Genomic DNA, 115343 nt, shown 5'->3' on the forward strand with positions numbered 1-115343 from the left:
GTTGCAAACCAGCTTAAGGTGGTTATTGCGTCGGGGCTCACCTCTTCCCATTCCGAACAGAGAAGTTAAGCCCGACTGCGCAGATGGTACTGCAGTTATGTGGGAGAGTATGTCGCCGCCTTTTTTTAGTAACCCCTTCACAAAAGTGAAGGGGTTATTTTTTTATAGGTGCGGCGTGTCGCTTCGCTCGATCCGACGCCTTTTTTTATAAAACCCTGTTCATTTATTTGGATAGGTTTTTTTGTTTTATATGGTTTTTAACGGATACTGACAATCATTTTGGATTGGGCACTGTGGGCATTTTGGATTCGTTGGCCGACAGGTTTCCCTTCCCAGAAAGGATATCGCCATCCCGACTTCACCCCATATTTCTTTTGGCAATGTTTCCATTAATAATTTTTCGACTTTATTGCCGTCTTTGGCTTCAGGAATGACACCAATTCTTGGGGCAACCCTAATCACATGCAAATCGGCGATGATGCCTTCCGCAGGAACTTTCATTTCACGCATAATTACATTGGCTGATTTTCGCCCCACGCCTTTTAACGCCACCAATTCTGGTAAAGAGGTTGGAATATTACTGTCTTTTTTTAAGGTTTGCGCAATCTCAATCAGCCAACTGGCTTTCGTATTGAAGTTACGTACTTTGGTCACAAACGGTATCAAAGTGTCCATTGAAGCCGTTGACAATGCTTCTAAATTGGGATATTCCTTGAACAATGCCGGTGCTACTTTGTTGATATTCGCATCAGAATCCTGTGCCGACAAAATCACCATAACCATCAGTTGGTAAAGGTTTTCATAGTCCAAAGGATGTTTTTTGTTTTTGTATAAATCGATAATAGGCTGTAGTTTTTGAGCCCAATCGGAATTTGTTTCAAATAAACTCATGACTTATGTTTTTAAAAATTCTTTAATTCGGTTAATAACTGTTTCATTGCCTAATATTTTTCGATGGCCTAATCCTTCGGTAATCATCAACTCACTTTTCTCCAAATATTTGACGATGTTATATGCTGCTTTTACCGAGACATCATGGTCGTCTTTATCGTGTATGACCAAAACCGGAATCTTAACGGCTTCGGCAGCCAAATGACTCGAATAATCTTCCATTGGTTCGCCAAATTTCTTTTCGAAATGCTGCTTTAGCATTACACCAATTTTGGGTTGCAGTTTTAAATTGGCTACAAAATCGGCTATGATGTCCTGAATAATATCACCGCTACCAATGGTGACGGCTTTTTTGACTTTGAAATTTTGTTTGATGGCATTCAAAATCGACATACCGCCAAGTGAATGACCAATCGCAAATTCAAATGGGCCAAATTGTTTTTCAATTTCCAATATCGAAGCAATAAACTCGGGCATTAGCGTCATTTTTCCTTCTGATTTTCCATGAGCCGGTGCATCAAAACTAATCACCTGATAACCCAATTTTAAAAATTCATCCGCGATTTTGACCAATTGTGTGCCTCGTCCTGACCAACCGTGAACCAACAAGATTTTCTTTTCACCTTGGCCATATTCATAAACTGTAATCTCTTTTTTGATGCTGGAAACCAACAATTTACTTTGACGGCTATTTTGTTCCATATGTAATTCCCTCTTGGGAATTTTGTGTTTTATAGGCGTTGTAAACAATTTAGCGGCGAATAGTGTAGCCAATTTTGGAGAAATTGCCTCTAATAATTTAGCCGTAAGTAGAATTGGCTTAGGAATTTGCAATGATTGGTTACTTATTTGGGATTTTTTTGTCATTTCAATAAATTTTGTCGCTAACCAAAAGTTAAAATATTTTTTTTTTAAATTTCAACATCATAAATATAAGTCAAAATGCAAAATCAAACCCGAATAATTATTGAAAATGTCACACCTCAATTAGACGGAGGCGCTTTTTATATCAAGCGAATTGTTGGACAATCTGTTGTCGTGAAAGCGAATGTATTTGCCGATGGCCATGATGTGATTGCGTGTTGCGTGAAATTCAAGCATGAGAAGGATAAAAAATGGCAGGAAGTGAGATTGAGCGCTTTGGGTAATGATGAATGGACCGCACAATTTACTGTTGATAAACAAGGTCATTATGCTTATTTCGTGGAAGGTTGGGTTGATTATGCGCTCAATTGGCAGCACGGAACCGAAAGAAAAATCAATGACAATCAATATGTAAAATCAGAATTGTTAGAAGGTGCCGAATATTGCCAGGCGATTTTAAAAGAAGTCGATAAGGAAGAAAAAGCTTATTTAACCGCTGCCATCAAAGCGTTTCAAGATGAAAAGCAATATGACAAAGCCACTGAAATTGCCTTATCAAAGGAGCTACATCACATTTTCGAGAAATATCCAACACGAACTTTAGCCAATACTTCTGCCGAATTAAAAATTTATGTAGACCGTAAAAAAGCCTTGTTCAGTACGTGGTACGAATTTTTTCCACGCTCAGCTTCACAAGAAAAAGGCAAGCACGGAACGTTCAAAGACTGTGAAAAATTGTTGCCAAGAGTAGCCGCGATGGGATTTGATACTTTGTATTTCCCACCAATCCATCCGATTGGGGAAGTCAACCGAAAAGGGAAAAACAATGCAACGACAGCCCAACCGGGAGATGTTGGTTCGCCTTGGGGAATTGGTTCCAGGCATGGCGGACACAAGTCAACGCATCCTGAATTAGGAACGATTGACGAATTCAAGTCATTGGTAAAAGCCGCAAAAAGTCTGGGAATTGAAGTTGCAATGGATTATGCCTTGCAAGCAGCACCTGATCATCCTTATGTAAAAGATTTTCCACAATGGTTCAAATGGCGTCCGGACGGAACGGTACAATATGCAGAAAATCCACCCAAAAAATACCAGGACATTCAGCCGATTTACTTCGAAAGCGCTGATTGGAAAAACCTCTGGAAGGAGTTGCTCGACGTAGCTTTGTTCTGGGTGGAAGAATGTGATATCAAAGTATTCAGAGTCGATAATCCACATACCAAACCATTTTATTTTTGGGGTTGGCTCATCGCCGAAATCAAGAAAAAACATCCGGATGTGCTCTTTTTAGCGGAAGCCTTTACCGCTCCAAAAGTGATGCACGAGTTGGCCAAACAAGGTTTCTCGCAATCCTATACCTATTTCACCTGGCGCAATACCAAAGCCGAACTTATTGAGTATGTTGAAGAACTAACCAAAACCAACCAAGCCGATTTCTACCGACCAAATTTCTGGCCCAATACACCCGATATTTTGCCTTATGCACTACAAAGTGGCAACGAAAGTGTGTACCTTCACAAATATTTCTTAGCCGCAACTTTGAGTTCCAGTATTGGGATTTACGGTCCGGTCTATGAATACATGATTTCCGAAGCCATGCCGGGCAAAGAGGAATATTTCAATTCGGAGAAATACGAATTTTACAATTGGGATTGGTCAATACAAAACAAACTGATTACCATCATTACCCGTTTGAACAGAATCCGCCACGAACAACCTTCATTGCAGCAAACGAATAACATTCAGTTTTGCAATACCGATAATGACCAGGTTTTGGCCTACTACAAATACGACGATGCGCGATTAGACGAAACGCTGATGATTTGCAGCATCGATCCCTACTATATGAAACAGGCTTGGGTGCAATTGCCTTTACAGGCACTCGGAATTCAGCCTGGACAACCGATACGCGTAATTGAATTGATTACCGGCAACAGTTATATTTGGGACAAAGAGTGGAACTATGTTGAACTGCATCCGTCCCTGCCATTTCATTTATTTAAAATTCAGAAATAATGATTGATGCAAAAATTAATGAAGATGAATTTGTAAATCCGTATGTTTTTAAAACAGATTGGAAAACAGCCTTTGAAGATGAAGAATTTGTAAAGGTTTTTTCCTCGGATATTCTGGAAAACTATATCATCAACAAACGATGGTATGGCGGAAAAGCCAGCACACTCAAGTATATCGAAGTTGTGGATTGGTTTAAAATCACTTCGAAGAAGAATACCTATTATGGTGTTTTGCTCGAAGTGAATTTCAAAGAGGCATTTTATCAGCATTATTTTATGCCGATTTCGTTTATGGCAGAAGAAGAACTCGATACCAATACCATCATTGCGCCTGTAAAAATGGGTGGTCAGGAAGGTTTTTTGGTCGATGCTTTACACCAGGAAGATTTCAGAAAATTATTATTCGATAAGATAGTAACCTCCGCCGGAAAAGACGAAAAAGTCAAATTCCACAAAGGCGAAAAACTCGAAGACAAGGAATACAAATCGTCCAAATTCATGGGTGTAGAGCAAAGCAATACTTCCATTATTTACAACGGAACTTTGGTACTCAAAATCTTCAGACGCATCTATATCAGCATGAATCCCGATTATGAAATCAGTCGCTTCTTAACCGAAACGATGGATTTTCAACATTCACCGGCTTATACCGGAAGTATCAGTGTCGTTTTATCCGAAGGGAATATTACACTGGGATTGATGCAGGAATTGGTGCCCAATCAAGGCGATGCCTGGCAGTTTATGCTCGAAGAGGTCGACCGGATTTTTGACAATCTGAAACATAAAAAAATCAAAATAGCCAAGCTTCCCGATATCGAATTGTTCAAGCGCTTAAAGATCAACGAAGTGCCACACGAAATCATCGATTGGGCCGGATTAAGCATTTTTCTGCGCATTCATACGCTGGCAACCCGAACCGCTGAAATGCACATTGCGCTTGGTGGCGATATCCGCCAAACCGCTTTTACGCCAACGACCTACAACGGCGATTACACCGTTTGGCTCAAAAATCGTCTGACGTATCAGTTCCAAAACAGATTGAATATTTTAGAAAATAATTTGCACAAACTCGACGGTTTGGCGCTCGAACTAGCCAATCAATTCCTCGACAACAAAAAAGACATCCGTAAGCTGTTCCTCGATTTCGACTGGACGAAAATGAAATCAGAACGCATCAGAATCCACGGTGACTACCATCTCGGACAGGTTTTGGTCAACGGTGACGATTTCTATTTGCTCGATTTTGAAGGCGAACCCGAAAGTACCATTCGTGACCGAAAAGTAAAACAACCGCCGCTCAAAGACGTCGCCGGCATGTTCCGCTCGTTTCATTACTCGATTTATGCGACCATTTTCAACAACAAGGACAAATATCCGTTTGAACAAAAAGAGTTATTTCAGGCAGGTGAAATCCTGTTCAAATATTTCGTGGGCGTGTTTTTGCAAACCTACACCGAAGTTGCGCAAGGTGGCAATTTAAATATAGGATACCGAAAAGAAATCGACTTTCTGCTCAAATATTGCATCCTCGAAAAAGCGGTTTACGAACTGGGCTACGAACTCAACTCACGTCCACGCTGGGCAGTGATTCCATTAACGGGAATTGCCAGTATTATGGAATTTGAAGCGAAAGTGTAAAAGGGAAACAAAAGACAATAACTAACCAGCCCCGATTGCAGCCAGCTGCCATGCAGCGCGAAAAGCGGGAAAATGGAGCGCAAGAAAGCACAAGCTATACGCTCAAAAAAATAAAAAACAACACATGAACCAAGTACAAGTACATTCGCTTTTTACCGATTTTGACATCGATTTATTCAAAGCCGGAAAACATTTCAGACTCTATGAAAAACTCGGCGCACATCTCACCGAAGTGAATGGTGTAAAAGGCGTTTACTTTGCCGTTTGGGCACCATCAGCACGTTCGGTTTCGGTCGTGGGCGATTTCAATTATTGGATACAAGGCGAGCACCAACTCAACGTGCGCTGGGACAGCTCGGGCATTTGGGAAGGATTTATTCCCGGTGTAGATAAAGGCACAGCTTACAAATACAAAATACAATCCAACAACAACGGTATCATCACCGAAAAAGCCGATCCGTTTGCGCTTTACTGCGAACATCCGCCACAAACGGCTTCCGTCATTTGGGACTTGGATTACAAATGGAAAGACAAAAAATGGATGGACACGCGCAAGGACAAAAACGGTTTAGACAAACCGTATTCTGTGTACGAAGTACACTTAGGTTCCTGGCGCAGGAACAGCGAAGGAAAGTTCCTCACTTATCTTGAAATGGCAGACCAATTGGTTGATTATGTCAAAGAAACCGGTTTCACCCACGTAGAGTTTATGCCGGTCATGGAATATCCGTATGATCCTTCTTGGGGTTATCAGTTGGTTGGGTATTTTGCTCCAACATCGCGTTTTGGGAAACCACAGGATTTTATGGTTTTGGTTGATAAACTGCACCAAGCCGGTATTGGAGTGATCTTGGATTGGGTACCGTCGCATTTCCCTGATGACGCACACGGACTAGGATTTTTCGATGGTTCCAACTTATACGAACACCCGGACAGAAGGAAAGGCTATCATCCCGATTGGAAAAGTTTGGTGTTTAATTATGGCCGCAATGAAGTGCGCTCGTTCTTAATCAGCAACGCGATTTTCTGGTTACAACAATACCATGTTGATGGTTTGCGCGTTGATGCCGTAGCGTCAATGCTCTATTTGGATTATTCCAGAGAAGAAGGCGAATGGGAGCCAAATATTTATGGAGGAAGAGAAAATTTAGACACCATCAGTTTCCTAAAAGATTTCAACGAAGCCGTTTACAGCGCTTTCCCTGATGTGCAAACCATAGCCGAAGAAAGTACCAGTTTCCCGATGGTGTCGCGACCAACGTTTATCGGCGGTTTAGGCTTTGGCATGAAATGGATGATGGGTTGGATGCACGATACCTTACAATATTTCAAAAAAGAACCAATTTATAGAAGATTCCACCAAAACGATTTGACTTTTTCGATGACATACGCGTTTACCGAAAACTTTATGCTGCCGTTATCACATGATGAAGTGGTTTATGGTAAACATTCCATCTTAGGCAGAATGCCGGGAGATGAATGGCAGAAATTTGCCAATCTTCGTTTGTTGTATGGCTATATGTTTACGCATCCGGGTGGAAAATTATTGTTTCAGGGTGCCGAATTCGGGCAAAGCAGCGAATGGAATTTCGAAGGTAGTTTAGATTGGCATTTGCTCCAATACGGTTACCACGATGGCATCAAAAAATGCATCACCGATTTGAATGCGTTGTACAAGAACAATCCGGCGATGTACGAAAAACAATTCCACGTAGACGGTTTTGAATGGATCAATTACACCGATAGTGAAAATGCGGTTTTGAGTTATATCCGCAAAGGATTAAATCCAAAGGATGATTTGATTATAGTGGCCAATTTTACACCGGTCGTGAGAGACAATTACAGAATCGGATTGCCAGCCAAAGGAAAACTGACTCAGATTTTCAATTCAGACAGTGTCGAATACGGCGGAAGTGGTGTAGTAGCAACCAAGCCTATAAAAATAGATAAAACAGCATGGAATTACAGAGGTTATTCGGCCGAATTGGTATTGCCGCCATTAGGGGTTGCCGTATATAAAATTTCGTAAATAATTTGGTTAAATATTAAGCAAACTAGAGTTTACATACCTGAAGCCCACTGGGCTTCCTCCTCTTAATATCAAATTTTTTAGTTATTCTTATCCGCAAACGTTGTAGTTAAAAACTACTTTGCCTATATGTAAAATTATCGTTGTCATCTTTGTAAATTTGGCACTCGACACAAATACAATCTTATGATTACCAATCAAGAACTTGAGCATAAAGGCGATCAATTCCCTTCGAAAATAGTTTCTTTTGAAAAAGACGTTGACAGTATTTATTTCCATACCAACAACAATGTTATTTTAAAAATTACGATTCTAAGAGACAGTTTAATCCGTTTTCGCTATACGACCAAAGGTTACTTCAGCAACGATTTCTCTTATGCGATTGACAAAACACAATCACATGGTTACAACCAACTGGAGGTTGTGGAAGAAAGTCATTTCTACTTAATCAAAACCAGCAAGGTTTTTTGCAAAATCAACAAAAAGGATTTAAAGGTTTCGATTCACGACATTGACGGATTCACCATCCTTGAAGACGAAATCGGTTTCCATTGGGAAGAATGTTACGAACACGGCGGCAACATCGTAAAGATGAGTAAAGTCTCTAAAGACGGCGAAAGTTTTTACGGTTTGGGCGATAAGCCGACACATTTGAATCTGAAAGGAAAGCGTGTAGAGAATTGGGCAACCGACCAGTATGCCTTCCACAAAGACCAGGAACCATTGTACAAAGTCGTGCCGTTTTACATCGGTTTGCACCACAATAAAGCTTACGGGATTTTCTTTGATAATACCTTTAGAACTTATTTCGATTTTTGTCACGAACGAAGAAATGTAACCAGTTTTTGGGCTGAAGGCGGAGAAATGAATTATTATTTCTTCTACGGTCCGAAAATGAGCGACGTAGTCATCAATTATACCCATTTAACAGGAAAGCCGGAATTACCGCCGATGTGGACTTTGGGTTACCACCAATGCAAATGGAGTTATTATCCCGAGAGCAAAGTAAAAGAAGTCACCAGTAAATTCCGTGAACTTAAAATTCCATGCGATGCGATTTATTTAGACATCGATTATATGGAAGGTTTTCGCTGTTTTACCTGGAGCAAAGAATATTTCCCTGAACCTAAGCGAATGGTAGCCGAATTGGCCAAAGATGGCTTCAAAACGGTCGTTATCATCGACCCGGGAATTAAAATAGATAAGGATTATTGGGTTTACCAAGAGGCTTTAAAGAATGAATATTTCTGTAAACGAGCCGATGGTCCGTATATGAAAGGAAAAGTATGGCCGGGCGAATGCAACTTCCCCGATTATACCAATCCGGAAGTGCGCGAATGGTGGGCTGGACTATTTAAGGAATTGATTTCGGAAATTGGTGTAAAAGGCGTTTGGAATGATATGAACGAACCTGCAGTCATGGACGTTCCGGGGAAAACTTTCCCAAATGACGTACGTCACGATTACGACGGAAATCCTTGCAGCCACAGAAAAGCACACAATATTTACGGAACGCAAATGGCGCGCGCAACCTATGAAGGCGTAAAGCGATTTGCTTATCCGAAAAGACCATTTATCATCACACGTTCGGCTTACTCAGGAGCCCAACGCTATACTTCGTCCTGGACAGGTGACAACGTGGCGAGTTGGGAACATTTATGGATTGCCAATATCCAAATGCAGCGCATGTCGATTTCAGGAATGGGCTTTACCGGTTCTGATATCGGTGGTTTTGCCGAGCAGCCTTCGGGTGAATTGTATGCCCGTTGGATTCAGTTGGGTGTTTTTCATCCATTCTGCAGAACGCATTCTTCGGGTGATCACGGCGAACAGGAACCATGGTCATTTGGCGAAGAAGTAATCGATATCACGCGTAAATTCGTTGAATTGCGTTACCAATTGTTGCCTTATTTGTACACCATGTTCTGGCAATATGTCAACGAAGGCACACCGATGTTGAAACCTTTGGTGTATTTCGACCAAGACGATTTCCATACGCATTACCGAACGGATGAGTTTATTTTTGGAAACCAGATTTTGGTCTGCCCAATTTTGGAACCAAACGCACAAGGTAGAAGAATGTATTTGCCAAAAGGCAATTGGTACAACTTCTGGAACAATGAATTGATAGAAGGAAAGAAAGAGCTTTGGATTAAAACCAGTTTTGACGAAATTCCGATTTTTATCAAGGAAGGCGCGATTATTCCGAAATATCCGGTACAGCAATATGTTGGCGAATTACAGTTTGACGAATTGGTTTTGGATGCCTATTACAAATTGGGCAAAGAAAAATCAACCGTATATGAAGATGCACAAGATGGCTATGATTACAACAAAGGTCGTTTTTCACTTCGTACTTTCACCTTAAACGGAAAAGAGAAAGAGCTTATCATTCAGCAACATACAGAAGGTACTTTTGAAACGCAGTATTCCAAATTCAAAATCAACTTAAAAGGATTGCCTTTTAAAGTAAAAAAAATCGAATTGGATAATGAGAAAATCACCTTAGATCAGGTTCAGTTGAATGGTGATAACTCTCTGATTATTGTAAAAGATTTTACCGAGATACATTTGTTTGGAGCTTAAATTATGTAAATTTATTACCCAAATTATATAAACATTTGGCGAATAGATTATGTAAATTTGTATTTCAAATTATATCATTATGAAAAAAGGAATTTTATTTTGTGTGTCGTTAATGGTTCTAATTGTGGCATCTTGTGCTACCAATCCCGTAACAGGAAAACAAACATTAGCATTAGTGCCTAATTCTGAAATTTTTGCCTCATCATTTAACCAATACGGAGAATTTCTGAAAACCAATAAAGTAATCATCGGAACTGCTGATGCCAAAAGAGTAGAAGCTGTCGGTATGAAAATCAAGGCAGCAGCCGAGAAACTATTGAAATCCAGAGGAACACAAGATGAATTGAAAGGCTATGCCTGGGAGTATAAACTGGTTGACAGTAAAGAAGTAAATGCCTGGTGTATGCCTGGTGGTAAAATTGTAGTGTATTCCGGAATTTTACCAATTACCCAGGACGAAGCCGGTTTGGCCACCGTTATGGGGCATGAAGTAGCTCACGCATTGGCCAATCACGGACAACAGCGTATGAGTGCAGGATTAGCGCAACAATTAGGCGCTGCGGGTGTTGCCGCAGCTACCGGAACAAAAAGTGCTGAAACACAAGCTTTAGTCATGCAGGCTTATGGCATTGGCACCGCTGTTGGAGGAATGCTGCCTTTTAGCAGAAGCCATGAATCTGAAGCGGATGATATTGGACTTACCCTAATGGCAATGGCAGGTTACAACCCTGACAAAGCAGTCGGTTTTTGGGAAAGAATGTCAGCCAAATCAGGAGGCGGAGCACCACCGGAAATTTTGAGCACACACCCTTCTGATGCTACCAGAATTGCGAATATCAAAAAACAAATTCCAAAAGCAAAAGCAACAGCGGCAAAATTTGGCGTAACGTTTAAATAATATACCGATACCAAAAAAAGACTATATTTAATCCCGATTTATATCGGGATTTTTTATTTAAAAAAAGCTTTATGTCAGTACTTCCTAAAGGTCACCCAAAATTACTTAACGCCTGGGCTTTCTATGATTGGGCCAATTCGGTTTATAGTTTGGTCATTGCTTCGGCGGTTTTCCCAATTTTTTATAATGCATTATTTGATGAAAACAACCCTTATGTGAATTTGTTCGGGTATCATTTTAAAAACTCAGCGCTGATTAGTTTTGTAACCGCTGCCGCTTTTTTGTGTGTGGCGATTTTTTCACCGTTGTTGTCAGGTATTGCAGATTATACCGGGAACAAAAAAATCTTCATGAGAATCTTCAACTATATTGGAGCTTTGTCTTGCATTGGATTGTACTTTTTTGATTTGAATAATATTCTTGTTGGATTGGTGTTTTTCTTTTTTGGGCTGATTGGTTTTTGGGGAAGTTTGGTGTTTTATAATTCTTATTTACCCGATATTGCTTTTGAAGAACAACAGGACAAAATAAGTGCCCGTGGTTATTCTATGGGATACATTGGCAGCGTTTTGCTTTTGGTTATCAATTTGGCCATGATTATGACCGCTGATAAAGCCGATAAAATTGACATGATGAAATATTCTTTTGTTATGGTTGGGGTTTGGTGGATTCTCTTTAGTCAATACACGTATTATTATTTGCCAAAAGGAAACTCAAACCAGCAAAAAGTAACGCGTTCAGTCATTTTTAATGGTTTCAAAGAATTGAGAAAAGTGTGGAGCAAACTGCAAACCGAAGTGCCGCTGAAAAGATATTTATTGAGTTTTTTTGTTTTTAGTATGGCGGTGCAAACAGTAATGCTGGTGGCTACTTATTTTGGTGCACAGGAAATAGAATGGGCCAGTGCCGAAGAAAGCCAAACCGGTCTGATTACCTGCATTCTTTTGATTCAGTTGATTGCGGTATTAGGTGCTTTTTTAACGTCAAGAGCTTCGGGTAAATACGGAAATGTTAAAGTGCTGATAGTGTTGAACTCGTTTTGGGTTTTACTTTGTGGATTTGCTTATTTCATTACAACGCCAATGGAGTTTTATATTATGGCGAGTTTGGTTGGATTGGTGATGGGCGGAATCCAGTCCTTGGCACGTTCCACTTATTCCAAATTTTTGCCAAAGACGGAAGACACCACTTCGTTTTTTAGTTTTTATGATGTTTCCGAAAAAATAGGAATAGTTATTGGGATGATGGTTTATGGCCTGATTGACCAAATTACAGGCAGTCCGAGATTTGCAATCGTTTTTTTAGGATTATTTTTCCTATGTGGACTGTTATTATTGTTGAGAATACCAAAAAAACACTTGTCATAAATCTAAAAAAAATTATATTTGAACAAATTTTATAAAAATAGTCATGAAAAACATAAAGATTTTATTTGGAATATTTTTAATTCTTACTGCTTTTACCTTTACATCATGTGAAAATGAGCCTATTGATTCTCAAATCAACCTGGATAACGGAGGTAACAATGGCGGAAATAATGGTGGAAATAATGGCGGCAACGGAGGAACTTCTTCGGGAGATTATTGGCCGACAGCTCTTAACAATCAATGGGTTTTTAAACAAGATGGTGTGGTTCAGCCACCAATGAAAATGATTTCAGTGAACAGTATTAACAACTATACTTATTACACATTCGATTCAATGTTTGGAATGTCAAGCGGAGGAACCGGTGCTGATGTTGTAACACGATTAAGAAAAAATGGTGGTGAATACTATATCAAAGTGGAAGGTTTTACTTTTGATACAGGCTTAGGAATTACCGGTACGATTACCGGATATGAAATGATTATCTTGAAGGACAATATCAATGTGGGACAAACCTGGAGCGGTACTTTCTCGCAAACAACCACTTTTACAGGAATGCCATCGATTACACAGGAAACGGCTTATTCCGGAATTGTTCTGGAAAAAGATGCTTCTGCTAATGTTAACGGAACTAACTATACCAATGTTATCAAGGTAAAAGTTACGCAGAATGTTGAAATGATGGGTACGCCTGCGGGCAATGTAGTTACCGAATATTGGTTCTCCAAAAATATCGGTCCAATCAAAGCAGTGACTGTTTCAAATGATGGATCAGGAACACCTCCGGAAACCATTACTAACGAGTTAAACTCTTATATAGTGAACTAATCCAACAGTAAACTAATCAAATCCGCCAAATTGGCGGATTTTTTTTTCGGCACAATCCTTGTCTTACCATTGCGTTTGTCGATGTAAAATTTTTATGTCGGTTAAACCTAAATCATTTGTAATACGTCGATTATAATTTATTTCTATTAAAAGATGTTCTACTTTTGTTTAGCATTATATAATTTTTAATGTCAATTTGACTAAATCAAACGCCACATGTCAAACCATAATATTTTAACCCTTGACACTCTGTCACTTCAGGAATTTGATGAACAAACCGATTTAATTCCGCTTTTAACGCCCGAAGACGAGGAGGAAATGAATAAGGAAGAATTACCCAATTCACTGCCTATTTTACCTTTACGCAATACCGTTTTATTTCCCGGAGTTGTTATCCCGATTACTGCCGGAAGAGATAAATCGATTAAATTAATCAACGATGCCAATGCCGGAAATAAAATCATCGGTGTGGTAGCCCAAAAAAATGAAGAGGACGAAGACCCAACCAAGAATGATATCCATACTGTTGGAACCGTAGCACAAATCCTTAGGGTTTTGAAAATGCCCGATGGGAATGTGACCGTAATCCTGCAAGGGAAAAAGCGTTTCGAAATTGATGCCGTAATTGCGGAAAGTCCTTATTTAAAAGCATCAATCAAAGAAGTAGAAGAAAAACGCCCGACAAAAAAAGATACCGAATTTCAAGCCATAGTTGATTCCATCAGGGAATTGGCCATTGAAATCATCAAGGAAAGTCCAAACATTCCAACTGAAGCGACATTTGCCATCAAAAACATAGAAAGCCAGTCTTTCCTCATCAATTTTGTTTCTTCCAATATGAACCTGACGGTGAAAGAGAAGCAGGATTTGCTTATGGTCAATGTTCTGAAGGAAAGAGCTTTGGCAACTTTGCGCTATATGAATGTGGAATTGCAGAAGCTGGAATTGAAAAATGACATTCAGTCTAAAGTCCGTTTCGACTTAGACCAACAACAACGCGAATATTTCCTCCACCAGCAAATGAAAACCATCCAGGAAGAATTGGGTGGTGTTTCTTATGAACAGGAAATTGAAGAAATGCGCGTCAAAGCCAAAACCAAAATTTGGGATACCAAAACCGCAGCTCATTTTGAGAAAGAGATTTCCAAGTTGCAGCGCATGAATCCTCAGGCACCCGATTTTGGAATTCAAAGAAATTACTTAGAGCTGTTTTTGGAATTGCCATGGAATAATTTTACCAAGGATAATTTCGATTTAAAACGCGCTCAGAAAATATTAGACCGCGACCATTTTGGACTTGAAGATGTAAAGAAAAGAATAGTCGAACATTTGGCAGTTTTGAAATTGCGAAATGACATGAAATCACCAATCATTTGTTTGACCGGACCTCCGGGAGTTGGTAAAACCTCAATTGGGAAATCAATAGCCGAGGCCTTAGGCAGGGAATATGTTCGTATTTCCTTAGGAGGTTTGCGTGATGAAGCGGAAATCCGTGGTCACCGTAAAACCTATATCGGCGCGATGCCGGGAAGAATTATCCAGAGTTTGAAAAAAGCAGGAACTTCCAATCCGGTGTTTGTTTTGGATGAAATCGATAAACTGTCGAGCAGCCATCAAGGCGATCCGTCTTCGGCATTGTTGGAAGTTTTAGATCCGGAGCAAAACAACGAGTTCTACGACAATTTCCTTGAAATGGGTTATGACTTGTCCAAAGTAATGTTTATTGCGACTTCTAACAACATGTCAGCCATCCAACCGGCATTAAAAGACAGAATGGAAGTCATCAAGATGACTGGTTATACGATTGAAGAGAAAACCGAAATCGCCCGCCAGCATTTGTTGCCAAAACAATTAAAGGAACACGGTTTATCCGTAAAAGATTTGACCATTGGCAAAAAGCAATTGGAAAAAATTGTGGAAGGCTATACCCGTGAATCGGGTGTTCGTGGTTTGGAAGCCAAAATTGCTCAGGTAATCAGGAATGCAGCCAAATCGGTAGCGATGGAAGAAGAATACAATAAAAAAGTAACCGATGAAGATATCGTTTCGATTTTGGGTTCACCAAAATTAGCCCGAGACAAATCAGAGAGCAATGATGTGGCCGGAGTAGTAACAGGTTTGGCCTGGACATCTGTCGGAGGTGATATTTTATTCATAGAATCCTTAATTTCTGCCGGAAAAGGAACTTTAACCTTAACCGGAAATTTGGGAACGGTAATGAAAGAATCGGCGACGATTGCTTTAGAATATATCAAAGCCAACGCAGCCATTTTTGGGCTCGACCCGGAAATGATTTCCAAATACAACATTCACCTGCACGTTCCGGAAGGCGCCACACCAAAAGACGGACCAAGTGCGGGAATCGCGATGTTGACTTCTTTGGTTTCCTTGTACACCCAAAGAAAAGTAAAGAAAAATTTGGCCATGACAGGAGAAATCACGCTTCGCGGAAAAGTTTTACCGGTTGGCGGCATCAAGGAAAAAATATTGGCAGCCAAAAGAGCTAACATCAAAGAAATTATTTTGTGTCATGAAAACAAAAGCGATATCGATGAAATCAAACCGGAATATATTGCAGGTTTGACGTTCCATTATGTAAAGGAAATGAGTGAAGTAATTGATGTTGCTTTGACCAATCAAAAGGTAAAAAATGCTAAAACACTGAAATAAATTTCAAAATAAAAGGTTGAAAAGGCATGAGTGAAAATATCGCTGATGCCTTTTTTTATTAACTTTTTTCCTCCGATATAAAATAATATCTTCGCATTTCCGTTATAGTATATAGCCATAAGTCCTTTTTAATGTTTAGAACAACAGTTTGTATTGTATTTTGCCTCGCCAATTTAGTCTCATTCGGACAAGTTGGAGGTAAGTCGGTATACCAATTTCTAAACTTAGTAACCTCGCCAAGACAAGCGGCGATTGGTGGAAAAGTCATTACTTTCTATGATCAGGATGTCAATCAGGCGCATTTTAATCCGGCGTGTATCAATGCGGAAATGGACAATAAACTGTCGTTGAATTACGGGAGTTATTTTGGAGAAGTAACTTATGGAACGGGTTCGTATGCCTATACTTATGATCGCCACGTGCAGACTTTTTTTGGTGGTGTGAATTATGTGAATTATGGAAAGTTTGACGGTTATGACGAAAACGGTCAACGAACATCAAGCTTTACCGGAAGCGAAATCGCCTTGTCTTTTGGATATGCCTATAATATTCCGTTTACTGATTTTTATGTCGGCGCGAATGCCAAATTGATTTCTTCCACTTTGGAAAGCTATAATTCTTTTGGTGCCGCTTTTGATATTGGTGGTATGTATATCGATACCCAAAATGATATCAATTGGGCCATTTCCATCAGAAACATAGGAATGCAGATTACACCTTATGAAGAAACCCGGGAAAAATTACCGCTGGAAGTTTTGCTTGGTGTTTCCCAATTGATGGAAAATGTACCGATTCGTTGGCATATAACTTTGGAAAACATGCAGCAATGGCAGGTTGCTTTTTCCAATCCGAATAGGGCAGAAGGCAATCTGGATGGTGGCTCAACACCCGAAAAAGTATCATTTTTCAACAATGCTTTGCGTCACTTGATTGTAGGAGCAGAATTATTCCCCGAAAAAGGATTCAACATCAGATTGGGTTATAATTTCAGAAGAGCAGAAGAATTACGTATCTTAGAGCAGCGAAATTTCTCCGGACTTTCGGTTGGTTTCGGATTAAAAATCAACAATTTAAAATTCAATTATTCCTACTCCAGATATACTTTGGCGGCCAATACCAGTTTGTTTGGCCTAACCATCGATTTTTCAGGGGATAGATATTAAAAATATTCATAGTTTGAAAAAAATTACCATTGCCATTGACGGATTTTCTTCCACCGGGAAAAGCACTTTAGCCAAACAGTTAGCCAAACATTTAGGCTATGTTTATGTCGATTCCGGTGCCATGTATCGCGCAGTGACTTACTTCGCTATGCAAAATGGTTGTATCACCAACGAGTTTTTCGATAAGGAAACCTTAATCAACAGTTTGCCGTTTATCAAATTGCATTTCGAATTCAATCCTGAACTGGGTTTTGCCGAAATGTACCTCAATGGAGTGAATGTCGAAGCAGCCATCAGAACCATCGAAGTATCGAGTTTTGTGAGCAAAGTAGCGGAAGTTTCCGAAGTGCGTGCCAAATTGGTGGAGCAACAGCAATCCATGGGCAAAAAGAAAGGCATCGTTATGGATGGACGTGACATTGGAACGGTTGTTTTTCCTGATGCTGAGCTTAAAATATTCATGACCGCCAGTCCCGAAACCAGAGCACGTCGTCGTTATGACGAGCTACAGGCCAAAGGACAAAACGTTACTTTTGAAGCGGTTTTAAAAAACGTGGAAGAGCGCGACCATATTGATACCCACAGAGAAGATTCTCCTTTAGTTATGGCAGATGGTGCCATCGAAATCGATAATTCCGCTTTGACTCGTGAAGAGCAGTTTGCAGAAGTCCTGACCTTGGTCGATAAAGTTTCGAAATCGTTGTAAATATTTGTTTATCTCAATTTTAATAGTAGATTTACGGGCTATTTTCTTTAAACCAAAAACTATTATTTATGAGTATTAAATTGAGATTGACATTGATGAGCTTCCTCCAGTTCTTTGTTTGGGGCGCGTGGTTGATTACGGTAGGAAACTATTGGTTTGGCACCAAGCAATGGAGCGGAGAACAATTTGGAGCCATCTTTTCTACTTTAGGGCTTTCTTCCATCGTAATGCCTGCCATTACCGGAATTATTGCCGATAAATGGATTAATGCAGAGAAACTCTACGGAGTGTTGCATATTCTTGGTGGTTTGGCTTTGTTGTACATTCCGCAGGTCAATGATCCAACTACTTTTTATTATGTGATTTTTGCCGCGATGTTGTGCTATATGCCAACCATTTCGTTATCCAATTCGGTGGCCTACAATATTTTAAAAAGCAATGATTTTGATGTCGTTAAAGTCTTTCCGCCCATCAGGGTTTGGGGAACGATAGGTTTTATTGCCGCGATGTGGATAACCAATCTGACCGGTAATAAAGCTTCTTTCAATATGTTTTACCTGTCGGCTTTTGCCGCATTTGCATTAGGTTTTTATTCATTTACTTTACCAAAATGTCCGCCGCAAAGACTGATATCTGAGAATGCTTCGTTAACCGAAAAATTAGGCTTAAATGCTTTCAAATTATTCGGGACTTATAAAATGGCATTGTTCTTTATCTTCTCAATGTTTTTGGGTGGTGCTTTGCAGTTGACCAATATGTATGGCGATGTGTATTTATCTGAATTTGCCAATGTCCCTGAATATGCGGATTCATTCGTGGTTAAATATTCTACCATCATCATGTCGATTTCACAGATATCGGAAACCTTATTCATCTTGGCTATTCCATTTTTTCTAAAGCGTTTCGGAATAAAACAGGTCATGTTGATTTCGATGTTGGCGTGGGTATTGCGTTTTGGTTTGTTTGCTTACGGAAATCCGGTTGACGGTTTGTGGATGATTATCATGTCGTGTGTTGTTTACGGAATGGCATTTGACTTCTTTAATATTTCAGGTTCGCTTTTCGTAGAAACGACTACCGATTCGAAGATTCGATCGTCAGCCCAAGGATTGTTTATGATGATGTCCAACGGATTTGGTGCTTTCTTTGGCGGATTAATCAGTGGATATGTAATCGATGAATTCTTTACGCATGATGGTACTCGTGACTGGCACAACATCTGGCTGGCTTTTGCCGGTTATGCCTTAGTCATCGCGATTGCCTTTGCGGTAATGTTCAAACACAAACACAACCCGAAAGATGTAGTGAATGTGAGTCATTAAAATAAAAAAGCCTTTCAAATCTGAAAGGCTTTTTTATTCTAAATCCATCGGATGTTCCGGATCTACAAATTCATTTTCGTTTTTGGAAATGACAATCGCCGCCACGCCGTTTCCGATAAAATTGGTAATGGCTCTGGCTTCGCTCATGAATTTATCTACTCCCAAAAGGAACGCTAAGCCTTCTAACGGGATTTTGTGAATGGCAGTTAAGGTCGAAGCCAAAATGATAAAACCGCTTCCGGTAATGCCTGCTGCACCTTTGGAGGTAATCATCAATAGTCCTAAAATTGTCAGGATTTCACCGAATGAAAGATGGACATTATACAATTGTGCCAAAAAAATAACCGCCATCGAAAGATAAATTGAAGTGCCGTCAAGGTTAAAGGAATAACCCGTTGGCACGACCAATCCCACAACCGATTTGCTGCAACCCATGCTTTCGAGTTTAGTCATTAAATTAGGTAAAGCCGGTTCGGAGGAAGAAGTTCCGAGAACGATTAGCAATTCAGCTTTTAAATATTTGATAAAATCCCAAATGCTGATTTTGTAATAACGGAGAATGCTTCCCAGGACCAGAAAGATAAAAATCGCCATCGTAACATAAACGGTCAGCATCAATTTCCCTAAAGGAATCAGCGTATGCAACCCGAATTTCCCAACGGTGTACGCCATGCCGCCGAAGGCACCCAGTGGAGCCAGATGCATCACAATTTTCAACGCCCTGAAAACGAATTTGGAGCATTTGTATAAAACATCGACAACTGCTTGTCTTTTGCTGTAATAATTCAACAGTACGCCGCAGATTATGGCAACTACCAAAACCTGAAGTGTGAAGTTACTGAGAAAAAAATCAAGCCAATTGAAGTCACTCGTCGCTCTCGAAGTATACTGACTTGCATCCTGAATATCCAAACCGGTTTTGTCTATTTTCCCCGGTTGAATTATATAAGCCGCAGCAACGCCGATGACCAGGGCAAATGTGGTTACGACTTCAAAATAAATGAGTGATTTGATTCCGATGCGCCCGACTTTCTTTAAATCGCCCATACCGGCAATGCCCAGAACAATGGTAAGGAAAATGATTGGTCCGATAAAAATTTTGACCAATTGGATAAATGAATCGCCAACGATTTTCATTTGCTGCCCGGTTTCGGGTTGGTAATGCCCAAGCAAAACCCCGCAGACAATGGCGATTAAGACCCAAAACGTGAGGTTGGTCGTGATTTTGAATAATAAAGATTCGTTGGCTTTCATACGATGACAAGATAACATTTATTCAATACAATTCCCAATTTAGCCCCGATGGAAGGAAGCTGCCATGCAGCCCGGACAGCGGGAACATGGAATGCTTTGAAAACCAATCTATTCGCTTCAGAAAAATAAAATCTTTTCTCTTTTTCTTGACTCTATTTTCTGCTCTAAATGTTTTGTAATTAAGAAATTATGCTTACTTTTGCAGTCCTTTTGGCGGAGTAGAGTTTACAAAAGGGTTAAACAACTTATAACTAACACTGCTGTGTTTTTATTCGCATCAAAGAAACTCAAGAAGCATAGCATACAAATTTTTTATCAGCATGTCTGAATTAAATAAAGAACAACAAGCGTTTTTAAACGAATTTAACTGGCACAATTACGCAGAAGGAATTGACGCAGTAGACGCGAAAAACTTACAAGAGTTTGAAGATTTAGTTACTAAAACTTTCATTTCTACCGATCAGGAAGAAGTTGTAGAAGGTGTTGTAGTTAGAATCACTGACAGAGACGCAATCGTTGACATTAACGCGAAATCGGAAGGAGTTATCTCTTTGAATGAGTTCCGTTACAACCCAAACTTAAAAGTGGGTGACAAAGTTGAAGTATTAATTGACGTTCGTGAGGACAAAACAGGTCAATTGGTATTATCACACAGAAAAGCAAGAACTATCAAATCATGGGATAGAGTTATTGCAGCTAATGAAACCGGAGAAATCGTTAACGGTTTTGTTAAATGTAGAACTAAAGGTGGTATGATCGTTGACGTATTCGGTATCGAAGCGTTCTTACCGGGATCACAAATTGATGTGAAACCAATCCGTGACTATGATGTATACGTAAACAAAATGATGGAGTTCAAAGTAGTGAAAATCAACCACGAATTCAAAAACGTTGTTGTTTCACACAAAGCGCTTATCGAAGCTGACATCGAAGTTCAGAAAAAAGAAATCATTGGTCAATTAGAAAAAGGACAAGTATTAGAAGGTGTTGTTAAAAACATTACTTCTTACGGTGTGTTTATTGATTTAGGTGGTGTAGATGGATTAATCCACATTACTGACCTTTCTTGGTCAAGAATCAATCACCCAAGCGAAGTTCTTGAATTAGACCAAAAATTAAACGTTGTAATCCTTGATTTCGATGATGAGAAAACAAGAATTCAATTAGGTTTAAAACAATTAAACGCTCACCCATGGGATGCTTTAGACTCTAAATTAACTATTGGAGATAAAGTTAAAGGTAAAGTAGTAGTAATCGCGGATTACGGTGCATTTATCGAAGTTGCTGAAGGTGTTGAAGGTTTAATCCACGTTTCTGAAATGTCTTGGTCAACTCACTTAAGAAGTGCTCAGGATTTCGTAAAAGTTGGTGACACTGTTGAGGCAGTTATCTTAACTTTAGACAGAGATGATCGTAAAATGTCTTTAGGTATCAAACAATTAACGCAAGATCCTTGGACAGATATTACTTCTAAATACCCTGTAGGTTCTAAACATACAGGTATCGTTAGAAACTTTACTAACTTCGGTATTTTCGTTGAGTTAGAAGAAGGAATCGACGGTTTAGTATACATCTCTGATTTATCTTGGACTAAGAAAATCAAACACCCATCAGAATTTGTTAACGTAGGTGATAAATTAGATGTAGTAGTATTAGAGTTGGATGTTGAAGGACGTAAATTATCTTTAGGTCACAAACAAACTACTGCTAACCCTTGGGACAAACATGAAGATGCTTTCGCTGTAGGAACTGTTCACACAGGAACTATCGCTGAGATTGTTGACAAAGGTGCTACTGTAGATTTCGGAGATGATGTTGTTGCGTTTATCCCAACACGTCACTTGGAAAAAGAAGATGGTAAGAAATTGAAAAAAGGTGAAGAAGCTGAATTCAAAGTAATTGAGTTCAACAAAGAATTCAAAAGAGTTGTTGCTTCTCACACGGCTATTTTCAGAGAAGAAGAAGAGAAAAATGTTAAAGCGGTTGCTGAATCAGTAGCTTCTAATAACAATGCTCCGGCTTCAACTTTAGGAGATAACAATGATATCCTTGCCGGATTGAAAGCAAAAATGGAAAAAAGCGAGAAAAAGAAATAATTCTTGTTTTTGATAAATAGAAAGCCTCGAGTCATCGGGGCTTTTTTGTTTAGTTATTATAGTATTCGCGTTGCCAAATCTCTTCGTTGAAGTTTTTGCCCATCATAAAAAAGTAATAGGCAAAAACCGCAAAGATGGATTTAAAGGCAAACAAAAATATGATTACAGAAGCCAACGGAACTGATTTGCTCAGGTTGTTTTCGGGAATCAAAAACGTAATAATGATACTGACAATAACGCTCGTAATCGTAAAATTCCCCAGGTTTTTAACCGGTAATACCAATAACTTTCGCAGCGGATTCATTTCGTTTCCCCATTGGTGAACCAAATAATAATAATCATTCCCAATAGGAATAAAAAGCAAAGGATCATCATAATTCAACAGGTGAAAGGATTTGCTTGGCGCTACAATTTTAAATCCTTCCAAAGAAGTACTGTGTTCTTTTTCTAACACTCTGATTTTAGAAATGGCTTCTTCCGGAATATTGTTTTTAAAGATATTGCTGTCCAAAAACCGCAAACGGTAATCGATGCAAAGGGTTTTGATTTGTTCTAAATGGAAAATCTTATCGGTTTCCAATAAATCAAACTTTAGCTGATTAGGTTTTGTTGAACTTTCTTTTAAAAGCTTATGAGTAATTTGTTCCCGTGCCAAATTATTTTCGGCAAAAATCGCTTTTACTTCTGCTAAAATGGCTGCTTCCGATTTGAATTTTCTTCTTTGGGTAAGCAATTCTTTTTCGAGGTTCAATTTGTTGACAAGCATTTTTATTATCCTTTTTAAATATTTGATAATGCGAATATTATGAATTCTAAGATACAAAAATTAATTTTCGATACAACGCAGACAATGGAATTAATTGTGTTGTAACAGTTGTTAAAGTTTTCAGAAAAATGGAATCGGGCAAAACCATAAACGATTTTGCGGCGTAAATGAGCCTATAACTTTAAACAACGAATTGCTATGAAAACTAGACATTTTTTTACAACCACATTTTTTGCTTTGACACTATTTGTTAGTACAGTTGCTTTGGCACAAAAAGAAAAAACAGTAACCGTTGGCGGCGCGCCAATGTATCCTTTTAAAAACATTATTGAAAATGCTGTAAACTCAAAAGACCACACCACTTTAGTGGCTGCCGTAAAAGCAGCCGATTTGGTAGCGACCCTACAAACTAAAGGGCCATTCACTGTTTTTGCGCCAACCAATGCCGCTTTTGATAATCTGCCAAAAGGAACAGTAGAAACTTTATTAAAACCCGAAAACAAAAAACTATTGCAAACCATCCTGACTTATCATGTTGTAGCCGGAAAAATGAATGCTTCCGATATCGCCACAGCCATTAAAAAAGGAAATGGTAAAGCGACTTTGAAAACGGTAAGCGGTGGCACACTGACTGCCTGGGCCAAAGGAAATGAGGTTTACCTGACTGATGAAAATGGGAAAAGTGCCAAAGTAACCATTGCCGATGTCAACCAATCTAACGGTGTGATTCATGTCATTGATGCGGTTGTAACACCTAAATCATAACTTATACTCAATTACTTCGAAAACGTTTTGTGTAAAAGAAAAGTCCCGAGCTATCGGGACTTTTTGTTTTCATAAGTAATTTGCTATATTTGAGCAAAATGAGGACAATCCATGCTTTTTAACTCCTTAAGCTTTGCCATATTCTTACCGATAGTTTTTATATTGTATTGGTTTGTATGCAACAAAAACTTACGCCTGCAAAATATATTACTGGTTGTCGCGAGTTATTTCTTTTATGCTTGTTGGGATTGGCGATTTCTGTTCCTGTTGGTTTTCTCTATTTTACTGGATTATTTTACCGCAATCAAAATGGCGGAAGCCAAAAATCAAAGCATCAAGACTTTCTGGCTTTGGTTGAGCATTTCAGTGAACTTAGGATTTTTAGGATTCTTTAAATATTACAATTTCTTTATTACGGAGTTTGCAGAAGCCATTTCCAATTTTGGGTTGCAGGTAAATCCCTGGACGTTGAAAGTCATTTTACCGGTCGGGATTTCATTCTACACTTTTCACGGATTATCCTATGTGATTGATATTTATAATGACCGAATAAAAGTGGAGCGAAACTTTATTGATTACTCGGTTTTTGTGAGCTTCTTTCCGCTCCTAGTGGCCGGACCAATAGAAAGAGCAACCCATTTATTACCCCAAATACAAAAAAAGAGAACCTTTGATTATGCCATGGCGGCAGATGGACTGCGGCAAATCCTTTGGGGATTATTCAAAAAGATAGTAATCGCTGATAAATGCGCACTCTATGCCAATGAGATATTCAACAATTCAGCCGAACATTCGGGAAGTACACTTTTTCTCGGCGCGGTTTATTTTGCGTTTCAAATCTATGGGGATTTTTCCGGTTACTCCGACATTGCTTTAGGAACAGCCAAACTCTTCGGAATCGATTTATTGCGCAATTTTGCCTTTCCTTATTTTTCAAGAGATATTGCCGAATTCTGGAGACGTTGGCATATTTCACTGTCTTCCTGGTTTAGGGATTATTTGTATATCCCGCTTGGTGGCAGTAAAGGCGGCATGTGGATGAGCATCAGAAATACATTTATCATCTTTTTGGTCAGTGGTTTTTGGCATGGCGCCAATTGGACTTATATCATTTGGGGACTGTTGAACGCTTTATACATCATGCCTTCGATTATTTTTAAAACCAATAGAAACAACCTCGACATTGTGGCGCAAGGCAAATATTTGCCTTCAGTAAAGGAGTTTTTCCAAATGGCACTTACATTCTGCCTGGCGGTTTTTGCCTGGATATTTTTTAGATCAGCCAACTTAACGCAGGCGATGGATTATGTTTCAGATATGTTTTCATGGAGTTTGTTTGCGATGCCAACCAAAATGCCCGACAACAACAATACTTTTATCATGCTGGCTTTCTTTCTTATTATAGAATGGCTGGGCAGAGAACAACAATTTGCCATTTCAAAATTAGGATTGAATTGGAAAAGGCCAATCCGTTGGGCTTTTTATTACGCCCTTATCGTTATCATTTTTTATTGCGTAGATTCCAAAGAGCAACAATTTATCTACTTTCAATTTTAAGCGGCATGAAAAAATTTATTAAATACCTGATTTATTTTGCCTTGCCCTTTATTGCTATTGTGGCTTTCTTTGAAATTTACCTAAGGCAGATTGATACCACTTATACCGAAAAAGAAAAAGAAATTCTTCAGGACCAAAAGAAAATCGAAGTGTTGATATTGGGAAATTCCCGAGCTACTTTGGGTATTGATCCAAATCAATTTGAAGTGCATGCTTTTAATTTGGCCAATGTAGCCCAACCTTTGTATTACGACAAACGCATTGCTTTAAAACATTTGGACAAACTCACAAACCTAAAATATGTCTTTATCACAGTAGACGCCACCTCGTTAAATTATTCCAGAATGGACAGCAGAGCCATTTGGTCCTATTATGGCAACGGCGTTGAATATGAGAACGAAATGCCTTTCCTGTCAAAATGGTCTTATCTGGAAGGATATTCAGCCAGTATTGCCATTCATTTATTAAAAAATGATATCAGCGGCAAGTTCAAAACAATTAAGGCTATTGACCTGGATGACGAACATAAATTAGACATGCCAATAAAAAAAGGATTTTTCACTTATAAAAACAGCAGGGAGGAAGGCATGTCACCCGAACATATTTTGGTTAGGGCAAATCAAGGAAAAGACGATGGCGATTCTCCTGAAAAAAAGGAAATCGTAAATGATCTGGAAGATTTTATCAAAACCTTAAAAGCAAAGAACATTACTCCGATATTGATCACCATGCCATGCTACGAAGACTATGTAAAAATGCTCCACAAAAATGTCATAAAAAGATCGGAATCGGATTTTAAAAATTTAGCCGAAAAATTCAATCTTGAATACTGGAATTATTTGAACCATCCGATGAAACGAACTGATTTTCACGACTGTGATCACTTGAATATAAACGGTGCTGTAAAATTTTCCAAAGTGCTTAATGATAGACTTAAGGAAAAGATGAAAGCAGATAAACTCCTTTCCGGAAACAAATAAAAATGCCCGAAGAAATTCGGGCATTTTTTATATTATATAAAAGTGAAGTGATTATCTCAAACTCGCACCCAATTCGCTTTCCATGTTCTTTTGCAACTTGCTCATGATTTTGTCAATTTGCTCGTCGGTTAGGGTTTTCGAATTATCCTGTAAAGTGAAACTCACCGCATAAGACTTTTTGCCTTCCGGAAGATTTTTCCCTTGATACACATCAAACAAGTTCACGTCTTTTAAGAGCGATTTCTCGGTTTGGCGTGCAATATTATAAATCGCATCAAAAGCCACTGAATCGTCCACCAAAAGCGCTAAATCCCTACGTACTTCAGGGTATTTAGGAATGTCGGTAAATTTGATTTTGCTTCCGATTAGTTTCAGGACTAAGTTCCAGTTGAAATCAGCATAGAATACTTCCTGCTTGATGTCAAAATGTTTCAAAATCGATTTCTTCACAGTACCGAATTCCACCAAAATGTCATTGCCCTGAGCCATCGCCAATCCTTCAGCAAATACATCCGAAGCAACCGGTTTGTTTTGTACTTTGGTAATACCCAAACGGTCTAAAACCGAACTCACATAACCCTTGAACAAAAAGAAATCTGAAGGTTTTTGCGGATTTGTCCAGCTTTCTTCATTTCTGTTTCCGGAAACAAATAAAGTCAGGTGCTTTGGTTCGTTATAACCATTAAGCTCTTTATGATAGGTTTTTCCAAATTCAAATAATTTCAAATCACCATTTCTGCGGTTGATGTTATATGAAACCGCTTCTAGTCCTGAGAACAACAACGACTGACGCATTGCCGACAAATCATTGCTCAACGGATTCAACATCATGACATTGTATTCTTCTTTCAGCATTTCGGATAAACCAACATATTCCGGCGTAGTCAATGAATTCGCCATCATTTCGTGGAAACCAACGCCGTTCAATTGTGCGGCTACAATATTCTGTACTTTATAGTCTTCGGTTCGTGCCGAATTGGAAACGGTAGCATTCAGTTTTTTGGTAAAATTGATGTTGTTGTAACCATATACACGAAGGATTTCCTCAATCACATCCACTTCACGTTGTACATCGACACGGTAAGACGGAATGATTAATCCCAAACCGGCATCAGAAACGGTATTGACTTTAATATCCAACGAAGCCAAAATTTTCTTGATGGTTTCTTTTGGCAATTCCTGCCCGATTAATTTATAAGCCTTGTCAAAATGAAGAAAAACAGGGAAGTCTTCAATCTTTTTCGGATAAATGTCAATAATGTCCGAAGTGATTTCGCCACCGGCAACTTCCTTAATCAAAAGTGCGGCACGTTTCAACGCAAACTCGGTAATCGTTGGGTCGATTCCTCTTTCAAAACGGAAAGAAGCATCGGTATTCAAAGCATGTCTTTTGGCTGATTTTCTAACAGAAACCGGATTGAAATAAGCACTTTCCAGGAAAATTGAATTCGTTGTTTCAGTAACTCCCGAACCTTTTCCGCCAAAAACTCCGGCGATACACAATGGTCCTTTTTCGTCACAAATCATCAAATCTTCTTCGTGTAATGTTCTTTCCACATCATCCAAAGTCGTGAACTTGGTTCCGGCTGCAGCTGTTTTTACAATGATTTTTCCGTTGATTTTTGCCGCATCAAAAGCATGAAGCGGTTGGCCTAAATCGTGTAGGATATAATTGGTAACGTCAACGATGTTGTTTTTTGGGGTCAGCCCAATCGCTTTCAAACGGTTTTGCAACCATTCCGGAGAAGGTTTTACCGTTAAGCCCGAAAGCGTAACACCGCAATATCTTGGGGCCAACTTGCTGTCCTTAACGTCAACGTCAATTTTTAAAGTTCTTTTGTCAATTCTGAAAGTACTAACAGATGGTGTAATCAACTCGATGTTGCTGTTTTTTTGCAACAGGCTCGCACGCAAATCACGCGCTACTCCATAATGTGACATTGCATCGGCGCGGTTTGGCGTTAAGCCAATTTCGAATACTTCATCATTTTCTATATTGAAAACCTTGGCACAAGGCGTTCCTGGTTTTAGATTGGCATCCAAAACCATAATCCCGTCATGGCTTGTTCCCAGACCTAATTCATCTTCAGCGCATATCATCCCATGGCTTTCCTGTCCGCGGATTTTTCCTTTTTTGATCTCAAATTCTACACCTTCGGCATCAAACAATTTGGTTCCGATAGTAGCCACAGGTACTTTTTGTCCGGCGGCCACATTCGCCGCACCGCAAACAATCTGCACCGGAGCGCCTTCACCTAAATCAACGGTTGTCACTTTCAAACGGTCGGCATCAGGGTGTTTTTCACAAGTTAGCACATGACCAACAACCACACCTTCCAATCCGCCACGAACCGATTGGTATTTTTCAACCACTTCGACTTCCAAACCTAAATCGGTCAGAATCGCTGAGGTTTCTTCTGATTTTAAATCTATTTTAATGAATTGTTTTAACCAATTGTAAGATATTCTCATGTATTGTACTTTAAGGCCGCAAATATAAGGATTGCTGATGAGAGATAAAACAAAATGTGCCGTTTATCGATGATTGTTTTGAACAAAAAGACGAAATGCAGTTTACAGAATTTCTTCTACGTGCTTTTTGATGTTTGAGGCTATCTTTTCGGTAGGCAAATCATTTTCATCACCACCAAACGGATCTTCGATTTCTTCTGCAATGAGTTCCAATGAAGCTAAAACATAAAAGATGAAAACCACAATCGGTGCAGTGTAATAACCTAGACTAAAGGAATAGCCAAAAGGCAATGTCATTACGTAAAAGAAGATGAACTTCTTTATAAACGCGCTGTAAGAGTAGGGAATAGGTGTGTTTTTGATGCGTTCACAAGCACCACAAATATCGGTCAGCGATTGAAATTCGGTGTTAAGGATAATCAGTTGATCTCCCGAAATTTTCTTTTGCTGGTATAAATCGTGAATTTTGGCAAATATCTTTCTGGCCACCTGATTGGGTTTGTGTTTGTGATGGTCTATTTCCAAATCTACATCGTCAAACAATTGCTTTGAAGTATCATTGTTATTCAGGTGTTTGTGTAAAACTGATGCATAATTGGGAATCATTTTCCTGAAATAACTTTTGTCCTTTTCATCATCCAGAATCACTGCTAATTTGATGGCAAAATTACGACTGTTATTGACCAAACTTCCCCATTGTCTTCGACCTTCCCACCAACGGTCATATGCCGTATTAGTCCTGAAAACGAGCAATAACGAAATTACAAAACCCAACATGCCATGCATGATGGTGATGTTTTTTACATAGCTTTTTTCAGAAAGTTGCCAAATTTCAACTTCTGCATAACTAATAATCGCTGAATAAACTCCGATGGCAAGCATTATCGGTAAAAGTGTTCTGAAAGTATCCGCTTTGTGAAAACGGAAGATAAAAGTAAACCAGTCTTTGGTGTTGTATTGTATCATCGGGATGCGCTATTTGACGTCAAAAATACATTAAAAAGTCAAATTTCCAGCCAATTCTTTTAACGCGATTTCATAAATTTTGGTCAAATACAACGCATTGCTGTAACGTACTTTGGCATCGAGAAAATTTTGCTGTGCCGTTCTGAATTCGATAGGCGTGATAGTTCCAATTTTGAATTTTGCCAACGTAATGTCTAAGTTTTGTTCGGCAATCTGCAGGTTTTTGACCTCGACTTTGGTGAGTTCCAAATTGGTTACATAACTCATATAAGCCGAATTCAATTGGCTTTCCAAACTCCTTTTTTGTTGTTCCAAAGTAACGCTGGCGTTTTCGAGTTCTATTTTGGCAATTTTTTCATTACGGTTTTGCTGGTTACCGTTAAAGATTGGCATCGAAGCATTAATGCCATAAACCAAACCTCTACCGGAAGATTGGGTCACAAATCCCAATGATGCTTCGGAGCGTGTGAAGTTATAACCCGAATTAATTCTAACCGTCGGATAACGACCGGCTTTGACTTGTTTTAATTGTTGTTCCGCACTGTTTTTAGCCAATAATTGGGCTTGTATTTGTGGGTTTTGCTTGTCCGCCAAGGTTGTAAGTTCGTCGAGTTTGAGTTGCTCATCGACAGTAATTTCATTGCTTACGGTAAAATCGGTTTGAACATCACGGGCTAAAATTTCGTTCAGGCGAATCTTAGTAGTTTTGATTAATTCCTGTTGTTTCAACTGCATACTTATATCCGAATTCAAATCAACTTGTGCATTCAAAACTTCCAATTTTGCAGCTTTGCCAATACTGAAACGGTTTTGGGCTGTGTTGACTCTTTCATTCGAAATTACAATAGCCGTATCAATCGCAGCCAATTGTTGCTGTTGCTGAACCAAATCGAAATAGCTCAAATACACATCACTGATTTTAGTCAGTATCGCCAATTTCAGTTCGGCTTCGCCTTGTTTTTGCAGAATGTTCAATTGTTCTTTTCTGGCAAACATTCGCATCCCGTCAAAAATGGTCCAATCCAAACCAACACCATAAGTCAGGTTCATGTTTTTGGCATTGTTTAAGGTTCGTTCCGAGCCATCAGATTGTGTTTGTGTAGTGTTTAAAATGCTGTTGTTATTGACTACGGTAGCATTTACAGAAGGCAGCATCCCGGCGTTGCCGATACTGTTGTTGAGTTCGTCAATCTTGAGCTCGTTTTTAGCCAACTTGATATCATAGTTATTTTCCAAAGCTATTTTTACTGCATCTTCCAGTTTCAATAGTTCCTGTGCTTTGATTATTTGTGCAAAGCCTAATAATACTATGACGATATATAATTTAATTTTCATAACTTATTTCTCTAAAGCTTCTACATTGTCAAATTCAGGTCGGTGTTTCTTGGCTCTCGACCACATTAAATAGAAAGACGGAATGACAAATAAAGTCAGGATCAAAGAAAAGATTGTTCCGCCGACAATCACAACGCCCATTCCGATTCTGCTCGTTGAAGCAGCACCCAGTGACAACGCAATAGGTAACGCACCTAAGGCAATTGCCAAACTCGTCATTAAAATAGGTCTAAGCCTTGCTTCAGAAGCCTGAACAATCGCATCGTATTTCTCAATGCCCTGTTCCCGCAGCTGATTGGCAAATTCGACAATCAGGATTCCATTCTTCGTCACCAGTCCAATCAACATCACTGTTCCGATTTGGCTAAAGATATTCCACGTTTGGCCAAACAACCAAAGTGAAAATAAAGCGCCGGCAACCGCCATTGGTACGGTTAAAATGATGATAAACGGATCGATGAAACTTTCAAATTGCGCCGCCAAAATCAAATAAATCAGCAGCAAAGCCAGTCCGAAAGCAAAGGCTGTATTGGAACTACTTTCAACGAAATCACGGGATTCACCGCCTAAGTCGGTGGTGAAACTGTCATCCAACACTTTTTCCTTGATTTGATCCATCGTTTCGATACCATCAACCATACTTTTTCCAGGCGCCAAACCGGCAGAAACTGTGGCCGACATATAACGATTGTTGTGGTACAATTGCGGCGGATTGCTTTGTTCATCTACTTTTACGACATTGTCTAACTGAATGAGTTCACCTTTGTTGTTTTTGACAAACATCGAAGTCAAATCCAATGGCGCATCACGGTCTTTTTTGTCAAATTGTCCAATGACCTGGTATTGTTTTCCGTTTCGCATGAAATAGCCAAAACGCTGTCCACTCAAAGACAATTGCAATGTTTGCGCGACATCTAAAACCGAAATCCCTAAGCTTTCCGCTTTTTCACGGTCGATGGTTACATTGATTTCGGGTTTGTTGAATTTCAAGTTCACATCCACATTGGAGAAAGTCTCACTTTTGTTGGCTTCATCCATAAACTGCGGAATCTTTTCACGCAATTTCTCGAAATTCGGCGCTTGAATAATATATTGAATCGGCAAACCACCGCGACGGTTTACAGCAATAGTTGGCTGTTCGGAAACGGTTACTTTGGCCTGCGAATATTTTTTGGTCCACTTGGTAAAATCATCGGCCACTTCTTTTTGGGAACGCTCCCGGTCTTCCGGATCTTTTAACGCCATTCTGATTCTTCCGGTATTGACCGAAGATGTCATGAATCCTGGTGATGTAATCACCAAAGCAATTTTTTTCTCAGGAATGCTGTCGTTAATCAGTTTGGACATATCCTGCATAAAACGGTCTGTATAGTCATAAGTTGCGCCTTCCGGAGTCGTTACACCAACAATGACCAAACTTCGGTCATCGTAAGGTGCGGTTTCTTTAGGTAGAATAGAGAAAAACAACCAAATCAATCCGATACAAACAATGACAATCGGGAAACTCAGCCATTTCTTTTTCATGAAATTTTCAAGCGAATTGGCATAACCTTTATTCAATGCTTCAAAATAAGGTTCGGTAAACGTATAGAATTTGGTTTTCTTTTGTTCGCCACCTTTCATCAAGTAAGCGTTCAACATTGGCGTAAGCGTTAAGGAAACAAAGGCCGAAACCAAAACTGCCGCCCCGATGACGACGCCAAATTCCCGGAACAATCGCCCGACAAAACCTTCCAGAAATATAATCGGTAAAAATACGGCTGCCAAAGTGATGGAAATTGAGATAACGGCGAAGAAAATTTCGTTGGAACCTTTAATCGCGGCTTCAATTGGCGTCATGCCTTCTTCGACTTTCTTAAAGATATTTTCTGTAACTACAATTCCGTCATCCACGACCAATCCTGTTGCGAGAACAATGGCTAAAAGCGTTAGTACGTTCACCGAGAAACCACACAAATACATGATAAAAAACGTTGCAATCAACGACACGGGAATATCAATCAACGGTCGGAATGCAATCGCCCAGTTTCTAAAGAATAAGTAGATAATCAGAATTACCAGTATAATCGAAATCAATAGCGTTTCGGCTACTTCTACAATTGATTTTTTGATGAATATGGTATTGTCTAAAGCGACATTGAGTTTGATGTCTTTGGGCAAATCTTTTTGAAAACCTTCAAATTGTTTGTAAAACTGCTCGGAAATGTCCAGATAATTGGTTCCAGGTTGAGGTACTATGGCCAAAGCCACCATCGATTGGTCATTGGCTTTGAATCCGGTTTCAAGATTTTCCGAGTTTAATTCGGCTTTCCCGATATCACTCAAACGGACAATCTTATCACCTTCTGCAACAATAATGATGTTATTGAATTCTTTCTCATCGGAAAGATTCCCCATGGTTTTTACCGTCAATTCGGTATTGGCACCGGTTAATTTTCCCGAAGGCAATTCGACATTTTGTTTTTCCAATGCGGCTCTGACCTCTGAAACGGTAACACCATAAGAAGTCAGTTTTACCGGATCAATCCAAATTCGCATCGCATATCTTTTTTGACCCCAAATCTGAACAGTACTCACGCCCGGAATGGTTTGCAAACGCTCGGCGATTACATTTTCGGCATAATCACTCAGTTCCAATACGTTTTTGGTGTCACTCTGAACCGTCATCGAAATAATCGCATCAGAATCGGCATCAGCTTTTGAAACTACCGGTGGTGCATCGATATCCTGTGGCAAACTGCGAACGGCTTGTGATACTTTATCACGAACGTCATTGGCCGCTTCTTCTAAGTTTTTTTCAAGCTTGAATTCGATATTGATATTGCTCGAACCCTGGTTGCTCGAAGAAGTAATATTTCGGATTCCATCAATGGAATTAATCGCTTTTTCTAAAGGTTCGGTGATTTGGGATTCAATGATATCAGCATTCGCACCAGTGTAATTAGTCCGCACCGAAATTTGCGCCGGGTCAATTGAAGGAAATTCGCGGACGCCCAAATAGCTGTAACCAATAATTCCAAAAAGAATAATGGTCAGATTGATTACAATCGTAAAAACCGGTCGTTTGATACTTAAAGTGGATAAACTCATGGTCTTATTTCAGTTTTACTTTTACAGCATCATCTTCTTTTAAGGACATCACACCCGAAGTCAAAACCGTATCACCGATTTTCAATCCGGAAGTAATTACAACATCTTTGTCGGTTCGGGTCAATGTTTCTACGATCACTTCTTTGGCCTTGCCATTGCTGGAAATAAATACTTTTTTGCCTTCCTGAATTGGGATGATGGCTTCGGTTGGAACGATGATAGCGTCTTTGATGTTTTTTAACGGAAGCTCAATATTGGCGAAAGTTCCTGGTAACAAATTGCCTTTAGCATTATCGGTCAGCGCTCTGATTTGTAATGTTCTGGTAGTGGCTTCAATGCCCGGTTCCATGGCATAAATCTTGGCGGTGAATTTATCACTCACATTGGGAACCGTAAAAGTGATTTGGGCATTTTTGGTAATTTCCGTAGCGTATTTTTCAGGAATAGAGAAAGTAATTTTTAGTGGATTGGTACTGACTAATTTGGCAATCAAAGTTGCCGGTGTGACATAGGTTCCGGGAGAAATGCTTCTTAAACCAATTTTTCCCGAGAATGGCGCTCTGACGGTTGTTTTGCCAATTTGTGCCTGAATCAGTTGGGTTTGTGCTTTTGCGGTTCTGAAATCAGCACTGGCGATGTCATATTCTTCCTGGCTGATGGCTTCTTTTTGCAACAGTAATTTGGCTCTTCTTTCGTTTTCGGAAGCCAGACTTTCTCTGGTTTTGGCTTGTGTCAATTGTGCTCTGAGTTCGATATCATTCACCTTAAACAAAACCTGTCCTTTGCTGACGTTGCTTCCTTCTGTAAAAGAAATGGTTTCCACAATGCCTGAGACTTCACTTCTGATTTCAATCTGTTCATTGGCATCAATCGAACCCGAAAGTGAAATGGTATTCGAAAATTCCTGTGGCGTTACCACAACAGCACTGACACTAACAGGAGGCTTTTTCCCGTTTTTGTCATTTCCTTTTTCGTTTTCAGATTTGTTTTTGGTGATTCTGTAGACAATCATTCCTCCAAGGGCAATGACTAATATGGCGATTACAATATTTTTTACTTTCATTGAATTCTTGGGTCTAAATTAGATGACAGTTGCTATTGCAAAGCTAATTCTTACCAATGAAAGCGGTGGTACAGTTAATCTTTATTTAACACTTGTAGGTACAAATATCTACTAACTGATGTAATTCCAGATGTTTTTCTTTTTGGTGAGCTCAATAAAAACCGCGCGAAGTGTTTGATGTTCGGGTAAAGTCATCGAAGCATCTTTCTTCAACAATTTTAGAGCTTCGTGTCGCGCCAATAATAGAATGTCTTTGTCTTTGACCAAATCGGCAATCTGCAGGTTCAGTACGCCGCTTTGTTGCTTGCCCATGATGTCACCCGGACCGCGGAGTTTCAAATCGACTTCGGCAATTTCGAAACCGTCATTGGTTTTGACCATCGTTTCCAAACGGATTTTGCTGTCATTGGACAATTTGAAAGAAGTCATCAGTATGCAATAACTCTGTTCGGCACCACGACCCACGCGGCCACGCAATTGGTGTAATTGCGACAGACCAAAACGTTCTGCACTTTCGATAATCATTACACTGGCATTTGGAATATTGACACCAACTTCAATTACCGTCGTAGCGACCATAATATTGGTTTTGCCTTCGGCGAAGCGCTTCATTTCGGCATCCTTATCGGCTGGTTTCATTTTGCCGTGAACAATCGAAATACTGTATTGCGGCAGCGGAAAATCTCTTGAGATACTTTCGTAGCCATCCATCAAATCTTTGTAATCCATCGTTTCGCTTTCCTGAATCAACGGATAAACAATATAAATTTGGCGGCCTTTGGCAATTTCGTCTTTGATGAATTTCCAAACTTTCAGTCGGTTGCTGTCATAACGATGTACGGTTTGAATCGGTTTTCTTCCCGGTGGCAATTCGTCAATCACCGAAATGTCCAAATCACCATACAAACTCATCGCCAACGTACGTGGAATAGGCGTTGCCGTCATTACTAAAACATGTGGCGGAATATCATTTTTTTGCCAAAGTTTCGAGCGTTGCTCCACGCCAAAACGATGTTGCTCGTCAATAATCGCCAAACCGAGATTGTGGAATTGCACTTTGTCTTCCAACAAGGCATGCGTTCCGATGAGAATGTTTAAAGTTCCGTTTTCGAGTTCTTCGTGGATGATTCTGCGTTCGGCAGTTTTGGTCGAACCGGTTAGTATTTTGATGTTGATATTGAGGTCTTTTGCCAATTGGGTCAAACCGTTGAAATGTTGGTTGGCCAAAATTTCCGTTGGTGCCATCAGGCAACTTTGGAAACCATTATCCAACGCAATCAGCATCGCCATTAAAGCCACGATGGTTTTGCCCGAACCGACATCACCTTGTAACAAACGGTTCATTTGGGCATTCGTACCCATATCGTTTCGGATTTCCTTAAGTACTTTTTTCTGCGCATTGGTCAGTTCAAACGGCAAATGGTTTTGGTAGAAATCATTAAAATGATTCCCGACAATCGTAAACGGATGGCCTTTGATTTTGTGTTTGCGCACCAGGTTTTTGGTAATCAATTGCAATTGGATAAAGAACAATTCTTCAAACTTCAATCGGAATTGCGCTTTCGCCAAAAGCTCGGGGCTTTTCGGAAAATGGATGTTGAATAGCGCCGCGTTTTTCGGAATCAATTTGAGTTCGTCAACCAAATATTGTGGCAGCGTTTCGGCAAACTTGGCTTGGGTTTCCAGAAAAACCTGTTGCATCATTTTATTGACCACACGGTTTGAAATCCCGCGATTGGTCAAGGTTTCCGTCGATGGATAAACCGGTTGCATTGCCGAGCGCAGGCTTTGTTCGTGTTCATTGAGCAATTCCATTTCGGGATGCGCCATGCTGTATTGGCCATTGAAATGGGTCACTTTTCCAAAAATCACATAGGGCGTATTGAGTTTGAGTGTATCGCGAATCCATTTGTGGCCTTGGAACCACGTGAGTTCCATTTGTCCGGTTTCGTCAACGAAAACAGCGACCAAACGTTTTTTGGCTTTGCCAAATTCTACCGTTTTGATGTTGATGATTTTGCCGATAACCTGAACTTCTGCAACATTGTTATTGAGCTCATTGATCTTATAATAACGCGTTCGGTCGATGTAGCGATTTGGGTAAAAATTGAGTAAATCTTCATATTTATGGATGCCAACTTCCTTGCGCAGCAATTCGCCACGTTGCGGGCCAACGCCTTTGAGGTATTCGATAGGAGTTTGCAGAAGATTGTTTGACATTTTTTTAGAGAATAGAATATAGAGCATAGAAAATAGAAACGTTTTTGTCTATATTCTTTATTCTATGTTCTTACTAAAGCGAAGATAGTTTTTTAATTTGAAAATTTGAAAATGAGTGAATTTGAAAATGATTATATTCGTGTCAAATAATTGATACCAAATGCGCCTACTATTTTTCCTTTTATTTACCGCTTTCACTTTTGCTCAGCAAACAACTAAAGTTGATTTTATCCAACTCAACGCTACAGTTACTCCTGTGCATGAAAATAAATCAATTGGCGGCGCGGTTTATTACCAATTTAACGTGCTTTCGGATATAGATACCATCAGGATTGATGCGAAGAATATGGATTTTACTGAAATGCGGATCAATGACAAACCGGTTAATTATAAAAACAACACTAAGGAATTATTGCTCTTCGAAGGATTTCATAAAGGGCTGAATGGCCTAAAATTTAATTATAAGGCCACGCCAAAGCAAACCTTATACTTTAACGGCGAAGGCGATGATTTGCAGATTTGGACACAAGGACAGGGAAAATATACCAGTCATTGGCTGCCAAGTTTTGATGACGTCAATGAGAAAGTGACTTTTAAGATCAGTATTGAGCATGATAAAAAATTCAATGCGCTTTCAAATGGTGTTTTGGAATATCACAATACGAGAAAAGGAAATTTCTATATTTATAGCGCATTGCCCAACATGAAAGTATCTCACTATACGATGGAAAAACCAATGAGTTCTTACTTATTGGCGCTGGTCATCGGCGATTTCAGGAATAAAGTCATCGCGTCCAAATCAGGGATTCCGCTGCAGTTTTTTATCCAGCCGAAAGACACTTTGAAGTTTGAATCGACCTATAAGCATTCCAAAAAGATGTTTGACTATTTAGAAAAGGAAATCGGCTTTAAATATCCATGGCAGGTTTACAAGCAAATTCCGATTGAGGATTTTCTTTACGCCGGAATGGAGAACACCAGCTGTACCATTTTTGCGCAGGATTATGTCGTGGACGAGATTGGTTTCAACGACCGGAATTATGTAAATGTCAACGCGCATGAGTTGGCACACCAATGGTTTGGCGATTTGGTTACAGCAAAATCAGGAAAACATCATTGGTTGCAGGAAGGATTTGCTACTTATTACGCGTTGTTGGCGGAGCGTGAAGTTTTTGGTGATGATTATTTTTACCATCAGTTGTACCGAACTTCTTTACAGTTGAGAAATGCCGCTAAAACCGATACGATTCCGGTGATGCATGAAAAGGCAAGTTCGTTGTCATTTTACCAAAAAGGAGCATGGGCATTGCATACCATTCGCGAAGCGATTGGACCAAAATTGTTCCAAAAAGCCGTAAAAGCTTATCTGAAAAAGTACCAATATAGAAATGTAGAAACCAACGATTTTTTGGCAGAAATTAGGAAAGTAGCACCAACATTTGACACGGAGAAATTCAAGAAAAACTGGCTGGAAGATTACCGTTTTCAAACCGAAGAAGCCAATGCTTTGCTCAAGAAAAATCCTTTTATGCAAACGCTGTTTGAAACCCAGCAATTGCGCAAGAAATCATTGGCAGAAAACAAACAAAAATTCACAGAATTATTGCAATCCAATGTGTTTTATCCGGTGAAGACAGAGATTTTGTACCAATTAAAAGAAGTTCCATTTGCTGATAAGGCTGCGTTTTTGACCTTAGCGATGCAAACCAATGATATCGAAGTGCGTCAGGCCGTGGCTGAGTTTACCGAAGAAATTCCGGTAGAATTTAAAACGCAATACGAATCGTTGTTGGATGACCAATCTTATGATACCAGAGAAATTGCCTTTATGAATCTGTGGAAAAATTTTCCGGAAAGCAGAAGCGTTTATTTGGCGAAAGCCAAAGATTGGATAGGAGGAAACGATAAAAGTTTGCGAATTTTATTCTTGACTTTTTCCATAAGTTCGGCAGAAAATGAGAATGCCAAAAAACAGGATTATTACAATGAGTTGGTTGATTATACTTCAGCAAAATATGAAAGCTCGGTGCGTCAAAATGCACTTCAAAATGCGCTGGCGATTAATAACAAAGACACCACTGTTTTGAAAAACCTGGTCAATGCCACTACGCATCACAAATGGCAGTTCAGCAAATATGGCCGCGACAAGATCAGGGAATTGTTGGCGCAAGATGGGCAACACGCGCTATTTGAATCGTTGTTGCCAACCTTACCCGAAGCTGAGAAAAACCAGTTGCAAAAATTGTTAAGCGAGAAACCATGAGAGCGTTAGTGATTTCTGGAGGTGGAAGTAAAGGTGCTTTTGCCGGTGGTGTTGCGCAGTATCTGATGCAGGAAAACGGTTGTGAGTATGATATTCTCATCGGTAGTTCGACCGGAAGTTTGCTGATTCCGCATTTGGCTTTGGGCGAAGTTGAAAAGATTTATGGCATTTATTCTAACGTCAATATGCGGAGCATTTTTGATCTCAGTCCGTTTGTCGTTAAAAATAAAAATACAGCCCAAGAAACGGTTACCATTAACCACTGGAATGTGTTGAAACAGTTTTTGAAAGGGAAACGAACTTTTGGCGAAAGCCATAAACTATTGGCCTATATCAAAGAAAATTTCACCAAAATAGAATTTACGCTTTTAAAAGCCAAAAACTGTGAAGTGGTTGTTACCGTGACCAATCTTTCCAAAAATGAAGTCGAATACAAATCGATTAAGGATTATGATTATGACGAGTTTTGCGAGTGGATTTGGATTTCCTGTAATTACATTCCGTTTATGAGTTTGGCGACCAAAAATGGCTACGAATATGGCGATGGAGGATTTTCGAGTTTGGTTCCGATACGCGAAGCCATCAATCGCGGCGCGACAGAAGTGGATGTGGTTATTTTGGAAACTGAGGTGCAAACCAGACCAAAAAAGATTGGACGAAATCCGTTTTCACTGATGATTGATTTGTTTCAAACGCTGTTAACTCAAGTAGAAAAGCATGATATCACTATTGGGAAATTGGCTGCCAAAAACAAAAATGCCAAACTCAATTTATACTATACGCCAACGCAGCTCACTGATAATGCCTTGATTTTTGACAAAGACAAAATGAAGGATTGGTGGCAAAGAGGTTATCTGTACGCTAAAAATAAGAGCGAATTGATGAGTGATAATGTCCAGTAATTAAGGCTTGAATTTTAAAACAAATTCAGTTCCGACACCAACAGTTGAAGTAACACTGATTTCGCCACCGGTTCTTTGGGCCAATGTCTTTACTGTAGAAAGTCCGATTCCAGTTCCCATATTGTTGAAACGATCTGTTTTTTCCAAAGTATAAAACATTTCAAAAATCAAATCCAATTTATCAGTTTCAATCCCAATCCCATTGTCTTTAACCTTAATGGTATAAAAATCATTTCCTGGAGTAACTTTGATGTCAACAATGACTTTTGGTTTGTCATTGTATTTGATAGCATTACTGATGAGATTCATGAATATTTGCTCAAAGTAGGATTTGTAATTGAAGATTTCAAGGTTTTCAGGAAGGTTGATTTCGAACTCATTTTTTGGATTCAATAGCTTAATGGATTCTTTCAAGATGCTGTTTAAATGGAAGAATTCCTTTTCATCTGAAGCCAAAGTGCCATTTTTATAAGCTCTCAATGTTGCATCGATATATTCTTTTAGCTTTTCGGAAGATTCTTTTATCAGGTCGATATACAAATTGGCTTCCGTATTGGTCACTTGGCAATGATCTTCTCTGAGCAAATCTGTAAGTCCTAAAATGTTGTTCAACGGCGATTTGATGTCATGAGAAACCACATGAGAGAAACGCTCTAGTTCGCTGTAACTTTCTTTTAAAAGATTGTTTTTGGCATTCAATTTATAGTTTGCCTTTTTAAGTTCCATCAATTTCAAAACCTGATGGCTAAGTGTTTTCAGGGCTTTCTCCTGAAACGGATTTAGTTTCTTGGTTTTATTGTCAATAACGCATAGTGTTCCTAATGCATAACCTTCTTTATCAATCAATGGAACTCCTGCATAAAATACAATGTTGGGGTCGCTTGTTACCAAAGGTGAATCATGAAAGCGAATGTCTTTTCGGGCATCTTCAACTACAAACATCTCATCGCCATGGATAGCATGAGCACAAAAAGACAAACTTCTCGGTGTTTCTTTACTCGCCAGTCCGTGAGATGATTTGAACCATTGTCTGTTGGTATCAATTAATGTTATTTGAGATATAGGGCTATCACATATTTCAGAAGCTAATTTTGTAATCTCATCAAAATCATTTTCATTTTCAGTATCTAAAATATGGTATTCTTCTAATATTCTTAAACGTCGTGCCTCATTCAAAGGCAATTTGGCTTCAATCATATTGTGGTATTTATAGCGCAAAGTTATTAATTGTCTTTTATTTACTTTATTCTAATCGTAAATGTTTTATCAACATTTACGGGATAAATCAATCTTCGGTTTCTAAACTAAAGATTTCCTCAACGGGTTTTTCAAAATAGCGCGCTAATTTTAAAGCCAATACAGTTGAAGGAACATATTTTCCTTTTTCCATTGCATTGATGGTTTGACGACTTACCTGTATTTGTTTGGCCAATTCTTCTTGCGAGATATTCTTAATCGCCCGCAAAACCCTTAAATTATTCGTCATCTTTAGTGGCTTTATTTAGTTTGTAAATAGAATAGTGGAATCGGATAATAAAAAACAACAAGGCTGTAAAAGTATTATAAAATAGCACATTCAGATAGGACAATCCATAGAGGAACACTGTAAAAAACAAAATCAAACCATAGTTGACATAGGTTGCCCAAACCAAGCTTTCATAGCGAATCTTGGTCGTAAATTCATCTTCTATTTTTAATTTGGAAAAACCAATTAAAATGCCACCAATGACTAAGCAAAAAAGCATTACTTCGTCTACAATGCTGTTTTTTGTAACCGCGAAGTATTGGTTGTCTTTGAGTACAAAATCATCTGCAAAAGCAAATACTTTAACAACCCAATAATTGTCTATGTTAATGTCAAAAAAAGAAACAATTAAAGAAAAAAGTAAGGCCGGAACAAACAAAATCCAACCAAGAATTTTAAACTTGTTTGGAAATAAAAATAGATTTTTCATAATGAATGCTGTTTTAAATTCATTTCAAAAGTATATAATATTTTACAAATAGACAAATATACTTTACATTTTGTTTGCTTTATTTTACTTATTGTTGATTTTTCTTTCAATTGATGTTTATTTTGTAACTATTTTATTATTTTTATTAGATTAAAAAATAGGATATGTTGGTAAAAGTCTTTGGAAGTGCAGTTTTTGGAGTAGAAGCGACGAGTATAACGGTTGAAGTCAATATTGATAAAGGTGTTGGCTATCATTTGGTCGGTTTGCCCGATAATGCCATTAAGGAAAGCAGTTATCGCATTGCGGCGGCATTAAAAAACAATGGTTATCAATTACCAGTCAAAAAAATCACCATCAATATGGCGCCGGCCGATTTACGCAAAGAAGGCTCGGCTTATGATTTGACTTTGGCGATTGGGATTTTAGCGGCTTCAGGACAAATCAAAGCGGATGAAGTTGATCAATATATCATTATGGGTGAATTGTCTTTGGATGGCGGTTTGCAACCCATAAAAGGCGCTTTGTCGATTGCGATTAAAGCAAAAGAAGAAGGATTCAAAGGTTTTTTTCTCCCGATTCAGAATGTCAAGGAAGCAGCAATAGTAGAAGGACTGGAAGTTTATGGCGTTGAAAATGTACTGCAGGTCATTGATTTTTTTGAAGGCAACGGAACCATTGAACCCACAGTCATCAATACGCGCGATGAGTTTTACAAAACCCTGGACTTTCCCGAATTTGATTTCTCCGATGTCAAAGGTCAGGAAAGTATAAAGCGTTGTATGGAAATCGCCGCAGCCGGTGGCCACAATATTATTTTAATTGGTCCGCCGGGTTCGGGGAAAACGATGTTGGCCAAAAGATTGCCCAGTATTTTACCGCCAATGACGTTAAAAGAAGCTTTGGAAACGACCAAAATCCACAGCGTTGCCGGAAAAATAAAAGATGCCGGTTTGATGAACCAAAGACCTTTCCGGAGTCCGCATCACACGGCGAGTTCGGTTTCACTCGTTGGCGGCGGCAGTTATCCGCAACCGGGAGAAATTTCGCTGGCACACAATGGCGTTTTGTTTTTGGATGAATTACCCGAATTCAAAAGAGAAGTTTTGGAAGTGATGCGCCAACCGTTGGAAGACCGCGAAGTAACAATTTCGAGAGCCAAATTTACGATTACTTATCCTTCGTCATTTATGTTGGTTGCGAGTATGAATCCGAGTCCGGGTGGTTATTTCAATGATCCCGATGCGCCGGTGAGTTCGTCACCAGCAGAAATGCAGCGTTATCTGAGCAAAATTTCCGGACCGTTATTGGACCGAATTGATATTCATATTGAAGTCACTCCGGTGCCATTTGAAAAACTCACCGAAACCCGTCCTGCAGAAAGCAGTGTGTCGATTCGGGAACGCGTGACCAAAGCCAGGGAAATACAGTCGCAACGTTTTGAGGAATTTGATAATATCCATTACAACGCCCAAATGAGCACCAAGCAAATCAAGACGTATTGCGCTTTGGATGAAGTTTCATTACAGTTATTAAAGACTGCTATGGAAAGACTAAACCTTTCAGCTCGTGCGTATGACCGAATTCTCAAAGTCTCAAGAACTATAGCCGATTTGGAACAGGCTGAAACCGTGAGTTCCAATCATATTGCAGAAGCAATTCAATATCGAAGTTTGGATCGTGATGGTTGGTTGGGTTAATTGCGACTACGGATTTAAGGTAAATTTAAATTGTAGTATTTACTTTTGGAAAATTGTAAAAAAATGACCTTTGAGAATTAAAAATGTAGTATTTATTTCCTTATGATTGTTAAATTGTGGTTTTACAACGATTTTTTTTTGTTTTTTATAGACTCAATATCGTAATGTCCGAACTTTGTTAATGTCAAAATTAAGGAATGAAATAATATATACTTGAATCAAACTATTTCAGAAAGTGTTGTAAAATTTGTAAGACGTTACAACCACTGTGATACATTTTCATATTTGAAACCCAAGAATTATATTGTAAGATTAATTGTGATTTGTAACGTTTTGTAATTATTACGTTATCTTATTGGACGAAATGTTATCGGATGATAACGGAGTTATTAACATTCGAAGCAAAGAAGTTGAATTGCCTATTCCGTATCTGTACGGAACCAAATGTATCACTATAAAAAAAACGCTATTTATAGGGGGATATATAGTAATACGAGTATATACATTGAAATTTGCGCAAGCGCAAATACAGCAAGTAATGTTAATAAAAAACTTTTTGAAATCTACATCTATTACCTAACTTTGACCAATACAGAATTAGGAAATGTTTTAGCAAAACTGCTGCACTGAATAAAGAATTATCTTTGTATTGAGTTTTTATAGAAGCCAACGTTTTATAAAAACAAAAAACCAGAGTTCTGACCTCTGGTTCTTGACACAGTTGGAAACTGTATATAAATTTAAATCCTTGAGAGATGAAAATTATCTATTTTCTGGTCAGTTGGTTAGCTGTTGGACAGCTTACCTTACTGTTAAAAGAAATAAGAAAGTTAATCATTGCGATTAAATCTTAATCCTTTTAGAACCTTCTGCTGATGCAGGAGGTTTTTTATTACTTCTATTTTGTATAATACTTCTATTTCTTGTACTATATTTATTTTGTGTAATACGATTACAAATATAGTTATTGTTTCGAATATGAAACAACTTTTGTTTTATTTTAATAAACAATTGTGTGTGTATAAACAACTTTTATTTGATTTTACAATTTCTATTCTATCTTAAAATAGTTTTTTTAACTGTTTATTCATCAAAAAAAACATAGCAACAACCCATATTTGTTTCCCTTAAAAAAAGAACCCTGATTTTGGCCTTATTTTGACTGCTCCAACCCATCAACTTGGAATATAAAATGATTTATGCGAAATATGGGTATATCCATATTTCGCATGATTACTCATCAAACTTATAATACCTCGCACCAACCAAAATCGGATTTTCCTTTTCAATCGAATCTAAATAGAATTCGTTCTTCGGAGCGATAACCGATTGTTTTAATTCTTTTTTGTGGAGTTTCTCATAAGTTGGGAAATCAATCGCAGTGCATTGTTCCAAGGTTTCAAAAAGTTTTACTTTTTCGAGGACTGATTGCCATTCAGGAACAACTTCTGCTTCAAATACTTTTGATTTGGAACCGCTTCCGTAAGCAATGAAACCAAATTTTTTGTTGGTCAAATCTGATTTTTGTTGGAAGTGATAACACAAGGTTGACAGCAATCCCAAGAAAATAGAACCGGTATAAATATTCCCGATTTGCCCTGAAGCAATTTCGGAAGGCAAGATTTTTTCATTGACCAAAGCCAAATATTCCGGGCTTTTGGCTAAGGCTTTGATCTTGTCTTTGGCTGTTTCACCCATTTGAGTGTCTAACAGTTCCCGGTTTTCAGCCGCAAAAATTTCGATAAAGGTGCGTCGGCCTTGAAAACAATAGGGAAGATGCATTAAGATATTGGCCCAGTTTTCATAGACTTTTCCGCTTTGGTTGCTTTCGGTTTTGTAATGCTCGTAAGCTTCGGTAATTCGGTTGATATAACACTGATTGGAATACTGTCCGTCAAAAACCGGTTGTTCTTTGTAGATCGCCAATTCGGTTTCTAAAACACCATGCCATTCCGGATTGTTGTCTAATTGCAACACTTCCTGTTTGCTGACATAACGACGCGGTTTAAAGAAATCAAACACGCCTTGGGTTGAAATACCAACTTCATTTGAAAAACTCAAAATCCTTGGTTCAGAAGTGATTAGCATTGCAACAGCGCCTGCGCCTTGTGTGTATTCACCGGTCGAATTCAAATCGTATTTGGCATTGTCTGAAGCGATTACGATGGCTTTTTTGCTTGGATTCAACCGAATGTAATCGAGGCAATTCTGCAACGCATCAATCGCACCAATACAGGCAAAAGTCAAATCGACGACATCGCAATTCCTGAAACTCTTTTCGCCCAAAACATTTTCCAGATTGGATAAAACATAAGAAGCAACGGGTTTCGAACTGTCAACGCCGCTTTCGGTTCCCACATAAATTCGATTAATTTCTGAAGGATTTAAATCTTCTTGTTGGATCAATTTCAAAGCGGCATTCGAAGCCATCGTTACCACATCCTGATGCACATCAAGAAAACTCATTTTATGTAAGCCCAAACCTTTAATTAGCTTGTCGGCTTCAATGTTACGGTTTTCGGCTAAAGTGGTTATAGGAAGATAAATTTGTGGAATATCAAATGCGATACTGTCGATGCCTGCTTTCATTTACTTTTTGATTTTTTGCATTGCAAAATTAAAAAAGACAACCTCAAAACGAATTGAAATTGTCTTCAAAATTAGTGTATAGCGCAAGATTTATGATTAATTCAATAAATGACAGCTTTAATTTTTGAATTGTGATTTTTGCTGCAACTTACTGATTTTTTTTAATCCAAAAGAGCCGAGAACGTATCGCCTTGTTTGATGTCGCCCGAGTTGTAACCTTTTTTAAACCAATACATTCTTTGTTCGGAAGTTCCGTGTGTAAAACTATCGGGTGTGACATGACCCTGCATTTTGCTTTGGATGGCATCGTCGCCTACAGCATTGGCCGCACTCAAAGCTTCTTCAATATCGCCTTCTTCCAAAAGATTTTTGTTGTAATGCGCCCAAACACCGGCATAGAAATCGGCCTGCAATTCGAGGCAAACAGACAATTTGTTGGCTTCGGTTTCACTTTTCCCCTGTTGGAGTTGGCGTACTTTTCCCGAGGTTCCCAAAATGGTTTGCAGGTGATGGCCCATTTCATGCGCAATCACATAGGCAATGGCAAAATCGCCGCCTTCAGCACCAAAACGGGTTTTCAGTTCTTCGAAGAAACGCAAATCCATATAGACTTTTTTATCGCCCGGACAATAAAACGGACCCGAAGCTGAAGTCGCATTACCACAAGCCGTATTTACGCCGTCATCAAACAAAACCATTCCGGGTTCTTCATAATCCATATTGTTTTCCTGAAATACTTTGGCCCAGGTTTCATTGTTGTATACAAAACATGATTCTGCAAAAGCGCCTAATTCCTTTTCTTCTGCGGATAATTCCCTGGTTTGTCCGCCTTCTGTTTGTTCTTGTGTTCCTTGTGTTTGCTCCAGGATATTACCGATGGTCTGACCGGTTTCACCACCAAACATATTCAGCAACAAAACTACAATTCCAATAACACCACCGCCAATAAGTGCTTTTCCACCGCCGGACATGCCTCTGCGATCTTCAAAATTACCGCTTTCTTTTCTTTGCCATTTCATGATATTTTGATTTTAGTTAAACTTCATCACATCTCGTATGATTTTCTCCAATAGTTCTTTGTCTATTGGTTTTGGAATATAATCGTTCATACCGTTTTCAATGCATTTTTCCTTTTCCCCAACTACTGTTCCGGCTGTTAATGCGATAATCGGAATATCAACCGCATTAGGCAATTGTCTGATGGCTAAAGTTGATTCATAACCATTCATTATAGGCATTTGTATATCCATCAAAATCAAATCAGGGACAATATCCTGTACTTTATCTAAAGCCTGTTTGCCGTTCTCAAGTTCGATGATTTGGGCATTTGGCAAAATTTGTTTGACCAATGTCCTAGCCAAAAGCATGTTGATTTTATTGTCTTCTACAATGAAAATAACTTTATCATCCGTCGTTACGACATTACTTTTTTGACTTGATTTTGGCGTTTTATCAATTGATTTATTGTTCTCTGTTGACTGATTCGAATAGGTAACATCCAAAACAAAACTAAATTCACTTCCTTTATTAGGTTCGCTAACCAATTCGAGTTTGCTGTCCATCAACTCCAAAAGTTGGTTTGAAATGGAAAGCCCTAAACCTGTGCCGCCAAATTTCTTGGAAGTCGAATTGTCTTCCTGTGAAAACGCTTCAAATATTTTTAGCTGATTGGTTTTCTTGATTCCGATTCCGGTGTCTTTGACTGCAAATTGCAATTGAATGCTATCCTCATCAATATTTTTAAAGACATTCAAAGTTACGTCAATACTTCCTTTTTCGGTAAATTTAATTGCATTACTCAAGAGATTGATCAAGATTTGTTTCAGGCGGATATAATCGACCCAAATGTAGGTTGGAATCTCTTTTTCAATAATCAGGTTAAGCTCTAATTTTTTGTGATTGGCTTCATATTGAATCAAATCGACCACTTGATTGAGCAGTTCCCGGATGTTGATTTTTTCTACATTGAGTTCGAGTTTACCCGATTCAATTTTGGAGAAATCAAGGATGTTATTGATGACTTCCATCAATGAATTGGCCGATTGGTTGATGGTATCCATGTATTTTTTCTGGATGCTTTCCAGATTGGTATTCATTAGGAGTTCGGTGAAACCGATAATACCATTCAAAGGTGTTCTGATTTCGTGACTCATATTGGCCAGAAATTCCGATTTGGCCCTGTTCGCGGCTTCAGCATAATTTTTAGCCTTAATGGCTTCTTCCGCTTCCATTCGGGTCGTGATATCGATGAAAATCCCAACGATGTAAACAATTTCATTGCCTTTGAAAATAGGTTCGCCAAATTCTTCTACCCAAATTGATTGTCCGGCTTTGTTGACTATTCGATAGATTAAATGGATTTTTTGTTTGCCTTTAAACAACTCATCGGCTTTCTCCCTGACAATCTTGATGTCATCAGGATGTACCAAATCGATATAGTATATTTTATTCAGCAGAAAATCTTCTTTTGGATAACCGGTTAGCTTTTCAATTTCATCATTGAGGTAAATTTTAGACCATTTCTCATCATATCTTGACAGATGAACGGTTCCCGGAATATTGTTGGCCAAAAGCCTGAATTTTTCTTCGCTTTCCTGGATGATTCCTTCGTTGATGTTTCTTTCAAAGGCAGAAGAGATATTATTGGACAGCGATTGTAGTATCGTGATTTCATCAATTGACCAGGCTCTTTCCAGGGTTGAGTCATCAAAAACCAGGAAGCCGTTCAATTCATTTTTGACAAAAATAGGCAGGAATAACACCGATTTAATTTCAAAAGCTTCCAAGAACTTTCGGGTGATGTCATCTTTGATTTTTTTGACGATTGCGGCATAATAATAATTCTCCTCCATGTGTTTCATCACAAATGAAAGCATTTCCGGAGTGATGTTTTGTAAAGCTTCCCTTGGTTCAGCAAATCCTTTTTCAGCGGCAAGCCAACGGTGTTTTTGATAAAAGACGTTTTCCTTTTCATTTTTGGCAAAGAAGGAAATTCGATCCACTTTTAAAACCTCACCAATTTCATTTACAATGCCTTTGAGTGTTTCATCGGTATTTTTATTAAGCAAGAATTTGTCGATGTTTTTACTGATTACCGTTAGGATTTCGCTTTTATAGGATAGTTTTTTGTCTGATTCGAGCAATAATTGGGCTTCAATGGCTATCGCAATTAAATCGGCTATTGAACGTGCAAAATTGATGTCTTCATTGTCCCATTCAAAAGAAGATTCGGTTTTTTCAAAACACAGGATTCCGATAATTTTACCATTGATAAATATCGGTGTATCGAGCAATGACATGATATGGTTTTTTGGAACATAATCATAGCAAAGCTCTTGCGTGATGCTGTTGTTGTAAACATTGGAAGCCACAATCTGCATACCGGTTTCGATGTTTTCGAAATAGTTCGGATAATTTTCTTTTCCAAGGAAAAAGTTCTTTTCAAATCGATCGCTTTTCAGGTAATAAATACTTTCGCAACGCAATCCTTCCGGTAAATACGACCAATAACCAGCCCTGTCAATGGTACAATTGTTAGAGGCTACTTTGAGTATGTTTTTGAGAATGCCATTGAAAGTATCTTTGTTGGAATAACTTTGTGAGGTTAATATTTTCAGTGTTTCATTGTGAACCCTAACTTTTTTGCTTCGGTTGTAATGTTCGATTTCGAGGTTCTTAACTAAAGTAATATCTCTGGCAATGGCCGAATAACCTATCACTTCTCCAAAATCATTTTTCTTTAAGGTTACTTTTTGGGAAACCCAGATGGTGTCACCGTCTTTTTTGAGTAACGGAAAAACCAAGTCATTGTATTCCTGAGATTCTTTTGGGATTTCTTTGTAAAAATCGGTTACATAGTCTAGATAATCAGTTCGGATGAATTTAGAAAAATGTCTGCCTAAAATATCTTCCTTTTCATAATGAAGAGTTTTTACGGCAAATTGGTTTACATAAGTAACGGTAGAATTGAAGTCGATTTCATAAATCAAATCGGCAGCCGACTCAATCAGACTGCGGTATTGGTCTTTGATTTTTATTTGTTCGGTTACATCCTGTCCGATCCCGATAATGATATTTTCGGAGTATTTTTTGTCTTTCCACTGGATGAATTTATGGTCTCCGTTTTTGCATTTCAGTTTTCGTATATAACTTCGGTCATCCACAAAGTCATTGTGGTATTCTTCCCCGATGAATTCAGGATCTTCAGTTACTTTCCAGAAACCCATTCCCAATACTTCTTCAACTTTATATCCTAAAATGTCTTCCACTGATTCACTACAGAAAGACACTTCTCCTTTGGTATTGGTGGTCATAATCAGCGAATTCCCGTTGTTGACAATAATGTCTGAAAAAAGGAATTTGTTTTTGGTTTCCAATAAAGCCAAATGCCTTGAAATATGAATGGCAACTGTTGAAATGAAAGTACAAACGAGCAATACGGTCAACTTTTGATCAATCAATTCGGCCTGATAAGCATAGAACAAAAAAATCAATATACATAGTACAAAACTCCAGTAGTGGAGTATGTTTTTCATAACAAAATAGGAAAGAAAAAAGGCAATAATAAAGCCAACAAAGGATAATAATTCGAATGGCATGAAGAACAAATTATACCCGATATAACAGAAATAGCCAAAATAAAATATGGGAAAAATGATGGTAATGTTCTTATAGAAAAAATCATATTTGCTGCATAAGAAGTAGAAGAGCAACAATAAAGCACCAACACCAAAATTGATGGCTATATGTTCTGAATTACGCAAGTCAAAAACATCAACTATAGTCTCTATAAGAGGAATCGTGATGCCATAAAAGAGAAAATAGATTCTGAACTGTTCTTCCTTGGGCTCAAAGTCAGAATATTTTTTGCTGAGATTTAGTCTTTTTTGTAAAGTTTTGTGTATCGCAACGTAGAACAGCAAAGAAATAATCAATAATAAGCAGATTATTATATAGCTGTTAATATTGGTGAATGAAAAAAGAAAACTCAAAGTATAGTAGATTTTTAACCAATTAAACAATTTATATTTATGATTTTATAACTTTCGCACGACAATATACATAAAAATAAAAAAAAATGCCTCACTTTTTGTAGGGCATATTCAAGAAAACCATTTTAATAGTTTTTTCATATTGTTTAATTTCCCTTTATAGGGTGCATATCGTGTTGGAATGTCAAGCCAATTCCCTTTTTTTACAATCGATTTGTGGTGCGAAAAAAGGTCAAAGCTCAACTTTCCGTGATAAGCACCAATGCCGCTGTGTCCCACACCGCCAAAGGGTAAGCGCTTGTTGGCAAAGTGAATTACAGTGTCATTGATACAGCCACCGCCAAAGGAATATTTTGTTATAATTTTTTTGGCAAGACCATTATTCTCTGTGAAAACATACAAAGACAGTGGCTTTTCATATCGGGTAATGATTTGGTCCAAATCGGCTTCGGTTTCATAACCCAGAATAGGCAATATAGGTCCGAAAATTTCTTCTTTCATCACTAAGCTTTCGGATTCGGGTTCGTTGAGCAGCGTTGGAGCGATGTAAAAATCTTTAGCCGTACTTTTTCCGCCAAAAAGAATATGTCCGTTTTGAAGCATGGCTACTTGTCTTTGCCAATTTTTCTCATTGATGATGCGTGCGAAATCAGCTGATTCTTCCGGGTTTTCACCATAAGCATTGGTGATTTCCTCTTTCAGATAATCAATCAATTGGGTTTTGACATTTTGGTGAACCAAAAGATAATCGGGTGCAATGCATGTTTGTCCCGCATTAAGGAATTTGCCCCAAACGATTTTCTTGGCGGTCAGTTTCAGATTGGCACTTTGGTCAATAATACATGGATTTTTCCCGCCCAATTCCAAAGTAACCGGAGTCAAGTGCTCGGCAGCTGCTTTGGCCACTATTTTGCCCACGCCAACACTGCCGGTAAAAAAGATGTAATCCCAACGCTCTGCCAATAATTCCTGGGCAACCTGAGTTCCACCTTCAATGCATTCCACATGGTTTTTGTCAAAGGTTTCGTGAATGATTTTGGCGATGATTCTGGATGTGCTCGGAGTCAGTTCTGACGGTTTAAGAACCACCTGGTTTCCTGCGGCAACAGCCGAAATTAGCGGTGCCAAAGCCAATTGGTAAGGATAATTCCATGGTGCAATAATCAGCACTTTTCCAAAAGGTTCTTTGTAAATGTAATCGCTGGAAGGAAAATTTAAAAGAGAAGGCAAAACCGATTTTGGTTTTGCCCACTTATTGATGTTTTTGATCGTATGTTTTAATTCGGCTAAGACATAGCTGGTTTCTGTGATAACCGCTTCAAACGCCGGTTTTTTAAAATCATCCTGCAAAGCCTGAACAATGGCTTCTTCATGCTGTTCAACGGCAGTTAATAATTTCAGTAACGACTGTTTTCTGTAATTGATATCCGTTTTAAAAATCATGTCAGGTTGTATAATTAGCAAGGCTAATATACCAATTTTTAGCAGACAATTTTAATTTTTGTTATAGAAAAGCCCAACGGAAACCGGTGTAAAGATCGCCTTGTTTGCTGTCGCTGATCAAAGCCGTAATCAATGAACTGGTACCGATATAGAAACCGCCTAAACGAACACCCAAGCCCACATTTGTTCCTGAAATCTCATTAAAAGTCAAAGGAAGATAACCTTCAAAGAAACCTAAATTTATTCTTGGCGTAATGCTGAAAATATTCGGAACCGTGATTTGATTGTTGCTTTCGTCCTTATTGAGTTTTTGCTGTAAATAAGCCGTTACATAAATTTTTGGAATAATCCTGAAATCAGCATAAGTAGAAAGCACTGTTGGCAATTTTACCTTGAAGGCTTTTTCCTGAGGCATCTCGGTCAGATAGCCATTATCCCTTAAAATGGTTTCCACTTCACTCAAATTGTCGACATCTTCAAACAGGCTTAAATCCAGCGGATCGGATTGTGGAATGTTCAGGATGTAATTGGTCGACGCATTATTGTTGTCTTTAAACGTCATACTGCCAATGTTTCTGATGGCCAAGCCTGCATTCAGTTTATAGTCTTTGCCTTTTTTTAATTGGTAATTTACCCCAATGTCACCTGAAAAACCATTCAAACCGCCAAAAATAGATTTGCTGTAATCATTAAAATTGGTAAAGCTTTCCGCCAAATTTCCCGAATAAGCAATATTCAAATAGGCCGGCTGATTGGTATGCAGATAAGCACCGGTAAGATTCTCATTGATTTCACCGTCTAATTGGCTCAAGCCAAAGTTGGAGTAGGAACCTGGAAATAATATTTTCAAAGTTACACCCGCACTGATTCTTTGGTCGTCATCTTCAAAAACGGTTCTTGCAGCAGAAAGCCCAACTTCACCATAAGATGTTCCACTTAGTCTTTGATTGTTTGGATTGTTTAAAATGGTTGTGTTTAGAATCAGATTGTCATTGGTAATGGCGTCTCCAATCGTTGGGTCAATATCTACCATATCGAATTTAGCATAGGCTTTTGTGGTGATGGCAAAACCCCATTTCATCCATCGCATCGACACTCCGGGACCCAAGATTTCAGTATCAATTCGGGCATTCACCGGTTTGGAACCCTGAAAAAGCAGTTCTTCAAAATCGGCATCCGAATTGAAATCACTAAAAGCAATTTTGTTATTCGCCACATTAAAGCTGATGCCATAAATGTTGACTTCAAATTTCTTAGCCAGATTGGCCAATTCAGCGGGATTGACATTGGCATTCAAAATGCCAACTCTGTTAGACGTACTAATACCGGAATAATGTTCTTGTGCAAAAACGCTCTGCCCAAGAAGCAGACTTAAGGTTAAAATGATTTTCTTCATAAGTAGGATTGGTTTAGATTTATGGTATATAACATTTGGGTTTGCACAAACCCTCATTATATATAACGTAAATTTACGGTTTTTAGTTTAAAATGCCTTCCAAATTACTTCATTTGGCACCGGAGCCGTGATTTCCAGCGGCTCTTTCGAAACGGGATGGGTGAAGACTAATTTTCGGGCATGAAGATGGATGCCGCCATCAGGATTACTGCGGTCAAAGCCATATTTCAAATCGCCTTTGATTGGGCAGCCAATGGCTGATAATTGCGCCCTGATTTGGTGATGCCTTCCCGTATGCAGGTTGATTTCCAACACAAAATAATTGTCCAACGTTGCGATAATTTTATAATCGAGGCTCGCTTTTTTGCTTTCAGGGACTTCTTTCAGATGGGCTTTGGAAGTATTGTTCTTTTCATTTCGCTTTAGAAAATGAACCAAATTATCTTCGTTTTTGGGTGGCTTGTTTTTAACAACAGCCCAATAAGTTTTCTGGGTTTCCCTGTTGCTGAACAATTCGTTTAAACGGGTTAACGCTTTGCTTGTTCTGGCAAAAACAACAATGCCGGTCGTCGGTCTGTCCAATCTATGTACTACGCCAAGAAAGACTTCTCCGGGTTTGTTGTATTTTTCCTTGATGTATTCCTTAACGACTTCCGATAGCGGTTTGTCTCCGGTTTTATCGCCCTGGACAATATCGCCGACGCGTTTGTTAACCACAATGATGTGGTTATCTTCGTGAAGAATTTGGAGGTTATTTTTAGTAGAAATTACTTTTTCTGCCATCTGCGTTCTGCTGCCTGCTTTCTAGTACTGCTCTGATTTATTTGGGAAATCCTGTGATTTCACATCGTTTACATACTGGCCAATAGCTGTAGTCATGCCTTCATAAAGATTCATATAACGACGCAAAAATCTCGGGCTGAACTCATTGTTCATCCCCAACATATCGTGGATTACCAATACTTGTCCGTCCACACCGCCGCCGGCGCCAATCCCAATTACCGGAATCGAAATCGTCTTGGCTACTTTTTCGGCTAAAGACGCCGGAATTTTTTCCAACACTAAAGCAAAACAGCCAATTCTTTCCAGCAGTTTAGCATCTTCAATCAGTTTTTCCGCTTCGGCTTCTTCCTTGGCACGAACGGTATAAGTCCCAAATTTGTATATCGATTGTGGTGTAAGACCCAAATGTCCCATTACCGGAATTCCGGCATTCAGGATGCGTTTGATGCTTTCCTTGATTTCGCTTCCACCTTCCAGTTTTACGGCATGTCCGCCACTTTCTTTCATGATTCTGATGGCCGAACGCAAGGCTTCTTTCGGATCCGATTGGTAACTTCCAAAAGGCAAATCCACTACTACCAAAGCTCTTTCAATGGCTCTTACCACCGAAGAAGCGTGATAAATCATTTGGTCCAAAGTAATCGGCAAAGTCGTTTCGTGACCCGCCATAACATTACTGGCAGAATCGCCAACCAATATCACATCAACGCCGGCGGTATCTACAATTTTAGCCATCGTAAAATCATAAGCGGTCAGCATCGATATTTTTTCGCCATTGGTTTTCATGTCAAACAATGACTTGGTCGTAATTCTTTTGTAATCTTTTTTTGCAGTAGACATAGTTGTGTTTTTGTAAAGTAAAGGTAATAAAAAGGAATTGTAAAATTATTGCTAATTCTCCTTCTTACAGTTAGCAAAGGTGTAACTATTTTTTTTAGTGTAATACTAATTTGAAAAAAAAGTAATCATGGAAACTAACAGAAATTGGAAAAAGACAACCGAAAAGAAATACCTTTTTTTAGTTGGAGAAAAGAAGATAGGAGAATTAGAACTTCAGTCTTCCAGGTGGAATCGGTCTGCGATTATTAATCTCGAAGGGCAACTTTATACTATTGCATACACGGGTTTTTGGAAAAGTAAATTACTGCTATTTGATTATAAAGGGGATGTAGTTTTAAAAGCCTATCCTGAAAAATGGTTTTCAAACCATACTACGATTGAATATAAAAACATCAAACTAAACCTCAAAATCAGGAACAATCCTTTGGTAGAATTTGTGATTACTAATGATACTTCGGAATTGCTTTCTTATAGTTTGGAAAACAATGGAGGAACGCTTGTCACAAAGATAATTTCTTTGCCAGAAAACGAAGATTACTTTTTGGATTTCCTGCTTTGGTATTTATTCCAACCGATTGCTCAGGAAAACACCGGTGACAACCTTATTTTTCAAAGTTTGCTAATGTCTTTATAATCAAATAAAATTACTTGATTCTTGCATTTATATAGTGATAAAACGCTTTACATGATTAACTTTGCAATCTTATAAATTAATCAAAAATGCCAAAAATATTAATCATCGAAGACGAAGACGCTATCCGAAGAGTATTAATCAAAATACTAACTGAAGAAAGCGACAACAATATAGTTGAAGAAGCCCAAGACGGAAAAATTGGTTTTGAAAAAATCAAAAATGAAGATTATGACTTAGTGCTTTGTGATATCAAAATGCCCAAAATGAGCGGCGAAGAAGTACTCGTAGCGGTCAAAAAAATCAAGCCGGAAATTCCGATAGTTATGATTTCAGGTCATGGTGATTTAGAAACAGCCGTCAATACTATGCGTTTAGGTGCTTTTGATTACATCTCAAAACCACCCGATTTGAATAGATTACTAAACACTGTTCGCAATGCTTTAGACAGAAAACAATTGGTCGTAGAGAATAAAATCCTAAAGAAAAAAGTTTCCAAAAGCTACGAAATCATTGGCGAAAGCGAACCAATCAATCAAATCAAGCAGATGATTGACAAAGTGGCGTTGACCGATGCCCGTGTTTTAATCACAGGTCCAAACGGCACCGGAAAAGAATTGGTAGCACACCAACTTCACGAGAAAAGTGAAAGAGCAGCCGCACCGATGATTGAAGTCAACTGTGCCGCAATTCCGTCTGAATTGATTGAAAGTGAATTGTTTGGTCACGTAAAAGGCGCCTTTACTTCTGCAGTGAAAGACCGCGCCGGAAAATTTGAAGCTGCCGATGGCGGAACGATTTTTTTGGATGAAATCGGGGATATGAGTTTATCGGCCCAAGCCAAAGTGTTACGCGCTTTACAGGAAAGCCTCATTCAAAGAGTCGGCGCCGATAAAGATATTAAAATCAATGTGCGTGTCGTAGCGGCAACCAACAAAGATTTGAAAAAGGAAATTGCCGAAGGTCGTTTCCGCGAAGATTTATATCACAGATTGGCAGTAATCCTGATTAAGGTTCCGGCATTGAATGACCGACGCGATGACATTCCGTTATTGATAGAACATTTTGCCGTAAAAATTGCGGAAGAACAAGGAAATGCGACCAAATCCTTTTCCAAGGACGCCATCAAATTATTACAGGAATACGATTGGACCGGAAACATCCGTGAGCTGAGAAACGTAGTGGAAAGACTTATTATTCTTGGCGGAAGCGAGATTTCTGAAATGGATGTGAAATTGTTTGCCTCTAAATAGCAGTTAGCTGTCAGCGATTAGCGAGTTTCTTTTGCTAAAAGCTAAAAGCTAAAAGCTAAAAGCTAAAAAAATGAATTTAAAAAAAATACACCCACAACTCCAGCAAGCACTCATCGAACACGGTTTGACCGAAGCCAATGAGATGCAGCAGGAAACTTTTTCAACCATTAAAAGCGGTGCTGATGCCGTAATACAATCGCCGGAAGGAACCGGAAAAAGCACGACCATTGTCTTAAATGTTATCCAGCGAATGGAGAAATCCATTGGGGAAAGCACTCGAGTTTTGATTTTGGTCGAGAACAAAGAGCGTGTTTTGGAAATGGAAGAAATGTTTTTGAAATATGGCACCTATCATGATTTAAGTATTCTTGGCGTGCACGACAAAGGCGACATCGACTATGACAAAAACGTAATTTCAATGGGCTTGGACATACTGATTGGAACACCAAACCGAATCAATGCGATGTTTTCTTCTGCCGGATTTAACATCAACACCATCAAAATGTTTGTCGTAGACGATGCCGATATTTTGTTCAGGAACCGAATGGATGCCGTTGTTTTGAGATTGTCCAACAGCATTGAGAAGACCCAGCGTTTGTTCTTCTGTTCACAAATCACCGAAAGGGTAGAAGTACTGGCCGATAAAGTCATGATTGAACCGATTTTCTTTGAGATGGAGGACGAAGAATAGACGGCAGAAGACAGAAAAGAGACAGCAGTTTTACTTAACTCATAACTAACAGAAATGGGACTTATCAAAATATTTTCAGGAAGTGAAATTTTAGCCTTGGGCTTAAAAGAAAAATTAGAAGCCATCGACTTAATCGTGGTGATGAAAGACAATATCCAATCGGCTAAACTGGCTGGGTTTGGTAATGCCGACCTGGCCGTGGAATTGTTTATACAGGAAGTGGATTTTGGCAAAGCCAATCCGGTGATAGAAGAATTTCGATTGAGTATTTAGATTGAAAAGAATATTTCGAATATTACTCTTTCTCATTGCACTATTGGTTTTCGATAGATTTTTATTCTTGCCGGCTAGAATGGCCGGTACATGGGAATATGAAAAAGGAACTCACATCGGAGATGAAATCACCTTTGATCAAAATATTGATATCATCAATAATTTTGAAATAAAAATAAGTGGAAATAGGCAGTTGGACTCGTTTTATCTTTTGGGTTGCTATTTTGGGACATTATATTTGTTAGATAAGGATACATTCGAATATACTACCTATCTCAAATCAGAAGAAATGGAATTTCTGGACTGATGTTAAACAGTTATTTAAATATCTTCAATCGACTGACCAAAATCGAAATAAAAACCCCGAAAATCCCGATTATAGCAAACGAATATTTCAGGTTTGTCAGTTCAGCAATAAAACCAATCAACGGCGGACCGATTAAAAAGCCCAGGAAACTAATACTCGTTACGATGGTTAAGGCAATTCCGGTTGGGACTTTTTCATTGTTTCCGGCCACATTAAAGATAATCGGCACCACATTGGAAACGCCAAAACCCACCAGCATAAACGCAATCGTACACGGAATCAGATAAGGCAATAAAACTGCCAGATACAATCCGCAAGAGATGACCAATCCGCTAATGATAAGGACTTTTTTGGCACCATATTTACCCACTAAAACATCACTCAAAAATCTACCTGAAGCCATACTAATCATAAAAGTGGTATAACCCAAAACCACCAATGCACCCGGTGCTTTGATAATTTCCTTGAAATACACGCCGCTCCAGTCAAACATAATGCCTTCGCTTGCCATGCCGCAAAAACAAATCACGCCCAGCCAGAGTAAGGTCGCATCCGGATTTTTCCAAAAAGAATAACTTGATTTTTCTGCTTCCTGCTTGGATTTGGCTTTGATAATGAATTTGTAATTGGTCAGGAGAATTAAGGCCACAAAACCAAATGCCACCAGGAAATGCTTGATTGGACTCAATTCAAAAGTCAGCATCAGCAAGCCAACCAAAGCACCACAGAATCCGGCCAGACTCCACGAACCGTGAAACGAACCGATAATGGGTTTGTCAAATAACTGTTGGGTATAAACACCTTGCGTATTGACCGCAATATTGCAGAAGTTGCCAAAAAAACCAAACAGGAATAAACCTAAAGCCAATTGCCAACTTTCAGTAGCCAAGCCCAATAAAGTAAGGCAAAGTGCATACAGCAGTAATCCTAAAATCGAGATATTCCGGCTGCCATATTTGGTCACAATCTTCCCCGAAAATGGCATGGCTACCAATTGGCCAATCGGCAAGGCAAATAGCATAGTTCCCAATTCGGCTTCGCTCAGTTGCAGCATCGATTTGATATCCGGAATCCGGCTCGCCCAAGTGGAAAAACAAAATCCCATGCCAAAGAAAAACAGCGACGTAGCCAATCGAACCCTATTGAGATAAGATTTTTTGGCTTTTTTAAAGCTTTTTTTAATCTTGGCTTTGGGTAAAATTTTATTGAGAAAACTGTAGTCAAATAAAGGCATGGCTGTAAATCTTACCTTAAAAGTAGCCAAATCCTTTTGGATAATAAAGCTTTATGGCAAAGAGTTTTACTTATAAACAAATTACAACGTTGTCGTTATTAAATTGTCTTCAAATGATAAAAGAAAAGGCTGCCCAATGGCAGCCTTTTTATGTTAAATGGTTTCCTTCCGATATTAGTTTATCATGAATTTTTTAACTGCTTTTGCTCCGTTGCCTGATAGTTCAATAAGGTACATTCCGGCTTGTGCTTCCAACTGAATATTTTCTACCCAATTGCCACCGTTTGAAACCGGTTGGCGTTGGTAAATTTTGCGTCCGCGCATATCATAAACGGTTAATTCATATTGTCCGGTTAGATTGCTGCCCTGAACGGTAAACGAACCGCTATTTGGGTTTGGATAAATAACAAAATCAGCTGCAGCAAAAGTTGGTGTTGACAAAGCCGGCACTACACGGCAAAGATTCAAGCTCCATGAATTAATAAAACCGCCGTCAAGAGGAAATTCATCATACACTTCAAGCTGCCAATCTCCTAAAGCTGATTCTCCGGCCAGTGTGCTCAATAGCGTTTCCGGTTTGATTGTTCCGGAAAGTACCGGTGTTCCGTTGCAGGTGAGAATGACTCCATTATCGGCGAAAGTTGCCACAGCATCATCTGCGTCTCCACATTTATGGCTAAACAGATTGATGATTGTTCCGGATGGGCTAATCAGTTTAACCGCAATATCGGTTAGCCAGGTATGAGAAATATCAAGTGTTACGGTAGCTCTTTCGATCTCAAAATTTTCAGCAATGTTTAAAGTAGAACTGACAGTTGCCACAGCTTCTGCCGGAATTACCACTGGAACATTGGCTGAATTAAAACTGGAGCAGGTAAATGCACCGGTCGTAAATTGGGAAACAGCACTTAAATTGCCATTACAGGCAGCGTTTTCAGGGCGTACACGCCAATAATATATTGTGGCTTCACTCAATCCCGATGCGGTATAAGCGTTTGTCATTGTAAGTGCCGTAGCAACAATATTGGTAAATGCTGAATCGGTGGCAATTTCAATAGTGTATTGGGAAGCATTGGCATCAGCAGACCAGGCAAAATCAGGAGAAAATCCAATTCCGACAGCATTGTTGGCCGGACTTGTCAAAGCCAATGTACCAAAAGAGTTGCTTAGCAGATTCAAATAGACCGAAGCTGTTTTGGTGATGGAACCTGAAATCGCATTAACGGTCAGTGGATAAAAACCAACAGCGGCATTTTGTGTATTGGTCAAAGTCAAAGTAACCGTTCCATTCGCACTAATAGTAGTTGGATTAAAAGAAACATTGATTCCGGCTGGTAAACCCGAAATTGAAAAATTGGTTGTCCCTGTAAATCCTGAAATAGTTTCGTAATCAAAAGTATAATTTACCACTGCTCCTAAGCAGGCATCAACATTTTGCACACCACTGGTTTCAAATAAGAAGGTTGCTGTTGGTGTTAAAATGGTAAAATTTTGGTTCGATACATCATAGAAAATATTGCCGTGGCCGCGTACCATGATTCGGTTAGTTGAACCGGGTAAATTGGGTACAGTAATTGTTTGGCTGCCATCATTTGGAACATTCATAGCCAACGGGACTGAAAAATCGAGCCCGCCATTGGTCGACAATAAAATATCGACATTCGCTGTATTGACACCATTTGTTGTGGTTCCTGCTACGTTCCAGGTAACGTTTTGATTGGAAGCAGCAACCCAATTCACAGCAGTGCTTGGTACTGTGATTACAAATGGACCGGCAGTATTGGAAGCCGTAACTTTCATAAAATCGGTTACTGATTCGCCACCATTAATGTTGTTGTCACGTACGGTAAATGCAAAATTATATTCGCGTCCCACAGTTGAAATCACTTCCCAGGTTGGCGCCAGATTGTTGGCCAAAACATCAGAAAGTTGCGGCATATAACGCACCGGAACATCCGTAATGACCTGCGGTTTGAAATTCGGGCCTTCAGTTGAGGTGGCTACCGGTGGCTGTACAGAAATTTGGCGGTCATATTGTTCCCACATATAGGTTAAAGCATCGTTATTAGCATCCGTGGCTGTTCCGGTTAGGATAAAAGCAGTTCCTTTTGGAATGGTATAATCAGTTCCCGCACTGATTACGGGCGCCGTATTCATGTTTGAAGTGATTGCGGCACAACTGCCTCCGCCGCCATTGATGGTATTTCTGATTTGGGCAATGCTGCCGGCAAAAAATTGAGCATTTGAATTACTTTGGATGTTCGGGTCACAAATTCCGGCGTAGGCCATAATAGAGCTTCCGCTTCCCGGTTCATAAGACCAGTTGCTGTCGCGATTGCCGCCACATTCGTTGTTAAAAGTATGGGCGGCACCAAACTGATGTCCCATTTCGTGTGCCACATAATCAATGTCAAAAGGATCACCTACAGGCGAGCCCAAACCAGTCGCGCCAAAGGCTTTTCCACCTTCAGAACAAGGTTGTCCACCACCCAATCCGCCGCCGGATGTTCCTACGCCGTGTCCGAAATCATAATTAGCCGTACCAATGACATTGTCAAGGGTTTCCTGTGTTTCTCCGATAAGCGCACCAACATCATCATTGGTTAAATCATCGGCATCGATATAAATTACTTCATCTTCATTGGGAATCAATTGCAGAAAAACCGAAAGATCGCGTTCAAACATCGAGTTGACACGGGTAACAGTAATGGTTACTGCGGCTAAAACCGCGGCTTTTTTTTGTGCCAATGTACCTGCCTGAAGACCGGCCGCCGCAATGTGAAATGCCGAATATTCAACGGTGGTTACTATACCGGTTCGATAGGTTCTGTAAGCACCATTGTCTTGTGGCAAAGCGTTGATTTCATTGATGTCCAATTTAGATTCTATATCAGCAGTATGGCATTGGAATGAGCGATTGGTTGTCAATCCTTCGCGGAGATAGCTCACATAATACTTGCCGTCTTTTGAATAGGGTTCGATATACGAAGTACCATTATTGACTGCCAGTGTCATCGTGTGAAGCCCAAATAAAGTTACGCTGAAGCGAATAACAACCGAACGGTTTTCAACGCCTTGCCCGACATACGATTTATTGTCAGGATAACGGGCAGCCAAATCAGGATGCATTACCGGTGCTTCGTAGATGTGAAAATTTTGCATTTTTCCATTGCCATCGGGAAAAGGTAAAATGAGTGTTGAGGTTTGGCCTCGCATTGGGGCATTTTGAAGCGCTTGTTTGAAAGCAGCAAGATCAAGTTTGTAGTAGTGTTCCGTTTTCGGAATGGAAGTCCGGTCCTTTTGACCTGAAGTAGCCGCTTCGGTTTGCGAAACGTTGCGCCATATTTCCTGGGCATTGGCACTCAATATGGAAAGAAAGCATAGTAGTGTTAGTAGTTTTTTTGTCATCGTAGATTTTTTTGAAGCAACTAAGATAAGAATTTATGTTGGCTTTCCTACTTAAATAAATCATTGTCAATACCAGTTTGTATACTATCTTTGCCGCTTCAAAATTCAACAATCCACATGATTACAGTTAACGACATAGCCGTGGAATTTGGCGGCACAACATTATTTAGCGATGTAACTTTTGCTATCAATGAAACCGACAAAATTGCCTTGATGGGTAAAAATGGCGCCGGAAAATCAACTTTACTTAAAATTGTAGCCGGAGAAAACAAGCCAACGCGCGGTGCTATAACCGGTCCGAAAGAAGCCGTAATTGCCTATTTGCCTCAGCATTTGTTGGCTGCCGATAATTGTACCGTGATGGAAGAAGCTTCCAAAGCTTTTGCTGAGGTTTTCAAAATGAGAGATGAGATTGACGCAATCAATGAGCAGTTGACCATTCGCACCGATTATGAAAGTGATGACTATATGAAGTTGATTGAACGTGTTTCCGAGTTGAGTGAGAAATATTATTCGATTGAAGAAGTCAACTATGAAGCGGAAGTAGAGAAAGTTTTGAAAGGATTGGGATTTGTCAGAGAAGATTTTGACCGTTCTACATCAGAGTTTTCCGGAGGCTGGAGAATGCGTATTGAATTGGCGAAAATCCTTTTAAAGCAACCTGATTTGATTTTATTGGATGAGCCGACAAACCACTTGGATATGGACAGTATTCAATGGTTAGAAGATTTCTTAATCAATCAGGCGAAAGCGGTTATGGTAATTTCCCACGACAGGGCTTTTGTAGATAACATAACCAATCGTACCATTGAAGTAACAATGGGAAGAATTTACGATTACAAAGCTAAATATTCGCATTATCTGGAGTTGAGAAAAGACAGAAGAGTCCACCAGCAAAAAGCCTACGATGAGCAACAGAAATTCATTGCCGATAATCAGGCTTTTATTGATCGTTTCCGAGGTACTTTTTCTAAAACAGATGCCGTTCAATCGCGGGTTCGAATGTTAGAAAAAATTGTTCCGATTGAAGTGGACGAAATTGATACATCAGCCTTAAAACTGAAGTTTCCACCATCGGCTCGTTCAGGGCAGTATCCTGTAATCGTTCGCGATTTGGAGAAATCGTATGGCGACCATTTGATTTTTAAGGATGCCAATATGGTGATTGAACGCGGACAAAAAGTCGCTTTCGTTGGGAAAAACGGAGAAGGAAAATCAACCATGATCAAAGCCATCATGAAGGAAATCGAAATCAACAGCGGTAATGTTGAGGTAGGCCACAATTGCCAGATTGGTTATTTTGCCCAAAACCAGGCTGCATTATTGGATGGAGATGCTACCATTTTTGAAACCATTGACAATATTGCTGTTGGTGATGTCAGAACGCAAATCAAGAATATTTTAGGCGCCTTCATGTTCCATGGCGATGACATTCAGAAGAAAGTAAAAGTGCTTTCGGGTGGTGAAAAAACGCGATTGGCGATGATCAAATTGTTGTTGGAACCCGTAAACTTATTGATTCTCGATGAGCCATCGAATCACTTGGATATGAAAACCAAAGACATCATCAAGGATGCCTTGAAAGACTTTGACGGAACGCTAATTTTAGTTTCTCACGACCGTGATTTCTTGGACGGTTTGGCCGAAAAAGTTTTCGAATTTGGGAACAAACGAGTAAAAGAACATTTTGAAGACATCAAAGGTTTCTTAGCTCATAAAAAAATGGAAAGCTTAAAAGAAATAGAAAAATAGAACGCAGACTGCAGAACGCAGACTTCAGCTATAAACCAGAAACCCTGTTCGTGTGCATCCGGACAGGGTTTCTTCATCAATCAAAACACTCAACATCACTAATTTTTTTTCTTTTTCATTTAACTTTTATCATTCTGCCACTATTGACTGATATATCTAAATAATTCATAGGTGTCGCTTTTTTATCGTGAACCAAAAAATATATAGTGTCTTTTCCAATCTCATTTGTTTTAAAATCAATTATAATATCAGAATTAAATTCACTTGAAATTGAAGTTAATCTTTCGCTATAAGATATTGTTCCGGTATACGGTAAGAAACGGCTATCTCTCATTGTAAAAGCATTACCGTTGAAGGTTATATTGCAGTCTTTTTGATAAGACTTTTGGGTAAATTCAATTTTGTAGGTTCCTTCTAATTTCACTTCTTGAATGTCCAATTTCAGACATGATAAAAAGCAATACAAAGCAATAAAAAATTTCATTATTTCCCCTTTTTGGCTTTCGGCTTTCCGTTTTTAGTTGAGATAATCACGACGCCTTTTTTGCCTTTTTCACCATAAATCGAAATGGCTTTTTCATTCTGCAGGACTGAAATAGAATCGATGTCCTGTTCGGTTAGCGGTGCATAAGGACTGGTTGGTTTTGGTCCGAATAATTCCTGTTCGGTATATTCAATCCCATTGATGATATAAAGCGGATCCGGAAGTTCTATGATAGATTCAATTTCATCCATTTCCACTTCTTTCACAGTTTGTTTATTGGTTGAGAGATTGTCATAAACCAGCAAAGGTTTTTCTTTTCTGGCACTCGAGACTTTATTTTCTTTGTTCATAAAGACTTCCAAATCTTTTGATTTATCATCTCCACGATGGCTAATTTCTTCTGCAGGTGATATAACCGGTGCCTTTTCTACGGTCATATTATAATTGACATCATCCGCTTTTAAATTTTCAGAAACGGTGATTTCTTCCGAATCTGCCCACGCAACCTGACTGTTGGTGTTGATTTGTACTTTCAGAATGTCACCTGCTTCTTTTTTGATATCGGGATGGACCGTTTCCGTGCTCACAACTGCTTCTTTTGGCGTTAAGCCTTTTTGAAGTGTATCATTTTCGGTAACAATTTTATCAGTGTTGGTTGTTGGCTCTCCATTGTTTAAAAACTGATAACCGATTGATATTCCCAGAAGAATCGACGCGGCAACGGCCCATTTTTTCCAAAGTTGGGATGCTTTTTTCAATTCTTTTTTATCCAGTTTTTCCTCCACGCGGCTCCAGACTTTTTCCATTGAAGCAAAATCGGGCGACTCAGCGTTATCAGCTGCCTTTTTGAATTGATTAAAAATATCTTGATTTTCCATGATTACTTTGCTTTTTGATAATAAAGATTGTTGACTAAATCTTTTAATTTGGTCTTCGCTACATTCAATTGTGATTTCGATGTGCCTTCGGAAATATTGAGCATCATTGCTATTTCTTTATGCCCATAACCTTCTATGACAAAAAGGTTAAAAATAGTTTTGCAACCTTCCGGAATCAAATTGAGCAAGTTGAGTAAATCTTCTTCCTCCAACGGCGTTTCTTCCGCACTTTTGGGCTGAATGCTAAACGAGGTTTCTTCCAGATACAAATTGAAATTCACGTTGCGTTTCAACTGTAACAAACATTGATTCACGGTTATTTTTCGTGCCCAGGCTTCAAATGCGCCCACTTCTTTCAACTGATCCAGCTTGGTGAAAATGGTATAAAATGCATCGGCTAATACTTCTTCTATTTCTTCTTCTTTTTTTAAATACCGTTTGCACGTCCGATAAAGCTTGGGTGACAAGTATTCATACACTTGACGCTGCGCTTCACGTTGCATTTTTTTACAGGCTGATATTTGCGTTTCGTTGATCACTATGGATGTCTTTATAACTAAAGAGTATTATTTGCTTGAAAAGGTTGGGACGAGGTTGAAAAAAAGTTTTAATAATCAGTTTTATTTTGTTTTATCGATAACCAACTTATAAATATCCGACTCCAAAACTTCAGAATCGGTGTCTTCACAAAGCAGGAATTCAATTTTATCTGCAGATTGTTTATACAAAGTCAGTCCTTCAAATTTATTGGTTGCCGAAATCTGTTGGGTAAATTCTACTTTTAAAGTTTTAGCATCGATGCGTCCGATGATGCTTCCCAAAACTTCTCCGTCGAGATAAGTGGAAGCGGTATCTTCGGCGGAAGCCAAAAACCAGATTTTATCTTCTACTAAAATGGCATCGGTGAAAGTGGCCGCTACATTTTTGATTTTGGGTAAGTCAAAAGGAATAAAAGTTAGCGGAGAATCCGGATGGTTTCCTTTTGAATGAATAATTCCGTTTTTACCATCGATTCCGTTGCCGCGTTGGAAGAAATAGACGTTTTTATCTTGGTCAATCAAACCTTCGATATTCAGTTCGTCGGCTGTGATTTTGAGTTCTGTTTTGAATCTTTGATAATAGTCGGTTAAATCGCTTTCCTTTATGGTTCCCGATATTGGTCTGTATTTAAAAAGGCGATTTCTTTTTTCGGTTGAGCCCGAACCGATGATTACGATACTATTTCCTTTTAAAGCGATCGCTTCAAAATCGGGTTTGTCTTTTTTGGCGACATTATCCTGAGCGTTTTTGACCAGTGCAATTTTGTTCAGCTTTTCCGTTGGAATAGTATATTCGTAAAGAAAAGTGCTGCTGTCTGAGATGAGATAAAGTTTGTCATCGTGATACACCAAGCCGGAAGCCGAACCGATTCCGATGATTTTAAACAATAGTGAAAGTTGAAATTTTTCCATGTTTGAAATTAAAAGGAGGACAGCCTGTGGCTGTCAGGTATTTTGCTTTAACAAAACTAATTAATAGCCCCGATTGAAACGACATCCTTTTTGAAGGATTGGCCGTAGCGATAGCGAAGGCACATCATTCTAAAAGATAGAGTGTAAAGCGGGAACCAGCTCCTAAATTATTATATTTACAAATATAAACACTTGACTTATGAAAAACATCAATCCGGAAGATTTTAAGGTAAAAGGGAAAATCGATTTGTCAAAAACACCGACGCGTCTTGATATTGATACCAGTAAGAAGGATGAAGAAACTGCATTGGATGAAATTCAGGTTAAGTTGAGCAGGAAACAAGATGCCATGTATGCGCACAATCGGCATGCCATTTTAATCTGTTTACAAGGCATGGATACCAGTGGAAAAGACAGTCTGATACGCGAAGTGTTTAAGGAATTCAATCCGCGTGGCGTTGTAGTGCATAGTTTTAAAACGCCCAATTCGACCGAGTTGGAACACGATTATTTGTGGCGCCATTATTTGGCTTTGCCCGAAAAAGGGAAATTTGCCGTGTTCAACCGAACACATTATGAAAACGTTTTGGTGACACGTGTGCATCCCGAATATATTTTATTTGAAAATTTACCCGGAATTGAGAAAGTGGAAGACATTACGCCACAATTTTGGGCCAACCGCATGGAGCAAATCAATAGTTTTGAAAAGCATATTGCCCAAAACGGAACAACCATTTTGAAGTTTTATTTTCATATGAGCAAAGACGAGCAAAGAGAGCGTTTGCTGAAGCGTTTGGAAACTCCCGAGGACAATTGGAAGTTTTCTCCCGGCGATTTGAAGGAGCGCGAACGTTGGGATGATTACATGAAATATTATGAAGAAGCAATCAACTATACTTCTAAAGACCATGCACCATGGTATGTAGTTCCGGCGGATGACAAAGGTGTAGCGCGTTATATTGTGGCCCAAACCATTTGGGAAACATTGAAAAAACTGACGGATATCAGTGAACCTGCATTGGATCCAAAAGTAAAAGCCAATATTGAGGTTTACCGGGAGCAATTGAAAGGATAAAACCAACAATCGCTTATAAAATTATTTTTTCATTGCCTTTTGGCGGATAATTGAAAGTATAAAACCTCCTATCTTTGCATTCCGAAATTTCGGTATTAAAAAAAGCAAAGTGAGTTTAGCACAATACACTAAAGAATTCCGATACAATCTTCAACTGGCTTACCCTGTGATTTTGGGTATGCTTGGCCATACTTTGATTGGTATTGTCGACAATATCATGGTTGGAAAATTGGGCAGTACCGAATTGGCAGCAGTGTCATTAGGGAACAGTTTGATTTTTGTGGCGATGTCCATCGGAATTGGGTTTTCTACGGCAATTACGCCGATTGTTGCCGAAGCTGATGCTGAAAAAGACACCGGAAAAATCCGTTCGGCTTTTCACCACGGACTGTTTTTGTGTATTATACTGGGCTTTATGCTTTTTGGTTTGGTGGTTTTAGCCAAACCGATTATGGAATTGTTGCACCAGCCCAAAGAAGTGATTGCTTTGGCCAAACCTTTCTTAACTTGGGTAGCATTCTCATTAGTTCCATTGATTATTTATCAGGGATACAAGCAATTCGCAGACGGTTTGTCGATGACCAAAATCTCGATGTATGCGATTGTAATGGCAAATGTATTGCATGTTATTATCAACTATCTTTTGATTTACGGGATTTGGTTTTTTCCAAAAATGGGCATCATCGGTGCGGCATTGGGAACCGTAATCTCGCGAATTGCAATGGTGGTATTTATGCACATCATTTTATCCCGAAAAGAAAAATTGAAGCCTTATTTTCAGGACTTTAGTTTTGACGAAATCAAAAAAGCTACGATTAGAAAAATAATCAACTTAGGTTTGCCTTCAGCCATGCAAATGTTGTTTGAAGTGGTCTTGTTTACCGCTGCAATCTGGCTTTGCGGAAGCATTGGCAAAACGAGTCAGGCCGCCAATCAGATTGCGTTGAGTATGGCGTCGATGACCTTTATGTTTGCTATGGGATTGAGTGTGGTTTCAATGATTCGCGTCAGCAACCAAAAAGGCTTAAACGATTACAAACAGCTGATAGTGGTGGCACGTTCCATTTTTTTATTGGCGATTATCATTGAAATTATTTTCGCCTTCATGTTTGTGGCTTTGCATCAGGTTTTGCCTTATTTGTTCCTGAACATGGAAAATGAAACCCAATTGCTGGACAATGCTGAAGTGATTTCGATTGCGACCAAATTGCTTTTGGTAGCCGCAGTGTTCCAAATTTCAGATGGAATACAGGTTGTAGTGCTTGGCGCATTGCGTGGCCTGCAGGATGTGAAGATTCCGATGTATATTACTTTTGTGGCTTATTGGGTTATTGGCTTCCCGATTTCCTATTATTTGGGTCTGAAAACCGATTTAGGTGCTGTTGGTGTTTGGATTGGATTGATTGGCGGATTAACAGCGGCCGCAATATTTTTGTATCTTCGTTTTCATTATTTAACCAAGAAGCTATTGAGACAAAACTCATAATTTGAAGAAAAAAGAATATAGAAAATAGATAATAGACGCTATTGTTATGTATTTTTGTCTTTATTCTTTTCTCTATTTTCTATAATCTAAAATAACATGGAATTACCAAAATTCGTACTCGCAGATAACTCAGATTACCCGGATGATATTTTTGTCATTCACCTTGATTTTCCTCGTTTTATCATCAATTTAAAAGACGATGAAGTAGAATTTATGGAAGACCTGGAAGGGGAAGATGAAACCGAATTAGAAGCCGAAATGGAGCATCTGATTACGCTCGCCGGAGAGTTCTACGACAAAGAAATGGAAGCTTACGAGGAATAGTACTCAGTGTTCAGTTGGCAGTGTTCAGTAAGAAACGGCGACTGAAAACTATTTAAAGTATTTCTCTAACAAAATCATAGCCGCTGCAAAGGGTGACAACTCATCGTTTTGCACGGCTTTTTTGTTTTCTTCCAAAAGCTTTGCAATTTCGGGATGATTGTAGAAGTTGTTTTTCAACTGCTCGTTGATGGTTTCCATCATCCAATATTGGTTTTGTTCCTTGCGTTTTTCCGCAAAATAATTGTTGGATTTCACCAAGTCAAAATAGCCGGAAATCGTTTGCCAAACGTCATCAATGCCTGTTTTTTCATAAGCGCTGCAAGTCGAAACTGTTGGAATCCAACCAGAACTTTTAGCAGGGAATAAATGCAACGCACGGTTGAATTCGGTTTTAGCCAACTTGGCTTTGGCGACATTATCACCATCGGCTTTGTTGATGACAATCGCATCGGCCATTTCCATAATCCCGCGTTTGATGCCTTGTAATTCATCGCCGGCACCGGAAATTTTAAGCAGTAAAAAGAAATCAACCATGCTGTGAACAGCAGTTTCGCTTTGGCCAACGCCCACGGTTTCAATCACAATCGTGTCAAATCCGGCGGCTTCGCAAAGGATAATGGTTTCCCTGGTTTTTCGGGCTACGCCGCCAAGCGTTTCACCCGAAGCACTCGGTCGGATATAAGCGTTTTTGTCTTTGACCAATTCTTCCATACGGGTTTTGTCACCCAAAATACTGCCATGAGAAATTGTGCTGCTTGGATCAACTGCCAAGACCGCGACTTTTTTGCCTAAGGAAGTCAGGTGTTTTCCAAAAGCTTCGATAAACGTACTTTTTCCAACACCCGGAACGCCGGTTATCCCAATTCGAACCGATTTATTGGCATGAGGCAGACAAGCACTAATGATTTCATTGGCTTTTGCCAAATGCGCCACATTGGTACTTTCCACCAAAGTAATCGCACGACTCAAAGCCGAAATATCGCCTTCCAAAATGCCTTTGACCAATGCTGCAGGACTGGGTTGGATTTTACGGCTGCGGACTACTTTGGCCAAAGAAGACTGGCTGAAACTTTCCGGTTGCGGAATGCCATCTTTTTCGTGTAAGGCGCTTTTTTTATGGGATTGATTGCTCAAAGGAAAATCGTTTGGGTAAATTTAGTAAAATAATATTGGACCAAAAATGGAAAAGCCGCAATTTTTAAGAAACCTTTAGCGCTCAATTTTCGGCGGTTTGTTTTTTTTGCCGTTCCTTTGCAAAATAATTCAATACCTCGAATGGATAACATTCTACTAGTTTTTCTCTGCCTAATCATGGGTTTGGCGATGCAAAGAGTTGCCGCTTTCCCTAAAAACGGACATTTAGCCCTAAACCAATTCGTAATCTATATCGCTTTGCCGGCTTTGGCATTGTATTATATTCCCAAAGTTTCGATTTCAACCGACTTGTTGTATCCGCTTGGCATTGCCTGGATTGGATTCTTGTTGTCGTTTGTTTTTTTCTATGTCATCGGAAAGAGAATGGGTTGGCCCAATCGATTAATTGGCTGTTTGGTCATAACGGCAGGTTTGGGAAATACGTCATTCGTTGGCTTCCCTATCATTCAGGCGTTGTATGGAGAAGAAGGTTTGAAAACAGCGATTATTGTAGACCAACCGGGTTCGTTTGTCGTCATGGCAACACTTGGGATTATCACCGCCGGAATTTTTTCCAAAGGTGAACCGAGCCGAAACGAAATCATCAAAAAAATATTGTTCTTTCCACCGTTTATTGCGTTTGCTTTGGCTTGTTTGATGAATGTGCTGAAACTGGATTTTAATGACCATTTCCAAACGGTTTTTCAAAAATTAGGGGCAACGGTTACACCTGTAGCTTTGTTGGCTGTTGGTTTGCAATTGAAAATCGACAAAGAAAGCCAGCACTGGAAATTCCTCCGATTGGGATTGTTGTTCAAGCTGATTATCACACCGGCCGTTTTCTTTTTGTTGTATAAAATTATCTTAGGCGGAAAAGGCGTAGCTGTCGATGTTTCCATTATGGAATCGGCGATGGCACCAATGATTACGGGAGCGATTTTGGCTTCCAATTACGGATTAAAACCCAAATTGAGCAGCATGATGGTCGGCATCGGAATTCCGTTGTCGTTTATATCGCTGGCTTTTTGGTATTTTATTTTAAATGCTTTTTAAATGGACACTATTGTAAATGTATCGTCTAAAAATAAGGATTTGGCCCAAAAAACGGTCTATTCGATTCTTTTTTCCATCAGTTTTGCGCATTTGCTTAACGATTTAATCCAGGCGATTATTCCGTCAGTGTATCCCATTTTAAAGCAGAATTACAATTTGTCTTTTTCCCAAATTGGTTTAATCACCTTTGCATTCCAATTAACTGCTTCCATATTCCAGCCGTTTGTGGGTTATTATACCGACAAACACCCAAAACCATTTTCCCAGATTTATGGGATGTTGTTTTCGTTAGCCGGAATTATCTCCATTTCATTCGCCAATAATTTTTATTGGATATTGCTTTCGGTAATGTTGATTGGAACCGGCTCCTCCATTTTCCATCCCGAATCGGCTCGTATTTCCAATATGGCTGCCGGTGGAAGACGTGGTTTGGCACAGTCTATTTTTCAGGTTGGCGGTAATTTTGGAACCGCACTCGGACCTTTATTAGTGGCTCTGATTGTGGTGCCGCATTCCCAAAAGTACATTCTTTGGTTTATCATAGCCGCTACGTTAGGATTGGCCATTATCAGTAAAATTTCGTTTTGGTATCGTGACAGATTGATTAACAGACAGCAGAAAAAAGTCGTCTTTGCCGATTTTCAAAGGTTAACCAAAAGCAAAGTGAAATGGGCCATTGCGATTTTGTTGATTGTTATTTTTTCCAAATTTTTCTACTCGGCGAGTTTGTCCACCTATTATACTTTTTATGTGATTGACAAGTTCCATCTTTCTATCAGGGAAGCGCAATACCACATGTTCATTTATCTGATTGCCTATGCTGCCGGAACCATATTGGGCGGACCTTTAGGAGATAAAATCGGGCGTAAATATGTGATTTGGCTGTCGGTTTTTGGGGCAGCGCCATTTGCGTTATTATTGCCTTATGTGAATTTATTCTGGACCGATGTTTTGATGGTCATCATCGGAATTATTATTTCTTCGGCTTTCCCGGCGATATTGGTTTATGCCCAGGAATTACTACCTAGAAAACTCGGAATGGTTTCCGGCTTGTTCTATGGTTTTGCTTTCGGAATGGGCGCGTTGGGCTCGGCTTTGCTGGGCACTTTAGCCGATTACACTTCAATTCAATACGTGTACCACGTTTGTTCGTTTTTGCCGTTAATCGGGATCATTTGTTATTTCCTTCCGAATCTGAAGAAACGATAGTAATAAAATTAATGGCCGAAATTATACTATTTATAAATTTGGTTGGCCTTTTTTACTAATTTTACAATTAACAACTGATTCACAAAACTTTAACGCTGTTGTTAAGCTCCAATTCTTTATCGATTCCTACATTTGATTTTAAAATATAAGATATGGGAACATTACGTTTAGGAGATGTCGCTCCAAATTTTGATGCCAAAACTTCTTTAGGCGATTTGAATTTTTATGATTATTTAGGCGATGGCTGGGGAATTCTGTTTTCGCATCCTGCCGATTTCACACCGGTTTGTACCACCGAATTGGGTACAGTAGCCAATTATTTGCCCGAATTTCAAAAGAGGAATGTTAAAGTATTGGCACTAAGTGTTGACAGTTTGGCCAAACATACCGATTGGATTAAGGATATTGAAGAAACCCAAAATGTAACGCTGACGTATCCGATTATTGCCGATGAGAACAAGGAAATTGCCAACTTGTACGATATGATTCATCCCAATGCGAGTGAGACTTTTACCGTGCGTTCGGTGTTTGTCATTGGAGCAGATAAAAAAGTAAAACTGACACTGACGTATCCGGCATCTACCGGAAGAAATTTTGAGGAATTACTTAGAGTTATAGACAGCTTGCAACTGACTGCCAATTACAGCGTAGCAACACCAGCCAACTGGAAAGACGGTGAAGATGTAGTGATTGTGCCAGCGATAAAAGATGAAGACATTCCGGCCAAATTCCCAAAAGGGTTTACCCGAATAAAATATTATTTGAGAATGACGCCGCAACCAAATAAATAGTATTTTTGAGGAATAGATTTAGCTATTTTTCAACATGAATTCTACATACCAATTACCACAAAGTTTGATTGACCAACTCCAAGCAGTTGTCGGTCAGGCTTTTCTTTTTTTAGACCAGGAAACCAGAAACCATTATGGTCACGATGAAACGGAAGACTATGTTTTTCCGCCAAGCGTGGTTGTAAAACCGGCAAATGCAAAGGAAGTTTCGGCCATCTTAAAATTGGCCAACGATTATAAAATCCCAACGACACCAATTGGTGCACGAACCGGTTTGAGCGGTGGCGCTTTGAGCATTTACCAAGGCATTGGTTTGTCGATGGAACGACTGGATAAAATCCTGGAAATCGATGAGCAAAATCTACAGGTAACTGTTGAACCCGCTGTGATTACCCAAGTGTTACGGGAAGCAGTTTCTGAAAAAGGATTGTTTTATCCTGTCGACCCAAGCAGTATGGGAAGTTGCTGGATTGGTGGTAACATTGCCGAAAATTCAGGTGGTGCAAGAGCCGTGAAATATGGTGTTACTAAAGATTATGTGTTGAACCTGGAAGTGGTTTTGCCCAATGGTGAAATCATTTGGACAGGAGCAAATACTTTAAAGAACTCTACCGGTTATAATCTGACCCAATTGATGGTAGGCAGCGAAGGAACGCTTGGTGTAATCACCAAAGCCGTTTTAAAGCTGTTGCCGCAGCACAATCACAACGTTTTAATGTTGGTTCCGTTTTACAAAGCCAACGAAGCCTGTGAAGCGGTTTCTGCTATTTTCAGGGCCGGAATTGTACCGAGTGCTTTGGAGTTTATGGAGCGCGATGCGATTGACTGGTCGTTGCAATATGTGGAAGGGATTAGTGTGCCGATTAAACCTGAACACCAAGCGCATTTGCTGATTGAAGTCGATGGGAATTATCCTGAGGTTTTAATGCAGGAAGCCGAGAAAATTTTATCAGTGGTGGAACAATTTGAAATCGATGAAGTTTTGTTTGCCGATACTGAAGACGAAAAGAATGCCTTGTGGAAAATGCGTCGTTCGGTTGCGGAAGCAGTGAAATCGAATTCTATTTACAAAGAAGAAGACACGGTTGTGCCAAGATATATGCTACCCGAATTGCTTTCGGGAATCAAAAGGATAGGAGCGAAGCATGGCTTTAAATCGGTGTGCTATGGTCATGCCGGCGATGGCAATCTGCACGTCAACATCATCAAAGGCGATATGAGCGATGACAATTGGAAAACCCAGGTTCCGGTTGGTATCCGTGAAATATTTGAATTGACGGTTTCCTTAAAAGGCACATTGTCGGGTGAACACGGCATCGGTTTTGTGCAGAAGAACTTTATGGATATTGCTTTTTCGCGAACGCATTTGGAATTAATGGAAAGCATCAAACGTGTGTTTGACCCAAACAACATCTTAAATCCCGGGAAGATTTTCCCAGACGAATTATAAAATAAAAGTCCCGATTGCTCGGGACTTTTTTTAATCTCTTTTCGGATTTTGTTTTTTGTTTCTTTTCTCCTCTTTTTTTTCTTTTGCAGTCTTCAGAGGTTCTTTTTTGACCGCTTTCTGCACGTCTTTTCCTTTTGCCATGGTATATAGTTTTTAGGTTGGTATAATGATTTAAGTAAAGATAAAACTATTTATTTAATCCTAAAGCTGTTTTTGTTTTTTCATCAAATAACGAATTGAAAGTAGCCAATTGTTCGGGATTGTCGAAATTAAAAAACTTCCATTCGCCATTGGTCGTTTCGTCTGAAATCGCCACGTAAGTGGAAATCTTCTTTACATTAAAACTATTTCGTGTTGGTTCAAAAGTGACATCTTTGGTGTTGTTGATTTCCTGAAGCCATGCTTTCTTTTCTGCTGCTTGTTCGGAAGTCAGTTTGTTTTCAAAAAAATACCTTTTCGGAATGCGAATGGTAATGACACAAAATGATTTACCGCCGACTTGTTTGACCGGTCCGAATTGAAGCGGAACTGTTTGCAATTGGTAGCGCAAACGGTATTCTTCATTTTCATAATGCAGCTCCGTTTTTTCAAGGAAAACAGTTTTGCCCATATTCTCCACCATTTTAGGATAGGAAAGTTGTGCAATGCCTTCAAAATCCATCAGAAAATTAGCCTCGTAAAGTTTTTGAGCCGAAGTTTTTAAGGCTTCTGTACTTTGCGAAAAGCAATTGAAGGTGAGGAAGAAAAATAGAAATGAAAAATGTTTTAGTCTCATCGTGTTACATGCCAAGTTCTTTGATTACTTTTTCGCTGAATAGTTTGGTAACCAATACATTTTTTTTATCGCGGTTGATGAATTTCCATTCGTTCTTAGTCAAAGCATCGGAAATGCCAATCATTGTAGCTTTTTTGGAAATGGTAAAAGTATTTGTTTCCGGTTTGAAGGTCACGTTGTCAGATTCCATGGCTTCTTTCATCAGGTCAATCATCATTTGAATTTCTTCTCCTTCTACTTTTTCAGTAAGCGTTAACTCCATTCCAAGATTATGGTCAATCAGGCAAAAGGTTTGACCATCTATTTTCTTGATTTCGCCAAATTTAAAATCGGGTTCAAGATTCAACAGTTTTATTTTCATTTGCTCATTGCCACTAAAAGTCTGGGCGAGCATTTCACTCATTTGTTCTCTGGAAACGATGTCAAAAAGTTTTGGATAAGTACTGTCCAATATGGCATCATAATCCAATGTGGTTGTTGCGATATAAATCTTTTGTGCGCCATTCTTTAAAGCCGTTAAATCCTGAGCGAATGTCAGTTGGACAAACAGTAAAGCGATGACGATAGTTAGTTTTAATTTCATGATTTTGTTTTTGGTTTATTCAAATATATAAAAAATCCCCAACAGCCTGAACCGTTGAGGATTGTATTTATCTGTAACAGATTTTATAATTCTTCCAATTGAATACGTTTTTTGTACTGTTTGATTTGTTTAAAATAACTTGGCGTTAGTCCCGTCACTTTTTTAAATTGGTTTGACAAATGAGAAACACTGCTGTATTCCATTAGATAGCTGATTTCAGTAAGTGACAATTCATCATACAAAAGCAATTCTTTTACACGCTCTATTTTGTTCAGTATGATGTAATTGACAATGGTGGTTCCTGTAACTTCTGAAAAAAGATTCGACAGATGGGTATAATTATAGTCTAATTCTTTACTCAAATAATCTGAAAAATTCACTTTAGGGTATTTTTCGGAATAATGAACCAATTCTACAATGACATTTTTGGTTCTTTCGATAAGCAATGATTTTTTATCATCTATCAGTTCGAGCCCTTTTTTTAATAATGCTTTGCGGAGTGATTCTCTATCCTCGGCATGAATGTTTTTTTTGAGGTTAACTTCGCCTAAATCAATGGTAGTGTGCTTCAATTTTAATTTGTCCAATTCCTCTTTCACTGCCATTTTGCAACGAAGCGAAACCATGTATTTAATGTGTATTTTCAAGGTAGTTGAATAAATGGAAGAATAATTCTTTCCGATTCTTGTAAAGATACTCTATTTAAGCGCGCAAAGGTAATTTACTTTATAATAGGCACTTTGCATATTCCTGACTTTGATTTATACATTTCACAGTATTTTGATAAACAAAAATCCCCAACAGTTCGAATTGTTGGGGATTGTATTATTTATGAGACACTTCGACTGCGCTCAGTGTGACAAATGCTTAGTCATGTACCAAAACCCATTCGCCTGAAGCTAACATGCTTTCGGCTTTTTTGTATTTGGTCGTTTCCGTTTTGCCACTCATCACATGTTTAATCGTCACAGTGTCGTTACGGTTGATTTTCGGAGTTTCTCTCACGATGGTTTCCGTTACTTGTGGTCTGTGTTGTGCTGCCTGACTGGCTTCACGGTTGGCACTTTCACTACTTTCGATTTCGTCTTTGCTTTCGGTGTAATTTTGTTTTTCACGAACCTGACGCGCTTCCTGAATGTTTTGGTTTTGCTGTGGCAAATCACCTTTAAACAAGAATGAAATCACTTCTTTATTCACGCCGTCTAACATGGTGCTAAACAATTTGAACGCTTCCAATTTGTAAATCAACAACGGATCTTTTTGTTCGTGAACCGCTAACTGTACCGATTGTTTTAACTCATCCATTTTGCGTAAGTGCTTTTTCCAGGCTTCATCGACAATGGCTAAGGTGATATTTTTTTCGAAATCGGCTACCAATTGGGCACCATTTGAATCAAATGCTTTTTTCAAATCGGTTACCACATTCAGTGTTTTGATTCCATCTGAAAACGGCACAATGATGCGTTCAAATTTGTTGCCTTCTTTTTGGTATACATCCGCAATGATTGGGAAAGCTTCACGGGCACTTCTTTCTGTTTTCTCGGTATAATAAGCCAAAGCTGCTTTATAAACCTTACCCGTAATTTCCATTTCGGATAATTTCTCAAATTCAGTTGCCGAAATTGGCGAGGTAATCGAGAAGTAACGGATTAATTCAAATTCGAAGTTTTTGAAATCATTTTTGCTTTTGTTTTCGCTTACGATCAATTCGCAGGTGTCATACATCATATTGGCAATATCCAATTTCAAACGTTCTCCGAATAAGGCATGGCGACGACGTTTGTAAACTACTTCACGTTGGGCATTCATAACGTCATCATATTCCAATAAACGTTTACGGGTACCAAAGTTGTTTTCCTCTACTTTTTTCTGAGCACGCTCAATAGACTTGGTCATCATTGAATGCTGAATCACTTCACCTTCTTTCAATCCCATTCTGTCCATGATTTTCGCTACTCTGTCTGAACCGAACAAACGCATCAGGTTATCTTCCAAAGACACATAAAACTGTGAGCTTCCCGGATCTCCCTGACGACCGGCACGACCACGCAACTGACGGTCAACACGACGCGAATCGTGACGTTCCGTACCGATGATGGCCAAACCTCCGGCAGCTTTAACTTCAGGCGTTAACTTGATATCGGTACCACGACCTGCCATATTCGTTGCGATTGTAACTACACCGGGTTTTCCTGCTTCGGCTACAATTTCGGCTTCTTTTTTGTGCATTTTTGCGTTCAATACGTTGTGGGCTACACCGCGCATTTTCAACATACGGCTTAATAATTCTGAAATCTCTACCGAGGTTGTTCCAATCAATACCGGACGACCGGCTTGTGATAATTGGGTTACATCTTCGATTACCGCATTGAATTTCTCGCGAACTGAGCGGTAAATCAAATCTTCTTTGTCTATTCTTGAAATGCCTTTATTGGTTGGGATTTCCACTACGTCTAATTTGTAAATCTGCCATAACTCACCAGCTTCAGTCACCGCGGTTCCGGTCATACCGGCCAATTTGCTGTACATACGGAAATAGTTCTGTAATGTAATGGTCGCAAAGGTTTGGGTTGCGGCTTCAATCGTAACCTGCTCTTTGGCTTCAATCGCCTGGTGTAATCCGTCAGAATAACGACGGCCATCCATAATACGACCGGTTTGCTCGTCAACGATTAGGATTTTGTTGTCCATGATTACATATTCCACGTCTTTTTCAAACAAGGTATACGCTTTCAATAATTGCGTCAAAGTGTGGATTCTTTCTGATTTTACGCCGAAATCCTGGAATAATTTCTCTTTGGCTTCCGCTTCTTTGTCTTTGCCTAAGTCTTGCTTTTCGATGTTGGCGATTTCAGTTCCAATATCCGGTAAAATAAAGAAATCGTCTGAAGTATCTTTTGACAGGAATTTGATTCCGTTATCGGTTAATTCTACCTGATTGTTTTTCTCTTCGATTACAAAATACATGGCTTCGTCCACTTCCGGCATTTTGCGGTTGTTGTCCTGCATGTATTCGTTTTCGGTTTTTTGAAGCAGTTGTTTGATTCCTTCTTCACTCAAAAACTTGATTAAAGCTTTGTTTTTTGGTAACGAACGGTAAGCTCTCAACAATTGGAATCCACCGTCTTTAGTATTGCCTTCCTTGATTAAACGTTTGGCTTCGGTTAAAAATCCGTTAGACAATTGACGTTGTAAGTTATAAAGGTTTTCGATTTTTGGTTTTAGTTCGTTGAACTCATGACGGTCACCATCGGGCACCGGACCAGAGATAATCAATGGTGTTCTCGCATCATCAATCAATACCGAATCCACCTCATCGACAATCGCATAATTGTGTTTTCTCTGTACCAAATCTTCAGGAGAATGCGCCATATTATCACGCAGGTAATCAAAACCAAATTCGTTATTGGTTCCATAAGTAATATCCGCTTCGTAGGCTTTTCTACGGGCATCTGAGTTAGGTGAGTGATTATCGATACAATCCACAGTCAATCCGTGGAATTCGAATAATGGCGCTTTCCACGTGCTGTCACGTTTGGCCAAATAATCATTCACGGTTACCAGGTGAACCCCGTTTCCGGTTAAGGCATTTAAGTAAAGTGGCAAGGTAGCCACCAATGTTTTTCCTTCACCCGTTTGCATCTCGGCAATTTTACCTTCGTGCAATACGATACCACCAATCAACTGTACGTCGTAGTGAATCATGTCCCAGGTGATTTCTTTTCCGGCAGCATTCCATTGGTTGGCCCAAACAGCTTGATCACCCTCTAAAGTGATATAGGATTTAGTAGCGGAAAGCTCTCTGTCTCTTGGTGTAGCCGAAACGGTAATTGTGGAATTTTCTTTGAAACGGCGTGCGGTTTCTTTGATAACGGCAAAAGCATCCGGAAGGATTTCAGCCAATACTTTTTCTGAGATTTCGTAAGCTTCTTTTTCCAAAGCGTCAATAGCGTTGTAGATATCTTCCCTTAAGTCGATATCGGCGGTGTTTTCAGCTTCTGCTTTTTTGGCTTCAATCTCCGCGTCTTGTTTGGCGCGGGCTTGCTTTATTTTTTCTTTGAACTCAGCAGTTTTGGCTCTCAGTTCATCATGTGACAAAGCTGCTAAAACAGGTTCTAAGGCTTTTATTTTATTGATATAAGGCTGTGTCGCTTTGACATCTTTCTGTGATTTATCGCCTATAAATGCCTTGATAATGCTATTAATGAAACTCATAATGGGTTTGTGTTTATTTTATGTTTTATTTCCCCTGTTTAAGGAGTGCAAATTTAAACAAAAAAAAAGCCCTAAATGGACTTTTTTTCTGGTGTAATCGTTTATTTTTTAATATTCATCCTCGTTCCAAAGGTAATCTTCGTCTGTTGGATAATCCGGCCAAATTTCTTCCATAGATTCATAAATTTCACCTTCGTCTTCTATAGATTGTAAATTCTCCACTACTTCAAGCGGAGCACCGGTTCTGATAGCATAATCAATAAGTTCATCTTTGGTAGCTGGCCAAGGTGCATCACTTAAATAGGATGCTAATTCTAATGTCCAATACATCTTCTGTCGATTTTAGTTTATGCAAAAATAAATTTTATACTGAAAAAGTCAAGTAAAAATCAATTTATTTTAAAAAAAAGTTAAGAACGTCTTTTTAGACCACAGATTTTAGACCTCAGATGTCAGATTGTATTAAAAATACATCATTAAAATTTCTGCTTTCTGCCTTCTGAAATCTGCCTTCTATTTCCTCGGAATCCATTTTACTTCATCCGCTTGAAGGTCAAAAGACAACTTCCGTGCCAAGACAAAAAGGTAGTCAGAAAGTCGGTTCAGGTACTTGATAACCTGCTCATCGGTAGGCTCAATTTCATGTAAATGTACCGCCAAACGCTCGGCTCTGCGGCACACACAGCGCGCAATGTGACAATATGACACGGTAGTATGACCGCCTGGCAAGACAAAGTGTGTCATAGGTGGTAGCGCGGTTTCCATACTGTCAATTTCATTTTCCAAAAGAACAATGTCTTCTTCGGAAATGCGGTTGATGTTTAATCGCGGTTGACCGTTCTTTAGGGTTTCTTTTTCGGGTGGTGTGGCCAAAATGGCACCAACGGTAAACAAGCGGTCCTGGACTTCAATCAGAATGTTTTTATACAATGGATTGATGTCTTGGTCGCGTATCAGTCCGATATGGGAATTGAGTTCGTCAACAGTGCCGTAACTTTCGATACGGATATGGTGTTTTGGGACACGGGTTCCGCCAAAAAGTGCGGTGGTTCCTTTGTCGCCGGTTTTGGTGTAGACTTTCATCTCATTAGATTTTATTTGTCATTGGTATTCGATGCAACTCGCCATTGAGGCTCGTTTCGTTTTTTAATGGTACTAAGGCGCTAAGGTACTGAGATTTTTTTATTTTGAGATTAAATCTAAAATAGCATTAACAAAGCGTTGTTGTGAACCTTTGCTGTGGTTAAAATACAAATCGGGCTCGATGCATTCCACTTCCATCAGGTAAAGTTGATTGTCAATGACAATGCCATCAACACGGGCGTACAGTAGTTTTTCTTTAAATGTATTAACCACTTTTTGTGCCTGATGAATTAAATCCTGTGTTGGCTGAATGGCTGAATAATTTCCGCCAAATTGGATTTGCACCCTGAAATCACCATTGGCAGGTTTTTTATTGACACAGTGCGAGAATTTTTTATTGAAGAAAATAAAAGAAGTTTCTCCTTCAGTCACTATTTCGGGCATGAATTTTTGCAGCAGTAATTCTTTTTCAGCGGCTATTGGCTGGTATAGCGTGTTGATTTGTTCCAGTTGCGCTATTTCAAAAACCTCCGTAAGATAAGAACCGCCTGAATAAGCCGGTTTCAGGACTGCTTTTGACCAGTTTTCAGGAATGATGTTGGCTAAATCTAAACTCGTGGTCCTGTCTATAAAAACAGTCGGAAGTATTTTAATGCCTTGGTTTTCTAAATCCCGAAGATAAAATTTGTGTTTGTTCTTTTGAATGATTTCAATGGCATTCAGGGTTTTAATTTCCGAAGACTGAATGTAATCAAGCCAGGCATTGAATTGTTCTTCTTTTTCAAAATAATCCCAGGTATTCCTGAAAATCAGATAATCAAAATCGGTCCAAATGATGGTTGGATTATCCCAAACAGTAGCAGTAGCAATAACACCGTGTTTGGCTAATTCCGGAATTAAAAGCTGATCGGTATCGTATAAATCAGGGAACTTTTTACAAGTTAATAAGGCAATTTTCATTTTTACAAATGATCCGGATTTGGATTATCGCTTTCGATGATACCATCGCGCAAACGGATAATACGGTGGGCATATTTGGCGATGTCTTCTTCGTGGGTTACCAAAATCACCGTGTTACCATTTTTGTGGATGTCATTGAACAGGTTCATGATTTCGACAGAGGTTTTGCTGTCGAGGTTACCGGTTGGCTCATCGGCCAAAATGATAGAAGGTTTGTTGACCAAAGCTCTGGCAATAGCCACACGCTGGCGTTGTCCACCCGAAAGTTGATTCGGTTGGTGGTCCATACGGTCGGCTAAACTGACTTGTGTTAGTACTTCAGTAGCGCGTACATTTCTTTCGCTTTTGGAATATCCGGCATAAATCATCGGCAAGGCTACATTGTCTAATGCGGTTGTTCTTGGCAAAAGATTAAAGGTTTGGAATACAAAACCAATTTCCCGGTTTCGGATATCGGCCAAATCATCGTCATGCATTTGACTGACATCTTTGCCATTTAAAACATAAGTTCCTGAAGTAGGCGTGTCCAAACAACCCAAAAGGTTCATCAGTGTGGATTTTCCCGAACCTGATGGTCCCATAAGTGCGACATATTCGCCTTTGTTGATTTGTAAATCAATGCCTCTTAAAACGTAAATGGTTTCACTGCCTAATTGAAAATCGCGTTTGAGGTTCTTTATGTTGATTAATGGATTTGCCATTTTTGATGTTCGATTTTTGGAGAGTTTATTTCAGAATTTAAAAGTAGGATAATTATTTTAATTGATAGCCAAGTAAAGCCATTTTCCAAATTGGTATCCGGATTTCGCAATATAAAAGACTAACAGCAAAATGATCATCGGTAATAATACCTTAAAGAATTTCGATTTTAAAAAGCCCTGAATTTCCATAACGGTTAAATTTAAGTATAGCTATGAGTAGGCTCGAATAGCCTTTTGTTACATTGTTTCGGGACTAAATGCAAAGAAGCTGCAAGTGAAGCGATGGAATTATATAATTTTTCCTGATAAATGTGTAACCCGTCAATTCTAGAAGTGATGTAAATTTACACAAACATTAAAACTTATGTTATTATGAAAAAATATGCAATAAGATTAGGATTGCTTTCGATGGTTGTTTTGGGATTTGTTTCCTGTAAAAACGAAGAAAGTGAATTGGCAGAGCAAAAAGTAAAAGCTCTGGAAAGTTATATCGATTCTTTGAAAACGGTAAATGAAGCCGAAATGGAAGCCAACTGGGATAAAATTTCCGAAGATTATGACCGAAAAATTGCAGAAGCTAATGAAGCTGTAACCAATTTGAAAGAAGAGGAAGCCAAAGAAAAAACACAAGCGAGAGTTGATGTTGCTTCTGTAACCTATGTTGGTTTTAAAGATGCTGTTGTGGCCAAACAAGAAACTAGTAAAGTCACAGTCAATCCAAATCAGTTGTTGAGAGACAGATTATTCGGTGCAGGTAAATTGGGCGAAGACATGAATTTCAGTTGGGTAAATAAAGACAATATCTTAGACGTTTACCAACAGTTCTATGATTCTTATAAAGCCAATAAAGAAGATTTTACCAGAGAAGATTATGATGAAATAAAATTGTTGTATGAAGCTTTGGATAGTAGAAAAAATACCGTTGAAAAAGAAGGATTATCTTCAGAGGACAATGGTAAAATTGCTTCTATTAAGTTTAAATTTTCTCCAATGTTTAAAACCAACAGAATCGGAGCGAAAGCAAGAGAAAATGAAGAAGCTAAAGAATAATTATTTGAATTAAATTGTTGATTCGGAAGAAATGACAATCAGGGATGGTTGTCATTTTTTTTATGCCCTAATCACAAAATGTTCTTTCTCCTGTTCGGCTCTGAAGAACACCAATCCCCATTGAAAAGTATCAATCGTGACGGTCACTTTCGGATGGTTTTTTATGATTTCCCAAGCATCTTTCATATCTGCTGACCAATGAATGTCATCAAAAATCCAAACAGTTTCGTTAGTAATCGTTGGCAATAACAATTCGAAATACTCCAGCGTGGCTTGTTTTGAATGATTGCCGTCGAAATAAATAAGTTTCCACTTGTCAGTCGCAGTTTTCAGATAGTTTGAAAATTCAGTATTTACCGAATTTATATTTTCAAATTCAAATTCCTCAAATTGTTTTTTGGCCACAGCCAAAGTGGTTGAACAACCTTCCAATGTTGTGATTTGACCATTTTTATTTCCTAGTGAAAGGGCAGCAGTCGCCAATCCTAATGAAGTTCCAATTTCGAGAATGCTGCCAGGTTGAAAATAGTTGGTAATTCTAAACAATAATTCCGCTCGCTTCACCGTAATTCCCGCAGTTTTGGCAATTTGATTGATGGCTCTGGTGTTGCTTTTGAAAACTTTGGAACCGGCACCAAAGTCGGTTACTTCAATTGTGTTGCTATTTTCTAAAAGTGATTTCCTGTACTTTTTCAGAATAAAATATTCAGGATATAGTTTCTTGTCATAAAGACATTTGGTCACCAAATCAAACACAAATGGCGAATGGACTCCATGTTCGTTTTTGGAGTGCCAAAGGAAGTTGAGATATGATTTAATGAGTTGTAACATCTTAATAATCTATGTCATTTCGAATGTAATGAGAAATCTCATTATGAGATTCCTCGACTGCGCTCGGATTGACAATTAAAGTTCCATTTTTGATGAAAGTTCAAACCAACGTTCTTCTTTTTCCTCTAATTTATTGATAATCGCCTGCAGTTCGTTGGCTTTCTTCGTGATATCAGCATCAGCTACTTTACCTTCGGCGAAGAGGTTTTCGATTTGCTTTTTCTCGTATTCCAAATCCTTGATTTCGCGTTCGATTTTGTTGAATTCTTTCTGCTCGTTGAAATTCAAGCCCGAAGTTGTTGGGTTGTTTTGTTTCCAATTGACCTTTTCTGTAGAAACGTTTGACAAACCTTTTGGCTCAGCCGAATCTTCATACGCCCTGAAATCGGAATAATTTCCGGGGAAATCCTCAATCTGTCCTTCGCCTCTGAAGATGAATAAATGGTCCACAATTTTATCCATAAAATAACGGTCGTGAGAAACCACCAATAAACAGCCCGGATAATCCAATAGGAAGCTTTCCAAAACATTCAACGTCACAATGTCCAAATCATTCGTCGGCTCATCGAGAATCAAAAAGTTTGGATTTTGAATTAGCACCGTGCACAAATACAGTCGTTTCAATTCGCCACCGCTTAATTTTTCTACGAAGTCGTATTGTTTTTTGGCATCGAATAAGAAACGTTCCAACAATTGCGAAGCCGAAATGATTTTCCCTTTCGTCAGCGGAATGTATTCGCCATATTCTTTGATGATGTCAATGACTTTTTGTCCCGGTTTCGGATTGATACCGCTTTGCGTATAATAGCCCACTTTTATGGTGTCGCCAATGACTACTTTTCCGGCATCGGGAACCATGGTTTTGGTTAAGATATTCAGGAAAGTCGATTTTCCGGTACCGTTTTTACCAATGATACCTATGCGTTCACCACGTTGGAAGTCATAGGTGAAGTTGTCCAAAATAACCTTGTCCTTGAATTTTTTGTAGAGTTTGTGCAGCTCGATAATCTTGCTGCCCATGCGCTCCATGTTGATTTCAAGCTCGACTACGTTTTCTTTTCTTCGGCTTTCGGCAACTTCCTTGATTTTGTAGAAGTCATCCTGACGCGATTTTGATTTGGTCGTTCTCGCTTTCGGTTGGCGGCGCATCCAAGCCAATTCTTTGACAAAAAGGTTTTGTGCCTTGTCAATCGTAGAGTTTTCCATGGCGATGCGTTCCTCTTTTTTTTGCAAATAATAAGAGTAATTACCTTTGTATTGGTATAATTTTCCGTTGTCGAGTTCTATGATTTCATTACACACGCGTTCCAAAAAGAAACGGTCGTGCGTTACCATAAACAACGTGATGTTTTCTTTGGCAAAATAACTTTCCAGCCATTCAATCATTTCCAAATCCAAGTGATTCGTCGGCTCATCCAATATCAGTAAATCAGGGCGATTGATCAGGATAATGGCCAAAGACAGACGTTTTTTTTGTCCACCCGAAAGTGATTTTACTTTCAGTTTTAAATCGTCTAGTTTTAATTTGGAAAGAATTTGTTTGAATTGCGTTTCAAAATCCCAGGCATTGTGGCGGTCCATTTCGTCAAAAGCCAATTGGTATTTCTCTTCATCTTCGGGGTTTTCCAACGCTTTTTCGTATTGCTCAATCACATGCAGGATTTCGTTGTCCGAAGCAAAAATACTTTCTTCAATCGTCAGTTCTTCCTGAAGCATATTGTTTTGAGACAGAAACGCCATTTTCAACCCTTTTCGAAGCACGATTTGTCCCGTATCAGGCTCATCATCGCCATTGATCATTCTCATGATTTGGGTTTTTCCCGAACCATTTTTGGCAATAAAGGCAATTTTCTGGTCTTTGTTGATGCCAAAGGAAAGGTTAGCAAACAAGGTTCTTTCGCCAAAGGACTTCGATATATTTTCTACTGAAAGGTAATTCACTTTTGAGGTATAAGTTATAAGTTATGAGTTATGAGTTAAATGGAAACCATAACTTTTCGGCAAAAGTAACTCAAATTTCTAACAATCTAAAGGCGCAGCCGCATCTAATAATCTAACAATCTATTATATTTGCCCAATGCAACTATCGGTCATCATCCTTAATTATAATGTGCGCTTCTTTTTGGAGCAGTGTGTTTTGAGTGTGCAAAAAGCCATTCAAAACCTGGAGGCCGAAATCATTGTCATCGACAACAATTCTTCCGATGACAGTTGCGCGATGATGAAGCAGCGTTTTCCTCATATAAAATTGATTGAGAACAAAGAAAATTCTGGTTTCCCCAAAGGCAATAACATTGCGGTTAAAGAAGCCAAAGGTGCGTATTTGTGCATCTTAAATCCCGATACTGTTGTAAGCGAAGATACTTTTGAAAAAGTCTTGGCTTTCGCCAAAAACCAAACCGATTTAGGAATTGTTGGCTGTAAGCTTATTGACGGAACCGGAAACTTTCTGCCGGAAAGCAAACGCGGCATTCCAACACCTTGGGTGGCGTTTACCAAGATTTTCGGACTGTATAAAATCTTCCCAAACTCATTGCTGTTTAATAAATATTATGCCCAGCATCTAACCGAAAATCAAACCGGAAAAGTGGATATTCTGGTCGGTGCTTTTATGGTCATGAAACGCGAATTGTATAATGCCTTGGAAGGTTTTGACGAAAACTGTTTTATGTATGCCGACGATATCGATTTGTCGTATCGGGCTTTGTTATTGCAAAAGCAGAACTTTTATTTCCACGAAACAACCGTGATTCATTACAAAGGTGAAAGCACCATAAAGGATGCGACCTATATGAAGCATTTCCGAGAGTTTATGAATTTTTTCTACCAAAAACATTTCAAACAATCGGTATTCTTTAACCTGATGGCGCGATTTGGTGCGTTTTATTTTTCGATAGTCAAGCTTTTTAAAGGAAAAGCCAAAGTCAAAGCCAAACCCAATCAATACATTTTAGTTTCTGATAATGAAGCGGTAAAGGAAAAATTAGCCCTTAAATTGCAAAAAAGTATCGAAAGAACGCAATTGGAAAACGGGAAAATAGTAATTTCGCAAACGATTTCGAAGTACAGAAATGCGGAGGTAATTTTAGATACCAATTATACCGGTTTTAAACAGGCCATCGCTTTTTTGGAAGAGAATAACAATAACTCGCTTACTTTTAAATTGTTACCCATCGAAAGCAATTTCATCATAGGAAGCAACAGCAGTAACGATAGAGGAGAAGTAATTAATTTATAGAAAAACACGAAAATCGCTTTTTCTTTTATTAATTTTGCAGTCGAAACAACAAAATACAACTTTAGATTATCAATATGGCAAAGTTTGAATTGAAATTACCCAAAATGGGAGAAAGCGTTGCAGAAGCAACAATTACCAATTGGTTGAAAAGCGTTGGCGAAAAAATTGAGGCCGATGAAGCTGTTTTGGAAATCGCTACCGACAAAGTAGATAGCGAAGTACCAAGTGAAGTTTCGGGTGTTTTAACCGAGATTTTATTCCAGGTAAATGATGTGGTAAAAGTTGGTCAGACCATTGCGATTATCGAAACAGAAGGCGGAGCTGTTGAAGCGCCAAAGGCTGAGGCTGTTGCCGCACCGGTTGCAGAAGTTGCCAAAACAGTTGAAGTTGCCGCAGCCACTGCCGCACCTGCCGATTTCAAATCATCGGATAAATTCTTCTCGCCATTGGTCAAAAACATTGCTACGGCTGAAGGGATTTCGCTTACGGAATTGGAAAACATTGCCGGTTCAGGAAAAGACGGAAGAGTAACCAAAGAAGACATTTTAAATTATATCAAGAATAGAGGAAGCCAACCAGCTGCTGCTCCGGTTGCTGCTCCAAAACCAGCTTCAGCTCCTGTTGCTGCACAAGCCGTTCCGGTTTCTGTAAACGGCGGAGACGAGATTGTGGAAATGGACAGAATGCGCAAGCTGATTTCCGGTTATATGGTCGCTTCGGTACAAACCTCGGCGCACGTGCAATCGTTTATCGAAGTGGATGTGACCAATATTGTAAAATGGAGAGATCGCGTTAAAAATGCCTTTGAGAAAAGAGAAGGTGAGAAGTTAACTTTTACGCCAATCTTTATGGAAGCGGTTGCAAAAGCGCTGAAAGATTTCCCTGGAATGAATATTTCGGTAGATGGTGATTTTATTATAAAAAGAAAAAATATAAACTTGGGTATGGCGGCTGCATTGCCAAATGGAAACTTAATCGTTCCGGTAATTAAAAATGCAGACCAGCTGAACTTGGTTGGCATGGCCAAAGCCGTAAACGATTTAGGAAATCGCGCGAAAGCCGGAAAACTAAAACCAGACGATACGCAAGGCGGAACTTATACGGTGACAAACGTTGGAACTTTCGGTTCGGTGTTTGGAACGCCAATTATCAACCAGCCACAAGTAGGAATCTTAGCTTTGGGTGCCATCAGAAAAGTGCCTGCGGTAATTGAAACTCCGGAAGGTGATTTTATCGGAATCCGTCAAAAAATGTTCCTGTCGCACAGTTATGACCACAGGGTTGTAGATGGTGCATTGGGCGGAAGCTTTGTAAAACGAGTAGCTGAATATCTGGAAGCGTTTGATACCAACAGAGAATATTAAAATAGAAAACCCCGACTAACCAGTCGGGGTTTTTGCTTCTGTTACTGCAGGCTCTTCTTTTGGTTCGGTTTCTTTTGGTTCGGTTTCTTTTGGCTCCTCTTTGGGAACTTCTTTTACTTCATCTTTTAAGGTAATCACGGTTTTGTCCTTAAACAGGTATTCACCTTTCTTATAGACTTCTTCATTGGCCAAAATGATCTCATAGGAGTAAACGCCTTTGGGCAACTGATAGAAGCATTCTTTACTGTCTTTTTGGATCACCAATTCTTTTTTGATTTCTTCTCCTTCTTCGGTTTGGCGCGTAATGACAATGGTAATTTTCTCCGACATCTTGTTTTTGATGCAAACACTCTCCACGGTCATAGCGTTGGTGTGTTTTTTGGAAGAAGAGAAAATGGTGATTAGGCCGCTGACTAATATTTCGCTGCCCTTAACTATGGCAGTAAGGTCGGATTGGGCAAAAGACATCATAGGGAATGCTAATAATACTGTCAATGCCGATTTGAATTTGTTTGGTGCTTTACGTTTTACAATTGGGTTCATTATACAAGTGGTTTTGAGATTACGTAAAGCTGTCCATCCTTTTTTAGTTTAAGATTAGTAGCGTAAAGTTGCGATGAATAGGCCTAAATTCCTAAAAGAAAAGTGGTAATCTCCAAAAGAGAACCGCTAATTGTTAAAAGTTTTATTATTAAAATAACAGGACAAATCATATACTAAAATGGTAAATCTCTCGTTATTATATAGTTGTCACGCAACACCGACCATTCTCAACCACTTTTAACCACTTATTATTGCACTATGACGACCGGAACCAAAATCAGATACCTTAGAGAAAAGAAAAAAATATCACAGGAAGCATTGGCTTATGCTGTTGGTGTCAGCCAGGTGACCATTGGCAACTGGGAACAAGGCAAAAGCATCAAGCATGAATATATCAAAAAACTGGCCGATGCGCTCGAGATTTCTATTGATTATTTATTCGAAGAAAACCAAAGCAACAGTATTGAAGTGGTTTCTAAAGCTGAACCGCAAAATGATGGTTTCGAAATCATTATCAAAGCGCCCAATCATTTCTTTGAAGACCTTCACAAAAAAATGGATTTGCTGATTAATAAATTTGATTCGCCCAAATAGTTTTGAGTTCAAATAATTATAAATCAACCCTTTCGAAAACAGAAAGGGTTTTTTTATAGTCAAATCATAAATCTTTATTAAAATATCGATAAACGGTAACTTCAATATTTTATATTTGTGAGCATAAATTTTAAAAATGGAATTAAAACTCAACAGACCTATTTGCTTTTTCGATCTTGAAACCACCGGAATTGATGTCGCCAAAGACAGAATCGTAGAAATTTCGATTTTCAAAGTCTATCCTAACGGAAATAAAGAAAGCAAAACCTGGCTGGTGAATCCTACCATTCCAATTCCGCCTCAAGCCACAGCAGTACACGGTATTTCTAATGAAAAAGTGGCTAATGAGCCAACCTTCAGGGAACTTGCAGGCCAAATCCACAACATGATTAAGGATTCAGATTTGGCCGGATTTAATTCTGACCGATTTGATATACCATTGTTGGCAGAAGAACTGTTACGCGCCGAAGTCGACTTTGATATGAAGAATCGCGTTTCGGTTGATGTACAGACGATCTTCCACAAAAAGGAAGAGCGAACGTTGAGTGCGGCCTATAAATTTTATTGCAATGGCAGCCTTGAAAATGCACACAGTGCGGAAGCAGATACGATGGCGACTTACGAAATCCTGAAAGCACAATTAGACCGATATGAAGATTTGGAGAATGACATGAAAACACTTTCCGAATTTACAACCCGTAAAAAATCAGTTGATTTTGCCGGTTTTATTGCACTCAATGCGGAAGGCCAGGAGATATTTACTTTTGGCAAACACAAAGGCGCTTTGGTGGATGAGGTTTTAGACAAAGAACCGGGTTATTTTGGTTGGATTCAAAATGCCGAGTTTCCATTGTACACTAAAAAGGTTTTGACCGGAATTAAATTAAGAAAATTAAACACAAAATAAAGCTCTGCCACTCAGTGACTCAGCTGCTCAGTTACTTTAAAAATGAAGATTATCTGTGTCGGAAGAAATTATGTCAAACACATAGAGGAACTCAATAATGAGCGCCCCGATGAACCTGTCATCTTTTTAAAACCGGATACGGCTGTTTTACCGGCGAAATCACCGTTTGTAATTCCCGAATTCAGCAATGACATTCACCATGAAGTAGAGATTTTGGTCAAGATCAATAAAGTAGGTAAATACATAGACACCAAGTACGCGCACAAGTATTATGATGAGATAGGATTGGGTATCGATTTTACGGCCAGAGATTTGCAGAACAGGCTGAAAGAGAAGGGTTTACCTTGGGAAATTGCCAAAGGATTTGACGGTTCAGCGATGATTGGTGACTTTACACCGATAAATAATTTTAATTCGGTGGAAAATATTACTTTTGAACTGACCAATAACGGAATAACCGTTCAAAAAGGAAATACAAGCCACATGTTGTGGAAGATTGATGAAATTATCTCACATATTTCACAGTATTTCACCCTGAAAAAAGGAGATATTATTTTTACAGGAACGCCCGAAGGAGTAGCCAAAGTGGCACCAAACGATATCCTCGAAGGATTTATAGACAATAAAAAAGTATTAAGATTACACATTAAATAATGGCAATAAACTACAACCTTGCGAAAGTCTATGCACTTTCAGACAATGATCCCGAATTTGTGATGCAAATTATCAATTTGTTCGTCACCGAAGTGCCGGAAGACATGAAACAAATTGATTTAGGAATCAAAGAAAAAGATCATAAATTGGCTTATGCCTATGCACACAAGATAAAGCCAACGCTTGATTTATTGGGCATGTCAGTGGCTTTTGAAGAAATTCTTCAAGTCGAGGCCTGGACCAAAAGAGAAGGAAAACGCAAAGAAATCAACGACACGTTTGCCAGCATTCAGAGTCAGGTTGAAAAAGCGATTAAAGAAATCAAGAAAGATTTCGAAGTTTAAAATTTAGAAGCGAACAGTTCGGGAATTATCGGCAATGGTAATTCCCGCTTTTCGTTACAATCCTTTTAAAAGGATTTTCTCTACAATCGGGGCTAGATTTGGATTCCATAAATCCTAAATCAAAATTCCTAAATCCTTAATCGAGATGAAAGCAACCATAGTCACCATCGGCGACGAAATACTCATCGGGCAAATTGTTGACACCAATTCGGGTTATATCGCCAAAGCATTAGATAAAATTGGGGTACAAACCCACGAAATGCTTTCCATATCCGATGATAAACAGCACATTTTAGATACTTTCGCAGCCTTACAGGACAAAGTTGACTTTGTCATCATTACCGGCGGCTTGGGACCAACAAAAGACGATATCACCAAACTCACTTTCTGTGATTATTTCGAAGACGAATTCGTTAGAAATCAAGCTGTCGAAGACCATATCGTGGCGTTGTTTGCCAAGCTGAATTTCAATCCGACGCAAATCAACAAAGACCAGGCGTTGTTGCCTTCCAAAGCGCAGGTTTTAAAAAATAATTATGGCACGGCTTCAGGCATGTGGATGCAAAAAGGCAAAACGGTTTTTGTTTCGATGCCCGGCGTTCCTTATGAAATGAAAGGCATTGTCAATGAAGAATTGATTCCGAAAATCGTTGCCGAATTTAAAAGGCCATACATCGTTCACAAGACCATTTTAACTTATGGACAAGGCGAAAGTTTGGTCGCCGAACGCATCGAAGACTGGGAAAATAATTTACCTGATTTTATCAAATTGGCCTATTTGCCCAGCCCGGGAAGAGTGCGTTTAAGATTAACTGCTCGTGGAGAAAATAAAGCCATTTTGGAAAGCGCCATTCAGGAAAATGTAACGGCTTTGACCAAAATCATTGGCGATATCATCGTTGGTTTTGATGATGACGAAACCATCGAGGTTTTAATCGGAAAAATGCTTACCGAACAAGGAAAAACCATCGCTACAGCCGAAAGCTGTACCGGTGGAAAAATAGCGCAAATGTTGACCTCAGTAGCCGGTGCTTCCAACTATTTCCGAGGAAGTGTGGTCAGTTATTCCAAGGAAGCCAAGATAAACGTGCTAGGCATTGACTCTGAGCTGATTAAGGCGCATGATGTGGTCAGTGCGGAAGTGGCTTCGGCTATGGCGCTCAACATTCAGAAAATCATGAAAACGGACTATGCTTTGGCCACAACCGGTAACGCCGGACCAGCTTCTGAACCGGGAAAAGCGGAAGTGGGCACAGTTTTTATTGCTTTGGCCACACCGAGTGAAGTATTGGTGTCCGAATTTAATTTTGGCCAACCCCGTGAAAAAGTGATAGATAGAACGGCAAACAAAGCGCTGGAATTGTTGCAAAAAGAAATTTTAAAAAATCTGCAATAATTTTTTTGTTACAATGATTTATTTTGCGTAAGTTTGCACCCTGATTTTGAATAACGATAAAAGAAAAGCATAATGTCAAGAGTTTGTGACCTTACAGGTAAAAGAGCGATGGTAGGAAATAACGTTTCTCACGCTATGAACAAAACTAAGAGAAAATTTTCTGTTAACTTAGTTAAAAAACGTTTCTATCTTGCTGAAGAAGACAGATGGGTTACGTTAAGAGTAGCTGCGTCTACAATTAAAACAATCAATAAAAATGGATTGGCTGCTGTTTTGAAAAAAGCAAAAGTTGAAGGATTTATTAAATAATCTATCCAAATAAAAAATAAGTAAGATGGCAAAGAAAGGTAATAGAATACAAGTTATTTTAGAGTGTACTGAGCACAAAGGAACAGGTCTTCCTGGAACTTCTCGTTACATTACAAACAAAAACAAAAAGAATACTCCGGACAGATTAGAGATTAAAAAATTTAATCCAATCTTAAAAAGAATGACTGTTCACAAAGAGATTAAATAATTAGAGGTTTTAATATTTAAAATTTCATAATAAACAATATAAGTCATGGCAAAGAAAACCGTTGCAACGTTACAAACAGCTTCAAAAAGATTAACCAAAGCTATTAAAATGGTTAGATCTCCAAAAACAGGTGCATATACTTTCCAGGAAAGCATTATGACACCGGAAGAAGTAGATAGTTTCCTTAACAAGAAATAATTCAACAAACGCTATATATCAAAGCTACTTTCATTCGGAAGTAGCTTTTTTATTTTTATATTTGCCGAACAAATTCGAATTTACAACCCACTATAATGAGTTTTTTCAAAAGAATATTCTCCTCCGAAAAAAAAGAAACCCTGGACAAAGGTTTAGAGCAAACTAAAACTTCCTTTTTTTCCAAATTAACCAAAGCCGTTGCCGGAAAATCTAAAGTTGATGATGAGGTTTTAGACAACTTGGAAGAAGTGCTTGTGTCTTCTGATGTAGGTGTGAATACCACGCTTAAAATCATCGAAAGAATCGAAGCGCGTGTGGCTCAAGATAAGTATTTAGGAACTGATGAACTGAATTTGATTCTTCGCGAGGAAATCGCCGGTTTATTATCGGAAACCAAATCAGGTGAAGAAAGTGAATTTACCATTCCGGCCAATAAAAAACCTTATGTTTTGATGGTCGTTGGCGTTAATGGTGTTGGTAAAACAACTACGATTGGAAAACTGGCACACCAATTCAACAAAGCAGGTTATAAAGTGGTTTTGGGTGCAGCCGATACTTTTCGTGCAGCAGCGATTGACCAATTGCAAATATGGGCTGACAGAGTTGGCGTTCCATTGGTAAAACAACAAATGGGAAGCGATCCTGCTTCGGTGGCTTTTGATACGCTGCAAAGTGCGGTAACGCAAAACGCCGATGTTGTAATAATTGACACTGCGGGTCGTTTACACAATAAAGTGAATCTGATGGCTGAGTTGACCAAAGTAAAGCGTGTGATGCAAAAAGTGGTTGAAGATGCGCCACATGATGTAATGTTGGTTTTGGATGGTTCAACCGGTCAAAATGCTTTTGAACAAGCCAAGCAGTTTACAGCGGCAACAGAAGTTTCCTGTCTTGCGGTAACCAAGTTAGACGGAACTGCCAAAGGCGGAGTCGTTATCGGGATATCAGACCAGTTTCAGATACCGGTAAAATACATTGGAGTAGGTGAAGGTATTGAAGATTTGCAGGTTTTTAATAAATTTGAATTCGTAGATTCGTTTTTTAAATAAAAAGTATGAATAAAGTTTTATCTTTCTTTAGAGAAACAGCCCCAATAAAATTAATCGCCATCAGCCTTGGGATTGCGGCATTGAGTTATTTTATAGAAAAACCACTTCCCAATATCTTTATGGGATTGCGTCTTATCGCTTTTCTGTTGTTTGTATATGGTGTTATCCGTTTGCTCAACAAAAAATAGTTTACTCATATAAATCATTGATTTTATCCCATAGTTCATTATCAAATCCTGATAAAGCAAAAGTTGGATTATCAGGGTTCGCGACATCACCCATCCGGATAATAACCATTTTTTTGCTTGGAATCACATAGATTTTCTGATCATTTTTCCCCAAAGCGCAATACATATCACTTGGCGCATTTGGAATCAATGTTCCAGGAAATTGCAATTGCAATCCCGGCAAATGATAACTTGCTTTACCGTTTAGCCACCACAAATAGCCATAACCCAAATTAATATTCTGAGAAGTATTCGAGGCTTGGTTAAAGTAAGTTTCACTAACTACTGTAGTTCCGTTCCATTTTCCTTTATTCAAAGCCATCAGGCCAAAACGAGCCATGTTTCTGCTGGTACTCCAATAGACGCTTAAACCGTCACCACTGTCAATCCATGCGCCACCGGTCATGCCTAATTTGTCTCTTAATTTGATGTTGAAATAATTGACCCAGGTTTGTCCGCTGGCCTGTGCCACTACATCCTGTAATTTGACATACACATTATGGTAAGCCCAACGCGTTCCGGCATCGGCGACATATTGCAGGTTGGCAGGCTCAACATTATCTCCCAAAGCATCATTCAATCCCGAATTCATCGACAATAGATTTTTACAGGTGATCATGTTTTCCTTTGCTAATGGTGCACTGGTCCAACCGGTTCCTAAATAATCCGAAACTTTATTATTGATGTTTAAGATTCCTTCATCCTGAGCAATTCCGGTTACGGTGGAAGTCAGGGTTTTTCCGGCGCTTGCCCAATACCATGGAGATGTTGCAGTATGTCCGTTGAAATAGTTTTCCATCACAATCCTTCCGTTTACCAAAATGATAAATGATTTGGAATGTTTCAGTTCCAGATAATCCAATAGTGGTTGAACCTGACTCTGATTCCAGCCCAAACTGGCAATAGATTTGGTTTCCCAGGTATTGCTTCCGTCATTTGGAGGAAAGTACATTTGCTCAACAACCGGTTCACCTTCTGAGGAATCTGAACTGCAACTAACCATAATGGGTAAAACAAAGGCAAGTAAGAATATCTTTTTCATATTTTGGAATTTGACTTAGGACTTTAAATATACAGAAAGGTTTAATGGGAATAAGAATTATCTTTTTTATTTAGAATAATTTTAAACATAAAAATATTACATTTAACTTTAAATTTAAATATCATTGTATGAAGAACATTTTATGTTGCGCGTTTTTTTTCTTGATGACTTCCATAAGTTTTGCTCAGGATGCATTCGAAAAAGGTTATTACATTAACAGTAAAGGAGTAAAAGTTGAGGGTTATCTGCAGATTGTAAATTTTGAAAATATAAATGCAACAGAAAAATTAACTTTCAAAAAAGATCTAAAAGAGGAAGTTGTTAAATTGAGCACGGACGAAATTGTTGAATTTGGCGTAGGCGAAGAGTTAAAGTTTCAAAAAGCTACTTTTCAGATGGACGACATGAGTTTTCATAAAGACTTTACCTATCAGAAAGAACTTCAGTTAAAAACCGTTACTCTGTTCCTGAACGTATTAATAGAAGGTGAAGCTACGCTTTACTCCTATGATGGAGGCAATGACCTTAAATATTTTTATAGCCTAAAAAGCAAAGGCAGCAGTATATCACAATTGACATATAAGAAATATATCAGTGGTGAAACAATAAAAGAGAATAATGATTACAAAGAGACACTCTTTAAGGAAGTAAAATGTGAAAGCCAGACTTTTAATGAATATGTAAGTTTAAAATACGAAAAAGAAAAATTACTGCCAATTTTTGAAAAATTCAATAAGTGCAACAACAGTGACTTTAAAGTGTATAAAAATAAATTTGAAAAGAAAGTTGATATTAATATAATTGCAATGGTTGGTGTCAACCGATTTGATTCCGAGTTTTTTGGTTTTGGTTTTGGTGGCGAATTTGAAGTCGTTACACCTTCGGAGAAACTGTCTTTTTTCGGCAAATTAAAATTTGAATCAGTGAATGCCGAATTCAGGGATAGCCATTATTCAGCGATGGATTTTAATTTAAACGAAAACATCTATGATGCCAATTACAAAGCATTTGATTTGATTTTCGGAATAAGATATACTTTCAAAATCAATAATAATCATAAAATATTTGTAAGCGGCGCCGGAGGAGTAAACAGCCCAAAAGTAACAGGTACACTCATTAAAAGAGTAACCAATGGTTCGGGTTCATACGAAACCAAATACAACATTAATTATAGTGAAATTGATTTTTTTCCAAGTTTGGGTCTGGGCTATTTATACAAAGGCAAATATGGAATTGATTTAGAATTTGACATTCAAAAGACTGTTTTTAGAGAGTTAGGATACGACTTCACTGTAAAATATAATAAAATCGGACTCAACTTGAGATACATTTTTAATTAGTAAATTAGCAGTCCCAAACTTGTAATTACTAAATATAGGGTTGATGAAAAGAATCTTTTTTTTGCTGTTGGTTTGCTTCGCCGGTTCGCTTACGCTTGTGTCCTGTAATGGCGATGTCAAAAAGGAAAATTTGTCAAAACTCAACGGTTATTGGGAAATCAAGCAAGTGACTTTGGCTAATGGTGAAACCAAAGATTACAAAGTCAATGAAACCATCGATTTCTTTGAACTCAAAGATAAAGTTGGCTTTCGCCAAAAAGTAATGCCGCAATTTGACGGGACTTTTAAAACCAACGGGATCAAAGAAAAGTTAAAGGTTTTTGAAGTTGACAATGCCTATTTCATAGAATGCAAAACCGATTATGGCCAATGGAACGAAGAGATTCTTAGGTTGGAAGATTCGACTTTGGTTTTAAAAAACAAACAGAACCTAATTTACACTTATAAAAAGTTCAAACCTTTTTCTATACACTAATGGCAAAACGACTCAGCAACGAAAGTTCGATAAGCGACGTTTTAAAAGCGTTTATTGAAACCAACAAACTCCAAGCCGGAATAGACAAAATAGATGTTCAGGAAGCCTGGAAATCGCTGATGGGCAATGGTGTTAACAGTTATACCAAAGAAGTGGCGCTAAAAGGTTCGACACTTTATGTTTCGCTGACTTCAGCCGTTTTGCGCGAAGAGTTGAGTTATGGCAAACAGAAAATCATTACGATGATTAATGAAGAACTCCGCAAGGAAGTTGTAAAGGATATAATCCTTCGCTAAGTATTGGTTTCCAAGTCTTTAATGTAGTCTTCATATTCGTAGAAGAAAATCTCAAATTGTGACATGGTTTCGTTGAAAAATTCAAATATTTCAGGCCAGTAACTTCGGTTGTTGAGGCTTACGCCCAATTTTTCAACCCAAATCCTACTGATTACTTTCCCGCTTTCCAAATAGAAATTGCGCTCCAAAATGGCTTCCGGAAGGTATTCTTCTTCTAAAATTGTCTTGAGTGATTCTATTTTTTCAAAATAAATTTTGCGCTTTTCTTCATCTTTTGGTTCAATATCCAATAGCACTTGTGCTTTCTTATTATCGATATAGAATTTGAAAGTAACGTCTTTAATCTTAGTGTCATACAGCAACCATTTTCTCGGATATGCTTCTGCAAATGCGGTCCAGAATTCTTTTTTGATGCGTTGGGCTTCTTCTTTGCTGTACATTTTATTGGAGTAAAAATTGGTATTCGTTGTTTTTTTAAGGTAACTTTATATTTCTAAACTATGTGTCATGCACTTTGAAGAGTTCCTAAAATACACGCCAAAAATACAAAATGTCGAGCTACCGGCAACGAATGCTCATGCAAAAATGGCTCCTGCCAACCGATTGGATTTAATCAAAGCTATAGATTTTAGTAAAGTCACTCCAAAACAGGCCGCGGTGATGATGCTCTTTTATCCAAAGAACAGTCAAGCCCATTTGGCACTAATTCTTCGCACCAGTTACAATGGAGTACATTCGTCCCAAATAGCATTCCCAGGAGGAAAAGTAGAAGACATTGATCTTGATTTAAAGGAAACCGCATTGAGGGAAACGCATGAGGAAATTGGCGTTCATCCCGAGCATATCAAAGTGATCCGCCCATTTACCGAAGTGTATATTCCGCCGAGTAATTTTATGGTTTATCCTTATTTGGGTTACAGTGAAAGCGAATTGGAGTTTGTGCTTCAGGACGATGAAGTGGCCGGTTTGGTTGAATTTCCTTTTGCCGATTTTATGGATGACAGCATTGTGGTCAATATGACTATGGTTACCTCTTATGCCGGTTCCATAAAAGTTCCCGGTTTTCAGGTGAAGGAACATTTTGTTTGGGGCGCAACCGCTATGATGTTGAGCGAGTTGAAAGAAACCCTCAAAATGGTTTTATAAGTTTTTGTTTTTGTAGATTTGCAACCCGAATAGTCGGGATTAAAAAATGAATTTATGGGATTATTTAAAAGAAATCCTTTTGGTCATATACTCTTTATCAAAAAATGGTTAATCCGCATCTTCGGAGTACTCACACACCGTCGTTACCGTGGTTTTAACGAATTGCATATTGATGGATCGGAAATCATCAAAGGCTTACCCGATAAAAATGTTTTGTTTATTTCCAATCACCAGACCTATTTCGCCGATGTAGTAGCCATGTTTCACGTGTTCAATGCCAGCCTTTCTGGCCGCGTGGACAGTATTAAAAACGTAGGCTATCTATGGCAACCCAAAATGAATATCTATTATGTAGCTGCCAGCGAAACCATGAAAGCCGGTTTGCTGCCCAGGATTTTGGCTTATGTTGGAGCCATTACTGTAGAAAGAACTTGGCGTTCGGGAGGAAAAGATGTCACAGAAAAGCGCGAAGTCAATCCTAATGATACTGAAAATATCCGCATAGCCCTTGAAGATGGTTGGGTGATTACCTTTCCGCAAGGCACAACCAAATCCTTTAAACCCGTTCGCAAAGGAACAGCACATATCATCAAACAACACAAACCTATCGTAGTGCCTATCGTTATTGACGGTTTCCGCAGGGCGTATGACAAAAAAGGACTGCGTGTCAAAAAGAAGAACATTCTGCAATCGTTTATCATCAAGGAACCTTTGGTGATTGATTATGAAAATGAAACCATCGAACAAATCGTGGAAAAAGTAGAATATGCCATCGAGCAGCATCCGTCATTCTTAAAAGTAATTCCGGCCGAGGAAATTGAAGAACAGGAACGACTGAATAAACTCAGAGAATGGCAAGTCGATAAAAATCAAATCTCTCAATAACGAGGGTTTTTTTTGTTTGCAAATTATTGGGCAAAAGCAATGATATGTCCATCAAAATCCATGACATAGCCAACAGTATGTCCCCAATCCCTATCTGAAAATTCGCTGACTAAAACAGCCCCGGCATTCAAAGCGGTGGTAAACAAACTAAAGGCATTTTCACTGCGAATGTATAATTCACATCGTGGTATGCCGTTTCCAATATTGGGATGTGGTGTTTTAGGCACAATAATTTTGGCAATACCGGTTTCAGGCATAATTCCCAGTTTTAAATTGGCACCCAAATCAAATTCGGTCATGCCCGGAACATCAAGGCTTGGTGATTTGAAAAGCCGGGCATAAAAAGTTTTACTTTTTTCCTGATCTGCTACATACAAAATGATCTCAAATTGGTCTGGTATCATGGGTTGAAATGGATTTTATTTTTCAAGTATGTTTTTCAAATTGTCCAAACTGTTATCCATGTCTTTGGCCAGCATTTTTTCTATCATCGGGAGCATGATGTTCATTGGATATTTGATGGTGCTACTATTGCTCCAGGTGACTTTGGTTTGATTTTCGGAAATAGGCTCAATAATCATATTGGCATAAGCGATGCCTGCAAAAGGCCTTACGAAGCGAATCTCTGTTTCAATATTTTTTCCTTCTGTGATGGTTTTGATTTCCTGTTCGCCTTCACCGGCTTTTTTTCCATTCCAGCCATAAATAAACCCAACGGTTCCGTCTGTTCCTTTGAATTCCCGTTGCATATCGGGTTCAACCATGACCCATTTGTTGAAATTGTCCTGATTCTTGAGCAGTTTGACATAGTCAAAAACTGTTTGCAACGGCGCGTTGATGATTATGTTTCGATTAATGTTATAGTCCTTTCTACTGAAAAGTGCTATGATTAAGAGCAAGACGATTAGGCCTGTCACAACGAATAAAATGATGATTAATGTGTTCATTTTTGATTGTTTTTATGATTGATAATAAAGAATTTATTTTTGGTTTGACATTGAGTTGTCCGGGTATAATTTTATGGTGTGATTTATCGAATTTTTAGTCATCGTAATCATAACATCGAGGTCAATATCGTCCAGTTTTTTGGCATAAACACAAGCTTTAGAACTTTTGTGTTTACCAAGTTGCGAAAGCAACTCATCACGGTTTTCAAATTCGGTGGCAAAATACAGTACCAATGAATCTTTTCGTGGTGAAAATGCAGCCAGAGGCATATCACCTTCATGACCGCTGGCATATTTGTAATGACAATTGCCAAAGCCAATGATGGTTGGCCCCCACATTTTGGGTTCGCTTCCGGTGATGGCTTTAAAAATTTCGATAAGCCTGAAACTGTCTTTGCGTTTGATTTCGTTTTCAACCTTGTTGACAAATTCAGTAACGTTTACGTCGGTTTCTGTGGTTTTGTTTTTGGCCATGCTTTTTAATCTTAATGGGTATTTTGCTCCTAGTAAATGTATTAAAAATGTTTAAATGCTAAATGCCCAACGAGAACAATAAGCTGATAAAACAACAATTTAACCCAACTCAAAAATAATTATGCAAGTTATATTCATAATTCTACAACACTGCTCCGGAGTGTATGGTCTAATTTCGCCTCTAACATTATAAATAAATTAAAATGAAAAATCGAAGTGTATTACTCGCCCTAGTATTAAGCATCGGACTATTTGCCACTTCTTGTAGCAAAGATAATGACGGCGAAACCCTCGCGCCTTTACCGGCAAAATGGAATCTTACTAAGGTAGGCACAACTTTAAACGGACAAGAAACACTGATTGATGCGCCACAAAATGAAGACGGCTGCAACAAAGATTATCTGGATCTGAATATTGACAATACGGCTAGCAAAGGTGATTATGATTCTACCGTTTCGGCCTGTGCGTTAGATGCTAATCCCGGAATTTATTCGAGATCACATAACAATTTGACTACTGTTTTTGATGGTGTGACTAAAGTGCAGGACATTGTTAACCTGACGCTTACTGAGTTAAAATTGAAAGATGCCAATGGTGTTATTGAAGTCTATGTCAAAGACTAATTAAGTTAGTGTATAAAAGAGAATCCCCTTCGAAAGTTGGGGATTTTTGTTTTGTGTTATGCGGTGTAGTTGTTGCACAAGAGGGGAGCGAACTGCTGTTATAAGTGGTGTTTGTTTCTTTGTATTTTTAAGTTATTCCTGAGATTGTTATTTTTCACAAAGTTCTTTCAGCTTATCGAGTGCTTTTGGATAGGCCTCGTTCATATAATCCAAAAAATCCTCAGTGGTGTCTAAGTCAACAGTAACGGTTGTGGTTCCGTTGTTTTCTTCGAAGGTATAGTTTTCAAATCCGTTGGCCCATTTTTCCACTTCCGGTCCTTCAGTAATTTCCTTATCCGCTTGAACAAGGCCATAATGTTGGATCGAAACAAATCGGTTGGCAATGTTATCCGCTATCCTCGAAACCATGCCTCCTTTTTCTCCTTTTTCATCTACTCCAATGAATTGAATTTTATTTCCCTTGTCCCAATTTCCTTCATAGGTTGATGTTGGGTTAAACGCAGCTGTCCATTGTTCATAAGTAGATTTACTGCTGATGCCAAGCATAAAATCATAAACTTTGGTCACAGGAGCATTGATGTTTACGGTGAATTGTAACTTTTTCATACTATTACTATTTGTTTAAATTAATCTTTTGAGTTCTTATTTCAGTTGCTTAATACAGTTTATAAAGTTCTGTGAATTTGCGTAGTAGCAATAAATTTAATATTAATTATTCAGTTACAAAATGTTTTTTTTGGACCTTGGAACGAAGCGAGAACAAGATAGCAAACCACGGTTAGCATGAGACTTAATACAAATTAATGCCTTTATAGTTAAATTTATATTTTTTCCTTCCAGTGTTTTTAATTGTGTAGATAAGCTTTATTCGGCTGTTTTGAAGTTAATTTCATAAGGTTTTAACTGAATGGCACTTTTATTTCTATAACCGTCTGTCACTAACATCTGATACTGTTTATTTGGCTCTAATTTCACAATGTATGTTACAGATTTTCCATTATCTGAAAAATTAGCAGAAATGATTTTTGGATAAAATTCTTTTCCTAATTTTCCAAAATCCATACTCCTGAATCGAGTATCCATTTCTTGAGAAAAATTTATGGTAATCTCTGTAAGGGTTGGATTTACATTTTGCTGCCCATTTTTGAATTCTTTGATGCTTGTAACAAAAGGTCTTGAATTTTCAAAGTTCCTTTTTAATTCATCTATAGATTTCGAAAAGTACTCAGTTTTATCGACAAATTTCTCTATTTCATCTTGCTTGTTAAAGTCCAGTTCAATTAACTTTCTGATTGCTTCTTTTTTATCTTTTGATTGATTGTAATATTTCTCAGCAATTGCATAACCCACATAATATCCTAAATCTCTCGTTTTAAACTGATTTTCCAAATCATTCCAAATCCAATTGTAATGCCAATAAGAAAACATTTCATTTTCAAAGGCATTCCTTATTTTTTTATCATTTACTTTTCCAAATTCAATTGCCGGTGTTGGAGATTTTGTTGAAAGTGCTATTACAGGAATAAATTCAGCAATTCCTTCAAATAAACTTTGGGATAATAAATCATAGCCTCCTTCTGTCTTTTGTTGTGTATGAACATATTCGTGAATATTTAAGAACACAACATTTTTAATCGGATTTTGTTTTAAATAATTTGTAAAGTAATCAAGTTTTTTTGGAAATTCATGTGAAACAATGTTTTCATCTCCAAGTGCCATTTCACTACCTATTAATACTGAACCATCCATAATTGTTCCGGGTGTTCTAAACGCTCCAATTGTGAAATATATTTTAGCGGGTTTTAAGTTTGGATATATTGCCTTTAATTTATCAATTCCTAATTCAAGCTCTTTTGATAACGATTTAGATTTAAAGGTGTTTTCCCTAATTGAGTTCCAAAACAATGGATAGTTATTTATTACATCAACATATGATTTTGAATCATATCTCCTTGCAATCATGATGTTTGTTAAGCCGGAAGTTCCTTTTTCAATATATAGTTTTGTTATGTATTCTTTTTGTAGGGTTGTATCTTTTGTTGTTACGATTTTATCGTATGCAACCCAAAAGTTATCAATGTCTGATGTGATAATGTTTTGATTTTGTGCTTGTATTTTTCCTATTGATATTGAAAAAACACATATTGCTAAGATTATTTTATATTTCATAAGATGTTGTTTTGCACAATTTAGGCGGGTATAGTCACTAACGTTCCGCCGCTTGTAATAGTTGCGACGATTTATTACTGATGATTCCAAATATAAAATTCCTTTTTGATTTCCTCTAGGAAATCGGGGAGAAGCCCAAGCCACGCAGTTGCTACAAACTGCTGTTAGCAGACGGTTTTTTATTTTTCTGAGTATAATAATCCCCAGTATCCAACTTTCATTTTTTTGTTGAACTTTTCACCAATTAAATATGGTTTATTTACTTTCAATTTAACACTCCGATTTAATTTTGGATCTTGTATTTTAATATAATGTCTTATCGTTCCACTACTTTCCATTGAATAATAATCTACAATCTTGGCATTCAAAACAATTGTTTCATTTTCTCCCAAAGAGTCATTTGTCAACATTATAATTGAAAGCGTTGTTGCATATAAAACGACTGTCATTCCAATAGTTAATGTAATAATGCGAAAAATAGTTCTAACGTTTGTCCATATTTTTTTTGTATACTTTTTCCCTTCATGCTGAACAAGAAACTTTAAATATATAATTAAACAAACAGGAAACATAATTAGGAGAATTGGTAATGAAAAGTATTTCATTGTTATCTCATGGGCAAGATTAGTTTCAACGTAATCAAATGAATTAAAAGCAACAATAACTGTCAAAATACAAATAGTCAAAAGAGTAAAAAATAATATTTTGAATTTGTTCATTGTCATTTATGATGATAGTTGTGTAAATTGGCTATAACGTTCCGCAGATTGTAGCAGCTGCATAAATTTATAACTAAAGTTTCCAAGTACAAAATAACTTTTGGAAATCCGCTAGGATTTCCGGCAAACCCAAACCTAGCAGTTGCTACAAACTGCTGTTATAGCCAGTTTTTATCTCACTAGACTGTCAATTATTACTATCAAAATCATTATTCCAACTACTATTCCGCCAACTTTTAGATACAACTTCATCGCTTTCTTTTCGTCTCGATAATCCGCTGTTGGGATTGTTTCGGTATGCGCAATTATTCCGTTTTCTGTGAAAATTTTATCAAGCTTTATTCTGTCTGCGTCTAATATGAAATATCTAATTCCATTTTCAAACATTGGCTGATTTTCAACGTCACAATAATATTCAACGTTTTGCTTTTCCATTTCGTTTTCAAACGTTATTTTATCTTTCGGTAAAACATAAATTTTGAAATGGCTTTTGAATAATATTTCCGGCTTTTCCATTTGCATTTAGTTTCTAATAAAATTGGCTATAACGTTTCGCGGCTAGTGGTTTTTTGCGAAGCCAGCGAACTGCGTACTGTCAGCTAAGATAGAATTTTTACGTGAAAAACCAACGTGAAACCACGAAAATCCAGCAATGGCCACTAACCGCTGTTAGTAGCTGGTTTTTTGAGTTATTATTTTTTAATCCATTGCGAATTCCATAATCTTTGACAGCGCTAATGTCAATGCAATTATATAAATGAAAAAAGTAATCAACAAAGATTTCCATTCAATTCCGTTCTCTCTTTTTATAAAGTAAGTTAATGCTATAATTATCCAAGCTAAAAAGCTAAAAACTGTTCCAGTCCAACTGTAAATTATGCAATATTGGTAAACGTCATAAAACTTAAATTCGAACGGATTAATTCCTGAAATGTTTCTATATCCATTAATTAATCCAGCATGTGTGTAAAAAGTAAGTAATGAAACAATAAAAAGTGCCGGGAAAAATACTAAAACATAAAAAGTCAACTTCCAAAACTTTCGAGTTTTCCATTTTCTATTTTCTATGTTGATAGTATGTTCCATTTTAAGATATAAGCTGTTAGGATAGGAAAACTAGCTACTAACGTGCCGCAGATTGTGATAGTTGCGACGATTTATTACTGATGATTACAAATATAAAATTCCTTTTTGAGTTTTCAGAGAAAACTCGGGATAATCCCAAGCTTCGCAATTATCACAAACTGCTGTTAGCAACCGTTTTTCCGTTTAAATTGCTTATATCCAATAACATCTTTTCGGATTTCTTTTTTCCACTTTTTGCCATATGTTGAGCATAAATGTTTTAGAATGACATTATTGTATGCTGTTGATATTTTCTCGTCAGTTCCGCTGCAACCAAAATCATAATAACTTACACCATATAATTTTCTAAACGGTTCATCACCAATATATACAATTGGAGCAATTCCGCTTTGTAATAGAAGAAATGGTGTTTTAGCTTTTATATCATCATTTGCTAGATTTTCCGCTTCCACTACAGTTTGCGCAAAATGAATTTTTGCGGCGCCACTTTCATTATATTGTTTATCAGTCAATCTTTCATTTTGGGCTAAACAATTTAATCCGAAAAGGAACAGAAATATAGACATTGTCGTTTTCATAAATATGTTCTAAATGGTTGCTAACGTTCCGCGGCTTTGCGCTGTAGCGGCAATTTAAGAAAAAATATAAAGCGAAAGACAAGGTTTCAGGAATCCGTTAGGATTCCGGCGCAATGCTAACGAGCTATTGCGCGAAACCGCTGTTATATGTAGTGCCAGCTATATTTTTTTTGCCTTTGATGAGTTTTCATTACCAATCCAAATATAACTCTCTGAGAATTTATTCTTTTCAAAAAAGAATTGAAAGTATGGAAACTCAGTTTTACCAGTTGAAAATTGAATATAAAAATACTCGGAATTAAATGCTTGGGGTTTGTCACCAGACCATAACAGGTTAACACTTAGTAAATTTATTCCAGTTATCTTTTCAACTTTATTTTTAGGAACAAATAGACTTCTTTTCATATATTCAATTTCTATTTTCTGACATTTGTAGTTTACAAATTCAAAGGAAACCACTTCTCCTGTTTCGAATACTAAATCAGCATTGGTTAATTTTTTTTTCTTGGTTGCTATTAATTCACCGTACTTTTCAAGTTTAACTTTCTCTGAGTTTTTAATTTCAATTCTTTCTTTAGCAAAATACAATACGTAGATCTTTGGTCTTTCAATTCTGTCTTTGTGTGCATAAATTGAGTTGCAATTCAATGCGAATATTAAAGCGATTATGATTTTTAGATGTTTCATGTGAGGCATTGCATATAACGTCCCGCGGCTTGCCGCAGTGGCGGTGATATTAATGTATAGTTGTAAAGATATCAAAATTTCCGGCTGTCGATTTTCCGGCTGAGGAAAATCGGAACCAGCCATTGTTGCAAACCGCTGTTATGAGCAGTTATTTTGCCCAATTGAATAACTTGGTAACAGCCCAACTTATTTCATCTTGTTCGCAACGATATTCACTAATTTCTCCAAACTTTTCAAACTCTGATATATTAAATCCATCTTCAATGTCATTATACCAAATCACTTTGTTTTTATAAACTGCAACTACCCAAAATCCACCGCATTCATCACCCAGTTCTTTTTCGGCCCATTTTTTCGGCTCAACTTTAATTGATTTCCAAAACTCCATAATTTCTCCTTCCAAATCATTTTCGGTTCTTTGAATTTCGATATTAAGTTCACTTAATGAAATCGGTGTCCATTCTGCCATAGCGTGATTAATAATTGCTCATAACGTTCCCCAGATTGTAGCAGCTGCATAAATTTATTACTAATGTTTCCAAGTACAAAATAACTTTTTGGAAATCCGGTAGGATTTCCGGCTAACCCAAACCTTGCAGTTGCTACAAACTGCTGTTATAAGTAGGCCGCGTACTCCTATATTATTGCGGTAATTTTACACCAATCAATTATTTTTAAATCACTTATAATTAAAACATAATACCAAATATGTTCATGTTTCTCTAAAAGATATATAACCACAACCTTTTTCTTTGGTGTTAATTCAAAAGATTGGTAAATATGCATTGAAAGTTTTGATTTTCCAGAGCCAAATTTTCTGTTTTCTGTGTTGAGTTTGATGGCTTCTTCTGTTTCTGCGAAGCCATTAGACTGAATAGTTATATTTTCTTCGTTATTCAAGCAACTAGCATTAAAAATCAACCCTGAAGTTTGTTTTTCTGTCGAACCTGAAAATTTAATTTTACGGTACTTTAATTCTTCTTTTTTCAAAATGTTTTCAAAAAAATAATCCGCTGCAATCTGTTCATCTTTTTTCTGTGAAAAACAAGTTTCAAATGATAATAGTAATAAAAGCAAAAATGTGATTTTCATTTCAAAAGTTCTTTTAAAGATAATCGTCGAGCGGCTTACTTATAACGTGCCGCAGATTGCTACAGTTGCGACGATTTATTACTGTTGATTCCAAATATAAAACTCCTTTTTGAATTTTCGGAGAAAATTCGGGAAGAACCCAAGCCTAGCAATTGTAGCAAACTGCTGTTAGCAACGGTTTATAAAACTTTTAAGCAACTCAAGATTACTTTTTGAATATCCTGCAAAGTATATGTTTTCCGTTTTCTCAAGTTTCTCAATTTTTAATACACCATGATTTTTATCCCATTTTGATATTTTTATATCTCTAATAGATTTCAATGAAATTTTTTCGGCATCAAAGTAAAGATGATTTTCATCAAAATAGATTCTTTTATAGTTCTGTTTTTTTACGAAAACAAAGAATCCAGTTATTAAAAATCCTAGTGCGGCGATTGAAGCCTGTATATAATTTTTGCCTATTAAAAATATTATGGAAATCACTGCGAAAAACAAAACTCCAAAGTGGACATAAAATTGGATTTGGTTTTTGGAATCAGTGAGTTCTATTTGTTTGTTCATTTTTTGCAAAATATTTCTGTAAATCGTTGCTAACGTGCCGCCGCTTGGCGTAGTAGCAGCAAGTTAAAGAAAAATGTAATAAGAAATGCAGAAGTTCAGAGTATTTTCCAAGAAAGACAAACGAGCTATTGCGCCAAACGGCTGTTAGCAAACGTTTTTTTTATTCAGTCAATTCATAAAATTTAAATCGACCGTTTTTTTTATTTTCTTTTTCAAGACCTCTAGAATCCTTATGCTTTGGAATACTAAAAATGCTGTTTTCGATTTCCTTATTCTTTATTTCAACTAACTTATATTCTGAGTATAATTCTGTATTTTTAACTTGCAATTTGTAATAGTAAATTATTGAGTTATTTAATTCAGTTGCTATTTCTTTTGGGTGTATTTGCTCTCCCATGGCCCGTAATATATTACGATTGTCAGCTAGTTTATATTGATTGGCGTCAGAATATACATAAGTTTCTTTTCCATATTCTCTCTTTACGAAAAGCTTCTTCAATTCATGATCTTTCTTGTCGAAATTAATAATTGTATCAGACTTTGATAAAGAAATTATTTTTCCAAAATGAGAGTTTTCTTGATTATATAGTTTTCCAAAATTCAAATTATCTTCATTCATGGATAGTTTTTTTGATTTACTCCAGTTGTCTTTATAGATTACATAGATTTTCTTTAAGGAATCAATAAAAATTGATTTTTCATAATCTTTTTGGTTAGTTAGTTTTATGTAATTCTTGTTCTTATATGTTATTTTGAGAGTATCGAAATATTTATTAGAATCAGAAAAATTCTTCTCGTTCATTCTCATATTATAATGATAAATCAATTCACCCTCAAATATTTTTTCAGGCGATAAAATATTAATTAATAATATAAAAACTATAGTTGTAAATATTCTCATTTCCAAAATGTTTGCTAACGTGCCGCCGCTTGGCGTAGTAGCGAAGTCAGCGAGCTGATTATTTTCGGTTAAAGTTAAACATTTTCGTGAAGAATAGAAGTGAAGTTAAAACAAAACAAGCTATTATGCCAAACGGCTGTTAGCGCGCGTTTAATTTTCAAACTTGGTTTCTAACCTTGGTTTACATAAACTCCTTCTTCTCCAGTTTCTATATTTTTTATCAAAAGTCTGAAACCAAAACAGAAAACTACCTTTGCTTTTCCGCTGCTACCATAAACTATTCCGTCTTCCATTTTCATGTTACCTTGATCAAACCAATCTCCAATGTGCATTCCACTGCTATATTTCCATGTCTGACTTTGAATATAATATGATGAATTAAGGTAAAGAATGATACCTAGAACAATTGCAGTTAAAGCTAAACTTATTTTAAAAATTCGTGTTTTCATTTTCAGACTTTTTGTGCAAACGTGGGAATTAAATGAGCGCTAACGTTCCGCGGCTTCGCGACAGTTGTGAAGCCAGCGAACGAATTATTTTCTGTTAAAGATAAATGTTTTTCGTGAACACGTAAAAGTAAAAACCAACAATTGCGCGAAACCGCTGTTATAGGCCGTTTTTATTTTTTTCCACTCCTTTTTGTCATTTCAGGAACTCCATCACCAGGCGAAATATGTGTAATTACCTGAGCATCTTTTACAAGTCTTTGGATTATTTTGGAAATCGGCTCTTTTGTTCTTATACTCTCATCATATGCTTGCTGTATAATTTCTCCGCTTATCGTCTGTCCTTCTGGTGCGATGACTATAGTTTGTCTATTAAATGGAGCTGTTGCACTATCGTCAGCTCTAATCATTTCCTTATCTAATTCTTCAAGAAATTCTTCATTTTCAAGCACACTCATTCCTGCATTAAGTGAACCTTGATTAATAAGTAATTCATTTCCCATTTGTTTTTGAAGTTCTATCATAAATAGATCTTGATCACTAAAAGGAATATGAAAATCGTTGAATCTTAAAAAAATTTGGTTATCAACTTTCATTTGAATGTGAAAATGAGGTTCAGCACCAACTTTTGCAGCGGCGTGACCTTCTAAATCAGTATTTCCAACACTAAATGACCATTCAAGATTTTTATAACGAAATGTAGACTCTAAATATGAAGTTGATGAAGTTTCATCTTTCAAATCGTTTATATTAGTTAAGAAAACTTCACTGTTTGCTAACCAACGAAAATAGCTGTCAAGTTGAAAAAATCCAATTGGTTTTTTTAGATAAGATTCAAAGTGTTTTTTTCGAATACCTTTTGGATATGTGAACCAATGGAAGCAATGCACAGAATCTTTAAAAGAATTCATGTTCATTCCACAAAGAAAGCACTTTCCTTTTTTTAAGTTGTTAATGAAGTCTTCATGGACACGTTTGTTTTCTTCATCTTGCTGTCTGTTCTTTTCGGCAATGTAATCTTCTCCAAGATTATTGAAGTATGTTTTTAAATCTTGATTTTTATATCGATTCATGTCGTTCGGTTAAAATGGCCTATAACGTGCCGCGGCTTGGCGGCAGTTGCGATGCCAGCGGACTGATAATTTTCTGTTAAAGATAAACGTTTTTCGTGAACACATAAAAATTAAAACCAGCAATTGCGCCAAACCGCTGTTACTGGCTGGCATTTTATTCCTGCTGAATCCACTCAAACTCTCCATTTTTCATATAGATAATTCCTCCGCCACAACTTTCCTCTGCGTGAATAAAAATGCCGTCATTAATTAATTTTATTTTGTCTTGTTCTTTTATTTGATCTTC

At 38.3% G+C, this 115343-nt stretch carries 107 protein-coding genes and 1 rRNA gene (1 of these 108 running past the window's edge); 51 read left to right on the top strand and 57 right to left on the bottom strand.

Going from position 1 to position 115343, the window contains the following annotated elements; genetic code table 11:
- Window positions 1–14 precede the first annotated feature (14 nt).
- Window positions 15–124: ribosomal RNA gene (rrf, locus tag P1K33_RS07505) — 5S ribosomal RNA — on the top strand.
- A gap of 122 nt (window positions 125–246) precedes the next feature.
- On the opposite strand, the gene P1K33_RS07510 is transcribed toward rrf, so the two are convergent.
- A complete protein-coding gene (locus tag P1K33_RS07510; RefSeq protein ID WP_284652305.1) occupies window positions 247–891 on the bottom strand; it encodes an endonuclease III domain-containing protein in 645 nt (214 codons plus the stop codon).
- 3 nt (window positions 892–894) lie between these two features.
- The gene (locus P1K33_RS07515) at window positions 895–1758 is read right to left on the bottom strand and encodes an alpha/beta fold hydrolase (protein ID WP_284652307.1); all 864 of its coding nucleotides are present in this window, start codon (window positions 1756–1758) and stop codon (window positions 895–897) included.
- 75 nt (window positions 1759–1833) lie between these two features.
- On the opposite strand from P1K33_RS07515, the gene P1K33_RS07520 reads away from it, so the two are divergent.
- The 11 genes from P1K33_RS07520 (at window position 1834) to P1K33_RS07570 (ending at window position 18978) form a co-directional block, all read left to right on the top strand.
- Window positions 1834–3774 (top strand): alpha-1,4-glucan--maltose-1-phosphate maltosyltransferase, encoded by a 1941-nt coding sequence (locus P1K33_RS07520; protein ID WP_284652308.1) that lies wholly within the window; start codon window positions 1834–1836, stop codon window positions 3772–3774.
- Window positions 3774–5411: a maltokinase N-terminal cap-like domain-containing protein gene (locus P1K33_RS07525; protein WP_284652309.1), complete on the top strand. Its 1638-nt coding sequence runs from the start codon at window positions 3774–3776 to the stop codon at window positions 5409–5411. Before P1K33_RS07520 ends, P1K33_RS07525 begins: the two co-directional genes overlap by 1 nt.
- Window positions 5412–5535: 124 nt before the next feature.
- Window positions 5536–7440: a 1,4-alpha-glucan branching protein GlgB gene (glgB, locus tag P1K33_RS07530; protein ID WP_284652310.1), complete on the top strand. Its 1905-nt coding sequence runs from the start codon at window positions 5536–5538 to the stop codon at window positions 7438–7440.
- Between the two features lie 186 nt (window positions 7441–7626).
- Entirely contained in the window at window positions 7627–10026 is a 2400-nt protein-coding gene (locus P1K33_RS07535) for a glycoside hydrolase family 31 protein (RefSeq protein WP_284652311.1), read from the top strand.
- Window positions 10027–10105: 79 nt separating this feature from the next.
- Window positions 10106–10924, top strand: coding sequence for a M48 family metallopeptidase (locus P1K33_RS07540; protein WP_284652312.1), 819 nt, complete (start codon window positions 10106–10108; stop codon window positions 10922–10924).
- A 71-nt stretch (window positions 10925–10995) separates the two neighbouring features.
- Window positions 10996–12291 (top strand): MFS transporter, encoded by a 1296-nt coding sequence (locus P1K33_RS07545; RefSeq protein WP_284652313.1) that lies wholly within the window; start codon window positions 10996–10998, stop codon window positions 12289–12291.
- 43 nt (window positions 12292–12334) lie between these two features.
- Complete coding sequence (locus tag P1K33_RS07550) at window positions 12335–13117, top strand: hypothetical protein (protein ID WP_284652314.1); 783 nt, start codon at window positions 12335–12337, stop codon at window positions 13115–13117.
- Between the two features lie 216 nt (window positions 13118–13333).
- Window positions 13334–15787 carry an endopeptidase La gene (lon, locus tag P1K33_RS07555; RefSeq protein WP_284652315.1) on the top strand — a complete coding sequence of 818 codons (2454 nt, stop codon included), beginning with the start codon at window positions 13334–13336 and terminating at the stop codon, window positions 15785–15787.
- Window positions 15788–15918: 131 nt separating this feature from the next.
- Window positions 15919–16950 carry a type IX secretion system protein PorQ gene (porQ, locus tag P1K33_RS07560; RefSeq protein ID WP_284652316.1) on the top strand — a complete coding sequence of 344 codons (1032 nt, stop codon included), beginning with the start codon at window positions 15919–15921 and terminating at the stop codon, window positions 16948–16950.
- 13 nt (window positions 16951–16963) lie between these two features.
- Complete coding sequence (gene cmk, locus P1K33_RS07565; RefSeq protein WP_284652317.1) at window positions 16964–17656, top strand: (d)CMP kinase; 693 nt, start codon at window positions 16964–16966, stop codon at window positions 17654–17656.
- 68 nt (window positions 17657–17724) lie between these two features.
- A complete protein-coding gene (locus P1K33_RS07570; RefSeq protein ID WP_284652319.1) occupies window positions 17725–18978 on the top strand; it encodes a nucleoside permease in 1254 nt (417 codons plus the stop codon).
- Window positions 18979–19011: 33 nt separating this feature from the next.
- Here the strand turns inward: P1K33_RS07570 and dctA are convergent, their stop codons facing one another.
- Window positions 19012–20232: a C4-dicarboxylate transporter DctA gene (gene dctA, locus P1K33_RS07575; RefSeq protein WP_284652320.1), complete on the bottom strand. Its 1221-nt coding sequence runs from the start codon at window positions 20230–20232 to the stop codon at window positions 19012–19014.
- 320 nt (window positions 20233–20552) lie between these two features.
- On the opposite strand from dctA, the gene rpsA reads away from it, so the two are divergent.
- Window positions 20553–22328 carry a 30S ribosomal protein S1 gene (rpsA, locus tag P1K33_RS07580; RefSeq protein WP_284652321.1) on the top strand — a complete coding sequence of 592 codons (1776 nt, stop codon included), beginning with the start codon at window positions 20553–20555 and terminating at the stop codon, window positions 22326–22328.
- 49 nt (window positions 22329–22377) lie between these two features.
- Here the strand turns inward: rpsA and P1K33_RS07585 are convergent, their stop codons facing one another.
- On the bottom strand, window positions 22378–23094 hold the full coding sequence (locus tag P1K33_RS07585) for a hypothetical protein (protein ID WP_284652322.1): 717 nt from the start codon (window positions 23092–23094) through the stop codon (window positions 22378–22380).
- Window positions 23095–23292: 198 nt separating this feature from the next.
- Here P1K33_RS07585 and P1K33_RS07590 point away from each other — a divergent pair, with 198 nt between their 5' ends.
- From P1K33_RS07590 to P1K33_RS07600, 3 genes are all read left to right on the top strand, one after another.
- Window positions 23293–23859 carry a fasciclin domain-containing protein gene (locus P1K33_RS07590; protein WP_284652323.1) on the top strand — a complete coding sequence of 189 codons (567 nt, stop codon included), beginning with the start codon at window positions 23293–23295 and terminating at the stop codon, window positions 23857–23859.
- A 111-nt stretch (window positions 23860–23970) separates the two neighbouring features.
- A complete protein-coding gene (locus P1K33_RS07595; RefSeq protein ID WP_284652324.1) occupies window positions 23971–25416 on the top strand; it encodes an MBOAT family O-acyltransferase in 1446 nt (481 codons plus the stop codon).
- A 5-nt stretch (window positions 25417–25421) separates the two neighbouring features.
- Window positions 25422–26396 carry a D-alanyl-lipoteichoic acid biosynthesis protein DltD gene (locus tag P1K33_RS07600; RefSeq protein ID WP_284652325.1) on the top strand — a complete coding sequence of 325 codons (975 nt, stop codon included), beginning with the start codon at window positions 25422–25424 and terminating at the stop codon, window positions 26394–26396.
- 51 nt (window positions 26397–26447) lie between these two features.
- On the opposite strand, the gene pheT is transcribed toward P1K33_RS07600, so the two are convergent.
- The 6 genes from pheT to recG all read right to left on the bottom strand — a co-directional run bounded on the left by pheT (window position 26448) and on the right by recG (window position 37542).
- Window positions 26448–28868, bottom strand: a complete 2421-nt coding sequence (gene pheT, locus P1K33_RS07605) for a phenylalanine--tRNA ligase subunit beta (RefSeq protein WP_284652326.1) — start codon at window positions 28866–28868, stop codon at window positions 26448–26450.
- A 102-nt stretch (window positions 28869–28970) separates the two neighbouring features.
- The gene (locus tag P1K33_RS07610; protein WP_284652327.1) at window positions 28971–29834 is read right to left on the bottom strand and encodes a bestrophin family protein; all 864 of its coding nucleotides are present in this window, start codon (window positions 29832–29834) and stop codon (window positions 28971–28973) included.
- A gap of 30 nt (window positions 29835–29864) precedes the next feature.
- Window positions 29865–31169 carry a TolC family protein gene (locus P1K33_RS07615; RefSeq protein WP_284652328.1) on the bottom strand — a complete coding sequence of 435 codons (1305 nt, stop codon included), beginning with the start codon at window positions 31167–31169 and terminating at the stop codon, window positions 29865–29867.
- Between the two features lie 3 nt (window positions 31170–31172).
- Window positions 31173–34259: an efflux RND transporter permease subunit gene (locus tag P1K33_RS07620; protein ID WP_284652329.1), complete on the bottom strand. Its 3087-nt coding sequence runs from the start codon at window positions 34257–34259 to the stop codon at window positions 31173–31175.
- 4 nt (window positions 34260–34263) lie between these two features.
- The gene (locus P1K33_RS07625; protein ID WP_284652330.1) at window positions 34264–35322 is read right to left on the bottom strand and encodes an efflux RND transporter periplasmic adaptor subunit; all 1059 of its coding nucleotides are present in this window, start codon (window positions 35320–35322) and stop codon (window positions 34264–34266) included.
- Between the two features lie 111 nt (window positions 35323–35433).
- Window positions 35434–37542 carry an ATP-dependent DNA helicase RecG gene (gene recG, locus P1K33_RS07630; RefSeq protein ID WP_284652331.1) on the bottom strand — a complete coding sequence of 703 codons (2109 nt, stop codon included), beginning with the start codon at window positions 37540–37542 and terminating at the stop codon, window positions 35434–35436.
- 160 nt (window positions 37543–37702) lie between these two features.
- On the opposite strand from recG, the gene P1K33_RS07635 reads away from it, so the two are divergent.
- Window positions 37703–39805: a M1 family metallopeptidase gene (locus P1K33_RS07635; RefSeq protein WP_284652332.1), complete on the top strand. Its 2103-nt coding sequence runs from the start codon at window positions 37703–37705 to the stop codon at window positions 39803–39805.
- On the top strand, window positions 39802–40707 hold the full coding sequence (locus P1K33_RS07640; protein WP_284652333.1) for a patatin-like phospholipase family protein: 906 nt from the start codon (window positions 39802–39804) through the stop codon (window positions 40705–40707). The genes P1K33_RS07635 and P1K33_RS07640 overlap by 4 nt, the downstream gene beginning before the upstream one ends.
- Here P1K33_RS07640 and P1K33_RS07645 read toward each other — a convergent pair whose 3' ends face one another.
- The 3 genes from P1K33_RS07645 to P1K33_RS07655 form a co-directional block, all read right to left on the bottom strand.
- Window positions 40708–41904 (bottom strand): sensor histidine kinase, encoded by a 1197-nt coding sequence (locus P1K33_RS07645; protein WP_284652334.1) that lies wholly within the window; start codon window positions 41902–41904, stop codon window positions 40708–40710. It lies immediately after the preceding gene.
- Between the two features lie 88 nt (window positions 41905–41992).
- Complete coding sequence (locus tag P1K33_RS07650; RefSeq protein WP_284652335.1) at window positions 41993–42193, bottom strand: helix-turn-helix transcriptional regulator; 201 nt, start codon at window positions 42191–42193, stop codon at window positions 41993–41995.
- Complete coding sequence (locus P1K33_RS07655; RefSeq protein ID WP_284652337.1) at window positions 42183–42662, bottom strand: hypothetical protein; 480 nt, start codon at window positions 42660–42662, stop codon at window positions 42183–42185. The genes P1K33_RS07650 and P1K33_RS07655 overlap by 11 nt, the downstream gene beginning before the upstream one ends.
- A gap of 164 nt (window positions 42663–42826) precedes the next feature.
- On the opposite strand from P1K33_RS07655, the gene P1K33_RS07660 reads away from it, so the two are divergent.
- Window positions 42827–44362 carry a YifB family Mg chelatase-like AAA ATPase gene (locus tag P1K33_RS07660; protein WP_284652338.1) on the top strand — a complete coding sequence of 512 codons (1536 nt, stop codon included), beginning with the start codon at window positions 42827–42829 and terminating at the stop codon, window positions 44360–44362.
- Between the two features lie 1233 nt (window positions 44363–45595).
- On the opposite strand, the gene P1K33_RS07665 is transcribed toward P1K33_RS07660, so the two are convergent.
- The 7 genes from P1K33_RS07665 to panB all read right to left on the bottom strand — a co-directional run bounded on the left by P1K33_RS07665 (window position 45596) and on the right by panB (window position 56404).
- Entirely contained in the window at window positions 45596–46951 is a 1356-nt protein-coding gene (locus P1K33_RS07665) for a hydroxymethylglutaryl-CoA synthase family protein (RefSeq protein WP_284652339.1), read from the bottom strand.
- A 161-nt stretch (window positions 46952–47112) separates the two neighbouring features.
- Complete coding sequence (gene ypfJ / locus P1K33_RS07670; RefSeq protein ID WP_284652340.1) at window positions 47113–47970, bottom strand: KPN_02809 family neutral zinc metallopeptidase; 858 nt, start codon at window positions 47968–47970, stop codon at window positions 47113–47115.
- 12 nt (window positions 47971–47982) lie between these two features.
- Window positions 47983–51885: a PAS domain S-box protein gene (locus tag P1K33_RS07675; RefSeq protein WP_284652341.1), complete on the bottom strand. Its 3903-nt coding sequence runs from the start codon at window positions 51883–51885 to the stop codon at window positions 47983–47985.
- A gap of 168 nt (window positions 51886–52053) precedes the next feature.
- Window positions 52054–53385: an aldehyde dehydrogenase gene (locus P1K33_RS07680; protein WP_284652342.1), complete on the bottom strand. Its 1332-nt coding sequence runs from the start codon at window positions 53383–53385 to the stop codon at window positions 52054–52056.
- A 61-nt stretch (window positions 53386–53446) separates the two neighbouring features.
- Entirely contained in the window at window positions 53447–54781 is a 1335-nt protein-coding gene (locus P1K33_RS07685) for a DUF5723 family protein (protein WP_284652343.1), read from the bottom strand.
- Between the two features lie 87 nt (window positions 54782–54868).
- Entirely contained in the window at window positions 54869–55564 is a 696-nt protein-coding gene (locus P1K33_RS07690) for an RluA family pseudouridine synthase (protein WP_284652344.1), read from the bottom strand.
- A gap of 21 nt (window positions 55565–55585) precedes the next feature.
- The gene (gene panB / locus P1K33_RS07695) at window positions 55586–56404 is read right to left on the bottom strand and encodes a 3-methyl-2-oxobutanoate hydroxymethyltransferase (protein WP_284652345.1); all 819 of its coding nucleotides are present in this window, start codon (window positions 56402–56404) and stop codon (window positions 55586–55588) included.
- Window positions 56405–56531: 127 nt separating this feature from the next.
- Between panB and P1K33_RS07700 the strand changes: the two genes are divergently transcribed.
- From P1K33_RS07700 to P1K33_RS07720, 5 genes are all read left to right on the top strand, one after another.
- Window positions 56532–57038, top strand: coding sequence for a hypothetical protein (locus P1K33_RS07700; RefSeq protein WP_284652346.1), 507 nt, complete (start codon window positions 56532–56534; stop codon window positions 57036–57038).
- An 86-nt stretch (window positions 57039–57124) separates the two neighbouring features.
- Window positions 57125–58288, top strand: coding sequence for a sigma-54-dependent transcriptional regulator (locus P1K33_RS07705; RefSeq protein WP_284652347.1), 1164 nt, complete (start codon window positions 57125–57127; stop codon window positions 58286–58288).
- Window positions 58289–58358: 70 nt separating this feature from the next.
- Window positions 58359–58979, top strand: a complete 621-nt coding sequence (locus P1K33_RS07710; RefSeq protein WP_284652348.1) for a DEAD/DEAH box helicase — start codon at window positions 58359–58361, stop codon at window positions 58977–58979.
- Between the two features lie 54 nt (window positions 58980–59033).
- Entirely contained in the window at window positions 59034–59252 is a 219-nt protein-coding gene (locus P1K33_RS07715; RefSeq protein ID WP_284652349.1) for a DUF2007 domain-containing protein, read from the top strand.
- 67 nt (window positions 59253–59319) lie between these two features.
- Window positions 59320–59559 (top strand): hypothetical protein, encoded by a 240-nt coding sequence (locus P1K33_RS07720; RefSeq protein ID WP_284652350.1) that lies wholly within the window; start codon window positions 59320–59322, stop codon window positions 59557–59559.
- A gap of 10 nt (window positions 59560–59569) precedes the next feature.
- Here the strand turns inward: P1K33_RS07720 and P1K33_RS07725 are convergent, their stop codons facing one another.
- Entirely contained in the window at window positions 59570–60793 is a 1224-nt protein-coding gene (locus tag P1K33_RS07725; RefSeq protein ID WP_284652351.1) for an MFS transporter, read from the bottom strand.
- A 174-nt stretch (window positions 60794–60967) separates the two neighbouring features.
- Window positions 60968–64201 (bottom strand): reprolysin-like metallopeptidase, encoded by a 3234-nt coding sequence (locus tag P1K33_RS07730; protein ID WP_284652352.1) that lies wholly within the window; start codon window positions 64199–64201, stop codon window positions 60968–60970.
- Between the two features lie 117 nt (window positions 64202–64318).
- Here P1K33_RS07730 and P1K33_RS07735 point away from each other — a divergent pair, with 117 nt between their 5' ends.
- Window positions 64319–65953: an ABC-F family ATP-binding cassette domain-containing protein gene (locus tag P1K33_RS07735; RefSeq protein WP_284652353.1), complete on the top strand. Its 1635-nt coding sequence runs from the start codon at window positions 64319–64321 to the stop codon at window positions 65951–65953.
- 115 nt (window positions 65954–66068) lie between these two features.
- Here the strand turns inward: P1K33_RS07735 and P1K33_RS07740 are convergent, their stop codons facing one another.
- From P1K33_RS07740 to P1K33_RS07755, 4 genes are all read right to left on the bottom strand, one after another.
- Window positions 66069–66437 carry a hypothetical protein gene (locus P1K33_RS07740; protein ID WP_284652354.1) on the bottom strand — a complete coding sequence of 123 codons (369 nt, stop codon included), beginning with the start codon at window positions 66435–66437 and terminating at the stop codon, window positions 66069–66071.
- Entirely contained in the window at window positions 66437–67315 is an 879-nt protein-coding gene (locus P1K33_RS07745; RefSeq protein WP_284652355.1) for a hypothetical protein, read from the bottom strand. Before P1K33_RS07745 ends, P1K33_RS07740 begins: the two co-directional genes overlap by 1 nt.
- 2 nt (window positions 67316–67317) lie before the next feature.
- Entirely contained in the window at window positions 67318–67818 is a 501-nt protein-coding gene (locus tag P1K33_RS07750; RefSeq protein WP_284652356.1) for an RNA polymerase sigma factor, read from the bottom strand.
- 117 nt (window positions 67819–67935) lie between these two features.
- Window positions 67936–68766 (bottom strand): DUF6929 family protein, encoded by an 831-nt coding sequence (locus P1K33_RS07755; RefSeq protein WP_284652357.1) that lies wholly within the window; start codon window positions 68764–68766, stop codon window positions 67936–67938.
- 199 nt (window positions 68767–68965) lie between these two features.
- On the opposite strand from P1K33_RS07755, the gene P1K33_RS07760 reads away from it, so the two are divergent.
- The 3 genes from P1K33_RS07760 (at window position 68966) to P1K33_RS07770 (ending at window position 71651) form a co-directional block, all read left to right on the top strand.
- Entirely contained in the window at window positions 68966–69841 is an 876-nt protein-coding gene (locus P1K33_RS07760) for a PPK2 family polyphosphate kinase (protein WP_284652358.1), read from the top strand.
- Window positions 69842–69950: 109 nt separating this feature from the next.
- The gene (locus P1K33_RS07765) at window positions 69951–71327 is read left to right on the top strand and encodes an MATE family efflux transporter (RefSeq protein ID WP_284652359.1); all 1377 of its coding nucleotides are present in this window, start codon (window positions 69951–69953) and stop codon (window positions 71325–71327) included.
- 96 nt (window positions 71328–71423) lie between these two features.
- Entirely contained in the window at window positions 71424–71651 is a 228-nt protein-coding gene (locus tag P1K33_RS07770; RefSeq protein ID WP_176307738.1) for a DUF8828 family protein, read from the top strand.
- 48 nt (window positions 71652–71699) lie between these two features.
- Here the strand turns inward: P1K33_RS07770 and meaB are convergent, their stop codons facing one another.
- Window positions 71700–72785 (bottom strand): methylmalonyl Co-A mutase-associated GTPase MeaB, encoded by a 1086-nt coding sequence (gene meaB / locus P1K33_RS07775; protein WP_284652360.1) that lies wholly within the window; start codon window positions 72783–72785, stop codon window positions 71700–71702.
- A gap of 141 nt (window positions 72786–72926) precedes the next feature.
- Here meaB and P1K33_RS07780 point away from each other — a divergent pair, with 141 nt between their 5' ends.
- The 4 genes from P1K33_RS07780 (at window position 72927) to P1K33_RS07795 (ending at window position 77288) form a co-directional block, all read left to right on the top strand.
- Window positions 72927–73838, top strand: coding sequence for an AEC family transporter (locus P1K33_RS07780; RefSeq protein ID WP_284652361.1), 912 nt, complete (start codon window positions 72927–72929; stop codon window positions 73836–73838).
- Window positions 73839–75047: an MFS transporter gene (locus P1K33_RS07785; protein ID WP_284652362.1), complete on the top strand. Its 1209-nt coding sequence runs from the start codon at window positions 73839–73841 to the stop codon at window positions 75045–75047. It abuts the gene before it with no gap.
- 152 nt (window positions 75048–75199) lie between these two features.
- Window positions 75200–75838, top strand: a complete 639-nt coding sequence (locus P1K33_RS07790; RefSeq protein WP_284652363.1) for a peroxiredoxin — start codon at window positions 75200–75202, stop codon at window positions 75836–75838.
- 34 nt (window positions 75839–75872) lie between these two features.
- The gene (locus P1K33_RS07795; protein ID WP_284652364.1) at window positions 75873–77288 is read left to right on the top strand and encodes an FAD-binding oxidoreductase; all 1416 of its coding nucleotides are present in this window, start codon (window positions 75873–75875) and stop codon (window positions 77286–77288) included.
- Window positions 77289–77475: 187 nt separating this feature from the next.
- Here the strand turns inward: P1K33_RS07795 and P1K33_RS07800 are convergent, their stop codons facing one another.
- The 8 genes from P1K33_RS07800 to P1K33_RS07835 all read right to left on the bottom strand — a co-directional run bounded on the left by P1K33_RS07800 (window position 77476) and on the right by P1K33_RS07835 (window position 85605).
- Window positions 77476–78063 carry a PH domain-containing protein gene (locus tag P1K33_RS07800; protein WP_284652365.1) on the bottom strand — a complete coding sequence of 196 codons (588 nt, stop codon included), beginning with the start codon at window positions 78061–78063 and terminating at the stop codon, window positions 77476–77478.
- A gap of 4 nt (window positions 78064–78067) precedes the next feature.
- Entirely contained in the window at window positions 78068–78646 is a 579-nt protein-coding gene (locus tag P1K33_RS07805) for a hypothetical protein (protein ID WP_284652366.1), read from the bottom strand.
- 83 nt (window positions 78647–78729) lie between these two features.
- Window positions 78730–79293 (bottom strand): helix-turn-helix domain-containing protein, encoded by a 564-nt coding sequence (locus P1K33_RS07810; RefSeq protein ID WP_284652367.1) that lies wholly within the window; start codon window positions 79291–79293, stop codon window positions 78730–78732.
- Window positions 79294–79513: 220 nt separating this feature from the next.
- Complete coding sequence (gene secA, locus P1K33_RS07815; protein WP_284652368.1) at window positions 79514–82861, bottom strand: preprotein translocase subunit SecA; 3348 nt, start codon at window positions 82859–82861, stop codon at window positions 79514–79516.
- A gap of 108 nt (window positions 82862–82969) precedes the next feature.
- Window positions 82970–83191, bottom strand: coding sequence for a DUF2795 domain-containing protein (locus P1K33_RS07820; RefSeq protein ID WP_002986941.1), 222 nt, complete (start codon window positions 83189–83191; stop codon window positions 82970–82972).
- A gap of 183 nt (window positions 83192–83374) precedes the next feature.
- Complete coding sequence (locus P1K33_RS07825) at window positions 83375–83944, bottom strand: cob(I)yrinic acid a,c-diamide adenosyltransferase (protein ID WP_284652369.1); 570 nt, start codon at window positions 83942–83944, stop codon at window positions 83375–83377.
- Window positions 83945–84043: 99 nt separating this feature from the next.
- A complete protein-coding gene (locus tag P1K33_RS07830) occupies window positions 84044–84904 on the bottom strand; it encodes an ATP-grasp domain-containing protein (protein ID WP_284652370.1) in 861 nt (286 codons plus the stop codon).
- Window positions 84905–84906: 2 nt separating this feature from the next.
- Entirely contained in the window at window positions 84907–85605 is a 699-nt protein-coding gene (locus P1K33_RS07835) for an ABC transporter ATP-binding protein (RefSeq protein WP_284652371.1), read from the bottom strand.
- 372 nt (window positions 85606–85977) lie between these two features.
- On the opposite strand from P1K33_RS07835, the gene P1K33_RS07840 reads away from it, so the two are divergent.
- Complete coding sequence (locus P1K33_RS07840; protein ID WP_284652372.1) at window positions 85978–86655, top strand: hypothetical protein; 678 nt, start codon at window positions 85978–85980, stop codon at window positions 86653–86655.
- Between the two features lie 60 nt (window positions 86656–86715).
- On the opposite strand, the gene P1K33_RS07845 is transcribed toward P1K33_RS07840, so the two are convergent.
- Both P1K33_RS07845 and P1K33_RS07850 read right to left on the bottom strand, forming a co-directional pair.
- A complete protein-coding gene (locus P1K33_RS07845) occupies window positions 86716–87486 on the bottom strand; it encodes an O-methyltransferase (protein WP_284652373.1) in 771 nt (256 codons plus the stop codon).
- A 75-nt stretch (window positions 87487–87561) separates the two neighbouring features.
- Entirely contained in the window at window positions 87562–89427 is a 1866-nt protein-coding gene (locus P1K33_RS07850; protein ID WP_284652374.1) for an ABC-F family ATP-binding cassette domain-containing protein, read from the bottom strand.
- 136 nt (window positions 89428–89563) lie between these two features.
- Between P1K33_RS07850 and P1K33_RS07855 the strand changes: the two genes are divergently transcribed.
- Window positions 89564–90724 carry a glycosyltransferase family 2 protein gene (locus P1K33_RS07855; RefSeq protein ID WP_284652375.1) on the top strand — a complete coding sequence of 387 codons (1161 nt, stop codon included), beginning with the start codon at window positions 89564–89566 and terminating at the stop codon, window positions 90722–90724.
- Between the two features lie 74 nt (window positions 90725–90798).
- The gene (locus P1K33_RS07860; RefSeq protein WP_284652376.1) at window positions 90799–92088 is read left to right on the top strand and encodes a dihydrolipoamide acetyltransferase family protein; all 1290 of its coding nucleotides are present in this window, start codon (window positions 90799–90801) and stop codon (window positions 92086–92088) included.
- A 15-nt stretch (window positions 92089–92103) separates the two neighbouring features.
- On the opposite strand, the gene P1K33_RS07865 is transcribed toward P1K33_RS07860, so the two are convergent.
- Window positions 92104–92631, bottom strand: a complete 528-nt coding sequence (locus tag P1K33_RS07865; protein ID WP_284652377.1) for a hypothetical protein — start codon at window positions 92629–92631, stop codon at window positions 92104–92106.
- Window positions 92632–92889: 258 nt separating this feature from the next.
- On the opposite strand from P1K33_RS07865, the gene P1K33_RS07870 reads away from it, so the two are divergent.
- The 10 genes from P1K33_RS07870 (at window position 92890) to P1K33_RS07915 (ending at window position 98478) form a co-directional block, all read left to right on the top strand.
- Window positions 92890–93225: a helix-turn-helix domain-containing protein gene (locus P1K33_RS07870; RefSeq protein WP_284652378.1), complete on the top strand. Its 336-nt coding sequence runs from the start codon at window positions 92890–92892 to the stop codon at window positions 93223–93225.
- A 136-nt stretch (window positions 93226–93361) separates the two neighbouring features.
- The gene (locus P1K33_RS07875) at window positions 93362–94132 is read left to right on the top strand and encodes a 3'-5' exonuclease (protein ID WP_284652379.1); all 771 of its coding nucleotides are present in this window, start codon (window positions 93362–93364) and stop codon (window positions 94130–94132) included.
- A gap of 42 nt (window positions 94133–94174) precedes the next feature.
- On the top strand, window positions 94175–94786 hold the full coding sequence (locus P1K33_RS07880) for a fumarylacetoacetate hydrolase family protein (RefSeq protein WP_284652380.1): 612 nt from the start codon (window positions 94175–94177) through the stop codon (window positions 94784–94786).
- Window positions 94786–95130, top strand: coding sequence for an Hpt domain-containing protein (locus P1K33_RS07885; protein WP_284652381.1), 345 nt, complete (start codon window positions 94786–94788; stop codon window positions 95128–95130). The genes P1K33_RS07880 and P1K33_RS07885 overlap by 1 nt, the downstream gene beginning before the upstream one ends.
- A gap of 145 nt (window positions 95131–95275) precedes the next feature.
- Window positions 95276–96526: a CinA family nicotinamide mononucleotide deamidase-related protein gene (locus P1K33_RS07890; RefSeq protein ID WP_284652382.1), complete on the top strand. Its 1251-nt coding sequence runs from the start codon at window positions 95276–95278 to the stop codon at window positions 96524–96526.
- 72 nt (window positions 96527–96598) lie between these two features.
- Complete coding sequence (gene rpmB / locus P1K33_RS07895) at window positions 96599–96835, top strand: 50S ribosomal protein L28 (RefSeq protein WP_284652383.1); 237 nt, start codon at window positions 96599–96601, stop codon at window positions 96833–96835.
- Window positions 96836–96860: 25 nt separating this feature from the next.
- Window positions 96861–97043, top strand: coding sequence for a 50S ribosomal protein L33 (rpmG, locus tag P1K33_RS07900; protein ID WP_035126304.1), 183 nt, complete (start codon window positions 96861–96863; stop codon window positions 97041–97043).
- 45 nt (window positions 97044–97088) lie between these two features.
- Window positions 97089–97241 (top strand): DUF4295 domain-containing protein, encoded by a 153-nt coding sequence (locus P1K33_RS07905; RefSeq protein ID WP_284652384.1) that lies wholly within the window; start codon window positions 97089–97091, stop codon window positions 97239–97241.
- Between the two features lie 95 nt (window positions 97242–97336).
- Entirely contained in the window at window positions 97337–98290 is a 954-nt protein-coding gene (ftsY, locus tag P1K33_RS07910; protein WP_284652385.1) for a signal recognition particle-docking protein FtsY, read from the top strand.
- 5 nt (window positions 98291–98295) lie between these two features.
- Complete coding sequence (locus P1K33_RS07915) at window positions 98296–98478, top strand: hypothetical protein (protein ID WP_284652386.1); 183 nt, start codon at window positions 98296–98298, stop codon at window positions 98476–98478.
- A 1-nt stretch (window position 98479) separates the two neighbouring features.
- On the opposite strand, the gene P1K33_RS07920 is transcribed toward P1K33_RS07915, so the two are convergent.
- Window positions 98480–99559 (bottom strand): serine hydrolase domain-containing protein, encoded by a 1080-nt coding sequence (locus tag P1K33_RS07920; RefSeq protein WP_284652387.1) that lies wholly within the window; start codon window positions 99557–99559, stop codon window positions 98480–98482.
- Between the two features lie 128 nt (window positions 99560–99687).
- On the opposite strand from P1K33_RS07920, the gene P1K33_RS07925 reads away from it, so the two are divergent.
- From P1K33_RS07925 to P1K33_RS07935, 3 genes are read left to right on the top strand one after another with little or no spacing between them, the layout of a single operon-like run.
- Complete coding sequence (locus P1K33_RS07925; protein WP_284652388.1) at window positions 99688–100899, top strand: hypothetical protein; 1212 nt, start codon at window positions 99688–99690, stop codon at window positions 100897–100899.
- Window positions 100900–100942: 43 nt separating this feature from the next.
- Entirely contained in the window at window positions 100943–101374 is a 432-nt protein-coding gene (locus P1K33_RS07930) for a hypothetical protein (RefSeq protein WP_284652389.1), read from the top strand.
- Window positions 101374–101670 carry a DciA family protein gene (locus tag P1K33_RS07935; protein WP_284652390.1) on the top strand — a complete coding sequence of 99 codons (297 nt, stop codon included), beginning with the start codon at window positions 101374–101376 and terminating at the stop codon, window positions 101668–101670. Before P1K33_RS07930 ends, P1K33_RS07935 begins: the two co-directional genes overlap by 1 nt.
- On the opposite strand, the gene P1K33_RS07940 is transcribed toward P1K33_RS07935, so the two are convergent.
- Window positions 101667–102110: a DUF4268 domain-containing protein gene (locus P1K33_RS07940; RefSeq protein ID WP_284652391.1), complete on the bottom strand. Its 444-nt coding sequence runs from the start codon at window positions 102108–102110 to the stop codon at window positions 101667–101669. The two genes, P1K33_RS07935 and P1K33_RS07940, sit on opposite strands and share 4 nt — an antisense overlap.
- 67 nt (window positions 102111–102177) lie before the next feature.
- On the opposite strand from P1K33_RS07940, the gene P1K33_RS07945 reads away from it, so the two are divergent.
- Window positions 102178–102816 (top strand): NUDIX hydrolase, encoded by a 639-nt coding sequence (locus P1K33_RS07945; RefSeq protein WP_284652392.1) that lies wholly within the window; start codon window positions 102178–102180, stop codon window positions 102814–102816.
- A gap of 54 nt (window positions 102817–102870) precedes the next feature.
- Window positions 102871–103701, top strand: a complete 831-nt coding sequence (locus tag P1K33_RS07950) for a lysophospholipid acyltransferase family protein (RefSeq protein ID WP_284652393.1) — start codon at window positions 102871–102873, stop codon at window positions 103699–103701.
- A 23-nt stretch (window positions 103702–103724) separates the two neighbouring features.
- Here P1K33_RS07950 and P1K33_RS07955 read toward each other — a convergent pair whose 3' ends face one another.
- From P1K33_RS07955 to P1K33_RS07965, 3 genes are read right to left on the bottom strand one after another with little or no spacing between them, the layout of a single operon-like run.
- Window positions 103725–104105, bottom strand: a complete 381-nt coding sequence (locus P1K33_RS07955; protein WP_284652394.1) for a VOC family protein — start codon at window positions 104103–104105, stop codon at window positions 103725–103727.
- A 15-nt stretch (window positions 104106–104120) separates the two neighbouring features.
- Window positions 104121–104648 (bottom strand): SRPBCC family protein, encoded by a 528-nt coding sequence (locus P1K33_RS07960; RefSeq protein WP_284652395.1) that lies wholly within the window; start codon window positions 104646–104648, stop codon window positions 104121–104123.
- A 33-nt stretch (window positions 104649–104681) separates the two neighbouring features.
- Window positions 104682–105122, bottom strand: a complete 441-nt coding sequence (locus P1K33_RS07965) for a DUF1801 domain-containing protein (protein WP_284652396.1) — start codon at window positions 105120–105122, stop codon at window positions 104682–104684.
- A gap of 203 nt (window positions 105123–105325) precedes the next feature.
- Here P1K33_RS07965 and P1K33_RS07970 point away from each other — a divergent pair, with 203 nt between their 5' ends.
- Window positions 105326–105745, top strand: a complete 420-nt coding sequence (locus P1K33_RS07970; protein ID WP_284652397.1) for a lipocalin family protein — start codon at window positions 105326–105328, stop codon at window positions 105743–105745.
- A gap of 147 nt (window positions 105746–105892) precedes the next feature.
- On the opposite strand, the gene P1K33_RS07975 is transcribed toward P1K33_RS07970, so the two are convergent.
- The 14 genes from P1K33_RS07975 to P1K33_RS08040 form a co-directional block, all read right to left on the bottom strand.
- The gene (locus tag P1K33_RS07975; RefSeq protein ID WP_284652398.1) at window positions 105893–106351 is read right to left on the bottom strand and encodes an SRPBCC family protein; all 459 of its coding nucleotides are present in this window, start codon (window positions 106349–106351) and stop codon (window positions 105893–105895) included.
- A gap of 258 nt (window positions 106352–106609) precedes the next feature.
- A complete protein-coding gene (locus P1K33_RS07980; RefSeq protein ID WP_284652399.1) occupies window positions 106610–107914 on the bottom strand; it encodes a DUF2268 domain-containing putative Zn-dependent protease in 1305 nt (434 codons plus the stop codon).
- A gap of 179 nt (window positions 107915–108093) precedes the next feature.
- Entirely contained in the window at window positions 108094–108633 is a 540-nt protein-coding gene (locus tag P1K33_RS07985) for a hypothetical protein (RefSeq protein ID WP_284652400.1), read from the bottom strand.
- A gap of 171 nt (window positions 108634–108804) precedes the next feature.
- Window positions 108805–109149 carry a hypothetical protein gene (locus P1K33_RS07990; protein WP_284652401.1) on the bottom strand — a complete coding sequence of 115 codons (345 nt, stop codon included), beginning with the start codon at window positions 109147–109149 and terminating at the stop codon, window positions 108805–108807.
- Between the two features lie 183 nt (window positions 109150–109332).
- Window positions 109333–109719 carry a hypothetical protein gene (locus tag P1K33_RS07995; RefSeq protein ID WP_284652402.1) on the bottom strand — a complete coding sequence of 129 codons (387 nt, stop codon included), beginning with the start codon at window positions 109717–109719 and terminating at the stop codon, window positions 109333–109335.
- A 164-nt stretch (window positions 109720–109883) separates the two neighbouring features.
- Window positions 109884–110231 (bottom strand): FEKKY domain-containing protein, encoded by a 348-nt coding sequence (locus P1K33_RS08000; protein ID WP_284652403.1) that lies wholly within the window; start codon window positions 110229–110231, stop codon window positions 109884–109886.
- A gap of 225 nt (window positions 110232–110456) precedes the next feature.
- A complete protein-coding gene (locus tag P1K33_RS08005) occupies window positions 110457–111107 on the bottom strand; it encodes a hypothetical protein (RefSeq protein WP_284652405.1) in 651 nt (216 codons plus the stop codon).
- Window positions 111108–111132: 25 nt separating this feature from the next.
- The gene (locus tag P1K33_RS08010) at window positions 111133–111453 is read right to left on the bottom strand and encodes a hypothetical protein (RefSeq protein WP_284652406.1); all 321 of its coding nucleotides are present in this window, start codon (window positions 111451–111453) and stop codon (window positions 111133–111135) included.
- A 167-nt stretch (window positions 111454–111620) separates the two neighbouring features.
- Window positions 111621–112076 (bottom strand): hypothetical protein, encoded by a 456-nt coding sequence (locus P1K33_RS08015; RefSeq protein WP_284652407.1) that lies wholly within the window; start codon window positions 112074–112076, stop codon window positions 111621–111623.
- 168 nt (window positions 112077–112244) lie between these two features.
- Window positions 112245–112637 (bottom strand): hypothetical protein, encoded by a 393-nt coding sequence (locus P1K33_RS08020; protein ID WP_284652409.1) that lies wholly within the window; start codon window positions 112635–112637, stop codon window positions 112245–112247.
- Window positions 112638–112797: 160 nt separating this feature from the next.
- The gene (locus P1K33_RS08025) at window positions 112798–113538 is read right to left on the bottom strand and encodes a hypothetical protein (RefSeq protein WP_284652410.1); all 741 of its coding nucleotides are present in this window, start codon (window positions 113536–113538) and stop codon (window positions 112798–112800) included.
- A 170-nt stretch (window positions 113539–113708) separates the two neighbouring features.
- Window positions 113709–113987 (bottom strand): hypothetical protein, encoded by a 279-nt coding sequence (locus P1K33_RS08030; protein WP_284652411.1) that lies wholly within the window; start codon window positions 113985–113987, stop codon window positions 113709–113711.
- A 170-nt stretch (window positions 113988–114157) separates the two neighbouring features.
- A complete protein-coding gene (locus tag P1K33_RS08035; RefSeq protein ID WP_284652412.1) occupies window positions 114158–115057 on the bottom strand; it encodes a hypothetical protein in 900 nt (299 codons plus the stop codon).
- A gap of 154 nt (window positions 115058–115211) precedes the next feature.
- Window positions 115212–115343: the 3' end of a hypothetical protein gene (locus tag P1K33_RS08040; RefSeq protein ID WP_284652413.1), read on the bottom strand. The gene runs 387 nt beyond the window's last position; the window shows 132 of its 519 coding nt (coding positions 388–519); the start codon falls outside the window, past its right edge — the gene reads right to left on this strand; its stop codon occupies window positions 115212–115214.

It is taken from the genome of Flavobacterium terrisoli, assembly GCF_030167905.1.
GTDB lineage: Bacteria > Bacteroidota > Bacteroidia > Flavobacteriales > Flavobacteriaceae > Flavobacterium > Flavobacterium terrisoli.

Excerpts from the sequence above, each read along its gene's own strand:
- P1K33_RS07825 (WP_284652369.1), bottom strand. The coding sequence starts at position 83,944 with ATGAAAGTCTACACCAAAACCGGCGACAAAGGAACCACCGCACTTTTT.
- P1K33_RS07570 (WP_284652319.1), top strand. The coding sequence starts at position 17,725 with ATGAGTATTAAATTGAGATTGACATTGATGAGCTTCCTCCAGTTCTTT.
- P1K33_RS08015 (WP_284652407.1), bottom strand. The coding sequence starts at position 112,076 with ATGAAAATCACATTTTTGCTTTTATTACTATTATCATTTGAAACTTGT.
- P1K33_RS07615 (WP_284652328.1), bottom strand. The coding sequence starts at position 31,169 with ATGAAAATTAAATTATATATCGTCATAGTATTATTAGGCTTTGCACAA.
- P1K33_RS07805 (WP_284652366.1), bottom strand. The coding sequence starts at position 78,646 with ATGAAATTAAAACTAACTATCGTCATCGCTTTACTGTTTGTCCAACTG.
- P1K33_RS07800 (WP_284652365.1), bottom strand. The coding sequence starts at position 78,063 with ATGAGACTAAAACATTTTTCATTTCTATTTTTCTTCCTCACCTTCAAT.
- P1K33_RS07865 (WP_284652377.1), bottom strand. The coding sequence starts at position 92,631 with ATGAACCCAATTGTAAAACGTAAAGCACCAAACAAATTCAAATCGGCA.
- porQ (WP_284652316.1), top strand. The coding sequence starts at position 15,919 with ATGTTTAGAACAACAGTTTGTATTGTATTTTGCCTCGCCAATTTAGTC.
- pheT (WP_284652326.1), bottom strand. The coding sequence starts at position 28,868 with ATGAGAATATCTTACAATTGGTTAAAACAATTCATTAAAATAGATTTA.
- P1K33_RS07660 (WP_284652338.1), top strand. The coding sequence starts at position 42,827 with ATGTTGGTAAAAGTCTTTGGAAGTGCAGTTTTTGGAGTAGAAGCGACG.
- P1K33_RS07960 (WP_284652395.1), bottom strand. The coding sequence starts at position 104,648 with ATGAACACATTAATCATCATTTTATTCGTTGTGACAGGCCTAATCGTC.
- P1K33_RS07855 (WP_284652375.1), top strand. The coding sequence starts at position 89,564 with ATGCAACTATCGGTCATCATCCTTAATTATAATGTGCGCTTCTTTTTG.
- P1K33_RS07515 (WP_284652307.1), bottom strand. The coding sequence starts at position 1,758 with ATGACAAAAAAATCCCAAATAAGTAACCAATCATTGCAAATTCCTAAG.
- P1K33_RS07885 (WP_284652381.1), top strand. The coding sequence starts at position 94,786 with ATGGCAATAAACTACAACCTTGCGAAAGTCTATGCACTTTCAGACAAT.
- ypfJ (WP_284652340.1), bottom strand. The coding sequence starts at position 47,970 with ATGAAATGGCAAAGAAAAGAAAGCGGTAATTTTGAAGATCGCAGAGGC.
- P1K33_RS07540 (WP_284652312.1), top strand. The coding sequence starts at position 10,106 with ATGAAAAAAGGAATTTTATTTTGTGTGTCGTTAATGGTTCTAATTGTG.
- P1K33_RS07665 (WP_284652339.1), bottom strand. The coding sequence starts at position 46,951 with ATGAAAGCAGGCATCGACAGTATCGCATTTGATATTCCACAAATTTAT.
- P1K33_RS07640 (WP_284652333.1), top strand. The coding sequence starts at position 39,802 with ATGAGAGCGTTAGTGATTTCTGGAGGTGGAAGTAAAGGTGCTTTTGCC.
- P1K33_RS07945 (WP_284652392.1), top strand. The coding sequence starts at position 102,178 with ATGCACTTTGAAGAGTTCCTAAAATACACGCCAAAAATACAAAATGTC.
- P1K33_RS07845 (WP_284652373.1), bottom strand. The coding sequence starts at position 87,486 with ATGTTACAACTCATTAAATCATATCTCAACTTCCTTTGGCACTCCAAA.
- P1K33_RS07890 (WP_284652382.1), top strand. The coding sequence starts at position 95,276 with ATGAAAGCAACCATAGTCACCATCGGCGACGAAATACTCATCGGGCAA.
- P1K33_RS07590 (WP_284652323.1), top strand. The coding sequence starts at position 23,293 with ATGAAAACTAGACATTTTTTTACAACCACATTTTTTGCTTTGACACTA.
- P1K33_RS07905 (WP_284652384.1), top strand. The coding sequence starts at position 97,089 with ATGGCAAAGAAAACCGTTGCAACGTTACAAACAGCTTCAAAAAGATTA.
- P1K33_RS07820 (WP_002986941.1), bottom strand. The coding sequence starts at position 83,191 with ATGTATTGGACATTAGAATTAGCATCCTATTTAAGTGATGCACCTTGG.
- P1K33_RS08030 (WP_284652411.1), bottom strand. The coding sequence starts at position 113,987 with ATGAAAACACGAATTTTTAAAATAAGTTTAGCTTTAACTGCAATTGTT.
- P1K33_RS07525 (WP_284652309.1), top strand. The coding sequence starts at position 3,774 with ATGATTGATGCAAAAATTAATGAAGATGAATTTGTAAATCCGTATGTT.
- recG (WP_284652331.1), bottom strand. The coding sequence starts at position 37,542 with ATGTCAAACAATCTTCTGCAAACTCCTATCGAATACCTCAAAGGCGTT.
- P1K33_RS07715 (WP_284652349.1), top strand. The coding sequence starts at position 59,034 with ATGGGACTTATCAAAATATTTTCAGGAAGTGAAATTTTAGCCTTGGGC.
- P1K33_RS07655 (WP_284652337.1), bottom strand. The coding sequence starts at position 42,662 with ATGAAAAATCTATTTTTATTTCCAAACAAGTTTAAAATTCTTGGTTGG.
- P1K33_RS07610 (WP_284652327.1), bottom strand. The coding sequence starts at position 29,834 with ATGATACAATACAACACCAAAGACTGGTTTACTTTTATCTTCCGTTTT.
- P1K33_RS07620 (WP_284652329.1), bottom strand. The coding sequence starts at position 34,259 with ATGAGTTTATCCACTTTAAGTATCAAACGACCGGTTTTTACGATTGTA.
- P1K33_RS07685 (WP_284652343.1), bottom strand. The coding sequence starts at position 54,781 with ATGAAGAAAATCATTTTAACCTTAAGTCTGCTTCTTGGGCAGAGCGTT.
- P1K33_RS07930 (WP_284652389.1), top strand. The coding sequence starts at position 100,943 with ATGAAAAGAATCTTTTTTTTGCTGTTGGTTTGCTTCGCCGGTTCGCTT.
- P1K33_RS07705 (WP_284652347.1), top strand. The coding sequence starts at position 57,125 with ATGCCAAAAATATTAATCATCGAAGACGAAGACGCTATCCGAAGAGTA.
- P1K33_RS07650 (WP_284652335.1), bottom strand. The coding sequence starts at position 42,193 with ATGACGAATAATTTAAGGGTTTTGCGGGCGATTAAGAATATCTCGCAA.
- rpmG (WP_035126304.1), top strand. The coding sequence starts at position 96,861 with ATGGCAAAGAAAGGTAATAGAATACAAGTTATTTTAGAGTGTACTGAG.
- P1K33_RS07880 (WP_284652380.1), top strand. The coding sequence starts at position 94,175 with ATGAAGATTATCTGTGTCGGAAGAAATTATGTCAAACACATAGAGGAA.
- rpmB (WP_284652383.1), top strand. The coding sequence starts at position 96,599 with ATGTCAAGAGTTTGTGACCTTACAGGTAAAAGAGCGATGGTAGGAAAT.
- P1K33_RS08010 (WP_284652406.1), bottom strand. The coding sequence starts at position 111,453 with ATGGCAGAATGGACACCGATTTCATTAAGTGAACTTAATATCGAAATT.
- P1K33_RS07970 (WP_284652397.1), top strand. The coding sequence starts at position 105,326 with ATGAAAAATCGAAGTGTATTACTCGCCCTAGTATTAAGCATCGGACTA.
- P1K33_RS07950 (WP_284652393.1), top strand. The coding sequence starts at position 102,871 with ATGGGATTATTTAAAAGAAATCCTTTTGGTCATATACTCTTTATCAAA.
- P1K33_RS07915 (WP_284652386.1), top strand. The coding sequence starts at position 98,296 with ATGAATAAAGTTTTATCTTTCTTTAGAGAAACAGCCCCAATAAAATTA.
- P1K33_RS07995 (WP_284652402.1), bottom strand. The coding sequence starts at position 109,719 with ATGGAACATACTATCAACATAGAAAATAGAAAATGGAAAACTCGAAAG.
- ftsY (WP_284652385.1), top strand. The coding sequence starts at position 97,337 with ATGAGTTTTTTCAAAAGAATATTCTCCTCCGAAAAAAAAGAAACCCTG.
- P1K33_RS07690 (WP_284652344.1), bottom strand. The coding sequence starts at position 55,564 with ATGGCAGAAAAAGTAATTTCTACTAAAAATAACCTCCAAATTCTTCAC.
- P1K33_RS07790 (WP_284652363.1), top strand. The coding sequence starts at position 75,200 with ATGGGAACATTACGTTTAGGAGATGTCGCTCCAAATTTTGATGCCAAA.
- panB (WP_284652345.1), bottom strand. The coding sequence starts at position 56,404 with ATGTCTACTGCAAAAAAAGATTACAAAAGAATTACGACCAAGTCATTG.
- P1K33_RS07680 (WP_284652342.1), bottom strand. The coding sequence starts at position 53,385 with ATGATTTTTAAAACGGATATCAATTACAGAAAACAGTCGTTACTGAAA.
- P1K33_RS08005 (WP_284652405.1), bottom strand. The coding sequence starts at position 111,107 with ATGGCTGGTTCCGATTTTCCTCAGCCGGAAAATCGACAGCCGGAAATT.
- P1K33_RS07835 (WP_284652371.1), bottom strand. The coding sequence starts at position 85,605 with ATGGCAAATCCATTAATCAACATAAAGAACCTCAAACGCGATTTTCAA.
- P1K33_RS07920 (WP_284652387.1), bottom strand. The coding sequence starts at position 99,559 with ATGAAAAAGATATTCTTACTTGCCTTTGTTTTACCCATTATGGTTAGT.
- P1K33_RS07510 (WP_284652305.1), bottom strand. The coding sequence starts at position 891 with ATGAGTTTATTTGAAACAAATTCCGATTGGGCTCAAAAACTACAGCCT.
- P1K33_RS07740 (WP_284652354.1), bottom strand. The coding sequence starts at position 66,437 with ATGAAATTTTTTATTGCTTTGTATTGCTTTTTATCATGTCTGAAATTG.
- P1K33_RS07985 (WP_284652400.1), bottom strand. The coding sequence starts at position 108,633 with ATGAACAAATTCAAAATATTATTTTTTACTCTTTTGACTATTTGTATT.
- dctA (WP_284652320.1), bottom strand. The coding sequence starts at position 20,232 with ATGAAAGCCAACGAATCTTTATTATTCAAAATCACGACCAACCTCACG.
- P1K33_RS07780 (WP_284652361.1), top strand. The coding sequence starts at position 72,927 with ATGGATAACATTCTACTAGTTTTTCTCTGCCTAATCATGGGTTTGGCG.
- P1K33_RS08035 (WP_284652412.1), bottom strand. The coding sequence starts at position 115,057 with ATGAATCGATATAAAAATCAAGATTTAAAAACATACTTCAATAATCTT.
- P1K33_RS07770 (WP_176307738.1), top strand. The coding sequence starts at position 71,424 with ATGGAATTACCAAAATTCGTACTCGCAGATAACTCAGATTACCCGGAT.
- P1K33_RS07520 (WP_284652308.1), top strand. The coding sequence starts at position 1,834 with ATGCAAAATCAAACCCGAATAATTATTGAAAATGTCACACCTCAATTA.
- P1K33_RS07925 (WP_284652388.1), top strand. The coding sequence starts at position 99,688 with ATGAAGAACATTTTATGTTGCGCGTTTTTTTTCTTGATGACTTCCATA.
- P1K33_RS07980 (WP_284652399.1), bottom strand. The coding sequence starts at position 107,914 with ATGAAATATAAAATAATCTTAGCAATATGTGTTTTTTCAATATCAATA.
- P1K33_RS07735 (WP_284652353.1), top strand. The coding sequence starts at position 64,319 with ATGATTACAGTTAACGACATAGCCGTGGAATTTGGCGGCACAACATTA.
- P1K33_RS07795 (WP_284652364.1), top strand. The coding sequence starts at position 75,873 with ATGAATTCTACATACCAATTACCACAAAGTTTGATTGACCAACTCCAA.
- P1K33_RS07545 (WP_284652313.1), top strand. The coding sequence starts at position 10,996 with ATGTCAGTACTTCCTAAAGGTCACCCAAAATTACTTAACGCCTGGGCT.
- P1K33_RS07965 (WP_284652396.1), bottom strand. The coding sequence starts at position 105,122 with ATGGCCAAAAACAAAACCACAGAAACCGACGTAAACGTTACTGAATTT.
- P1K33_RS07700 (WP_284652346.1), top strand. The coding sequence starts at position 56,532 with ATGGAAACTAACAGAAATTGGAAAAAGACAACCGAAAAGAAATACCTT.
- P1K33_RS07940 (WP_284652391.1), bottom strand. The coding sequence starts at position 102,110 with ATGTACAGCAAAGAAGAAGCCCAACGCATCAAAAAAGAATTCTGGACC.
- P1K33_RS07860 (WP_284652376.1), top strand. The coding sequence starts at position 90,799 with ATGGCAAAGTTTGAATTGAAATTACCCAAAATGGGAGAAAGCGTTGCA.
- P1K33_RS07975 (WP_284652398.1), bottom strand. The coding sequence starts at position 106,351 with ATGAAAAAGTTACAATTCACCGTAAACATCAATGCTCCTGTGACCAAA.
- P1K33_RS07600 (WP_284652325.1), top strand. The coding sequence starts at position 25,422 with ATGAAAAAATTTATTAAATACCTGATTTATTTTGCCTTGCCCTTTATT.
- P1K33_RS08025 (WP_284652410.1), bottom strand. The coding sequence starts at position 113,538 with ATGAGAATATTTACAACTATAGTTTTTATATTATTAATTAATATTTTA.
- P1K33_RS07745 (WP_284652355.1), bottom strand. The coding sequence starts at position 67,315 with ATGGAAAATCAAGATATTTTTAATCAATTCAAAAAGGCAGCTGATAAC.
- P1K33_RS07760 (WP_284652358.1), top strand. The coding sequence starts at position 68,966 with ATGAAAAACATCAATCCGGAAGATTTTAAGGTAAAAGGGAAAATCGAT.
- P1K33_RS07550 (WP_284652314.1), top strand. The coding sequence starts at position 12,335 with ATGAAAAACATAAAGATTTTATTTGGAATATTTTTAATTCTTACTGCT.
- P1K33_RS07635 (WP_284652332.1), top strand. The coding sequence starts at position 37,703 with ATGCGCCTACTATTTTTCCTTTTATTTACCGCTTTCACTTTTGCTCAG.
- lon (WP_284652315.1), top strand. The coding sequence starts at position 13,334 with ATGTCAAACCATAATATTTTAACCCTTGACACTCTGTCACTTCAGGAA.
- P1K33_RS07595 (WP_284652324.1), top strand. The coding sequence starts at position 23,971 with ATGCTTTTTAACTCCTTAAGCTTTGCCATATTCTTACCGATAGTTTTT.
- P1K33_RS07710 (WP_284652348.1), top strand. The coding sequence starts at position 58,359 with ATGAATTTAAAAAAAATACACCCACAACTCCAGCAAGCACTCATCGAA.
- P1K33_RS07725 (WP_284652351.1), bottom strand. The coding sequence starts at position 60,793 with ATGCCTTTATTTGACTACAGTTTTCTCAATAAAATTTTACCCAAAGCC.
- P1K33_RS07585 (WP_284652322.1), bottom strand. The coding sequence starts at position 23,094 with ATGCTTGTCAACAAATTGAACCTCGAAAAAGAATTGCTTACCCAAAGA.
- P1K33_RS07935 (WP_284652390.1), top strand. The coding sequence starts at position 101,374 with ATGGCAAAACGACTCAGCAACGAAAGTTCGATAAGCGACGTTTTAAAA.
- P1K33_RS07785 (WP_284652362.1), top strand. The coding sequence starts at position 73,839 with ATGGACACTATTGTAAATGTATCGTCTAAAAATAAGGATTTGGCCCAA.
- P1K33_RS07755 (WP_284652357.1), bottom strand. The coding sequence starts at position 68,766 with ATGGAAAAATTTCAACTTTCACTATTGTTTAAAATCATCGGAATCGGT.
- P1K33_RS07750 (WP_284652356.1), bottom strand. The coding sequence starts at position 67,818 with ATGCAACGTGAAGCGCAGCGTCAAGTGTATGAATACTTGTCACCCAAG.
- rpsA (WP_284652321.1), top strand. The coding sequence starts at position 20,553 with ATGTCTGAATTAAATAAAGAACAACAAGCGTTTTTAAACGAATTTAAC.
- P1K33_RS07535 (WP_284652311.1), top strand. The coding sequence starts at position 7,627 with ATGATTACCAATCAAGAACTTGAGCATAAAGGCGATCAATTCCCTTCG.
- P1K33_RS07875 (WP_284652379.1), top strand. The coding sequence starts at position 93,362 with ATGGAATTAAAACTCAACAGACCTATTTGCTTTTTCGATCTTGAAACC.
- P1K33_RS07990 (WP_284652401.1), bottom strand. The coding sequence starts at position 109,149 with ATGGAAAAGCCGGAAATATTATTCAAAAGCCATTTCAAAATTTATGTT.
- secA (WP_284652368.1), bottom strand. The coding sequence starts at position 82,861 with ATGAGTTTCATTAATAGCATTATCAAGGCATTTATAGGCGATAAATCA.
- P1K33_RS07870 (WP_284652378.1), top strand. The coding sequence starts at position 92,890 with ATGACGACCGGAACCAAAATCAGATACCTTAGAGAAAAGAAAAAAATA.
- P1K33_RS08020 (WP_284652409.1), bottom strand. The coding sequence starts at position 112,637 with ATGAACAAACAAATAGAACTCACTGATTCCAAAAACCAAATCCAATTT.
- P1K33_RS07830 (WP_284652370.1), bottom strand. The coding sequence starts at position 84,904 with ATGAAAATTGCCTTATTAACTTGTAAAAAGTTCCCTGATTTATACGAT.
- P1K33_RS07840 (WP_284652372.1), top strand. The coding sequence starts at position 85,978 with ATGAAAAAATATGCAATAAGATTAGGATTGCTTTCGATGGTTGTTTTG.
- P1K33_RS07645 (WP_284652334.1), bottom strand. The coding sequence starts at position 41,904 with ATGATTGAAGCCAAATTGCCTTTGAATGAGGCACGACGTTTAAGAATA.
- P1K33_RS07955 (WP_284652394.1), bottom strand. The coding sequence starts at position 104,105 with ATGATACCAGACCAATTTGAGATCATTTTGTATGTAGCAGATCAGGAA.
- P1K33_RS07730 (WP_284652352.1), bottom strand. The coding sequence starts at position 64,201 with ATGACAAAAAAACTACTAACACTACTATGCTTTCTTTCCATATTGAGT.
- P1K33_RS07625 (WP_284652330.1), bottom strand. The coding sequence starts at position 35,322 with ATGAAAGTAAAAAATATTGTAATCGCCATATTAGTCATTGCCCTTGGA.
- glgB (WP_284652310.1), top strand. The coding sequence starts at position 5,536 with ATGAACCAAGTACAAGTACATTCGCTTTTTACCGATTTTGACATCGAT.